This window comes from Streptomyces deserti (assembly GCF_054782695.1).
In genome coordinates this window covers 794,613-909,638 of record NZ_BAAGRZ010000001.1, presented here as the reverse complement: position 1 = coordinate 909,638, position 115,026 = coordinate 794,613, and the positions used below count along the sequence as shown (strand labels likewise).

Here is a 115,026-nt window from a genome sequence, read left to right as displayed (position 1 = left end):
TGACACTCCGTAGGACCCGTTGCGGCCAGATCACGTTTGTCGTGTTGTTGCCGTGCCGCAACGGGTCTCCTGTTGTCTGCTTATTTGTCATGCATGCGAACCTCGGTGTTCAGCGGACGGACCGCCCGGACGGCGAGCTTCGCAGTGTCCACAAGAGGCCAGCGAGGCAGGGGAGTTCGCCGATGACCGGAGAGAACGGGGCCGTATCGCCCGACCGACGCCGCTTTCTGACCGCCGGTGCCGCCGTGCTCGGCGCCGCGGCCTCCGCGCAGCTGTGGCTGCCGGCCGCCGCCCGCGCGGCCGAAACCCCGCTGCCCGACGGCGTGTTCAGCCTCGGTGTCGCTTCCGGCGATCCGCTGCCGGACGGTGTCGTGCTGTGGACCCGGCTCGCTCCCGACCCCCTCAACGGCGGCGGCATGCCCGACCGTGTGGTGCCGGTGGAGTGGCAGGTCGCCGAGGACGCCCGGTTCAAGCGGGTCGTCCGCCGGGGCACCGCCCAGGCCCGGCCCGAGTACGGGCACAGCGTTCACGTGGACGTTCGCGGTCTGCGCGCGGACCGTACGTACTGGTACCGCTTCCGCACCGACGGGCAGCTCTCGCCCACCGGCCGCACCCGCACCGCGCCCCACCCGTTCAGCTCCGGCGGCACCCTGCGCGTCGCGCTCGCCTCCTGCCAGAACTGGCAGCACGGCTACTTCACGCCGTACGCCGACATGCTCGACCAGGACCCGGACATCGTCCTGTTCGTCGGCGACTACATCTACGAGTCCACCCCCTCGGCGACGGCCCTGCGCCGCCACGAGGGCACCGGAGAGCCGTTCAGCCTGGTCCAGTACCGCAACCGGTACGCCCAGTACCGCACCGACCCGGACCTCGCCGCGATGCACGCGAACGCGCCCTTCGTGGTCACCTTCGACGACCACGAGGTCGACAACGACTTCGCCGGCGAGATCCCGCAGGACCCCGACAAGCAGCCGCACGACGCGTTCGTGGCCCGGCTGACCGCGGCCTACCAGGCGTACTACGAGCACATGCCGGTCCGGGCGACGGCGATCCCGAACGGGCCGCACATCCGGATGTACCGCCGCCTGGAGTTCGGCCGCCTCGCCCGGCTCAACGTCCTGGACACCCGGCAGTACCGCAGCGACCAGGCCACCAGCCAGGAAGGCGCCCAGGACCCGAAGCTCACCATGCTCGGCGCGCGGCAGAAGCAGTGGCTGCTGAACGGGCTGCACGACTCACCCGCCCGCTGGAACCTGATCGCCTCCCAGATCATGATGGCCGAGACGGATCTGAAGGTCGGCGAGGGCAAGCTCTGGTTCTACGACGCCTGGGACGGCTACCAGGCCGAACGCAACCAGTTCCTCAAGGAGTTCACGTCCGTCCGCAACCCGGTGGTACTCACCGGCGACCGGCACCTGACGATGATCAGCGACCTGAAGGAGGACTTCGCCGACCCGGGCTCCGCCGTCGTCGGCGCCGAGTTCGTCGGTACGTCCATCTCCAGCAACGGTGACCAGGACCAGGCGGCCTTCCGCCGCGAGTGGGACCCGCGGATGCCGGACAACCCGCACTGGAAGCTCCTCGACGCCCACCGCGGCTACCACCTCCTCGACGTCCGCCGCGACGGCATCGACGCGCAGGTGCGGATCGTGGACACGGTGCGGCAGCCGAAGGCCACGCCCAGCACGCTGGCCCGGCTGCGGGTGGAGGCGGGCAAGCCCGGCGTCGAGCTCGCGTGACCCGAGCAGGAGCCCGGGACTCATCACCGTCCCGGGCTCCTCTCAGCTCGGCCTCAGGAACCCCTCGTGCCGTCCCTTCACCATGGAGACGGACTGTCGGAGACCACGTCCGGGAGTTGGGCGGCGACCGCGTACACGTCCCGCGCTCCTCGGCCGCCCGGCAAAGTCCTGCGGCCGGTTCCGGACACGGCGAATCGTTCCCTTACCCTCGCCGAGACCGAAATGCTGCGGAATCTTAATAAGGAATTCCGCGGCAATGGACCGCCGGACGCGCTGTATTCGGGTCCGTTCGCAACGGCGCGGTCCTGCATATGAAGAACACGTGCAGTCCCGCGCCCCAGGACGTGAAGATCGGCACTCCCGAGTGGGCCGTCGAGGCCGCTGCGGCGATGGGCGCCGGGACGGCCGACCGGATCGGCGCGCCGGGTGCCCGCGTACTCGGCGATCAGGCACTGCTGTCCGCCGCAGCCGAAGCCCGCCGCACCGACGGGCGGTGAGCCCCTGCTCGCGCCCGACGTGGCCGCGCGGGCGCAGTACGGGGCACTCGCCGCGGCGGCCGGCTCCGTCAAAGGGCGTACCGTGCACCAGACATCGTCCAAGGAACTCGTGAAGGTCCTCGGCCACGCTTCCTGAAGCGGCTGCGGCGGCGCTGAGCCGACTCGGCGTCACGCAGCGCAATGCCGAACTCCTGTGGAGTTACTCACAGCAATTGCTGGGGCGTCCGCGGAACCGTTTGACCGTCACCAGGAGTTCAAGGTGAATGACAGGTTGCGCGCACATATGCGGCGGAGGTCGCTCACCTTGCACTGCGGTAACCACAAGTGGGACCATTTCGAAGTTCCCTGTCGCCCCAAGGTAGGTCACCTGTGTCCCAGCACATAGCCAAGCCCCGTACCACCGCAGTGATCCTGGCCGGCGGTACCGGTCAGCGCGTGGGTCTGTCGATCCCCAAGCAACTGCTGAAGATCGCCGGCAAGGCAGTCATCGAGCACACCCTGACCACCTTCGAGAAGGCCGACTCGATCGACGACATCATCGTGCTGATGGCGCCGGGTTATGTGCCCGATGTCGAGAAGATTGTCGCGAAAGCCGGATTCAAGAAGGTTTCGCGGATCATCGAGGGTGGTTCCACCCGCAACGAGACCACCGAGCGCGCCATCGCCGCCCTCGGCGAAGGCCTGGCCGAGGGCGAGGACCCCAACGTCCTCTTCCACGACGCCGTGCGCCCCCTGCTGTCGCAGCGCGTCATCGACGACTGCGTCGCCGCGCTGGAGCGCTACCAGGCCGTGGACGTCGCCATCCCGTCCGCGGACACCATCATCGTCACGCGCACGCACGGCGAGGACGGCGAGTTCATCACCGAGATCCCGGACCGCTCCCGCCTGCGCCGCGGCCAGACCCCGCAGGCCTTCAAGCTGTCCACGATCCGCCGGGCCTACGAGGTCGCCGCGGGCGACCCCAACTTCCAGGCCACCGACGACTGCTCCGTCGTACTCAAGTACCTGCCGGACGTGCCGATCCACGTCGTCGCGGGCGACGAGTACAACATGAAGGTCACCCAGCCCGTCGACGTCTTCATCGCCGACAAGCTGTTCCAGCTCGCCTCCACCGCCGCGCCCGAGCAGAAGGGCGAGGAGGCCTACCGCGAGCTGCTGACCGGCAAGACCCTGGTCGTCTTCGGCGGCTCCTACGGCATCGGCAAGGACATCGCCGAACTCGCCGAGTCCTACGGTGCCACGGTGTACGCGCTGGGCCGCTCCACCACCGGCACGCACGTCGAGAACCCGGAGGAGGTCGACGACGCCCTGTCCAAGGCGTACGCCGAGACCGGGCGCATCGACTACGTCGTCAACACCGCCGGTGTGCTGCGCATAGGCAAGCTCGCCGAGACCGACAACGCCACCATCGAGGAGGCGCTGAAGGTCAACTACCTGGCCCCGGTGCAGATCGCGCGCTCCTCGTACAAGTACCTGGCCGAGACCAAGGGCCAGCTGCTGCTGTACACCTCCAGCAGCTACACCCGCGGGCGTGCCGAGTACAGCCTGTACTCCTCGACCAAGGCCGCGATGGTGAACCTCACCCAGGCGCTGTCCGACGAGTGGGCCGGTGACGGCATCCGCGTCAACTGCATCAACCCGGAGCGCACCGCCACCCCGATGCGCACCAAGGCCTTCGGCCAGGAGCCCGCGGGCACCCTGCTGTCCTCCGAGGCCGTGGCCCGCACCTCGCTGGACGTGCTGCTGTCGGAGCTGACCGGCCACGTCATCGACGTCCGCCAGCAGGACCCGACGGCGGGCGCGGCCCGGGCGTCCGGCTTCGAGCAGGCGCTGGCCTCGGTACTGGACCGTCAGGACGGCGTGTAATAATTGACGGTATATAGACTCCCGTAATTCAGGCCTCTGCGGGCACCCGTTAACGTCCAGGCGTTAAGAGGGTGTTCGCGGGGGCCTGAATCCGTAGTCTCGTAAATTTCACAGCAAATTTCACAGACCAGCCGCATTTCTGAACAAAACCGGCACTCCCCCTCCCAGAGCAGGTTCTCCGTGATATCCACCGCTATTCGCGTCGCCCGGGTGGGCAGCGCGGCCGAGCTGGCCGCGGCGGTCTTCATGATGGCGGGCTTCCCCGTCCTCATGCTGGCCGCGCTCGTCCCGAGCGTCCCCGCCTTCGCGGCCGCGGCCGCCGTGACGTACCTGGCGGACCACTATCTGCACCGCAAGGGCAGTTACCTGATCAACCGCCTCAGCAAGGTGCGGGCCGGCCTGTCGATCCGCTTCCTGATCCGGCAGCTGCTGCTGATCCTGCTGCTGGCCCGGCTGTCCCTCGCGGACAACCTGATCTACTACGGGGCGATCGCCTGCTTCATCGCCTTCTACGGCCTGCAGGCCCCGCACGGCGCGCTGGTCACCCTGATCCGCAACCGCCGCCGGATGCCGGTCGCCACCCGCAACGTGGATCTCAAGTCGCGCATCCGCATCCCGGACGCCCCGCCGCGCCGGCTGCTGCACCGCTCCGCCGAGAAGATGCTCCACCTCGACCTCGCGGCGGTCGTCGGCATCCTGGTCTCCGCCGCTCTGGACTCGGCCGCTTTCGGGTTCCTCGGCATCGGCATCACCCTCGGCCTGAGCACCGGCTACGTCCTCGCGCTCATGCCGTACGTGCGCGGCCGGAAGACCCCGCCGAAGGCCGAGGCGGTCCTGGCCGCCGTCGACGACTGGCTGCGCGAGTACCGGCCGGAGACCGTGCTGTACTTCTCCGGCTCCAAGGACTCCGCCTACCAGGTCAACATGTGGCTGGAGACCATGGAGCAGCTGGACTCCAAGCCGCTGATCATCCTGCGCGAGCGGGTCATCCTGGCCAACCTGGCGCCCACCACGGTCCCCGTCATCTGCGTGCCCGGAGGGGTGCACCTGATGAACATGGACCTGTCCACGGTGCGGGTCGCGCTGTACGCGGCGAACGTCGGCAAGAACATCCACATGCTGCGCGTGCCCACCATGAAGCACGTCTTCATCGGCCACGGCGACAGCGACAAGCTCGCCAGCGTCAACCCGTTCAGCAAGGTGTACGACGAGGTGTGGACCGCCGGCCGCGCGGGCCGCGACCGCTACGCCATCGCCGACGTCGGTGTCCGCGACGAGGACATCGTCGAGGTCGGCCGCCCGCAGCTGGCCCCGATCCAGACCTGGCAGGGCGTGCCCGAGGGACGTATCCCCACGGTCCTGTACGCGCCGACCTGGGAGGGCTGGGACGACAACCCGGGCAACACCTCGATCCTGCTGGCCGGAGAGAACATCGTCCGCCGCCTGGTCACGGCCGACCCGCCGGTCCGCGTCCTGTACAAGCCGCACCCCTTCACCGGCACCCGCAGCAAGGACGCCAAGGACGCCCACCAGCGGATCACGGCCCTGGTCGAGAAGGCCGCCGCCGAGCGTGCCGCCGACCCGCGCTTCACCGCCGATGCCGCCGCCCAGGCGCAGGCCAGGGCCGAGATGGCGCGTATCGAGGCCCGGATCGCCCAGCTGGTGGGCGCCGGCTCCGACAAGGGCGACGAGGCCGAGGCCACCCGCGACGGCATCGTCGACGTCCACAAGCACCAGGAGATCGCCCGGCTGCGCGCCGAGTGGAACACCGCCTACTGGGGTTCCTTCCCCGCCTGGGAGCACCGGGTCATCACCGGCGCCGAGCCGCGTCTGTACGACTGCTTCAACGTCTCCGACGCGATGGTCTCCGACATCTCCAGCGTGGTCTCCGACTTCATCGCGAGCGGCAAGCCGTACGCGGTCACCGACTCCGCCGAGCTCGGCGTCGAGGAGTTCAAGCGGCAGAACACGGCGGTGCGCGCCGCGGTGATCCTGTCCAACAGCGCGGTCGAGCTGGGCGAGCTGCTCGGCGCGGTCCGCGACCCCGCGTCCGACCCGCTGGCGGAGGACCGCAAGGAGCTCAAGCAGTACCTGCTGGGCCCGGACGAGCCCAAGTCCATCGACCAGTTCAACACCGCCGTCGCCAACCTCGCCCTGAAGGCCGAGGCCCGCAACGTCGGCCAGGCGAGCCGCACCGCGGCCGGCGGCGCCGAGGCGGAACTGGCCAACGCCGTGCCCGGGCAGCGGGTGTCGTCGGCCGGCGACACGGACGGCGTCGGCGCCGGCTGACCAGCCCCGCGCCCTCACACAGGGCTCGGCCCCGAGGAATGTCCCTCGGGGCCGAGCCCTTTCCCCGCCCTCACCCGTATCCATGGGTGCTCTTACCGAGGACGCCTACGGTGCTTCCTGTCGGTTCACCATGTGAGGTGAGTCACCACAACAAGGGTTTGAGGCAACCGCTTGCCGGGGTCACCCGTCTTCTAGGTAGCGAATGAGGCGATACGGGGAAATAGCCCGTTGACAAGGGGGAAACGTGACGCAGCCTGATGTCAGTGTGATCATCGGGGCGTACGAAGCGATGCCGTATCTGGTCGAGTGCCTCGCCTCCGTCGAGGCACAGACCATCGGCCCGGAGCGCATCGAGGTCATCGCCGTCGACGACGGCTCGACGGACGGCACGGGGGAGTACCTGGAGGAGTTCGCCGACCGCGCGCCCATGCCCGTCACGGTGATCCGGCAGGAGAACTCCGGCGGCCCCAGCGGCCCGCGCAACGTCGGCCTGGGCAAGGCGGCCGGGCGGTACGTGTTCTTCCTCGACGCCGACGACCGGCTGGGGCCCGAAGCACTGGAGCGGATGGTCGCCATGGCCGACCGCGCCGGCACGGACGTCGTCCTCGGCAAGGTGGAGGGCGTCAACCGCACCGCGCCTAAGTCGATGTGGGGCAGGACGCTGGAGCGCACCGACGTCTTCTCCTCCAACATCAAGTTCACGCTCAGCGCGCAGAAACTGTTCCGTCGCGACCTGCTGACCCGCCACGGCATGCGGTTCGACGAGTCGCTGTTCACCGGCGAGGACGCGCTGTTCACCATGGAGGCGTACCTGCGCGCGAACGGCGTGTCGGTGATCTCGGACTACACCTGCTACTACCTGGTCGGCCGCGACGACGGCAAGCACGTGACCAAGAGCGGCAGTTACACCCTGCGCTTCGACTCCGCGCGCGCCCTGATGAACCTGATAGCCGAGCAGGTGCCCGCCGGCGGCCGACGCGACCAGCTCATGGTCCGCCCCTTCCTCGTCACGCTGCTCCCGCAGTTCGGCCCCAAGTACCTCAAGGACAGCGAGGAGATACGGCGCCACAAGTTCGACCTGGCGAAGCCCCTGATGGACGCCTACTGGACCGAGGGCGTCGCCCACCGCCTCAAGGTCCACGAACGCCTCCGACTGCACCTGGTCGCCGAGCAGCGCCCCGACCTCCTGCTCGACGTCGTGGAGTTCGTCCGGGCCAAGAAGCAGGCCCCGGCCCTCCTGGAGAAGAAGGGCCGCCGCCTCTACCTGGTCTACCCGCACTTCCGCGACCGCGCGGCGGGCATCCCCGACTCCGTCTACCTCGCCGAGCCCCGCGAGGCCCGCGCCTTCCCCGGCTACCGCGAGGGCAGTCTCGACTCCTTCCTGCGCCGCGCGACCCGCAAGGCCCGCCGGATGCTGACCTCTCCGAAGCGGGCCAGGCCGGGCGGGACGGCTGCGGCGGCCTGAGCCATACGCCCCGCGGGGCGACACGGGCTTCGGGGCGTCGACGCGGGAGTGTGGACGCCGCCCCGGGGCGCAGCGCCGCTCCGGGTGGCCTCCTGGGGGGAGTGGTGGACTACCGCGCCGCCTCGGCCTCCCGCGCGGTCACGCGCTCCTCACCGGCCGCCCGCCGCTGCCCCGGAAGCTCCGCCGCCAGGCGCTGCGTCATCCGGGACCGGTGCTCCCGGGCCGCCGTGCACAGGGCCTGGACGGCCGCGTTGAAGCGCTCCTGGGACGGCGGCTCGGCCGGGCCCAGCAGGCGGAGCTTCAACGCGGCGCGTGCCGACGCCAGTTCGTCCCTCTCCGGGTGCCGGACCGTCTCCAGGAGCTCCGGCACCCCCGCCGCGTCCGGCGTCAGCACGGTCGCCGCCGCCACCGTCGGGCAGGCCTGGCGGAACGCGTCCTCCGGCAGCCCGCTGGTGTTCGCCACCGCGTACGGCTTCCCGCTGGCCAGGAAGTCACTGATGACGCTCGACACGTCACTGATCAGCAGGTCCGCCTGGTTGAAGCAGGAGTACAGCGCGGGCCGGGCGTCCGTGACGACCTGGTGCTCCCCCTCGGGCAGCGAGGCCCAGTACGCCTCCTCCCAGGCGGCCGTGGCCCGCGCCACCGCCTCCGCCCGCCCCGGCTCCGGCGCGGACTGCACCAGCATTCGCTCGACCTGGTCGGCCCCGGAACGGAACACGGCCGTGGTGAGGCGGTCCAACTCCGCGGTGCGCCGGGCCAGTTCACCGCCGTCGGCAGCGGGCCGCGCTCCCACCCGCTCCCGGTTCGCCGCGCGGATCAGCTCCCGGATGCGCAGGTCTGCCGCGCCCGCCCGCGGATCCACCGACCCCGTCAGCGGATGCGGCTTGTACAGCAGCCGCACACCCGGGTCCGCGAGCAGCGCCCGTACGAGGTTCTCCCCGGCCTCGATCACCGACGTGTTGCCGGGGTTGCCGTCCCAGCCCTCCCAGGTCGGCGCGTACAGCACCGTGGTGAACGGCCCGGCGGGCGGGCCCGCGTACGGCTCTACGGCGTCCAGTTGCGGGCGGCCGATCTCCACCACGTCCTTGTCCTCGATGCCCACGTCGGCCAGCGCGTACCGCTCCCGCGCCGCCGGACCGGCCACCCACACCTCGTCGTACGCCTTCGCGTACGGGTTGCAGGACGACAGCTTGTCGCTCTCGCCGTGGTTGACGAAGGTGTGCTTGATCGTGGGGAGGCGCAGCACCTGCGAGGTCTTGCCGGAGTTCGACGGGTGGATGAGGACCTGGAGCGTGGAGTGCTCCAGGCGCATCAGCGTGGACACCTTCGGCAGGCAGACGATCGGGACGTCGGTCGCGGCGATCTTCTGCACCATGAAGCGTTCGCGCAGGATGATGACCGGTTTCCCGTCGAGCTCGGCGAGCGGTTCCAGCCACATGTTCGCCTGGTACGCGGAGGACGCACCGCCGGAGAAGTACAGCCCGACCGTCGGCCGGTACGCCGCCAACCACCCGTCGAACCACTCCAGCACCTCCTGCTCACCGGCCGGACGGCGGCCGGGCAGCAGCCGGAGCAGCAGCACGCCCAGGCCCGCCAGCGCCAGGCCGAGGGACACGGCGAGGCCCAGGGCGCCGTACAGCGGTGCGTCGGTCACCGCCGTGGCGAGCAGCCCGGCCGTCGCGGGCAGGCCGAAGGCGAGCAGCCGGTGGCCCGGGCGGCGCAGCAGCACGGGCGGGGCCGGGGACAGCCGCAGCGCCGAGGCGTCGATGTTCCGGGTCACCACCGGCAGCGTCCGGGTGTGGCGCACCAGCACCGAGACCGCCTGGATCGCGCAGTGCAGCGCGTAGAAGACGAGCAGAGCGGCGACCAGCGGGGCGTACACCGATTCCCGCTCCTGCTCGCCGAGCCGCAGCAGCCCCACGACCAGCAGCAGGTCCCGCAGCACATGCCGCACGGTGAGGTCGGCGTGCGACTTCGCGAACAGTGACAGCATGCCGCGCTGCCACCGGTACAGGACGCCCTCGGCGGCCAGCGACGCGGCGGTCGCGGCGAGCAGCAGCGGCACGTGCGGCAGCAGCGCCGCCACGGCCTGCGCGCCGTAGGCGGCGGCCAGCAGAACCGTGACGAGCGCCTTGGCGGCGGCCGGCCGCCGGGGGAGCCGTAGGGACCGGCCGGCGGGGGCGGGCGTGTGCTGTGGGTCGGGGGCCGGGCGGCGAGTGGTCGGCTGCCGTCGCCGGGGCAGGGGTACGGGCACTGCGGTCACTCCAGGTTCGTCGCGGGACGGGCGCCCGGGTTAACGCGTACCGACCTCCGGACGACACGCGCGTGTCCTTCCGGCCCTGGAGTGACCGCCGGATGTTATGGGCTCCCTACTGCCGCCCCGCCTGCAGCGCCCGCCGCAGCGGGCGGCCCACCACGCGCCGCGCCCGGCGGTACACCGAGCTCGTCACGGGCGTGCTCCCGGTGCCCTTGGCGCCGGCCTTGGCCCGGGCCAGCTCCCGCTTCAACCGGTCGTTGTCCGTGGACAGTTCGGTGACACGGCTGTGCAGCCAGCCGAACCGCGAGGTGAGCGAGGCCAGATCGGTGTCGTTCCAGGGGCGGATGCCGGGCGGGAAGGACAGCGACCGCATCCGCGCCTCGAAGGCCGCCCCGCCGTCGCCGTGCGTGAAGGTGTTCTCCAGCCCGTTGCGGTCCAGGAACGCCGTGAACCGCTCGAAGCGCGCCTGGTGATTGCCCGTCAGCGCCGAGAAGTCGGCCTCCTCGTACAGCCGTGCCGGGTCGATGTCCTCGGGCAGTTTGTCGATCCGCCGGTGCGGGATGTCGAAGTAGCGGCACAGCTCCAGCGTGCGCGAGTCGCCGCACAGCACGGTCGCGGGCGTACCGGCGAGCAGCGCCGCGATGTTGCCGTGGATACGGGAGCCGAAGGAGAAGTCGAAGGCGCGCAGATCGTCGATCCAGGTGACCGGGTCGATGTAGACGCGGACCTTGTCCTCCCGGTACATCGGGTGGTCGGGATGTGTCGGCATCGCCGTCACCCGCCCGTTCGGGTCGGACAGGTCCCGCCAGTGCAACTGCCGTGCGTCACTGAGGTTCTGGCCGACGAAACGCAGGTGCGGGTAGCGGGCGTGGGTCTGCCGGATGATCCGGTCCAGGCCCTGCTTCTGCACCGCGTTGTGCGAGCCGTTGACCGCGATCCGGGAGTCGGCCGTCAGCTCCGAGTGCCGCTTCTGTACGGCGAGTTCCTTGCCGTACAGGAACAGCGACGGACAGCCGATGATCTCCACGTCCCGGAAGCCCAGGTCGTTCAGGTACTTCTCGGTGAACTCGCCCCGCACCCCGATCGAGGCGCTCCGGTCGAGCACCGCCGAGACGAAGTCGCGCACGGCGGGCTCCATCGGCTTCAGCCGCGCCGGGTTGTAGCTCACCCCGGCCTGCGCGCCGACACCGAGGACGACCACCGGGATCTTCAGCTTCCTGATCAGCCGCGTCAGCCGTTTCAGCTGCGGTTCGAACGACGGCCGGAAGGCGTTGGCGAGCGGGACGACGAAGGCGTCGTACTCCTCGTTGATCCGGCCCGCCGCGGCCACGTCCGTCCGTATGCCGTTCGAGACCACCTCGGTGTGCGGTGTCTCCAGAATCTTGTGCGCGGCGTCGCTGAAGATGAGGTTGCCGGAGTTGGTGGCGATCACGTCACGGTGGAGGGCGTCCTCCACGGGCACGACGTCGTAGGGGCTCTTCCCCGAGCGGAGGAGGATCCGCTTTACGCTGCGAACGTTGTGTGGCACAACGTTAAAGATATGTTTGCGAGGTCTTTGATTTCTATAGGCAACCAACGCAACCTTTTTGCCGTAAGCGGCACGTGAGCAAAGAGGGACGAACAGTTACGCAGCGCGCCTGCCGGACCCTGTCCGGAGGCTGGACCGATGCGCGCCTCCCGATCCACTTCGCGTAGATTGCCGGACAGGGAAGCGGACGCGCGCGAGGGGAAAGAGCACAGGTGGCAGGGGCAAGGCAGGCTGTGAGCGAAGCCCGCAGGATCGTCGTCAAGGTCGGGTCCTCCTCGCTGACCACCGCGTCGGGCGGTCTGGACGCCGACCGGGTCGACGCGCTCGTCGACGTCCTCGCCAAGGTCCGCAGCGGCGGGGAGAAGGAGATCGTCCTGGTCTCCTCCGGCGCCATCGCCGCCGGCCTCGCCCCGCTGGGCCTGCGCCGCCGCCCCAAGGACCTGGCCCGCCAGCAGGCCGCAGCCAGCGTCGGCCAGGGGCTGCTCGTCGCCCGCTACACCGCCTCCTTCGCCCGCTACGGCGTCCGCGTCGGCCAAGTGCTGCTGACGAGCGACGACATGAGCCGCCGATCCCACCACCGCAACGCCTCCCGCACCCTCGACAAGCTCCTCGCGATGGGCGCCTTCCCGGTCGTCAACGAGAACGACACCGTGGCCACGGACGAGATCCGCTTCGGCGACAACGACCGCCTCGCCGCCCTCGTCGCCCACCTCGTCCGCGCCGACCTGCTGGTGCTGCTCTCCGACGTGGACGGCGTCTACGACGGAGACCCCAGCAAGCCGGGTACGTCGCGGATCGCGGAGGTACGGGCGCCTTCGGATCTGGCCGGTGTGGACATCGGCAGCACCGGCAAGGCCGGCGTCGGCACCGGCGGCATGGTCACCAAGGTCGAGGCCGCCCGGATCGCGGCCGCCGCCGGCATCCCCGTGGTGCTGACCAGCGCGATCCACGCGGCCGACGCGCTGACCGGCCAGGACACCGGCACCTACTTCCACCCCACCGGCAGGCGCTCCGCCGACCGGCTGCTGTGGCTGCAGCACGCGTCCACCCCGCAGGGGTCGCTGACGCTGGACGACGGTGCCGTACGGGCGGTCGTGGAGCGCCGCAAGTCGCTGCTGCCGGCCGGGATCGCCGCCGTCGAGGGCGAGTTCAGCGCGGGCGACCCGGTCGAACTGCGGGACACCGAGGGGCACGCGGTGGCCCGCGGGCTCGTCAACTTCGACGCCAAGGAGATCCCCCGGCTGATCGGCCGCTCGACCCGGGAACTCGCCCGCGAGCTCGGGCCGGCGTACGAACGCGAGGTCGTGCACAGGGACGACCTGGTGCTTCTGCATCCGTAGGCGGGTCCGTGGGGGATCCGTCCGGGCGTGGGGGATCCGTGCGGTGGTCTGGAGGGGCTCCGTTCGGGGGCCGTGCGGGGGCCGGAGGGGGTTCTGCGGGGGCCGCGGGGGCCCGTATGGAGGTCCGTGGTGGATCCGTGTGGGGGCCGTGGCGGATGTGTGCGGGGGTCCGGAGGGGATTCGTGCAGAGGTCCGTGGCGCGCGAGTCCGGCGGGCATCCGTAGGGAGGTCCGTGGCGGATCCGTTCGGGGGCCGTGGCGGATGCCTGCGGGGAGTCGTGGGGAGTCCCGGAGGCATCCGTGCGGAGTCCGGAGGGATCAGTACGGGAGATCCGGAGAGGCCCGTACGGGGAGCCCGCAATGGGCCGAAACGTCCGACCCCGGTGGTGGACGTTCCGCAAAACCGCCACGCGATCCCTTGCGGGCTGCTCAACTTTGTCTCAGGGACCCAATCCGCACGAGCACCGCTGTGTAAAGGAGGCCGTCGTGAGACGAGTGCGCCCAGGGACGACGGCGTCCCGCGGTGGTGCCGGTTCCCGGGCGGCCGGCGAGGAGCGCGCCCTGACGAGCGTCGCGGCGGGGGACCGGTTCCCGGGCGAGGAGCCGGAGGACATCCCGCGTCTGTGGCACGTCACCCTCAGCGTCTCCGGCCGGGAAGCCCCGCTGGAAGAGGTCCGGCGCGCCCTGGAACAGCTCGCCCACGACCACCCCTTTCTGCTGACCAGCAGATACGCGGGCGACCACGCGGAGATCCGGTACTGGGAGGAGGCCCGCGACCTGCACGACGCGGCCGCCGTCGCCCTGCGCCTGTGGGGCGAGCACCGGCAGACCGCGGGGCTGCCGCCCTGGGAGATCGTCGGCCTGGAGGTCATCGACCGTGCGACCTACCACCAGCGCATCGCCGAGGGCTACGGGCCGCCACCGGCGTCGCCGGTCGGAGTCCACCCCTTTTGATCCCCGCTCGGGGCTTGCCGACCTCCTCGCGGGGTTTGGGACGCTTCATCCTGTCTCGGGGTGTGGAACGGCCGGTGAACTGGCCTCGCGGGCGCACTACCCTTCCCTCATGACCACGCTTTCGCCGTACGACTCGATGTCCCCGGTCACCCAGGCCGCCTACCGCGCCAAGGCCGCCGCAGCGACCCTCGCTCCGCTGCCGCGGGCCGAGAAGGACGACGCGCTGCTCGCCATCGCGGACGCCCTGGAGGTTCGTACGAGCGAGATCGTCGAGGCCAACGCCAAGGACGTGGCCAAGGCCCGGGAGGCCGGCACCAGCGAGGGCATGATCGACCGGCTCACGCTCACCCCGGAGCGGGTGCGCGCCATCGCCTCCGACGTGCGCGACGTGGCCGCGCTGCCCGACCCGGTCGGCGAGGTCGTACGCGGCTCCACGCTGCCCAACGGCATCGACCTGCGCCAGGTCCGCGTGCCGCTCGGCGTCGTCGGGATCATCTACGAGGGCCGGCCCAACGTGACCGTCGACGCCGCCGCGCTGTGCCTGAAGTCCGGCAACGCGGTGCTGCTGCGCGGCTCGTCCTCGGCGTACCAGTCGAACACCGCGCTCGTGCGCGTCCTGCGGGACGCGGTGGGCGGGGCGGGCCTGCCCGCCGACGCGGTGCAGATGGTCCCCGGCGAGAGCCGGGACAGTGTGCGTGAGCTGATGCGCGCCCGGGGCCTGGTCGACGTGCTGATCCCGCGCGGCGGCGCCTCCCTGATCAACACCGTCGTCCAGGAGTCCACCGTCCCGGTCATCGAGACCGGCACCGGCAACTGCCACGTCTACGTCGACGCGGCGGCCGACCTCGACATGGCCGTCGAGATCCTGATCAACTCCAAGGCCCAGCGGGTCGGCGTCTGCAACGCCGCCGAGACCCTGCTGGTCCACCAGGACATCGCCCCCGAGTTCCTGCCCCGCGCCCTGGACGCCCTCGCGGACGCCGGAGTGACCGTGCACGCCGACGAGCGTGTGATGGCGTACGCCAAGGACTCCAAGGCGACCGTCGTGGAGGCGACGACCGAGGACTGGGAGACCGAGTACCTGTCGTACGACATCGCCGCGGCGGTGGTGGATTCGCTGGACAAGGCCGTGGAGCACATCCGGCTGTGGACCTCCGGCCACACGGAGGCCATCGTCACCACCTCCCAGCAGGCCGCCCGCCGCTTCACCCAGTTGGTGGACTCCACCACGGTCGCGGTGAACGCCTCCACCCGTTTCACCGACGGCGGCCAGTTCGGCTTCGGAGCGGAGATCGGCATCTCCACGCAGAAGCTGCACGCCCGCGGACCCATGGGTCTGCCCGAGCTGACCAGCACGAAGTACATCGTGACCGGGGACGGGCACGTACGGCGCTGAGGCGCGGGCGGCAGGCGCCCGTGGGCGGCGCGCGCGCCGTACGGAACCGCGTGAAAGCCGTCTCACCAGCCGGATGAATTTCCATACCGTCTGCCCAAATTGATCCCCCAGGTCTACTCTGGATCCGTGCCGGAGGACGTGGGGGGCACGCCGTTCCCTGACGGCTGGGAGCCCGACGACGACCACGACCGCGGGGTGTCGGACGAAGAGTTCGCCTCCGTGGTCTTCGACGAGGCCTTCGTACGCGCGGCCGTGGTGCACGAGCCGACCGCCGTGGAACGCCTCCTGGCCGCCGCGCAGGCGAGAGCGGAGGCCTCCGAGGCCGAGGCACGCCGGGCCCACGCCAGAGGCGAGCGCTACGACGACGGGTACGGCTCCGACGAGCGCGGCGATTTCGGCCATGACCCCGACTTCGACGACCTGGACGACCCCGACGTCCTGGAGGACCGCTACGGCGCCACCGGGCCGTACGGCAAGCAGGTCCGCTGGCACCGACCCGTCGCCTGGATACTGGCCCTCGTGATGGGCATCGGCATGGTCGCGCTGGCCTTCACGGCCGTCTACCGGGGCGCCTCCTCCAGTCGCGAGGACCAGGTTCCGCCGCCCGCCTCGACCGGCCTGGAACAGGGCGGCACGGCGACCCCCTCCGCGTCCGCCGACTACTCCCAGCCGGCCGTCTCGGTGCTTCCCCCCAGCCCCTGAACGGAGCCCGGCGGACCCGTCGGCGATACCCGGGCGATCCTGTTGAGAACCTGTCAGAACTTGTCGTGTAGCAGGGCGTTTACCTGGCCTCCCGGCGACCTACTCTGAAGATATGGGAGGGCCTGGAGACCCGCCTGAGGGGACACCCGAGGGAGTCCCAGGAGGTGGAGAGGACGAGTACCGGTCCGTCGTCTTCGACGAATCGTTCGTCCGTGCTGCCCGCCTGCAGGAGTACTCCGCCCAGGAGCGCATCGCCGACCACGCACCCGCCGTACGCCGCCGCCCGCCCCTGCGCCGCGGCCTGTCCCGGCAGGCGCTGATCCTGGTCGTGCTGATCGCCCTCGCCTTCGGCACGGCGATCTACATGGGCGTACGGCACCCGTACCAGACCCCCGCCGCCCAGAAACCCGCCGAGCCCCTGCGGATGACCGTGATCCCGCTCGCCCCCCAGGGCAAGGTGCCCGGCACTGCCGACGTCGAACAACTGTACGCGCGCAGTCCCGCCGCACAGTTCCGGGTCGGTGCGGAGGGCATACCGCTGCCCGCCTCCCGGCGCACCGCGCACTTCTCGGACAGCCAGGTCGTGACCGCCCTGACCACCGCCAAGGACTACATCGTCCGGTCCGCGCTCGACCCGGACGCGGTCACCGGCGGGCAGGTCCGCTCCGCGCGCGTGCTCCTCGACCCCGACCAACTCGACCAGTTCGACCAGAGCTTCACGCGCCCCACCGCGGACGGCCGGCACGCGCCCACGGGATGGCTCGTGCGCATCGACCCCTCCCGCGCCGAGCTGGCCGACCGGAAGATCCGGGTCCAGGGCACCCTGCAGGCCGCCGAGGCCGACTCGTCCACCCTCGAGGTCACCGCGGACCACACCTTCGTCTACGCGCTGCGGCCGCCCGGCTCGGGTGACAAGGCCGAGGCCTCCCTCTTCACCGTCCGGCGCGAGCTGCACTTCCGCTTCGACCGCGACGACCTGCGCCTCCACCAGGCCCAGCTCGTCGTCTCCTACGTCCAGGCCGGCCCGCTGTCCTGCGCCGAGGACTCCACGAACCACCTGCGCCCGCTGCTCGCCGGCCAGACGGCCAAGGAGGGCGGCCCCGCCGGCACGGACCCGTACGCCACGGGCAGCGCCACGGCCCTGTGCGGCTCACTGGCGACGAGCGCACAGCCGAGGGTGTAGCGGGCCCCTGCCGGGTGCTGGGAGGGAGGGGCGAGCGGGTGCTTGCCGAGGCGTGGCCGTGAGGTGTGGGCGGGCCCCTGCCGGGGCTGTGAGAGGTGAGCGGGTGCCTGCCAGGGCGTGGCTGTGGGGTGTGGGTGAGCCGTGCCGGGGCGTGGCCGTGCGCAGGTAGGGCAGAACGCCGGGCCCGGGTGCGTAGCGGGCCCTTCGGCCTGGGCCTCTGGGGGCCGCCCTGGCCACCGAGCGGCGGGTCGGATACGCAGGAGCGGGCCCGGTGGTCCTGCGGGTCTCGGGGCCCGCCCTGGACGCGCGGCGCCGGTGTCTCAGCCCTCGTCGCGCGGTGGACGGTCGTCCGGGGTGTCCGAGGGGCCCGGGCTCTCCGGGCCTTGAGGAGGCTTCGGGGCGGAAGCCGTGAAGCCGCCGAAGCCGCGGCGCACCCGGTCGCCCAGGTCCCCGGCGCCGCCGGCGATGTCGCTGACGAGCTTCATCAGCGGGTCCTTGGAGCCCTTCACGTTGCTGGCGTAGCTCGACGCGGACTCCCGGAAGGAGTCCCGCACCGAGGTGTCCTTGTCCTCGTCCCGCCGCGGGTAGTGGCCGTCCATGAGCCGCTGGTAGTCCCGGGACTCGGCCCACTTCTTCAGCTCGGCTGCCCGCACGGCGGTGAAGGGGTGGGTACGGGGCAGCACGTTCATGATCTTCAGGACGGAGTCCCGCAGGTCGCCCCCGGCCTCGTACTCCTCGGCCTGCGCCAGGAACGCGTCCACGTTCATCTCGTGCAGGTGGTTGCCGCCCGCGATCTTCATCAGGCCCCGCATGGAAGCCTGCAGATCCTGGCCCACCAGCAGTCCCGCACGGTCCGCGGACAGCTCCGACTTGCGGAACCACTCCCGCAGCGCGGTCACGATCGCCATGATCGCGAAGTTGCCGAGCGGGATCCACGCCACCCGGACGGCCAGGCTGGTCAGGAACAGCAGGATCGTGCGGTAGACCGAGTGCCCGGACAGCGCGTGCCCCACCTCGTGGCCGATGACCGCCCGCATCTCCTCCTCGTCGAGCAGCTCGACGAGCCCCGTGGTGACGACGATGATCGGCTCGTCCAGGCCGATGCACATCGCGTTCGGCTGCGGGTCCTGGTTGACGTACATCGGCGGGACCTTCTCCAGGTCCAGGATGTAGCAGGCGTCCCGCAGCATGTCGTTCAGATGCGCGAACTGCTGGTCCGAGACGCGGACCGAGTCGGACAGGAACAGCAACCTGAGACTGCGCTCCGGCAACAGGCCGCTGAGGGCCTTGAACACCGTGTCGAAGCCGCTCAGCCTGCGCAGCGCCACCAGGGCGGAGCGGTCGGCCGGATGCTCGTACGCACGCGAGGAGATTCCGGGGAAGCGCCTGCGCTGCCTGCTCGGCACGTGCTCGTGCCCGTTGTGCTCATGGCCGTCGGACATGTCTTCCCCCATGTGCGTGTGGATGGACCTTTGCGGACCCTTGTGCGGCCCTTTGCGTCCCCGAGGCAGAGCCCAGCCTAGGCGGAGATACCGTGGACGGGCAGTACAGCGAAGGAGACCGCGTCATGGAGCGCAACCCCCCAGCCGCCTGGCTCACCGAGGCCGCGAGCGCCGCGGAGCAGCAAGGGGCCGGGAATCTGCTCCGGGTCGTCCTGATCGTGATGGTCGTGGGCTGTGTGCTGACCGCGTGGTTCCTGCTGCGCGGTTACAGACAAAAGGACGACTGAGGCACCGGGAAGGTTCCCCCGCCGGGTCCGCGCGCCGCCGGACCCGGTGGCGGCTCCGTGTGCCGTAAGGGCGGAGTCGGCGTGATCGTCGTCGGGCACCCCGCTTACGATGAGCCGACGTCTTTATCCCGCCCACACGTGATAGGTCCTGCCGAAGATGAGCTTCCACAGCACCGCTGCCCAGTTGGTCACCCTCGCTGCCGAGGGCCAGGAGCACAGCGGCAACCACGAGAGCATCAGCCCCTACCTCACCGGCGGCGCCGCGCTGTTCATCCTGCTGCTCCTGCTGTGGATCACCACCCGCTTCAACCGCGACCGCTGAGCCCGCGGAGCGCCCCTGCGCGGGACGCCCCGGGGGGATCATGGGGGCACCTCCCTGCTCGAGCGAAGCCGAGAGCTCGGGGGACGCCGTGGCCCTCAGGCCGGGCCGGTAGGGTCTGCACGCATGGGAGAGCAGGACATGCCTACCGGTCCGGCGAACGACACGCCGAACGACACGGCACAGGACGCGGTGAGCGGCGAGCGCCGCACGGCACCCCGCCGTGCCGCCGACTCCGGAAGCGGCCCCTCGGCATCGGGCAAGCGCCGCCTCGGCGTCATGGGCGGCACCTTCGACCCGATCCACCACGGGCACCTCGTGGCGGCCAGTGAGGTCGCCGCGGCCTTCCACCTCGACGAGGTGGTCTTCGTCCCGACCGGCCAGCCGTGGCAGAAGACCCACCGCAAGGTCTCCCCGGCCGAGGACCGCTACCTGATGACGGTCATCGCGACCGCCGAGAACCCCCAGTTCTCCGTGAGCCGCATCGACATCGACCGCGGCGGCCCCACCTACACCGTGGACACCCTGCGCGACCTGCGCGCGCTCAACCCGGACACGGACCTGTTCTTCATCACCGGCGCCGACGCCCTCGCCCAGATCCTCACCTGGCGGGACAGCGAGGAGCTGTTCTCCCTCGCGCACTTCATCGGGGTCACCCGGCCCGGCCACCACCTCAACGACCCCGGGCTGCCGGAGGGCGGCGTCTCCCTCGTCGAGGTCCCCGCGCTCGCCATCTCCTCCACCGACTGCCGTGCGAGAGTCGCCAAGGGCGACCCCATCTGGTATCTGGTGCCGGACGGAGTCGTGCGTTACATCGACAAGCGCCAGCTGTACCGCGGCGAGTGAGCCGAGAGGGGCACCGGTGAACGACCGATACGACGCGGGGTACGGCGCCGACCAGCCGGGCTATGGGGGTGACCCGTACGAGCTCGTCGGCTACGACGAGTACGGCCGGCCCGTCTACCGCCAGGTCCCCGCCCAGCAGACCGGGCAGCAGACGTACGACCCGTACACGCAGCAGCACGGGCAGCAGCAGGGCTACGGCTACGACCTGTACGCCACGGGACAGCAGCAGCCCGCGCCCCCGTACGGCTCCTATGACACCGGCCGGCAGGCTCCCGCCCCCTCCTACGACCCCTACGGCAGCGGGGGACACGGTGGCGCCGGAGGCACCGGGACCGCGACGCCGTACGACCCGTACGGCCAGGCCGGCCAGGCCGCGGCCGGCGGCCCGCAGCCCCGGGTCGCCGAGCAGACCGCCTACATCCCGCAGCAGGCCGGTCCGGCGGACGGGGAGGAGACCACCGCCCGGGCCGAGGGCGAACGGGAGTACCACACCGAGCAGTTCGCCTTCGTCGAGGAGCCCGATGACGACTCCGAGGACGTCATCGACTGGCTGAAGTTCACCGAGAACCGCACCGAGCGCCGCGAGGAGGCCCGGCGCCGCGCACGCGCGCGTGTGATCGCCCTGGTCGTCGTCCTGGCCCTGGTCGCGGCCGGTGGCGTCGGCTACCTCTGGTACGCCGGGAAGCTGCCCGGCCTGTCCTCCTCCGGCTCCAAGACCGACACCGCGACGCCGGCCGGCGCCCAGAAGCGCGATGTGATCGTCGTCCACCTGCACGACACCAAGAAGGGCGGCACCTCCACGGCGCTGCTCGTCGACAACACCACCACCAAGCAGGGCACGACCGTCCTGCTGCCCAACTCCCTCGCGCTCACCAGCGACGACGGCACCACGACGACACTGGCCAAGTCGGTCGAGGACGACGGCTCCGACGGCACCCGCCAGGCCCTGGACACGGCCCTGGGCACCGACATCGAGGGCACCTGGCGGCTGGACACCCCCTACCTGCAGAACCTCGTCGACCTCGTCGGCACCATCGACATCGACACCAACACCGACGTGCCCGACCCGGCCGCCGAGAAGAAGGGCGAGGCCCCCCTGGTCAGCAAGGGGCAGGACCAGACCCTCAGCGGCAAGATGGCCGTCGCCTACGCCACCTACCGCGCCTCCGGCGAGGCCCAGAACGCCCAGCTGGAGCGGTTCGGGCAGGTCATGCAGGGCGTGCTGCGCAAGATGACCTCCGACCCGGCCGGCGCGACCACCACGATCCAGACACTGGGCCAGATCATCGAACCGCCCCTGACCGACAAGGACCTCGCCACCTTCCTGGCCCGGCTCGCCGACCTCGCCAAGGGCGGCGACTACAAGACGGCCCTGCTGCCCGTCCAGACCGACGGCACGCTCAGCGCGCAGGCCAGTGCGAGCGTGGTCGAGGACGTCCTCGGCGGCACCGCGAAGAGCCCCGACAAGGACGCCGCCGTCAGCGTCTCCGTGCAGAACGCCAGCGGTGTGAAGGACAACACGGAGAAGGCCCGCGTCGTGCTCCTCAACGGCGGCTTCACCTTCCTGGAGGGCGGTACGGCCTCCGCCTCCCAGGCGACGTCCAAGGTCACCTACTCCGACGCCGCCGACAAGGAGAACGCCACGGAGGTCGCCAAGACCCTGGGCCTGCCCACCAGCTCCGTCACCAAGGGCAAGGTGTCCGGGAACGCGAACGTCTCGGTGGTCCTCGGCCAGGACTACGAGCCGTCGTCGTAGCCCGCACCGCTTCCGCAGCGGATGCGAGCCGTCCCTCGCTGCCGCGTCCGGGGCCGTGTCACCGCCGGTGGCACGGCCCCGCGCGCCTGCTCCGACAATCATGTGGGGTGCTCACGGCGGTCCGTGAGACCCTTGATGACAAGAGACCGCCGACCGAAAGCCGTGTAGTGACCGCAACCGACCGCTCTCTTGAGCTCATCAACACCGCCGCCCAGGCGGCCGCCGACAAGCTCGCGCACGACGTCGTCGCCTACGACGTCAGTGATGTGCTGTCCATCACGGACGCCTTCCTGCTCGCCTCCGCGCCCAACGACCGCCAGGTCAAGTCGATCGTCGACGAGATCGAGGAGCGGCTCCTGAAGGAACTCGGCGCCAAGCCGGTGCGCCGCGAGGGCGACCGCGAGGCCCGCTGGGTCCTGCTCGACTACGTCGACATCGTCGTCCACGTGCAGCACAGCGAGGAGCGCGTCTTCTACGCCCTGGAGCGGCTGTGGAAGGACTGCCCCGAGATCGAGCTGCCCGCCGACGCCCGGGCGACCCGCGGCAAGGCCGAGGAGCACGCCAAGCTGCAGGCGGCCGAGGAGGCGGCGGAGCTGGGCGGTGAGTGGCGGTGAGCGCCACCGGTGAGGTGACCGCCGGCAAGCCGGGCCGCGGCCGCCGCATCATCCTGTGGCGGCACGGCCAGACCGCGTGGAACGTGGAGCGGCGCTTCCAGGGCACCACGGACGTCGAGCTCACCGAGACCGGCGTCGCCCAGGCCCGCCGCGCCGCCCGGCTGCTCGTCGCCCTCAAGCCGGACGCGATCATCGCCTCCGACCTGAAGCGGGCCGCGAACACGGCCGCCGAGCTCGCCGCGCTCACCGGCCTGGACGTGACCCTCGACGAGGGCCTGCGCGAGACCTACGCGGGCGTCTGGCAGGGGCTGACGCACGAGGAGATCATCGCCCGGCACGGCGAGGAGTACGCCGCGTGGAAGCGCGGTGAGCCGGTGCGCCGCGGCGGCGGCGAACTCGAGACCGAGGTCGCCGACCGCGCCGCCCCCGTCGTGCTCCGGCACGCCGAGAAGCTCCCCGACAACGGCACGCTCGTCGTGGTCAGCCACGGCGGCACGATCCGCACCACCATCGGCCGCCTCCTCGGCCTGGATCCCCACAACTGGGAGAGCCTGGGCGGGCTCACCAACTGCTGCTGGTCCGTCCTCGGCGAAGGCGCCCGCGGCTGGCGCCTCCTCGAGCACAACGCCGGCACACTGCCGGAGCCGGTGCTCGGCGACGACGACTGAGGCACCCGGGGCCGGCCTTCGGCCGGTGCAGCCGGGCCCGGGACCCGGATTTCACTTTCCGGCAGGTCGCAGGCTAAAGTTCTTCTTGTTCGCCCCGCCGAGCGGGGCGAAACACCATGCGGCTCCGCCGCGTGGCACCAGGGGCTATAGCTCAGTTGGTAGAGCGCCTGCATGGCATGCAGGAGGTCAGGAGTTCAATTCTCCTTAGCTCCACTCGATCGACACTCTTGAGTTGTCAAGGATCAGTTGATCAGAATCCCGCTCCCTGCAGGGAGCGGGATTTTTCGTGCAGCCGAGCCGCCCGCCGCTCCGTCTCCGCGTCGTCCGGCGAGTAGACGACGATCCGGCACTCCGGCATCCCGTTGATCGACAGGGACACCGACGTCATCCGCAGCTCGCCCGCCTCCGCGTGCCGGAAGACCTTCACCCGCCGCCCGGGCCGAGCCACGTCCCCGCTCTCCCACAGCCGCGCGAACAGCGGGCTCGCCGCCGACAGCCTGCGTATGAAGTCCTCCCAGAGACGCTCCCCGGCATGCCGGCCGTACGCGGCGCGCAGGGTCGCCACCATCAACGGCAGCTCCTCGTCCCGGAACACCAGCGGGCAGTCCTCCTCCGGTTCCGTGAACAGCGTCCACAGCGCGTTGGGCGCCCCGTCGAAGCGCGTCCGCCCCGAGAAGGAGAACACGTCCCGGTAGGCGCCGTTGGTGGCGAGGATGTCGTAGCGCGCGTTGTAGACCACCGCCGGACGCGGGTCGAGGGCGTCGAGGATGCCCCGGATCTCCGGGCCCACGCTCTGCGCCGAGGGCTCCGGAGCCGGCGTGTACGGCACCTCCGCCAAGTGGTACAGATGCTCCCGCTCCGGCGCGTCGAGCCGCAGGGTGCGCGCCACGGCGTCCAGGACCTGCGGGGAGGCGTTGATCGGCCGGCCCTGCTCCAGCCACGTGTACCAGGTGACGCCCACGCCCGAGAGCTGGGCGACCTCCTCCCGTCGCAGCCCCGGTGTGCGGCGCCGCAGTCCCGGTGGCATGCCCACGTCGGCCGGTGTCACCCGGGCGCGCCTGCTGCGCAGAAACGCGGCCAGCTCGGGCCGGCGGCGCTGTGTCGTCCTCATCGTCACATCCCCCATCGTCGACGCCCGACTCGTCCCTGCCAGGTGCTGTCAGTACCAGCATCAGCGGGCACTCACTACCCGTACCGGGCTGTCGCCAGGCTCGACGGCATGACGACAACACCCCGAACAGGGCCGGGTCCCGCACCCGTGCCAAGTCCTGTGAACAGTAAAGACCCCGGCACTGACAATCGGCCCCGGGCGCTGCTCCCGGTCCTGCTCGCGGCCCAGTTCATGGCGCTGCTCGACGTGTTCATCGTGAACGTCGCGGCCCCCACCATCGGCACCGAACTGAACGCCTCCGGCGCCGACTTGCAGCTGGTCGTCGCCGGATACGCCATCACGTACTCGGTGCTGCTGATCACCGGTGCCCGGCTCGGCGACCGGTTCGGCCACGGCCGGGTCCATCTGGCCGGGCTCGCGCTCTTCACGGCCGCCTCGCTCGCCTGCGGCCTGGCGCAGGGCGCCGCCGAACTCATCGTGTTCCGGCTGGTGCAGGGCGCCGGCTCGGCCCTGATGATCCCGCAGGTCCTCAGCCTCATCCAGCGCGCCTTCACCGGCGAGGCGCGGGCGAAGGCGCTCGGCGCGTACTCGGCGGTCCTCGCCGTCGGCGCCGCGGCCGGGCAGGTGCTCGGCGGAATCCTGGTCAGCGCCGACCTGTTCGGCACCGGCTGGCGGCCGGTGTTCCTCGTGAACGTGCCCGTCGGCATCGCCCTGCTGCTCCTCGGCAGGCGCGTCCTGCCACGGGGTGGCGCGGCGGCGCCCGAGCGGGCGCGCGGCCTCGACCTGCCGGGCCTGGTGCTGCTCGGCGCTGCCGTGTCCCTGCTCACCGTGCCGCTGGTGCTCGGGCAGGAGGAGGACTGGCCGCTGTGGACCTGGCTGTCGCTGGGCTCGGCCGTGGTCGTGTTCGCCCTGTTCTGCGCGTACGAGGCGCGGCTGGCGCGGCGCGGCGGCGCCCCGCTGATCGCGCCCCGCGTGCTGCGCCACCCCGGCGTCGGGCTCGCCGTCTTCCGCATCCTCGCGGTCATGGCCGTCAACGGCGGCTTCCTGTTCGCGCTCACCCTGCACGTCCAGGGCGGGCTCGGCTACAGCGCGCTGCGCGCCGGGCTCACCTTCGCGCCGACGGCGGTCGTCTTCGGCGTCGTCGGACTGACCTGGCGAAACTGGCCCGCGTCCTGGCAGCGGGCGCTGATCCCGGCCGGATTCGCGCTCACCGCGCTGTCCGTGGCCGGGGTCGGCCTCGTGCTGGACGGCGGCGACGAGGGCGGCGCCCTGGTGTTCGCCGCGTACGCCGGCGTCGGGACGGGGCTCGCGCTCGCCTTCAGCCCGACGCTCACCCGGGCGCTGGCGACCGTACGGCCCGAGGACGCGGCGGACGCCGGCGGACTGCTCGCGACGGTCACCCAGCTCGGTCAGCTGATCGGAGTCGCGGCGTTCGGCACACTGTTCCTGAACCGGCTTGAGTCACTTGGGACCCTGGAGGCGTATACCTCTGCGGAGGCGCTGACAGCGTGTATGTTCGCGCTGGCCGGGACGGCTGCGGCGGGTGCCGTGTCCGGACTGGTACTGGGGCGTCGCTGACCGTATTGGTCCAGCCGTGGCAGAATCAAACGGCCGGAAGGGGGCGCGGCCCTACGGGAGGGAGTTGCGATGCCTGCGAGCATCCGCGAGGAGGTCGATCACCTCCTCGGAGCATCGTTGACACAGGAGACGTCCACTCGCCTCAGCTGCCCTTCCTGCGGTTCCGCGTTCGTCGCCCAGGTTCTCGGCGACAACGGCGGGATCTCCTACGTGTGCACGGCCTGCGGCCACAGCTGGAGCTGATCGATGGGTGCACACAGGCGGAAGTGCGACTGGTGCGGCAGCGGGACCCCGATCGTCCGTGACATGGAGCCGATCAATCCCGACTACCAGTACTGGTGCGAGGAGTGCGCGCGGGCGCTGATCATAAAGGGCGACCCGATCGAGACGTACCGCGAACTGGAGGGCGAGCCGATCTACGGCCGGCTCCTGGAGGAGCACTGCACCCTCAAGCGGTTCTACTCGTTCGTCACGGCCTGAACGGGACACCGGGGGCCGACATCAGGGTCGAATCCGGACGGAACGGAAACGATTTGGTGTTGGGCCCCGTGGACCGTGTAAAGTTGGCGTCGCCGCCAGGGAAACCGGGCGACGAGGTCGATACGCGGATCCACCGCGTGGCCACCAGGGGCTATAGCTCAGTTGGTAGAGCGCTTGCATGGCATGCAAGAGGTCAGGAGTTCAATTCTCCTTAGCTCCACAGAACTCGAAGGCGGACCATCCCGACGGATGGTCCGCCTTCGGCGTATGGCGGAGATGCCGACGTGCGGCAACGGAAACGGCGGGCCACCCCGAGGGGTGGCCCGCCGTTCGTGTGCTCAGCGTCCCAGCGCGCGGCGTCCGCGGCCCTGGGAGAGGACCGGGAGGTTGCGGGAGGGCGCCTGGCCGCGCGTGTCCTCCTCGATGCGCAGGGCCAGTGCCGGGCAGCGGCGCACCGCGCGTAGAGCCTTGGCCTCGGCGTAGCGCGGCACCGAGGCCTGCGCCACGGTCGGGAAGCCGTCGGCGCCGAGCTGGAAGACCTCGGGGAGGATGTCCGCGCACAGGCCGTGGCCCCGGCACAGCGTCCAGTCGACGAAGATCTTCTGGCGGCTGGGGCCGGTCTCCTCGGCCTGTCCGCCGCCCGGGATGCCCGTGGGGACCCTGCCGTCCGCGAAGAGCGGGAGAACGCCCTGTACGGGCCTTCCGCAGCCGTTTCCGAGGACATGGGCGGCCAGGTCGTCCGTGAACGCCTTGATGGTCGACTCCAGGAACATCGCGGAGCCGTCCGGGTGCGAGCAGGCACCGCGCCGCTTCACGTTCTTGGCGACCTGCTTGAGCGCCTCCAGGGCGGCCGGACCGCCGCCGTTGAGGATGTCCTCCATGCCGCGCGCGGCGGCCGGCAGGCCGAGGTAGCAGGGACCGCACTGGCCCGCGCTCTCCTCCGCCAGCCACTGCGCCACGCGCAGCGACTCGCCCAGCGGGCAGGTCTCCTGACTGATCGGCAGGATGGCGCCGGCGCCCAGCGAACCACCCACGGCGTCCAGGGAGTTGCGGGAGACGATCGCCTCGTTGACCGTCGCCGCGTCGATCCACTTGCCGTGGTAACCACCCGTCAGCACGCCCTGCGGCACCGGTGGCGCGCCGGCGAGCTGGAGGACGTAACGCAGCGGCACGCCCGTGGGCACCTCGATCACCATCGGGCGGGCGACCGCGCCGGAGACCGTGAGCATGACGGTGCCCGGCTCGTCGTACAGGCCGGTGTTGCCGTAGCGCTCCGGGCCGATGCGGGCGGCGATGGCCAGCTGGGCGAAGGTCTCCGCGTTCGACAGCAGGGTCGGTGCGCCGCCGACGCCGCTCTGTGAGGCGCTGATCTTGCGGCCCGGCGGGATGGCGGGGCCGCCGTCGATGGAGCGGATCAGCGACGCGGCGGCGCCGGAGACCATCCGCACCGGGTTGCGCTGCACGCGCGCGCGTAGCGCTGATCGGCGTCCGTTACTGAGGCCGCGTTCGGCGAGTGCCGCCTCCATGGAGCGCTGTGTGGACTCGCGGGTGACCCCCACCACGAGCGTGCGGGCACCCAGCGCCTCCGCGCACAGCAGCGCGCCGTCCAGGACGAGGTGCGGGGCACGGTTGATCAGCACCGTGTCCTTGCGGCAGGCCGGTTCGTCCTCGCTGCCGTTGACGACGACGACCGGCCGGATGCCGCGCTTGATCGCGGACTCGGCGACCGAGCGCAGCTTCTTGTGGAAGGGGAAGCCCGCGCCGCCGCGGCCCCTGAGATTGATGCGCTCGGCGAGCTGCGCGAGCTGTTCGCCGCCCATCGGTTCGAGCGGCCCGTGCACCTTCAGGTGCATGGGCAGGTCAAGTCTGTCGACAAGGTCGAAGCCCGACGTGAGCTGAGGAAGGCCGACCACGCGGACTTCGGGGACGTCGGGCAGGGCCTCGTTCACTTAAAGCCTCCGGAAGGCGTGTTCCAAGGTTCGCCCGAACCCGGTGCGTCGAAGTCGTAGGAGGCACCGGGCAGTGTTTCAGTGGCGGGACCGCTGTTGTTGTACGTGTCACTCGGGTTGTACGTACCGAAGACGGCGTTCGCCTCACCGGTGTCGTACACATCACTCGAGCCGTAGCCGGAGGCGCCGGAATTGTCGTAGACCGGGATGGTGTATCCGGTGTCGTTGAGCGGGTCGTACGCCGACGGGGGCGCCTCGCCGACCGGCGGCGGGGACGGGACCGGCCAGCTGCCAGAGGTGCTGCCGCCGCTGTCGACGCGCGGGATCGGCCCGGTGCCGTCCATGCGCGGGACGGTCTCCGTGGGCTGCATGTCCAGCGGCAGGTCCATGAGGGCGGTCTGGTCGGCCACGAAGGGCTGCTGCTGTGGGCGTGGGGGCGCCGAGACGGCCCGGTAGGCGGCCGCGAAGCCGTTGACGGGCTCCTGGGCGGCGGGGCGCCCGGCCGTCTCGTACAGCGGCCCGGAGGGCGTCGTACGGGGCTGAGAGGCGCGCTCGCTCTCGTAGCCCGGCAGGGCGGACTCGGCGGCTCGGGCCCGGCTCGCGTCCAGCTTCTCGCGGGCCGACTGGCCCTCGGCTCCCAGGAGCGCGGTGATCCTGTCGGTGATCTTGCGCTTGACGGGGCGGGGCGCCGCGCGCAGTGCGAGGGCCGCCATGACCCCGGCCACGGACAGGCCGTACAGGATCACGAAGACCGGCTTCGCCGCGCGACCCGCGTAGAGGCCGTGGATGAGCGCCGCGCACCAGGCCGGGTAGGCCAGCATGTGCATGGCGCGCCAGCGGGCGGCGACGGGCGCCGGGGACGCGAAGCGGTTGCGCAGGACGCCGGTGACGCCCACGAAGATCATGAGCAGGCTGGCCACGGTGCCGAGGCCGATGAGGAACGCCCTGCCCGTGACGGTCTCGTCGTCCGTGAGGAAGAGACCGAAGGGGATCACGGCGGCGATCCAGCTGGTGTGATCCAGCGCGAGCTTGACCCCGATGTGCACCAGCAGGAAGACGATCGAGGCGGCCGCGGTCGTCCGGTGCACCGCCTGCGCCAGGATCCGCTGGCGGGTGTTGAGGAGGATCCGGTCCTGGGCGACGAGTCCCCAGATCACCGAGCAGGTGAGGCAGACCAGTGACAGGACGCCCACGCCGAAGTTGAGGAACTCCGCGAGAGAGTCGTCCATCGTGCTGTTGTCCGTCGTCACGACACACCTCCCGCCATCGCGAGGACGGGTGTGACCAGCAGAACGGCAGCCGTCGCCGCCCCCGAGGCCGGCCGGGCCGGTCGGGGGAGCGAGCTGTTACTGCGGCGAGGGTTCATGGGGGCAACTCCGAGCGGTTCGGGAAAGCGGTCCCGCTGCCGCACTTTAAGCGGCGCCATACCGAGGGGTAGGAGGTTTGAGTTATTGCGCTGTTATCAAAGGACAATGTGGTTGTTGTGGCGCCCCATAGGGGCTGTTACGCGAAGTAACCTTTGAACCTTGTTCAGGTTTTTCTGCGGTTCACCCCCCACGTACGGCGCGGAGTGCGGTGCCGTTCAGTTGTGCGGGGCGCCCCGGAAGCCCGTCGCAGTACGCTCCGGCACTGCGGTACCCTGATGCCATGCGTGCCGTACGCCTTCTGCTTAGCGGGCCGCGCTGATCAGTCCCGGCCACCGGTCGCATCGAGTGGTCGGAATCGGCGCGGCGTCCCCTCCTGTGCGAGGGGATTTTTCGTTTCTTGCATGTCACAGCCGCTGGCAGAGACGATCGATGGAGCTTTGAGGATCATGAGCGAGACGAACCCCGCTGCCGCCGCCGAGGCGGCCGCGCCGCACCGCTACACGGCCGCCATGGCAGCCGAGATCGAGGCACGCTGGCAGGACTTCTGGGACGCCGAGGGCACCTACGAGGCACCGAACCCGAGCGGCGACCTGGCGGGCGACCCGGAGACGGTCGCCAAGCCCAAGAAGTTCATCATGGACATGTTCCCGTACCCCTCCGGTGCGGGCCTGCACGTCGGCCACCCCCTGGGCTACATCGCCACGGACGTCTTCGCGCGCTTCCAGCGGATGACCGGCCACAACGTCCTGCACACCCTGGGCTTCGACGCCTTCGGCCTGCCCGCCGAGCAGTACGCCGTGCAGACCGGCACGCACCCGCGCGTGTCCACCGAGGCCAACATCGAGAACATGAAGGTCCAGCTGCGCCGGCTGGGCCTGGGCCACGACAAGCGCCGGTCGTTCGCCACGATCGACCCGGACTACTACAAGTGGACCCAGTGGATCTTCCTGCAGATCTTCAACTCCTGGTACGACGAGGAGGCCCGCAAGGCCCGCCCGATCTCCGAGCTGATCGCCCAGTTCGAGTCCGGTGAGCGTCCCGTACCGAGCGCCGACGGCCGCACGCGCGCGTGGGGCGAACTGAGCGCCGCCGAGCAGGCCGATGTCCTGGGTGAGTACCGCCTGGCCTACGCCTCCGACGCGCCGGTCAACTGGTGCCCCGGCCTGGGCACCGTGCTGGCCAACGAGGAGGTCACCGCCGACGGCCGCTCCGAGCGCGGCAACTTCCCGGTCTTCAAGGCCAAGCTGCGCCAGTGGAACATGCGCATCACCGCCTACGCCGAGCGGCTGCTGGAGGACCTGGAGGAGCTGGACTGGCCCGAGGCCATCAAGCTGCAGCAGCGCAACTGGATCGGCCGCTCCGAGGGCGCCCGCGTCGACTTCCCGATCGACGGCGAGCGCATCACCGTCTTCACCACCCGCCCGGACACCCTGTTCGGTGCGACCTACATGGTGCTGGCCCCCGAGCACCCGCTGGTCGAGAAGTTCACCCCGGCCGCCTGGCCCGAGGGCACCCACCAGGTGTGGACCGGCGGCCACGCCACCCCGGCCGAGGCCGTCGCCGCCTACCGCGCGCAGGCCGCCGCCAAGTCCGACGTCGAGCGGCAGGCCGAGGCCAAGGACAAGACCGGTGTCTTCACGGGCGCGTACGCGACCAACCCGGTCAACGGCGAGAAGATCCCGGTCTTCATCGCCGACTACGTGCTGATGGGCTACGGCACCGGCGCGATCATGGCCGTCCCGGCGCACGACAGCCGCGACTTCGCCTTCGCGCGCGCCTTCGAGCTGCCCATCCACTGCGTGGTCGAGCCGACCGACGGCCGCGGCACCGACCCGGCGACGTGGGACGACGCCTTCGACTCGTACGACGCGAAGATCATGAACTCGTCGAACGACGAGATCAGCCTGGACGGCCTGGGCGTCGTCGAGGGCAAGGCGCGCATCACCGAGTGGCTGCAGGACAAGGGCATCGGCGAGGGCACCGTCAACTACCGGCTGCGGGACTGGCTGTTCAGCCGCCAGCGCTACTGGGGCGAGCCCTTCCCGATCGTCTACGACGAGGAGGGCGTCGCCCACGCCCTGCCCGAGTCGATGCTGCCGCTGGAGCTGCCGGAGGTCGAGGACTACTCGCCGCGCACCTTCGACCCGGACGACGCCGACACCGAGCCCGAGACGCCGCTGTCGCGCAACGAGGAGTGGGTCAACGTCACCCTGGACCTGGGTGACGGACCGAAGAAGTACCGCCGCGAGACCAACACCATGCCCAACTGGGCCGGTTCCTGCTGGTACGAGCTGCGCTACCTGGACCCGCACAACAGCGAGAAGCTGGTCGACCCGGAGACCGAGCAGTACTGGATGGGCCCGCGCGAGGGCCAGCCGCACGGCGGCGTCGACCTGTACGTCGGCGGCGCCGAGCACGCCGTGCTGCACCTGCTGTACGCGCGCTTCTGGTCCAAGGTCCTGCACGACCTGGGGCACGTCTCCTCGGCCGAGCCGTTCCACAAGCTGTTCAACCAGGGCATGATCCAGGCCTACGTCTACCGCGACAGCCGTGGCATCGCGGTGCCGGCCGCCGAGGTGGAGGAGCGCGACGGCGCGTACTACTACCAGGGCGAGAAGGTCACCCGCCTGCTGGGCAAGATGGGCAAGTCCCTGAAGAACGCCGTCACTCCGGACGAGATCTGCGCCGAGTACGGGGCCGACACGCTGCGCCTGTACGAGATGGCGATGGGCCCGCTGGACGTGTCGCGGCCGTGGGACACGCGCGCGGTGGTCGGCCAGTTCCGGCTGCTGCAGCGGCTGTGGCGCAACGTCGTCGACGAGGCGACCGGTGAGGTCACCGTGGTCGACGCCGAGCCCGACGAGGAGACGCTGCGCGCCCTGCACAAGGCGATCGACGGTGTGCGCGGTGACCTGGAGGGCCTGCGGTTCAACACCGCCATCGCCAAGGTCACCGAGCTGAACAACCACCTGACCAAGGCGGGCCGTCCGGTGCCGCGGTCGGTCGCCGAGGCGCTGGTGCTGCTGATCGCGCCGCTGGCCCCGCACATCGCCGAGGAGCTGTGGCGCAGGCTGGGCCACACCGACTCCGTCGTCCACCAGGACTTCCCGGTGGCCGACCCGGCCTACGTCGTGGACGAGACCGTGACCTGCGTCGTGCAGGTCAGGGGCAAGGTCAAGGCGCGGCTGGAGGTCTCCCCAACCATCTCCGAGGACGAGCTGGAGAAGGTCGCGCTGGCCGACGAGAAGGTCGTGGCCGCGCTGGGCGGGGCCGGGATCCGCAAGGTGATCGTGCGGGCGCCGAAGCTGGTGAACATCGTCCCGGCGTGAGCGCCGGTGCAGGGCGGCGTCCCCGGCTCGGGGTAGTCCCCTACGGGCAGGTTCGGGGTCCTTCTGGAACTCCGGACCTGCCCGTTGCGTTTACCGTTGAAGAGCGGCGCGGCGTGTGCCGCGTAGACGGAGGAGGAGCTCGTGGAAGCAGTGTTCGCAGTCTTCGCCCTGCTTTTCGTGCTCTTCATCGTGCTCGGCGCCTACGCCACGGTGAAGGTGGTCGGTGCCGCCAAGCGCCGCGTGGACCACACCATCACCCAGGCCCGCCGCACGGTCGAGGACCACACCCTGCGGGCCAAGTCCTTCGCCCAGCCCGGCCCGGCGGGCGAGATCGCCCAACTGCGGCTGAAGCTGCGCACGTCGATGCGGGCCACGCAGGACGCGCTGCACGCGGGCGTGGCCGAGGACGAGTCCCTCAAGGAGTCCCTCGGCCTCTTCGAGCGGCTCAGCGCGCACGGCCACGAACTGGACGCCGACCTCAGGCGCCTGGAGTCCGAACCGGACCGCACCGCGCTCGCCGCGCGGCTGCCCGACCTGCGGGAGCGCACGGAGCGCATCACACGGTCGGCGGACTCCCTGCGCTGGGCGGCCCGCGACCGTGCCCACCGCTTCGCGGACGACGACCTCGACACCCTCAGCGCCCAGATCGACATGGAAGCCGGGGCGCTGCGGCACTGGACCGAGCCCGAGTCGCAGTCGTCCCCCAGGCGCTCGGCTCCACTCGGGCAGGAGGGGCCCCCTCCGCCTCCGTGGCCGGAGGCTCCGGCCACCGACAGCCCGACGGCCGGGCAGACCTGGCCGGAGACCTCGCGCCCGAGCACGGCCGAGGAGCCGACGCGGCCCGCCATCAACCCCCCGGGCCCCCGGCCCACGTACTCCTGGCAGAAGAAGCCCCGCCCCGAGAGCACCACTTGATCCGGTCGCACGTGTCGTTGCGGTGCGGGCCCGGACTGCCGCGGCGGCGCTACGCCAGGTAACCTCCAGCTCATGTCCCGCCATGTCGCGATCGTCACCGATTCAACGGCCTACCTGCCGGCCCGGACGATGGAGCGCCACGGCATCACGGCGGTGCCCCTGACCGTGGTCCTCGGCGACCGCGCACTGGAAGAGGGCACCGAGATCTCGACCCGTTCCCTGGCCCAGGCTTTGCAGAAGCGGCGCCCGGTGACCACCTCCCGGCCCAGCCCCGAACTCTTCGCGGAGACCTACCGCAAGGTCGCCGAGTCCGGCGCCACCGGCATCGTCTCGCTCCACCTCTCCGCCGAGCTCTCGGGCACGTACGACGCGGCAGTCGTCGCGGCACGCCAGGCGCCGGTGCCGGTACGGGTGGTGGACACCGGCATGATCGCGATGGCGCTCGGCTTCTGCGCGCTCGCCGCGGCGGAGGCGGCGGAGGCCGGCGGCACGGTGGACGAGGCGGTCACGGCCGCGGAGAAGCGGGCCGCGGGCACCTCCGCCTACTTCTACGTCGACACCCTCGACTACCTGCGCCGCGGCGGGCGTATCGGCGCCGCGCAGGCGCTCCTCGGCTCGGCGCTCGCCGTGAAACCGCTGCTGCAGCTGGCCGGTGGCCGCATCGAACCGCTGGAGAAGGTCCGCACGGCGTCGAAGGCGATCGCCCGCCTCGAGGAGATCGCGGCCGACCGGGCGGGCAGCGCCCAGGTCGACATCGCCGTCCACCATCTCGCCGCCCCCGACCGGGCGTCGGCCCTCGCGGACCGGTTGCGGGCGCGGGTGTCCGGACTGGCCGACCTGCACGTCAGCGAGGTCGGGGCGGTGATCGGGGCGCATACGGGGCCCGGGTTGCTGGGCGTTGTGGTTTCGTCGCGGTGACGGCTCTTCGGCGAGCCGAGATCACTCGTGTGGGTGGCGGAGTTATCCACAACCGGGCGGTAATCCCCGGGAATTGACCAAGATCATCGCGAACGTGGTGACCTGGCCGATCCTCGTCGCATGGCACTTCGATCACGTTCACGCACAGCGACTGCAACGAGCGGCCCGGGCCGTGCGCCCGCGTCCGACGGCCGTGTTCGCCACCGTCGCCCGCCTCATGTCCGAGGCCGGGCACGGCAACGTCAGGCGTCGGCGGAAGAACTCCGGCGGCGTGCGGAGATGCTCTTCGGCGAGCGTGCCGAGGGGGCTGAACACGTCGAGGAGTGGCGGGAGCCAGGGGCGGGGCCGCCGCCGTCTGATGCCGGACCGCGTGGAGGGGGCACATCGGGGGAGACGTCGGGCCGGTCGGGGAGTGATGCGACTGGGGATCTCAGTGTGCGGCCTGTGGACGTGGCTGCCTTGGATCCGCGGGTGCGGCTTGCCGATGCTGGGGGTCTGGATGTGCCGCCTGTCGGTGTTTCCCTGGATCCTCGGGTGCGGGTGGCCGATGTCGAGGACCGGGATGTGCCGCCTGTGGGCGCTTCCCTGAATCCTCGGGTGCGGGCTGCTGACGTGGTTGGGGACCTGGGCCTGCTGCCCGTCGGTGTTGCCGCGGACTCGGCGGTGTCGGCTGTCGGTGTCCCCGGGGATCCCGGTGCACCGGCTGTCCGGGTTGCCGGCCGGGCGGTGGACGAGCTCGGGGATACGGAGCCGAGGGGTTGGGAGAGGGAGCGCGTCGGGCTCGCGCTGCGGGAACGGATGCCGGTGTGGCTGCAGGCGAGGTGCGGTCTGGAACGGCGGAGCGTGCTCGCCCTGACGGTGGTGCTCGTCGTCGCCGCGGCGTTCGCCGTGCAGCACTTCTGGACCGGTCGGACGCAGCCGGTGCGGCCGCCCGAGGTGGTGCGCGCGGCGCCGCCGTACACGGAGCCGGGGGCAAGCGGGCAGGGCGAGGAGAAGGACAGCGGGCCGGGCGCTGCGGACGGGGCGGTGAAGGCAACGGGCACGGCCGGGCCGGAGATCGTGGTGGACGTCAGCGGCAAGGTCCGTGATCCGGGGATTCACCGCCTGCCGGCCGGTTCGCGTGTCGCGGACGCGCTGCGCGCCGCGGGTGGGGTGCGTCCCGGCACGGACACCGACGGCCTCAACCGCGCCCGCTTCCTCGTGGACGGCGAACAGGTGATCGTAGGAGGCCCGGCTCCCGTCACCGGAACCGGCGCGGGCGGCACGGCTGCCGGAGGAACAGCCGGCGCGGTCGCTGGAGCGGGGCCCGCTGCTCCGATCTCCCTCAACACGGCCACGGTCGACCAGCTCGACACCTTGCCGGGCGTCGGCCCCGTGCTGGCCCAGCACATCATCGACTACCGCACGCAGCACGGCGGCTTCCGCTCGGTGGACGAGCTGCGCGAAGTCAACGGCATCGGTGACCGTCGCTTCGCCGACCTGCGGAACCTGGTCCGGCCATGAGGCGGGGACTCGATGCGCCGGGGCGGGCGACAGCGCCGGAGCGGGTGACTGCGCCAGGGCGGGCGGCTCCCCCGGAGCGGGCGACGCCTCGTGGCCGACGGGCCGGCTCCGGTCCGCCGGCCGTGCTCAACGACCACAGGACGGCCGTGCGGCGACCCATTCACGCCACCCCGGGGAAGCGGCTCGGGGTTGCGCGTCCGCGACAGGAAGGGCCGACGGATCTCCGGCTCGTGCCGCCCGCGTTGGCCGCCTGGGCGACGGCGGCGTTGATGCTGGACGCCTCGCCCGGCTGGATCGCAGGAGTTGCGGTGGTGTGCCTGGCGGCAGCCGGTCTGCTCCTGTCGGTGCGGCGTCACCGAGCGCGAGGCCGGCCGGCATCCCGACCGGGCCGTCCAGTGCCGCGACCGGCACACGGACAGGGGCGGGCTCACGCAGGCGCGCAACCGGCAAACCGGGAGGGGCGGGCCTACGCACGCGGGCAACCGGCATACCGGCAGGGGTGGGCCCGCGCACGCGCGTGGCCGCGCGTCTCGGGTGCCGCCGTCCTGCTCTGCGTCGCCGCGGCCGCCTGCACGGCCGGACTGCACGGGGCCGATCTGCGCCGGGGACCCGTGCCGGTGCTGGCACGGCAGTACGCGGCGGTGACCGCGGAGGTCGAGGTCACCTCCGATCCCCGGCTGACCCGGCCCAGAGTCAGAGGCGACCACGTGGCACCGACCGCCGTGCTGATCAACGCCGAGGTGCGGCGGGTCGAGGAGACGGACGGCAGGGCCGTGGCGACGCGGGCGCCGGTGCTGATGATCGTCGACGCGGGCTCGGTCGGCCGAGCCGCCGAGGGCTCGCCGAGCGGTGCTCGGGCATTCGGCGAGGGCTCGTCGGGCGGTGCTCGGGTGCTCGGCGAGGGCTCGTCGGGCGGTGCTCGGGTGCTCGGCGAGGGCTCGTCGGGCGGCTCCCGGTCGCCTGGTGAGGGCGCGTCGGCCGGTGCCCGGGTGTCCGGGGAGCGGACTGAGCGGTCGCCGTGGCTGGGGCTGCTGCCCTCCACGCGGCTGCGCGTCAGCGCACGGTTGGCGCCCGCCCTGGTGGGCGGGGACCGGGTAGCGGCCGTGCTGCGGGTCCGGGATCAGGCCGAGCCGGAGGTGGTGGAGGAGCCGTCCGGACCACAGCGGTTCGCGGGCCGGTTACGCGCCGGGCTGCGGGAGGCGACCGACGGACTGCCCGCGGACGCCCGGGCGCTGCTGCCCGGGCTGGTCGTGGGAGACACCTCACGGATCACTCCGGAGCTGGACGAGGCCTTCAAGGAGACCGACCTCGCGCACACCCTTGCCGTTTCCGGTGCCAACTTCACCATCCTCCTCGCGTTGCTCCTCGGCCCGCCCGGCCTGGCGCAGCGCTTCGAGCGGCGGGGCCTGGCACCCCGCCTCGGAATCTCCCTGCGTACGACGGCTGTGCTCGGGGGCGCGCTCACACTCGGGTTCGTCGTCGTGTGCAGACCGGACCCGAGCGTGCTGCGGGCCGCGGCCTGCGGGGCCGTCGCGCTCCTCGCACTGGCGACCGGCCGCCGCAGGTCACTGATCCCGGCGCTGGCGACTGCCGTCCTGCTGCTGGTGCTGTACGACCCGTGGCTGGCCCGGAGCTACGGATTCCTGCTCTCCGTCGTGGCCACCGGAGCCCTGCTCACGCTCGCGCCCCGCTGGAGCGACGGGCTGCGGCGGCGCGGAGTGCCGCCGCGACCGGCCGAAGCGCTGGCCGCCGCGGCTGCCGCGCAGGCCCTGTGCGCCCCGGTCGTCGCGGTGCTGTCGGCGCGGGTGAGTCTGGTGGCGGTGCCGTGCAATCTGCTCGCGGAGTTCGCGGTCGCGCCGGCCACGGTGCTGGGCTTCGCGGCGCTGGCCATCGCGCCGGTGGCGATGCCGGTCGCCAAGGCCCTCGCCTGGTGCGCGACCTGGCCCGCCGAGTGGATCGCGGGGGTCGCCCGGACCGGGGCGTCGCTGCCCGGCGGGGGAGTGGACTGGCCGGGCAGCTGGACGGGTGCGGCACTGCTCGCCGCCGTCACGGTGGTCGTGCTGCTCGTCGGGCGGCTGCTGAGGCATCCCTGGTGGTGTGCCGTCTGCGCGGTGCTGCTGGTGTTGGTGGTGGTGCGGCCGGCGCCGCTGACCCGGGTGATCACGGGCTGGCCGCCGCCCGGCTGGCGGCTCGTGATGTGCGACGTGGGGCAGGGCGACGCGATGGTGCTCGCGGCGGGCGAGGGAACGGGGGTGGTGGTGGACACGGGACCCGATCCGGCGCTCGTCGACCACTGCCTGCGCTCGCTCGGTATCACCCGGATCCCGCTCGTCGTGCTGACCCACTTCCACGCCGACCACGTGGCGGGTCTGCCCGGTGTGCTGCGCGGACGGGCGGTGGGCGCGATCGAGACGACCGGTTTCGAGGAGCCCGCTGACCAGGCCGAGTTCGTACGGAGGGAGGCGGCCGCTCGGCGCGTTCCGGTGACGCGGGCCGTCGCCGGGGAGGAGCGGCGCACCGGGGAGCTGTCCTGGCAGGTGGTGTGGCCTCCCGCGAGCTCTCCGCCCGGCACGAGCGGCAGAGCGGCGCTGCCGCACCCGGCGCACGAGCCCGAGGGGCCGAACGACGCCAGCGTCAGCATGCTCGTCCGGTCGGGCGGGCTGCGCCTGCTGCTGCTCGGCGACCTCGAACCCCCCTCGCAGCAGGCGCTGGCGAGGTCACCCGCGGCCGCGGAGCTGGAGGACGTGGACGTGCTCAAGGTCGCCCACCACGGGTCGGCCTACCAGGACCCGGACCTGATACGCCGGGTGGCGCCGCGGCTGGCGTTGATCTCCTGCGGAGCGGACAACCCGTACGGTCACCCGGCGCCGAGCACGGTCGCGGCGCTGCGCTCCGGGGGCGCGACCGTGCTGCGGACGGACCGGGACGGGGCTCTGGCGGTCGTCGGAGGGGGCGGGGAGCTGCGGGTGGCGCGAGACTGAGGGCATGGATTCCGCACAGGTTGATGCCTATCTGCTCCGTCTGGGAGCCGAGCACCCGGCGTGGCCCACCGTCGACGTGCTGCGCGAGCTGCACCTGCGCCATCTGCAGAGGGTGCCGTTCGAGAACCTCTCCATCCACCTCGGCGAGGAGATCGCCCTGGACGAGAAGCGGCTGCTGGACAAGGTGGTGGGCGCACGGCGGGGCGGGTTCTGCTACGAACTCAACGGCGCCTTCGCCGCGTTGCTCACCGCGCTGGGCTACGACGTCACGCTGCTCGCGGCGCGGGTGTACGGCGACGAGGGGCGGCTCGGGATCCCGTACGACCATCTCGCGCTGCGGGTGCGGACGGTGGACGGGGGTGACTGGCTGGCCGATGTGGGCTTCGGGGCGCACAGTCACTTCCCGCTGGCGTTCGGGGAACGGGGCGAGCAGGCGGACCCGGGCGGTACCTTCCGGATCGTCGAGGCGGGGCCGGACGCGGCCGGGGTGCGGGGTGGGCACGACACGGTCGAGGCGGCGGATCTGGACGTGATCCGCAACGGCAGATCCGAGTACCGCCTCGAAACGCGGCCGCGGGTGCTCGGCGACTTCGTGGCCGGTGCGTGGTGGCACAGCACCTCGCCGGTGTCGCATTTCACGCGGTCACTGGTCTGCTCACGGGTAACGGAGGACAGAGGGAGGATCACGCTCAGCGGCCGGCGACTGACGGTGACGGCTGCCGACGGGACGCGGGAGGGGCGCCAGCTGGGCACGGACGAGGAGGTGCTCGCGGTGTACCGGGACCGGTTCGGTGTGGAGCTCGGCAGCGTACCGACTGTGCGAAACCGTGATCAAACCTCTGGCCGAAACCCTGACCGGAGCGGCTAATTCGGGGCACAAGACGCTACTCGTGCGTAGTACCGGCACATGTGCTGGATTCCCATGATGCGGTCCTGTGTTTCCTCGAAAGCCTCAGCAGTGATCGAATGCCTCTTCGGTAACGGGTAGGGCGAGGCGCACAGAGGGTGTCGTAGATGATCGCCGCTGGCTGGGAAGCCGGACCAACCGGGTGCACCGGACGAGCCCGCTGGCGGCGGTACAGACACCGCCGAGTGCCGGGATGCTGGCCTGCCGGGTGCTCGATCTGGTCAACGAGCCGGTGACGCATGCGGAGTTCGCGGTCAGCGACACCATGGGGCGCACGGTGGTCACCGGGGGAGTGGACCCCTACGGGTCGTTCGTGGCGACGTTGCCCGCGGGGGAGTACCGGCTCGCGGTGTCGGCCGAGGGTTACACGCCGTACCGGGCGGCCACGAGGGTGGCCGAGGACACGCTCGCCTCGCTCGGGGACGTGACCCTTCAGGTGGCCCGGCCTCCGGAGCTGCCCGCGCCCGGCGACTGGGAGATCGAGCCGGCGCACTCCTCCATCGGCTTCACCGCGCGGCACATCGGGCTGGCCCGGATCCACGGGCGGTTCAACTCCTTCGCCGGTGTGGTGCGGATCGCCGAGCCGGTCGAACGGTCGGCCCTGCGCGTGGTGATCGACGCGGCGTCCATCGACACGAACATGAAGATGCGCGACGACCATCTGCGGTCGGCGGACTTCCTGGACGTCGCGCGCTTCCCGACGCTCGAGTTCTACGGCGACCGGTTCGTGTACAAGGGCGGCAGCCGGTGGGCCGTCACCGGGGTGCTGTCCCTGCACGGGGTGACGCGTACGGTCACGCTCGACACGGAGTACCTCGGGCTGGGCAACGGCATGGAGGGCGAGGTACGGGCGGCCTGCCGGGCCACGACCGAGCTGCACCGCGACGACTTCACGGTGAGCTGGCAGACGATGCTGGCGCGCGGTATCGCGGTAGTGGGGCCGAGCATCGAGGTCGACCTGGACGTGCAGATCGTGCCGAGGGCCTGACCTGGACAATGGCTTCGTGAGCGATGTGAGACACGTGCTGGTGCTGCCCGACCGCGATGCCGCGGAAGAGGTCGCCGAGGCGCTCGGGGAGCGGTTCGGGGTGGTCGAGGAGCCGCAGCTGGTGCGGGATGCCCTGGCCGGTGAGGACGATGCCGAGGACGCGCAGTGGCTGGTCGTGCTGCGTGACGAGGAGGGGCGGCTCGATGCGGGGCAGCTGGACGAGTTCGCGGGGGAGTGGGACGGGTGGCGGGAAGAGCCGTAGCCCCGGCGCCCACGGGGGGTGAGGCGCTCGCGAAACCCGTTGTCAGTGGTGCGTGGGATGCTTGTCGCGATGGCCAGGAACACTGCGAATGACGATCCTCTCGCCCCGGTGACGCTTGCCGTGGGCCAGGAGGAGCTGCTGCTCGACCGTGCCGTGCAGGAGGTGGTGGCCGCCGCGAAGGCCGCCGACGCCGACACGGACGTCCGTGACCTGACCCCGGACCAGGTGCAGCCCGGCACGCTCGCCGAGCTGACCAGCCCGTCGCTCTTCGCGGAGCGCAAGGTCGTGGTCGTACGCAATGCGCAGGACCTCTCGGCCGACACGCTCAAGGACGTGAAGGCGTATCTCGGGGCGCCCGCCGAGGAGATCACGCTCGTGCTGCTGCACGCGGGCGGGGCCAAGGGGAAGGGGCTGCTCGACGCGGCGCGCAAGGCGGGCGCCCGGGAGGTGGCGTGCCCGAAGATGACGAAGCTGGCGGACCGGCTGGCGTTCGTGCGGGGCGAGTTCCGGGCGGCCGGGAGATCGGCCACGCCCGAGGCGTGCCAGGCGCTCGTGGATGCCATCGGGAGCGATCTGCGGGAGCTGGCGTCCGCCGTGTCCCAGTTGACCGCCGACGTCGAGGGGACCATCGACGAGGCCGTCGTCGGGCGGTACTACACCGGGCGGGCCGAGGCGTCGAGCTTCACGGTCGCCGACCGGGCGGTCGAGGGGCGGGCGGCGGAGGCGCTGGAGGCGCTGCGCTGGTCGCTGGCGACCGGGGTGGCCCCCGTGATGATCACCAGTGCGCTCGCGCAGGGGGTGCGGGCGATCGGGAAGCTGTCGTCCGCGCGGGGGGGCCGGCCGGCCGATCTCGCGCGGGAGCTGGGGATGCCGCCGTGGAAGATCGACCGGGTGCGGCAGCAGATGCGGGGGTGGACCCCGGACGGGGTGGCGGTGGCGTTGCGGGCGGTGGCCGAGGCGGATGCGGGGGTGAAGGGCGGCGGGGATGATCCCGAGTACGCACTCGAGAAGGCGGTCGTGACGATCGCGCGGGCGGCGCGGTCCAGGGGACGCGGCGCCTAATGGCGGCGGAGGGGCGGCTGGGGGCGGCGTCATGAGCGGACTCAGCCCGAGACGGCCTCTTCGGGCCCGGGCCGACCTGATGGATTTCGCCCCTGCTGCCCCTACCCGTCCATCCCCGAGGGGCACCGCCCCGCTCGAATCGGGTCGCTCGGCGGAGCCGTACATGGCCTCACTTAGGGCTGCTGCCCCTCGGCCCCCGCCAGTGCCACCCGTCCCCCGACACGGTCGGCCAAGAGGTGACAAGGGCCGCCCAAGAGGACAATCGGGAATATCAGCGGCGCATCGCCAAAGTGGCAGAAAGGTGGCGAATGCCATGGCTGAACACCCGCACGCAGCACTCGTCCGCAAGGGCTACGAAGCCTTCTCCCGTGGGGACATGGACACCGTTCGCAGTCTGCTGGCAGCGGATGCCACCCATCATGTGCCCGGGACTCACATCCTGTCGGGTGACTTCAAGGGGCAGGACGCGGTCATCGACATGTACCGGCGGCTCTTCGAGGAGACCAACGGGACCTTCGCCGTCGAACTGCGCAACGTCCTGGTCGACGGCCGGGGACACGCGGTGGCGGTACACCGCTTCACGGCCGAGCGGCAGGGCAAGCGCATCGAGGAGAACGGAGGCATCGTCTTCCGGATCGTCGGGGACAAGATGACCGATCTCGACGAATGCGTCGAGGACATTGAGAAGGCCAACGACTTCTGGTCGTGACGCTTGGCCCCTCGCCAAGCCGAAGGCCCCTCGTTAAGCCGAAGGCCCCGCCCACCGCCCTGGGGAAGAGCGGAAGGCGGGGCCTTCGGTTCAAGCCGGTGAGTCCGTCCCCGCGTGGCGAACGCAGGCCGCGGACGAACTCGGGGTGCCGGTCGGGAGCGGATGAGAGAGGGCCCGCTCTGGTTCCTTCCGGCGGCTGGATCCACAGGGGATCCGGTCAGACCAGATAAGGGGTTCAGCCCTTGAGAGCGGCGACCTTCTGAGCCAGCGCCGACTTCTTGTTGGCGGCCTGGTTCTTGTGGATGACGCCCTTGGAGACGGCCTTGTCGAGCTGACGCGCGGCTTCGCGCTGCAGCACGGTGGCCTTCTCGACGTCACCCGCGGCAGCAGCCTCACGGGCCTTGCGGATCGCGGTTTTCAGGGAGGACTTGACGGCCTTGTTGCGCAGCCGGGCCTTCTCGTTGGTCTTGATCCGCTTGATCTGGGACTTGATGTTCGCCACGAATGAGCCTCTACAGGTTCTGGCACGGGGCCGCACGGGTCCCGTACCGGTGATTTCTTGAAGACGTGCCTCCTGCGAGAGGGCATGAGACACAGCCACTCAGGCTACCAGCGGGTCTCTCCACAGCCCAAACCCATCCAGGACCCCGACCCGTGGGACCATGGAACCTACGTATCGATCCGACCCGAGACCGCAGACACTGCGGACGCCTCAAGAATCAGGACCCTGCGTGCCCGCGATCCCTAGCCATGTGCCCGAGCCGAGCCGTACCGACCCGGCTCTGATCCGCAACTTCTGCATCATCGCGCACATCGACCACGGCAAGTCCACGCTCGCCGACCGGATGCTCCAGCTGACCGGTGTGGTCGAGCAGCGGCAGATGCGCGCTCAGTACCTCGACCGCATGGACATCGAGCGCGAGCGCGGCATCACGATCAAGTCCCAGGCGGTGCGTCTGCCGTGGGCTCCGACCCACGACAAGAGCAACACGCACATCCTCAACATGATCGACACCCCGGGGCACGTCGACTTCACCTACGAGGTCTCGCGGTCGCTCGCCGCCTGCGAGGGGACCATCCTCCTGGTCGACGCCGCCCAGGGCATCGAGGCGCAGACCCTCGCCAACCTGTACCTGGCGATGGAGAACGACCTCACGATCATCCCCGTCCTGAACAAGATCGACCTGCCGGCCGCGCAGCCCGAGAAGTTCGCCGAGGAGCTCGCGAACCTGGTCGGGTGTGAGCCCGACGACGTGCTCAAGGTCTCCGCGAAGACGGGCCTGGGCGTCGAGGCGCTGCTCGACCGGGTCGTCGCCGAGGTCCCCGCGCCGGTCGGCGTCCAGGACGCCCCGGCGCGCGCCATGATCTTCGACTCCGTCTACGACTCCTACCGCGGTGTCGTGACGTACGTCCGTGTCATCGACGGGCAGCTCAACAAGCGTGAGCGCATCCGGATGATGTCCACGAACGCCACGCACGAGCTGCTGGAGATCGGCACCAACTCGCCGGAGATGCTGCCCGCCGACGGCCTCGGCGTCGGTGAGGTGGGCTATCTGATCACGGGTGTGAAGGACGTCCGCCAGTCGAAGGTCGGTGACACCGTCACCAGCCAGCACAAGGGCGCCACGGAACCGCTCGGCGGTTACAAGGACCCCAAGCCGATGGTCTTCTCCGGCCTGTATCCGCTGGACGGGTCGGACTACCCCGAGCTGCGCGAGGCCCTCGACAAGCTCCAGCTCAACGACGCCGCTCTCGTCTACGAGCCGGAGACCTCCGCCGCCCTCGGCTTCGGTTTCCGCGTCGGCTTCCTGGGTCTGCTGCACCTCGACGTGATCCGCGAGCGGCTGGAGCGCGAGTTCGGGCTCGACCTGATCGCCACCGCGCCCAACGTGGTCTACCGCGTGATCATGGAGGACGGCAGCGAGCACATCGTCACCAACCCGAGCGAGTTCCCGGAGGGGAAGATCGCGGAGGTGTACGAGCCGGTCGTACGGGCCACCATCCTCGCGCCCTCCGAGTTCATCGGCTCGATCATGGAGCTGTGCCAGAACCGGCGCGGCGTCATGCTCGGCATGGACTACCTCTCCGAGGACCGCGTCGAGATCCGCTACACGCTCCCGCTCGCCGAGATCGTCTTCGACTTCTTCGACCAGCTGAAGTCCAAGACCCGCGGCTATGCCTCCCTCGACTACGAGCCCACCGGTGAGCAGACCGCGCAGCTCGTCAAGGTGGACATCCTGCTGCACGGCGACAAGGTGGACGCCTTCTCGGCGATCACGCACCGGGACCAGGCGTACGCGTACGGCGTGCGTTTGGTCGCCAAGCTGAAGGAGCTGATCCCGCGACAGGCCTTCGAGGTGCCCGTCCAGGCGGCCATCGGCTCCCGGGTCATCGCCCGGGAGACCATCCGCGCCATCCGCAAGGACGTCCTCGCCAAGTGCTACGGCGGTGACATCTCCCGTAAGCGGAAGCTGCTGGAGAAGCAGAAGGAAGGCAAGAAGCGGATGAAGATGGTGGGTTCCGTGGAGGTTCCGCAGGAGGCCTTCATCGCCGTCCTGTCGAGCGACGAGAGCGCGGGGTCGGGCAAGGCCAAGAAGTAGTCGCCCGGTCACCACGGGGCATCACCGATCACCGCGGGTCACCGGGCAAACCGGACCCAAGTGGGGCCTGTCGTACGAAGTGCGGCGGGCCCCTGCGCGTTCGCGGGGTATGTGTCTGTAGGAAGTGACAGGGCACGGAGTCTTACGCACCGGCCGGTCGGCCTTTACTCTGATCCCTGCTCGATAGTTACTCGCGAGTTAAACAACGGCGCGAGAGTGAACCCAGCCGCACTGAGCCAGCCGCACTGTCGCGGGCCCCGGAGGATGTCGTGAGCGACACACAGCAACTGATCGAGAACCGTCCGCCGTCCGTGGCGGCCCTCTTCCTGGAGCGCGTGGCGGCCACGCCGGACGCCGAGGCCTACCGCTATCCCGTCCCCCCGGCCTCCGGCCAGGGCCCGGACGACTGGAAGTCGCTGAGCTGGGCGCAGGCCGCCGATCGGGTCTACGCGATCGCGGCCGGCCTGATCGAGCTGGGCGTGCAGCCGGAGCAGCGCGTCGCGCTCGCCTCGGCCACCCGGATCGAGTGGATCCTCGCCGACCTCGGCATCATGTGCGCGGGCGCGGCCACCACCGTCTACCCGCAGACCAACGCCGAGGAGTCGGCGTACATCCTCTCCGACTCCGAGAGCAGGGTGCTCATCGCGGAGAACGCCGAGCAGCTGGCCAAGGCGAAGGAGAAGCGGGCCGAGCTGCCCGACCTCACCCACGTCGTGGTCATCGACCCGGCCGGTGTCGAGACCGCCGACTGGATCCTCACCCTCGACGAGCTGGAGAAGCGCGGCGCGGCGCGCCTGGAGAAGGACCCCGGCCTGGTCAGGGAGCGGGTCGCGGCCCTCACCAAGGACCAGCTGGCCACCCTCATCTACACGTCCGGCACCACCGGCCGCCCCAAGGGCGTGCGCCTCCCGCACGACAACTGGGCGTACATGGCGAAGGCGATCGCCGCGACCGGGCTGATCAGCAGCGAAGACGTGCAGTACCTGTGGCTGCCGCTCGCGCACGTCTTCGGCAAGGTGCTGACCTCCGGGCAGATCGAGGTCGGGCACGTCACCGCGGTCGACGGCCGGGTCGACAAGATCATCGAGAACCTGCCGGTCGTACAGCCCACGTACATGGCGGCCGTGCCGCGCATCTTCGAGAAGGTCTACAACGGGGTCGCGGCCAAGGCGAAGGCCGGTGGCGGCGCCAAGCACAAGATCTTCCAGTGGGCGGCCGGGGTCGCCCGCGAGTACGCCAAGGTCACCCAGGACAACTTCCGCCGCACGGGCACCGCGAGCGCCCCCTTCGGCCTGTCCGCCAAGCACAAGGTCGCCGACGCGCTCGTGTACGCCAAGATCCGCGAGGCCTTCGGCGGCAACCTGCGCGCCTGCGTCTCCGGCTCGGCCGCCCTCGCGCCCGACATCGGCTACTTCTTCTCCGGCGCCGGTATCCACATCCTGGAGGGCTACGGCCTGACCGAGTCCTCCGCGGCCTCCTTCGTCAACCCGGGCGAGGCCTACCGCACCGGCACGGTCGGCAAGCCGCTGCCCGGCACGGAGGTGCGCATCGCGGACGACGGCGAGATCCTGCTGCGCGGTCCGGGCATCATGGAGGGCTACCACAAGCTGCCCGAGAAGACCGCGGAAGTCCTGGAGCCGGACGGCTGGTTCCACACCGGTGACATCGGTGAGCTGTCCCCGGACGGGTACCTGCGGATCACCGACCGCAAGAAGGACCTCATCAAGACGTCGGGTGGCAAGTACATCGCGCCGGCCGAGGTGGAGGGCCAGTTCAAGGCGGTGTGCCCGTACGTGTCCAACATCCTGGTGCACGGGGCCGACCGGAACTACTGCACCGCGCTCATCGCGCTCGACGAGGCCGCCATCACGCAGTGGGCGCAGGAGAACGGGCTGGAGGGGAAGTCGTACGCGGAGATCGTCGCGGCGCCGCAGACGGTGCAGATGGTCGACGGGTACGTGCAGCAGCTCAACGCCGGGTTGCAGCGGTGGCAGACGATCAAGAAGTTCCGGTTGCTGCCGAGGGATCTCGATGTGGAGCACGGGGAGATCACGCCGAGTCTGAAGCTGAAGCGGCCTGTTGTGGAGCGGGAGTACAAGCATCTGATCGATGAGATGTACGAGGGGACTCGCGAGGCGTAGAGGGTGGCGGGGGGACTGCGTGGCGGCCGCGGCTTCGTTGTGGCTGGTCGCGCAGTTCCCCGCGCTCCTGAAGGGTCAGGTTCCCGGCTCCCTGTCAACGAGCCGCCGTAGGTCCCGGACCTCCGCGCGCAGGCGTTCCGCCTCGCCCGCGGCGTTCATGACGGCCGTGCCTCCTCGGTCACGTCCCGTCAACTGCGCGAAAAGCCTGCCTCTTCGCGCGCCCGCCGAGCCGCCTTTCGGTGCCGACCTCGCGCGCGACGCGGGTCACCTCGCCCGTGAACCGCGAGAGCTGGTCGACCATCATGTTCACGGCGCGGCCGAGCCGCCGTAGGTCGCCGCGCAACTGCCGCGTTCACCGCGATGAGGTCCGCCGCGATCCCCTGGCCGGTCTCCGGCACCTTCGCGAAGTCGCCGTCGCGTGCGGCGGTCATCGCGGCGAGCAGGGGGTCGGATGCTCGAATATGACCGTCTTTCCGCCCATTTTCGAGCACATGCGTAGCACTGTTCTCACTCATGACGGCCCACTTCGGTAACTCGGCGCTTATGGGCGTGGTCGGTCTGTCACCCTGTCGGCATCGACTGAGGCGTATTCGTACGAACTGCCCGGGGAGCCGTCCATGGGGGCCATTCCGACGCAACGGGAGACCGCATCCCTTGCCAACGAGGCGCCTGAGCACGCTTCTGAGGAACCTGAGCACGCATCTGAGGAACCTGAGCATGCTTCTCAGGCACCGATGCGGGAGCCTGCGCAGGACGACCCCGGCCGGGAGGGCGCGCAGGAGCTCACGCGGGCGCACGCGACCCTGGCCGGCAGCCCCCTCGCACCCGGCTCCGCCCGCGCCCTGGTGCGCGCGGCGCTCGCCGAATGGGCCGAACTCGGCCTGCCCGGCACCGCACACCTCACCGACCGCCTCGCCGACGACGCCACGGTCGTCGTCAGCGAACTCGTCACCAACGCCGTCGTGCACGCCGGCACCGACGTCGAGCTCTCCTGCCGACTGGAGGAGGACACCGGGGCGCTCGTCGTCGAGGTCTCCGACCACCATCCCTCGCGCGCCCCGCGCGGCAGCGAACCCGAACCGCCGTACGACACCCCGGAGTACGGCCGCGGCCTGCGGCTCGTCGCCGCGCTCTCCGAGGCCTGGGGCATCACCTACCGCACGGGCACCAAGACGGTGTGGGCGCGGCTGCCCGCGCAGGGGCGCACGGCAGGGGAGCGGATCGAGGCGTACGCCGAGGAGCACGCCCTGGCGCGCGGCCTGAGGTTCGCCGAGATCCTGGCGCCCGAGCCGCCGTGGGACGGGCGTGACCCACGGGACCCGGCGGAGCCCTACCCGCGCGACGGCTTCTGGCTGGGCCGCGGCGCGCTGTCCTTCCTCGCCGAGGCCTCGGACCTGCTCGCCGGGCAGCTCGACGAGGACCTGGTCGCCGCCCTGACCGGACAGCTGCTCGTGCCGCGGCTGGCCGACTGGTGCGCGGTGTGGCTGGAGGACGAGGCCTCCGGGCACGGCGACTGGAGCCGGGGCGCGCCCGTGGGCGGGCCCCGCCTGGCCCGTGTCTGGCACGGCAGCGAGAACCGCGTCGAGGAACTGCGCCGGGCCCTGGAGAAGGATCCGCCGCAGCCGTCCGACCTGCTGCGGTCCGGCCCCGCGGCCTACCCGTGGCCCGGCGAGGCGCTCGGCGGGCCCGGCGCGGCGCTCGCGTACCGGCTCGTCGCCGGCGGGCGGCCGCTGGGCACGCTGGTCATCGGGCGGGCCGGGATCCCCCGCTTCCCCGACGAGATCACCGGGCTCGTCGAGGACCTCGGCCGCCGGGTCGCGCTCGCCATCGGCGCCGCCCGCCAGTACGCCCGGCAGGCCACCATCAGCGCCGTACTCCAGCGCGGGCTGCTGCCCGGCGCCGTCGCCCAGATCCCCGGGGTGCGCAGCGCCCTCGTCTACGAACCGTGCGACAAGGGCGGACCGAGCGGCGACTTCTACGACGTCTTCCCGGCCGGCGACGGCCGCTGGTGCTTCGCCGTCGGCGACGTCCAGGGCAAGGGGCCCGAGGCCGCGGTCGTCATCGGGCTGGCCCGGCCCTGGCTGCGGCTGCTGGCCCGTGAGGGCTACCGGGTCGCCGACGTCCTCGACCGCCTCAACCAGCTGCTCCTCGACGACGCCACGGAGGCCGCCGACGCCGCCGCCCGCGCGCTGGTGGCCGCCGGGGCCCGCCCGGCCGTCCCCGGCGACGGCCCCCAGACCCGCTTCCTGTCCCTGCTGTACGGCGAGCTGGTCCCCTTCGACGGCGGCGTCCGCTGCACCCTCGCCTCCGCCGGCCACCCGCTGCCCCTGCTCCTCGGCCCCGACGGCACGGTCCGTACGGTGGCGCAGCCGCAGACCCTCCTCGGTGTCATCGAGGACGCGACGTACACCAGCGAGACCTTCGAGCTGCGGTCCGGCGACACGCTGCTGTGCGTCACCGACGGCGTGACCGAGCGACGCAGCGGCTCACGCCAGTTCGACGACGGGGACGGGCTCGCGGCGGCACTGGCGGGGTGCGCGGGGCTGGACGCGGAGCCGATAGCCGAGCGGATCAAGCGGCTCGTACACGAGTTCGGCGCACGGCCACCGGCGGACGACCTGGCACTGCTGGTGCTGCAGGCGGAGTAGCGGAGTGGCGGAGTAGCGGAGCAGGGGCAGGCCCGGCTGCCGGGCGCCGGAGCGGTCGGGCACTGCCGTGCGGGTCGCCGGTGCGGGCGGGCGTTGTCGTGGGGGTGCCGGTGCGGGCACGACCCTCGTACGGGACGCGGAGCGGGCACGCACCCCCGTACGGGACGCCGGAGCGGGCACGCACCGTCGTCGGGGCACCGGAGCGGGGGCAGCCGTACGGGACGCCGGAGCGGGCACCGACCGTCGTGCGGGACAATGGAACGCATGCCTTCCGCACTCCCCGACGGCGAGCCCGTCCCCGCCGACGGCGCGCTGCCCGGGCACGCGCTCGCCGGGGCCGCCGAGCGCCCCCTCGGGTTCTACCTGCACGTCCCCTACTGCGCGACCCGCTGCGGCTACTGCGACTTCAACACCTACACCGCGACCGAGCTGCGCGGCACCGGCGGCGTGCTCGCCTCCCGCGAGAACTACGCCGAGACACTGACCGACGAGATCCGCCTGGCCCGCAAGGTGCTGGGTGACGACCCGCGTCCGGTCCGCACGGTGTTCGTCGGCGGCGGTACGCCGACGCTGCTCGCGGCCGGTGACCTCGTACGGATGCTGCACGCGATCCGCGACGAGTTCGGCCTGGCGGCGGGCGCGGAGGTGACGACGGAGGCGAACCCGGAGTCGGTCGACCCGGCGTATCTGGCGGCCCTGCGCGAGGGCGGCTTCAACCGGATCTCCTTCGGCATGCAGAGCGCCAGGCAGCATGTCCTGAAGGTGCTGGACCGCACGCACACGCCGGGGCGCCCGGAGGCATGCGTGGCCGAGGCCCGGGCGGCGGGCTTCGAGCATGTGAACCTGGACCTGATCTACGGCACACCGGGGGAGAGCGACGACGACTGGCGGGCCTCGCTGGAAGCCGCCCTCGGCGCCGGGCCCGACCACGTCTCCGCGTACGCGCTGATCGTCGAGGAGGGCACGCAGCTGGCCCGTCGTATCCGCCGGGGCGAGATCCCGACGACGGACGACGACGTCCACGCGGACCGCTACCTGATCGCCGAGGAGATGCTGTCGGCGGCCGGTTTCGAGTGGTACGAGGTGTCGAACTGGGCCACGTCCGAGGCCGGGCGCTGCCTGCACAACGAGCTGTACTGGCGGGGCGCCGACTGGTGGGGCGCCGGGCCCGGGGCGCACAGCCACGTCGGCGGGGTGCGCTGGTGGAACGTGAAGCACCCGGGCGCGTACGCGGCGGCGCTGGCCGCGGGGCGATCGCCCGGGGCGGGGCGGGAGATCCTGTCGGACGAGGACCGGCGGGTGGAGCGGGTCCTGCTGGAACTGCGGCTGCGGGAGGGGGTGCCGCTGTCGCTGCTGCGGGAGGAGGGGCTTGCCGCTTCCCGGCGGGCGCTGTCGGACGGGCTTCTGCAGCGGGCTCCGTACGAGGAGGGGCGGGCGGTGCTCACCCTGCGGGGGCGGTTGCTGGCGGACGCGGTGGTCAGGGACCTGGTGGACTGACGACGCCACGGCGCCGTCACGCAGTCGACGCTACGGCGCCGTCACGAAGTCGATCAGTTCCTCGACCCTGCCCAGCAGCGCCGGCTCCAGGTCCTTGTAGGACCGCACCCGCCCGAGAATCCGCTGCCAGGCCGCCCCCGTGTTCTCCGGCCACCCCAGTGCCCGGCACACCCCGGTCTTCCAGTCCTGCCCGCGCGGCACCCGCGGCCACGCCTCGATCCCCAGGGACGACGGCTTGACCGCCTCCCAGATGTCGATGAAGGGGTGGCCCACCACCAGCGCGTGCTCGCTCGTCACCGACTCGGCGATGCGCCATTCCTTCGTGCCCGGGACCAGGTGGTCCACCAGGACACCCAACCGCGCATCCGGACCCGGCGCGAAGTCGGCGACGATCGACGGCAGGTCGTCCACGCCCTCCAGGTACTCCACGACCACGCCCTCGATGCGCAGGTCGTCGCCCCACACCTTCTCCACCAGCTCGGCGTCGTGCCGCCCCTCGACGTAGATGCGCCCGGCGCGGGCCACGCGCGCGCGTGCGCCCGGGACCGCCACCGAGCCGGAAGCGGTGCGCGTGGGCCGTACCGGCCCGGACGACGGCCGTACGAGCGTCACCACCCTGCCCTCCAGCAGGAACCCGCGCGGCTCCATGGGGAACACCCGGTGCTTGCCGAAGCGGTCCTCCAGGGTCACCGTGCCCGCCTCGCAGCGGATCACCGCGCCGCAGAACCCCGTACCCGCCTCCTCCACCACCAGGCCCGGCTCGGCCGGTACCTCGGGGACGGGCTTCGGCTTCTTCCACGGCGGGGTCAGGTCCGGAGAGTACTGGCGCATTCGGATGACGATAGGAGAAGCCCCGGCACGATCACGGCGACACGCCGAATCGTGCCGCGAGGGTGTCCCGCTGCGCCCGCACGAACGCCGCGTCCACCACCGCTCCGTGACCGGGCACGTACAGCGCGTCCTCGCCGCCCAGGGCCAGCAGCCGGTCCAGGGCCGCCGGCCAGTGCGACGGCACCGCGTCGGGGCCGGCCTGGGGCTCGCCGGACTCCTCGACCAGGTCGCCGCAGAACACCACCTCCGGGTCGCCCGGCACCAGGACGGCCAGGTCGTACGCCGTGTGCCCCGGGCCCACGTTCGCCAGCAGGACCTGGCGGCCCGCGCCCAGGTCGAGGGTCCACTCGCCGGAGACCAGATGGCGGGGGCCGACGAGGGCGTCGACGGCCTCCTCGGCCAGCCGGGCGTCCAGACCGTGGGCCACCGCGTCCCCCCGCAGCTCCTCGCGGTCACGTACGCGCGTGAACACCCCGTCCACGCCCACCGCCCCGAACATCTCCGTGCCCGCGAACGCCGCCGAGCCGAGGACGTGGTCGAAGTGCGGGTGGGTCAGCGCGAGATGCGTCACACGGTGGCCGGCGAGTTGCTGCGCCTGCGCGCGCAACCGCGCGCCCTCCGCCAGGCTGGACCCCGCGTCGACCATCAGCACCGCGCCCGCGCCGACGACCAGCCCCACCGTGCAGTCCCACACCGGCAGCCGGCACCGCCCCACCCCGGCCGCGACCCGCTCCCATCCCAACTCTTCCCAAGTCACCCTCATACGGCGACGCTAGCGGGGGAGACGGTCCGCGGGGCGTCGCCGCAGGACCGACCTTGCCCACGGTGTACCCCACCGCCGTACACTGGGCCGGGGAAGGCTGGCACTCCCACGCGCCGAGTGCCAGGCGGCAGCAGGCGGTGTCAGGTACGACACCAGGCGGACGACTTCTGGAGGTGTGCGCGGATGCTTAGTGAACGCAGGCTTCAGGTGCTGCGCGCCATCGTCCAGGACTACGTCGGCACCGAGGAGCCCGTCGGCTCCAAGGCGCTCACCGAGCGGCACAACCTCGGCGTCTCCCCCGCCACCGTCCGCAACGACATGGCGGCCCTGGAGGAGGAGGGGTACATCGCCCAGCCGCACACCAGCGCCGGGCGCATCCCCACCGACAAGGGCTACCGGCTCTTCGTCGACAAGCTCGCGGGCGTCAAGCCCATGTCCCCGCCCGAGCGGCGGGCGATCCAGAACTTCCTCGAGGGCGCCGTCGACCTCGACGACGTGGTGGCGCGGACCGTGCGGCTGCTCGCGCAGCTGACGCGGCAGGTCGCCGTCGTGCAGTACCCGTCGCTGACCCGGTCGACCGTGCGGCACGTGGAGCTGCTCTCCCTCGCGCCCGCACGCGTGATGCTCGTGCTGATCACGGACACCGGGCGGGTCGAGCAGCGCGTCGTCGACTGCCCGGCGCCCTTCGGTGAGACGTCGCTGGCGGATCTGCGCGCGCGGCTCAACAGCCGGGTCGCGGGACGTCGCTTCACGGACGTGCCGAGCCTGGTGGAGGACCTGCCGGAGGCCTTCGAGGCCGACGACCGCGGCACGGTCTCGACGGTGCTCTCCACCCTGCTGGAGACACTCGTCGAGGAGAACGAGGAGCGGCTGATGATCGGCGGCACCGCCAATCTGACCCGCTTCGCACACGACTTCCCCCTCACGATCCGGCCGGTGCTGGAGGCGCTGGAGGAGCAGGTCGTGCTTCTCAAGCTGCTCGGCGAGGCCAAGGATCCGGGCGTGACCGTCCGTATCGGTCACGAGAACGCCCACGAAGGACTCAACTCCACGTCCGTCGTGTCGGTCGGCTACGGTTCGGGCGGCGAGGCTGTCGCCAAGCTCGGCGTGGTCGGACCGACCCGCATGGACTACCCGGGAACGATGGGAGCGGTACGCGCAGTGGCACGGTACGTCGGACAGATCCTGGCGGAGTCGTAGTGGCCACGGACTACTACGCCGTACTCGGCGTGCGCCGCGACGCGTCGCAGGAAGAGATCAAGAAGGCCTTCCGGCGGCTCGCGCGCGAGCTGCACCCGGACGTCAACCCCGATCCGAAGACCCAGGAGCGGTTCAAGGAGATCAACGCCGCCTACGAGGTGCTGTCGGACCCGCAGAAGAAGCAGGTCTACGACCTCGGCGGCGACCCGCTCTCGCAGTCCGGCGGTGCCGGCGCGGGCGGCTTCGGGGCCGGCGGCTTCGGGAACTTCTCCGACATCATGGACGCGTTCTTCGGCACGGCGTCGCAGCGCGGTCCGCGCTCGCGCACCCGCCGCGGCCAGGACGCGATGATCCGCATCGAGGTCGAACTCGACGAGGCCGCCTTCGGCACGACGAAGGACCTCCAGGTCGACACGGCGATCGTCTGCACCACCTGCAGCGGTGAGGGCGCGGCGCCGGGCACCTCCGCCCAGACCTGTGACATGTGCCGGGGCCGCGGTGAGGTCTCCCAGGTCACCCGGTCCTTCCTGGGCCAGGTCATGACCTCGCGTCCCTGCCCGCAGTGCCAGGGCTTCGGAACCGTGGTGCCCACACCGTGCCCGGAGTGCGCCGGTGACGGGCGCGTACGGTCCCGCCGTACGCTCACCGTCAAGATCCCGGCCGGTGTCGACAACGGCACGCGGATCCAGCTCGCCGGTGAGGGCGAGGTCGGCCCGGGCGGCGGTCCGGCCGGTGACCTGTACGTCGAGATCCACGAGCTGCCGCACCCGACGTTCCAGCGGCGCGGCGACGACCTGCACTGCACGGTGACGATCCCGATGACGGCGGCGGCCCTCGGTACGAAGGTGCCGCTGGAGACGCTGGACGGCCTGGAGGAGGTCGACATCCGCCCCGGCACGCAGTCCGGGCAGTCGATCCCGCTGCACGGGCGCGGGGTGACGCACCTGCGGGGTGGCGGGCGCGGCGACCTCATCGTCCACGTCGAGGTCACGACCCCCACCAAGCTCGACCCCGAGCAGGAACGCCTGCTGCGGGAGCTGGCCAAACTGCGCGGCGAGGAGCGCCCGCAGGGGCAGTTCCAGCCGGGTCAGCAAGGGCTGTTCTCCCGGTTGAAGGACGCTTTCAACGGGCGCTGACGTGAGCGGTGAGGCGGCCGGGGGTCCGGGGGTCGGCCCCCGGGCAGGCACAGTCAGCCGGGTCAGCAAGGGCTGTTCTCCCGGTTGAAGGACGCCTTCAACGGGCGCTGACACGCCCCGCCGGTCAGGCGCTGACGCGAGCCGCCGATCAGGCTCTGATCTGCGGACGTGCTTCTGGTCTATGCCAGTTGGAAGGCCGGATTCGGATTGGTTCGGAGGACGTGACAACATGCGGTCATGTCCTCCGCACTGACCGATCTCTTCCCGCATCCGATCGTGCAGGCCCCCATGGCGGGCGGCGTCTCCGTGCCGCAGCTCGCCGCCGCCGTGTCCGAGGCGGGCGGGCTCGGGTTCCTCGCCGCCGGCTACAAGACCGCCGACGGGATGTACCAGGAGATCAAGCAGCTGCGGAGCCTCACCAGCAGGCCCTTCGGCGTGAATCTGTTCATGCCGCAGCCGGAGTACGCCGACCCGGCCGCCGTCGACGTCTACGCCCACCAGCTGGCCGGAGAGGCCGCCTGGTACGAGACCGAGCTCGGCGATCGCGACAGCGGCCGCGACGACGGCTACGACGCCAAGCTCGCCGTCCTCCTCGACAACCCCGTGCCGGTGGTGTCGTTCCACTTCGGCGTGCCGAGCCGTGAGGTCGTCGACTCCCTGCACCGCGTCGGCACCTTCATCCTCGTCACCGCGACCACCGCGGAGGAGGCCCGGGCCGTGGAGCGGGCGGGCGCGGACGCGGTGATCGCACAGGGCGTCGAGGCGGGCGGCCACCAGGGCACGCACCGGGACATCCCGGAGACGGACGGCTCCGGGCTCGGCCTGCTGTCGCTCCTCGCGCAGGTCCGGGAGGCCGTCGGCATCCCGATCGTCGCCGCCGGCGGCCTGATGCGCGGCAGCCAGATCGCCGCGGTCCTCGCGGCGGGCGCGAGCGCCGCCCAGCTGGGCACGGCGTTCCTCGCCACCCCCGAGTCCGGTGCCAACGCCCTGCACAAGCAGGCGCTGACCAACCCCCTGTTCGTCCGGACGGAGCTGACCCGCGCCTTCTCCGGCCGCCCGGCCCGCGGCCTGGTCAACCGTTTCATGCGCGAGCACGGCCCGTACGCGCCCGCCGCCTACCCGGAGATCCACCACCTGACCTCGCCGCTGCGCAAGGCCGCCGCCAAGGCGGGCGACGCGCAGGGCATGGCGCTGTGGGCCGGGCAGGGCCACCGGATGGCGCGGGAGATGCCCGCCGGGCAGCTCGTGGAGGTGCTGGCGGGTGAACTCGCCGTCGCCAGGACAGCGTTGTCGGGATTCCCGGCGGGAGGTGCGGGCCGATGACCGCGCCGGTGTTCGTGGTCGAGCACTTCCGGGCGGACGATGCGGGGCGCTACGTCCTGGACGGGCCCGAGGGGCGTCACGCGGTGTCCGTGAAGCGGCTGCAGCCGGGGGAGACCGTGGTGCTGACGGACGGCGCCGGGCGCTGGGCCGAGTGCGAGGTGGTCGGCACCGAGGGCAAGGACCGGCTGGTCGTCCACCTGCCGGCGGTGTCCGAGGAACCGCCGGAGTCCCCCCGTATCACCGTCGTCCAGGCTCTGCCCAAGGGCGACCGCGGTGAGCTCGCCGTCGAGACGATGACCGAGGTCGGCGTCGACGCGATCGTGCCGTGGGCGGCGGCGCGCTGCATCACGCAGTGGAAGGGCGAGCGAGGGCTGAAGTCCCTCGCCAAATGGCGGGCGACGGCCCGCGAGGCGGGCAAGCAGTCCCGCCGGGTGCGGTTCCCGGACGTCGCGGACGCGGCGACGACCAGACAGGTTGCCTCACTTCTCGCCGACGCGGACTTCGCCGCCGTCCTGCACGAGAGCGGTGACGCACCGCTGGCCACCGCGGAACTGCCCTCCTCCGGTCAGATCGTGCTGGTCGTCGGCCCCGAAGGCGGCGTCTCACCCGAGGAGTTGGCGCTCTTCGAGACATCGGGTGCGCAGGCGTACCGGCTGGGGCGCAGCGTGCTGCGCACGTCGACCGCCGGGACGGCGGCGGCGGCCGTGCTGCTGGCCCGTACCGGCCGCTGGTCCTGACCACCGGAGGCACCCGTGGAACTCGCACAGGTACGGCTGCTCGTCACCGACTTCCCCGCCTGCTACCGCTTCTACGCCGAGGTCCTCGGCCTCAGGCCGCAGTCGGGCGCGGCGGACGGCCCGTACGAGAACCTCAGCCCCGCCACCGGCTCGGCGGGCATCGTCCTGCAGGACCGGGCGATGATGGCGGAGGTCCTGGACGAACTGGGTGACACGGCGACCGGGCACCGCTCGTTGGTGGTGCTCCGCGTCGACGACCTGGACGCCTACTGCGCGGAGATCACCGCCCGGGGCGCCACCCTCCTCCACGACCCGGCCCTCATGACCGACCGCATGCGCGTCGCCCATCTCAAGGACCCGGAGGGCAACCTGGTGGAACTCCAGGAGTGGCTGCTGCTGCGCGGCTGAGCGGGGTGCTCAGGCCGCGGGGCAGCGTTTCGGCACCGGGTTCTCCGCGGGCAGCAGGGCCACGTCCTCGCGGCGCAGGGCGAACGACTCCGGGACCGGGCCGCCCGGCCGGGCCGGGTCCCAGAGCCACATCCAGTCGCCGGAGGCGCCGAAGGTCACGACCGGGTGGCCGGTGGTGACCGGGCCGTACTCGACCGGGATCCGCTCGGACAAGGGGCGGACGCAGACGAACCGGCCCCACAGGCCGTGGTAGCTCGGTGGTTCGGCGTTCCGCTCGGCGGCGTGCTCGGCGGCCCGCCCGGCCGCGCCGACCGCCTGCCGGGTGCCCAGGGTGATGGAGGTCACGACGTAGACGAAGGACAGCAGCGTCACCAGGGCGATGGCGAAGAGACGGTTGGCGCGGTCGCGGCCCACGTGGAAGTGGCGCAGCCAGCCCGCGATCGCCACGAAGAACAGCACGCTGCCCAGCGCCAGCGCCATCGGCTGCGCGGCGGCCGTGTACGTGCCGAGCGCCGGGGTCGGCACCGCCTCCGGCCGGATGTCGAACCGGTCGAGGTACGCCGCGTGCATCTGCCTGCCGACCCAGCTCACCATCGACCACACCACCGGCACCGACAGCGGCACCAGCCAGGCGGCGTGCCGTGTGAAGAACGTCCGGCGCACCGCCAGGACCACCCCGGTACCGGTGAACGCGACCCCGGCCAGCAGCACCAGGCCGGCCCCCAGCACCCGGGGCTCGGTGTCCCGGCCGACCAGCGCGCCGAAGCCGGCCAGCGCCGTGGTGCCCGCGAGGCCCGCCGCCCACTGCGCCGGCCGGCCGCGCTCCCGGGTCTCCTTGGCCATCCGGCCCAGCGGCAGCGCACCCGCCGTGCCGAGCACCGCCGGCAGCACCTTCCACCACCCGTCCGCCCACACCACCCCCATGCCGCAGACGACCGCGAGCACGATGCCCGCCGCGCCCCCGGCCAGCCAGGCCAGGTGGACCCGGCGCCCGTGCGGGGTCTCGGCGTGCGGCGGGCCGGCGTCCGAGTGGCCCGGCACCCGCAGCCCGTGCCGCGTGGAGTCGAAGGCCCGGCCGCCCAGCGTGCGCGCCGCCAGCTCCTCCTGGGCCGCCTGCCGCGATCCGGGCCCGGCCGGCACGGTCACGGCCCGCTGCTCGTCCGCTGCGCCGAGCCAGGTCCACACCCGGGCGACGGCCCGCCGGATCCGGCCGGCCGACGGCACCGCCCGGTGCAGCTGATACGTCGTCCGGGGCGGCCGTTCGTGCTCGACCAGCGCCGCGTCCCGCACCCAGGCGCCCAGCTCGGCCTGGAGAGCCAGGCGTTCCACCTCCGCGACCGCCGTGCGGACGGCGCCGAAGCGCGCCCCGTGCAGCCGGACCTCGACGACGAGCGTGGCCCGGCGCCCGGTCGGCGAGGCCGCGTCGTCGTCGGGCCCGGCGGGGCGGACGGACCAGCCGCGCTCCTCGAACAGCGCGGTGACATAGGTGACTTCGTCGGGGTGGTCCACCACGTCGACGAGCATCCGCACCCGGCGCCGGTGCGTCGGCCGGGGCGGTCCCGCCGCCGGGTCGGGCGGCCCGGCCGGAATCTCCCCGGGGTCGGCCGGGGGCGCGGCGCCGGAAGGATCCGGCTGGTCCTGCGGGAGCGGATCCGCGGGGACGGCGAGGGCGTCAACCCTCCTCCGGGGCAATCGGGTTGAGGTCCTCCCGATTGTGACGGGGGTGGGCCGGGAGTGGCCGTATGCGGTCTACCGCGCCGCCCGCTTCGGTGGCAGGCTGCCCTCCATGGGGGCGTTGAGGCGGATTTGGCATCGACGACAGGGATCGCGTGGGACCAGGGTGGCGGCCGTGGCGGGGCTCGTGGTCGTCGCCGTGGGCGGGGCCGTCGCGTGCGAGCCGGGCGAGTTGAGCTCCGCGTCCGTGGCGTACACGACCGACGAGACCGTGACGCGGGAACTCAACCGGCAGAAGGCGGGCGTGCGGTGGCTCAGCTGCACCGCCTCCTTCGGCGACGACGGCGACTCCTCGGCCTCGGCGCCGTCGGCGAGCGAGGACACCGTCGCCACCGTCGACTGCCAGGGGGAGACCGACGACGGCAAGGAGATCACCGTCGACGGCGAGGTCACCCACGCGGTGGACGGCGCCTGTGTGCGCGGCCACATCACCGCGAAGGTGGACGGCAAGGTGTGGTTCGACGTGAAGGGGCTCGGCGACTGCGACGCCACCAGCCCGCCGCCCGTCGGCAGCGACCCGACGTACGGGCGGCCCGGACCCACCGTCACCGTGACCGTCACGACGACCGTCTGGTGCGAGCAGTACCCCACGTGCCGACCCGTCGAGGGCAAGTGACGTGCGGGCCGGGCGCCCGGCAAGTGATCCAAACCCTGTCCACCGGACGCCGCCCGTGCGTAGGGTGATCGGGTGACACAGTCCGCAACGCCTGCGTATCTCCGGTTCCCGCACGTGCACGGCGAGTTGGTCGCCTTCACCGCCGAGGACGACGTGTGGCTCGCGCCCCTCGACGGCGGGCGGGCCTGGCGGGTCAGCGCCGACAACGTGCCGGTGACCCAGCCGCGCATCTCGCCCGACGGCACCACCGTCGCCTGGACCTCCACCCGTGACGGCGCCCCCGAGGTGCACATCGCCCCGGTCGACGGCGGCCCCGCCAAGCGCCTCACCCACTGGGGCAGTGCGAGGACCCAGGTGCGCGGCTGGACCCCCGACGGGCAGGTGCTCGCCATCACCACCCACGGCCAGGCCAGCCTGCGCCGCTCCTGGGCGCGTGCCGTCCCGCTCGACGGCGGCCCGGCCACCACCCTGCCCTACGGGCCCGTCGGCGACATCGCGTACGGGCCGCACACCGTGCTGCTGTCCGCGCCGATGGGCCGCGAGGCGGCCTGGTGGAAGCGCTACCGGGGCGGTACGGCGGGCAAGCTGTGGATCGACCGGGAGGGCGAGGGCGAGTTCGTACGGCTGCACGAGGAGCTGGACGGGAACATCGAGTACCCCTGCTGGGTCGGAGACCGGATCGCCTTCCTCTCCGACCACGAGGGCACCGGCGCGCTGTACTCCTCCCTCGCCGACGGCTCCGAACTGCGGCGGCACACACCCCTCGACGGCTTCTACGCCCGGCACGCGGCGACCGACGGCACCCGTGTCGTCTACTCCTCGGCCGGTGAACTGTGGCTGCTGGACGACCTGGACGGGGCCGAGCCGCGGCGGCTCGACGTCCGGCTCGGCGGGCAGCGCGTCGACCTCCAGCCGTTCCCGGTGAACGCCTCCCGCTGGTTCGGGTCGGCCTCCCCCGACCACACCGCGCGGGGCAGTGCCGTCTGCGTACGCGGCTCCGTGCACTGGGTGACCCACCGCTCCGGCCCGGCCCGCGCGCTGGCCGCGCAGCCCGGCGTACGGGCCCGGCTGCCGCGCACCTTCCGCGCGGACGGCGAGGAGTGGGTGGTGTGGGTGACGGACGCCGAGGGCGACGACGCCCTGGAGTTCGCGCCCGCCACCGGCCTCACGCCCGGCGCGACCCCGCGCCGGCTCGCCGCCGGGCAGCTCGGCCGGGTCCTGGAGCTCGCCATGGCACCCGACGGCAGCCGGGCCGCCGTGGCCTCCCACGACGGGCGCCTGCTGCTGGTCGAACGCGAGACCGGCGAGGTACGGGAGGTCGACCGCAGTGAGGACGGCGACGTGTCGGGGCTGGTGTTCTCGCCCGACTCCGCCTGGCTCGCCTGGTCCCACCCGGGCCCGCGCCCCCTGTCCCAGCTGAAGCTCGCCAACACCACCGACCTGTCGGTCACCGAGGCGACCCCGCTGCGCTTCCAGGACTACGCCCCGGCCTTCACCCTCGACGGCAAACACCTGGCGTTCCTGTCCACCCGCTCCTTCGACCCGGTCTACGACGAGCACGTCTTCGACCTCGCCTTCGTCGAGGGCGCCCGCCCGCACCTCATCACGCTGGCCGCGACGACCCCGTCGCCGTTCGGCCCGCAGCGGCACGGCCGCCCCTTCGAGACCCCCGACCGGGAGGAGACGCCCGACAGCGAGGGCATCCCCACCACCCGCATCGACCTCGAAGGCCTCGCCGACCGCATCGTGCCCTTCCCGGTCGAGGCCGCCCGCTACTCCAACCTGCGCGCCGCCAAGGACGGCGTGCTGTGGCTGCGCCACCCGGTGACCGGCGTCCTCGGCGCCTCCCGGGCCACGCCCGACGACCCGGACCCCAAGACCGAGCTGGAGCGCTACGACCTCGCCCAGCAGCGCATCGAGCACCTGGCCGCCGACGCCGACCACTTCGAGGTCAGCGGCGACGGCAAACGGGTCCTGCTGTGGACCGACGGCCGGCTCAAGGTCGTCCCCAGCGACCGGCGCGCCTCGAACGACGACGACAGCGACACCAACATCACCGTCGACCTCGGCCGGGTCCGCCAGTTCTGCGACCCGGCGGCCGAGTGGCGGCAGATGTACGAGGAGACCGGCCGCATCATGCGGGACCACTTCTGGCGGCCCGACATGAACGGCGTCGACTGGGACGGCGTCCTGGACCGCTACCGGCCGGTGCTGGAGCGCGTCGCCACCCACGACGACCTGGTCGACCTGCTGTGGGAGGTGCAGGGCGAACTCGGCACCTCGCACGCGTACGTCATGCCGCGCGGCGGCCACGGCGGCGGTGCCCGGCAGGGCCTGCTCGGCGCGGACATCTCCCGCCACGAGGACGGCAGTTGGCGCGTCGACCGCATCCTCCCGTCGGAGACCTCCGACCCTCAGGCCCGCTCCCCGCTCGCCGCACCCGGTGTCGCGGTGCGCCCCGGCGACGCGATCGTCGCGGTCGCCGGACAGCCGGTCGACCCGGTGACCGGCCCCGCGCCGCTCCTGGTCGGCACGGCGGGCAAACCGGTGGAACTGACCGTCTCCCCGTCCGGCGGCGGCGAGCCGCGGCACGCCGTCGTCGTGCCCGTCGCCGACGAGGAGCCGCTGCGCTACCACGCCTGGGTCGCCGACCGGCGGGCCTACGTCCACGAGAAGTCCGGCGGCCGGCTCGGGTATCTGCACGTCCCCGACATGCAGGCGCCCGGCTGGGCCCAGATCCACCGCGACCTGCGCGTCGAGGTCGTCCGGGAGGGCCTCGTCGTCGACGTCCGCGAGAACCGCGGCGGACACACCTCCCAGCTGGTCGTGGAGAAACTGGCACGGCGGATCGTCGGCTGGGACGTGCCGCGCGGCATGCGGCCCGAGAGCTACCCGCAGGACGCGCCCCGCGGGCCGGTCGTGGTCGTCGCCAACGAGTTCTCCGGCTCCGACGGCGACATCGTCAACGCGGCGATCAAGGCACTCGGGCTGGGGCCGGTGGTGGGCACCCGCACCTGGGGCGGCGTCATCGGCATCGACAGCCGCTACCGCCTGGTCGACGGCACGCTCATCACACAGCCGAAGTACGCGTTCTGGCTGGAGGGCTACGAGTGGGGCGTGGAGAACCACGGGGTGGACCCGGACGTGGAGGTGGTGCAGCGGCCGCAGGACCATGCGGCCGGGCGTGACGTCCAGCTGGACGAGGCGATCAGGATCGTCTTGGAGACGCTGGAGGGGGCACCGGCAAAGGTGCCGCCCAGTTTGCCCGCCTGAGGGGCGCGGGGCCGTATCGACAGACGGCTCCGCCGCGTAGGCGCGACCGGCCACGGATGACGCGCAGCCGGCGACGATACGATGCCCACCGTAAAGCTCCGCCCGACCCCCGGAGGGACCATGGCAGGGGAACCCCAGGACGACTGCCTGTTCTGCAAGATCGTCGCGGGTACGATCCCGGCGACGATCGTCCGCGAGACGGACACCACCGTCGCGTTCCGGGACATCAACCCCCAGGCACCCACCCACGTCCTGGTGATCCCCAAGGCGCACCACAGGGACGCCGCCGCGCTCGCCGCCGCCGCACCGGAACTCGCCGCGGACGTGCTGCGCGAGACGCAGGCGATCGCCGACGAGGAAAAGCTGGAGAGCTACCGCATCGTCTTCAACACGGGCAGCGGCGCCGGCCAGACCGTCTGGCACGCGCACGCCCACGTGCTGGGCGGGCGCGGCCTCCAGTGGCCCCCGGGGTAAGCCGCCTTGTCCGTACGTGAACTGGTGGTCCTCGGCACCGCCAGCCAGGTCCCCACCCGGCACCGCAACCACAACGGCTACCTGCTGCGCTGGGACGGCGAGGGCATCCTGTTCGACCCCGGCGAGGGCACGCAGCGCCAGATGGTGCGGGCCGGCGTCGCCGCGCACGACCTGAACCGGATCTGTATCACCCACTTCCACGGCGACCACTGCCTCGGACTGGCCGGAGTGATCCAGCGCATCAACCTCGACCAGGTGCCGCACGAGATCACCGCCCACTACCCGCGCTCCGGCCAGCGCTTCTTCGACCGCCTGCGGTACGCCACCGCCTACCGCGAGACCGTCGACCTCACCCAGGCCCCGGTCGCCTCGGACGGCGTCCTCGCCGTGACCCCGGCCTACACGCTTCAGGCCCGGAAGCTGTCGCACCCCGTCGAGTCGTACGGCTACCGCCTCATCGAGCCCGACGGCCGCCGCATGCTGCCCGACCGGCTCGCCGCGCACGGCATCAAGGGCCCGGACGTCGGCCGCATCCAGCGCGAGGGCTCCCTGGACGGAGTGCCGCTCGAAGCCGTCAGCGAGGTGCGCCGCGGGCAGCGGTTCGCGTTCGTCATGGACACCCGGCTGTGCGACGGCGTGTACGCGCTCGCCGAGGGCTGCGACCTGCTCGTCATCGAGTCCACCTTCCTCGACGAGGACGAGCGACTCGCCGTCGAGCACGGACACCTGACGGCCGGTCAGGCCGCACGCGTGGCACGCGAGACCGGCGTACGGCATCTCGTCCTGACCCACTTCAGCCAGCGCTACACCGGACCCGACGAGTTCGAGCGGCAGGCGCGGGCCGCCGGGTACGAGGGGGAGCTGACCGTGGCGCACGATCTGCTGAGGGTGCCGCTTCCGAAGCGTCGGTGAAACCGCCGTACGATGATTTGATGCCCCTCCCGAAAGCCGAACTGCACCTTCACATCGAAGGCACCCTGGAGCCCGAGCTGGCCTTCGAGCTCGCGGCCCGCAACGGTGTCACGCTGCCGTACGCCGACACGGACGAGCTCCGCGAGGCCTACCGGTTCGAGGATCTGCAGTCCTTCCTGAACCTGTACTACGAGCTCATGGCCGTCCTGCGCACCGAGCGGGACTTCGAGGACCTCGCCAACGCCTACCTCGCCCGCGCCGCCGCGCAGGGCGTGCGGCACGCGGAGATCTTCTTCGACCCGCAGGCGCACACCAAGCGCGGGCTGGAGCTGGGCACGGTCGTCGAGGGGCTGTGGCGCGCGCTGGAGCACAGCGAGGCCAACCACGGTGTCTCCACCCAGCTGATCCTGTGCTTCCTGCGCGACGACTCCGCCGAGTCGGCCCTGGCGACGCTGGACGCCGCCAGGCCGTACCTGGACCGGATCACCGGCGTCGGCCTCGACTCGGCCGAGGTCGGGCACCCGCCGGTGAAGTTCCGAGAGGTGTACGAGGCGGCCGCCGCCCTGGGCCTGAGGCGGGTGGCGCACGCGGGCGAGGAGGGCCCGCCGGAGTACATCACCGAGGCCCTGGACGTCCTCGGCGTCGAGCGCGTCGACCACGGCCTGCGCTGCATGGAAAACCCGGCGCTGGTGGAACGGCTGGTGCGCGAGCGCGTGCCGCTCACCCTGTGCCCCCTGTCCAACGTCCGGCTGCGCACGGTCGACACCCTCGCCGACCATCCCCTGCCCGCCATGCTGGACGCCGGCCTGCTGTGCACGGTCAACTCCGACGACCCGGCCTACTTCGGCGGCTACGCCGGCGACAACTTCGACGCCGTACGGGACACCCTCGGGCTCGGACCGGACCGGCTGCGCGAGCTGGCCCGCAACTCCTTCCTCGCCTCCTTCCTGGAGCACGACGAGGAGCGGCGGGCCCGGTACCTCGCCGAGGTGGAGGCGTACGAGTTCACGTAACCGTCAGCCGGCCCCTGGCGCCCGCGTGGCCGCCGCCGTGTCGTAGGCACGCTGGGCGGGGACGGCCGGGCCGTCCACGGGGATCTCGACCACCGGCTGTTCCGGGGCGCCGACCTCGGGGACCGTGCCGGTGGGCGTGCCCGTGGCGGCGGCGACCACGGCCGCCGGGGTGCCGCCCCGGCGGCGGACCGCGCCGGGCAGCAGCGGGCGCCCGCCGGTGTGCAGGGCGACGGCCGTCATCGGCACGGCGACGACCAGCAGCCCGGCACCGAGGACCAGCCCCATGACCGGGAACCCGGCCTGCGCGGACAGCACACTGCCCGTGAGCGGTCCGGCGGCCGTCCCCAGCGAGGACGCCGACCCGACGAGCACCGCCCAGCGCCCGCGCCGATCGAGCGAGGCGGCGAGCCCGATGAGGTACGACAGCACCACGGGGTAGAGCGCGTTCCAGGCGATCTCACCGGCCGCGAAGCTCGCCAGGCCGGTCGCGGAGGCACTGGCCGCGATGCAGCCGGCGATGAGCACGGTCCCGGCCCCGATGGGCAGCGCCCGCCCCAGCCGCGCCCCGAGCGCGCCCGCCCCGATGACGCCCATGAGCCCGGCGCCCAGCGCGACGGCGAAGACGGCACCGACGGTGGCCTCGCTCAGGTGCGCCTGCGTGAGCCCGATCCGGCCGCTCACCCCCCACAGCGAGTTCTGGGCCAGCGACCAGCACAGCATGGCGGCGGCGAGGACCAGGCCCGAACGTCGGTGCGGCAGCCGGGCCTTGTCGTGCCGGGCGCGCGGGGAGGCCGTACCGGCGGGGAGCCGCCCGGTCAGGGGCCACACGGCGAGCGCGGTCAGCGCGATCGCGGCCGGCGGGAGACCGTGGCCCGGACCGAGATGCGGAATCGTCAGATACAGGACGCCCGCGAGGGCGGAGACGCTGAGCAGCCCGAGCGTGGAGGCCCGATGCGGATCCATTCCCCCAGCTCTCGACTTCGCTCGAGCAGAGGGCGCCCCCATGGCGGCGATCTGGGTGGCGGCGACCGTGGTGGCCGTACCCGACCCGAAGCCGCCGACGACCGCGCCGAGGACGACGGCCCAGACGGCGCTGGTGAGCGCGGCACCTCCGTAGCCGAGCACGGCCAGCGCGAGCCCGGTCCGGGCGAGCGTCCGCGCCCCGACCCGCTCGACCCGGGACGCCAGCAGGAACCCGGCCGCCGCCGAACTCAGCAGCAGCGCACTTCCGACGGCTCCCGCCTGAGTCGGGGAGAGCGGAAGTCCGGCGTCCAGCCGGCCGACCGTGGTCGGCAGCAGATACGGAGCGAGGTACCCGGCCGTGAAGAGGGCGACGACGGGCCAGGGGGTGGTGCGGGGGGCGAACACGGGCGTTCCCAGGGCATGCGAAAGAAGCGGCTCGAAAGGGGGATTGGGCGACGACCGTCGACGGACAGGAACGCGCGGGCAATTTGTATCAAGCGGGGGGCGGGCTGATCGAGGCGAGTGGGTGTGATGTGGCGCACGCGCGCGTTTGAGGCTGGGGTGACCGGGTAGACGAGCGCGCCAACGCCAGTGCACGGATCCGTCGGCCATTGACGGTGTCTGTTCGCGTATCTAGTCTCCATTCTCATACGTGGATGGCGTCTGCGTGGGGAGATGCCATGGTGAGAGGAGGACCGGAAAGCCCCTGGCCGGCCCAAGAGCCTCCTCGCCACCGGACTCGACCTCATGGGAGCCGCCCTGTGACGCGCGACCTGACCATCACCGACGTACGGCTGACACCGATCCTGGTCGCCGACCCGCCGCTGCTGAACACACAGGGCGTCCACCAGCCGTACACCCCCCGGCTGATCGTCGAGATCGTCACGGCCGACGGGATCACGGGTGTCGGGGAGACGTACGGCGACACCAAGTACCTGGAGCTGGCCCGCCCCTTCGCCGAACAGCTGAGGGGTCGCCAGGTCAGCGATGTGAACGGCCTGTTCACGGTCGCCGACGAGGTCGCCGTGGACACCTCCCGGGTCGAGGACGCCGTCGACGTCGGCGGACTGCGCGGGGTGCAGACCGCCGACAAGCTGCGGCTGTCCGTCCTCTCCGCCTTCGAGGTGGCCTGCCTGGACGCCCTCGGCAAGGCGCTCGGCCTGTCCGTGCACGCGCTGCTCGGCGGCAAGGTGCGCGACAGCGTCGAGTACAGCGCCTACCTCTTCTACAAGTGGGCCGGCCATCCCGAGGGCGTCCGCGCCGAGCAGGACGACTGGGGTGCCGCACTCGACCCGGCGGGGGTCGTGGAGCAGGCACGCAGGTTCACCCAGCGGTACGGCTTCACCTCCTTCAAACTCAAGGGCGGTGTCTTCCCGCCCGACGAGGAGATCGCCGCCGTACGGGCCCTGGCGGAGGCGTTCCCGGGGCATCCGCTGCGGCTGGACCCCAACGGGGCCTGGTCCGTGGAGACGTCGGTGAAGGTGGCTGAGGAACTCGGGGACGTCCTGGAGTACCTGGAGGACCCGGCGCTCGGCACCCCGGCCATGGCCGAGGTCGCCGCACGCACGCGCGTGCCGCTCGCCACCAACATGTGCGTGACGACCTTCGCCGAGATCAAAGAGGCGTTCACCCGCGACGCCGTCCAGGTGGTCCTCTCCGACCACCACTACTGGGGCGGGCTGCGCAACACCCAGCAGCTCGCCGCGATCTGCCGCACCTTCGGCGTCGGGGTGTCCATGCACTCCAACACCCACCTGGGGATCAGCCTGGCCGCGATGACCCACGTGGCGTCCACCGTCCCGAACCTCCACCACGCCTGCGACTCCCACTACCCGTGGCAGGCGGAGGACGTCCTCACCGCACGCCTCACCTTCGACGGCGGCAGGGTCACCGTCTCCGACGCCCCCGGCCTCGGCGTGGACCTCGACCGCGACCGGCTGGCCGCGCTGCACCGGCGGTGGCTGGACGACGACGGGTCGCTGCGGGACCGGGACGACGCGGCCGCGATGCGGATCGCCGACCCCGGCTGGGTCACGCCCGCGATGCCCCGCTGGTAGCCCCGGCCGGTGGTCCCCGCGTGATCGCCGTCGCGTTGTCAGTGGTGTGGTGCACACTGGCCAGATCGGCACCACGTCAGGGAGCGCATCGTGATCGCGTCCACCGCGTCCTTCGCGTCCACCTCAGAGGGATCGCACCGCCAGGCCCAGGTCGACCCTCTCGCCGCGCTGCGCACGCCGCACGACCCGCCCTGGGACGTCTACCTCACCGGCACGGTCTTCCTCGACATCATCTTCACCGGCCTCGACTCCGCCCCGGTGCGCGGCACGGAGTCCTGGGCGCGCGGGATGGGGTCGAGCCCCGGCGGCGTCGCCAACATGGCCACCGCCCTGGCCCGCCTCGGCCTGAGGACGTCCCTCGCGGCGGCCTTCGGCGACGACCACTACGGCGACTACTGCTGGAACGCCCTGGAGCAGGGCGAGGGCATCGACCTCTCCCCGTCGCGCACCGTACCCGGCTGGCACTCCCCGGTGACCGTCTCGATGGCCTACGAGGGGGAGCGCACGATGGTCTCCCACGGCCACGAGCCGCCCCCGGAGGAACCCGCCCCCGACTGCCCGCCACGCGCGCGTGCCGCCATCGCCTCCCTCACGCCCGGCAGGAGCGCCCCCTGGGTCGCCCAGGCCGCGAGCAAGGGCGCCCGCGTCTTCGGTGACGTCGGCTGGGACGACACCGGCGCGTGGGACCTGGCGGGGCTGCCCGACCTGAAGTACTGCGAGGCGTTCCTGCCGAACGCGGAGGAGGCCATGCGCTACACGGGCGCGAAGTGCCCCCGCGCCGCCGCGCACGCCCTCGCCGAGCACGTACCGCTCGCGGTGGTCACCCTGGGCGCGGAAGGGGCGTACGCCGTGGACCGCCGTACGGGGGAGACGGCCTCCGTCCCCGCCATCGCCGTGGAGGCCCTCGACCCGACCGGCGCCGGGGACGTCTTCGTCGCCGGCTTCGTCACCGGCACCCTCGCGGGCTGGCCGCTGGCCGACCGGCTCGCCTTCGCCGGGCTGACCGCCGCGCTGTCCGTCCAGGAGTTCGGCGGCTCCCTGTCCGCCCCGGGCTGGTCGGAGATCGCCGCCTGGTGGCGCGAGGTGCAGTCGGTCGACGGGCAGGATCCGGCGGCCCTGCGGCGGTACGCGTTCCTGGCGGACCTGGTGCCGGACGAGCTGGTACGGCCGTGGCCGCTGCGGCGGGCGGTGCCGACGATCGGGTTCCGCAGGTCGGCGTGACCGACGCGGGTCGGCCCCGGCCCGCGCGGGGTGGCTGTACCGAACACACAACCCCGGCACCGAAAAGCCCTACGGCGTTGTCAGCCCCCCGTCGTACCCTTGAATCGCGAGGCCGCCCTCAGCTACGCGGCCGTGAAGAGGAGGAACCGCAGGCCTTCAGCGCCGGCCCATGACTCAGACACCGACAGCTCACACCCCCGCGCAGGGGCAGGCGAGAGTGCAGTTCACCGTCCCCGCCCAGCACCCCATGGTGACCGTGCTGGGTTCCGGAGACGCCCTCCTGCGCGTGATCGAGAAGGCCTTCCCGGGGGCCGACATCCATGTCCGGGGCAATGAGATCAGCGCGGTCGGCGACCCGGCGGAAGTCGCCCTCGTTTCGCGCGTGTTCGACGAGATGATGCTCGTGCTCCGCACCGGGCAACCGATGACGGAGGACGCGGTGGAACGCTCGATCGCCATGCTGAAGGCGAGCGAGAACGGGGAGAGCGACGGCCTGGAGACCCCGGCCCAGGTGCTCACGCAGAACATCCTGTCCTCGCGCGGCCGCACGATCCGCCCCAAGACGCTCAACCAGAAGCGCTACGTGGACGCGATCGACAAGCACACGATCGTCTTCGGCATCGGCCCCGCCGGCACCGGCAAGACGTACCTGGCGATGGCCAAGGCGGTGCAGGCCCTGCAGTCCAAGCAGGTCAACCGCATCATCCTGACCCGACCCGCGGTCGAGGCGGGCGAACGCCTCGGCTTCCTGCCCGGCACGCTGTACGAGAAGATCGACCCGTACCTGCGCCCGCTCTACGACGCGCTGCACGACATGCTCGACCCGGACTCGATTCCGCGGTTGATGGCGGCGGGGACTATCGAGGTGGCGCCGCTGGCGTATATGCGTGGACGTAGCCAGCCGATCTTCACGAACGTCCTCACGCCGGACGGCTGGCGTCCCATCGGCGACCTCCAGGTCGGTGACCTGGTCATCGGCTCGAACGGTGAGCCGACCCCGGTCCTCGGTGTCTATCCCCAGGGCGAGAGGGACATCTACCGCGTCACAGCCCAGGACGGCTCCTGGACGCTGTGCTGCGGCGAGCACCTGTGGACGGTCAGGACGCGAGACGACAAGCGGCGCAACAAGCCGTGGCGGGTCCTGGAGACCCAAGAGATGATCGGCAACCTGCGGGCGGGGCACTATCGCCGATACGAGCTGCCGATGCTCACGGCGCCGGTGTGCTTCCCGGAGCGCGAGGTGCCGATGGACCCGTATGCCCTGGGCCTCCTGCTCGGCGACGGCTGCCTCACCGGTTCGACGACGCCGTCCTTCTCGACGGAGGACCCCGAGCTGGCCGCGGCGCTGGAAGCCGGGCTGCCGGGCGTCACGCTGCGGCATCGGGGTGGTCCCGACCACGTGCTCGACAGGACCAAGTCCCCCGGCGATGTCGTGACTCTGGAGAATCCGGTCACCCGGGTGCTCCGCGAACTCGACCTGCTGCGTACCCGGTCCCACACCGAGTTCATCCCGGACGACTATCTGTACAACTCGGCCGAGGTGCGGCTGGCCGTCCTGCAGGGGCTGCTCGATTCCGATGGTGGCCCGGTCGTGCAGAAGGACCGCACCTGCCGCATCCAGTACACGACGACGTCGATCATGCTGCGCGACGACGTCATCTCGCTCGTCCGGTCGCTGGGCGGCGTGGCATACGCCCGTCGGCGCATCGCGGCGGGGCGCAAGCCGGGCGTGGCGAAGGGTCGTGAGGTCGGTCACCGCTACGACGCCCACATCATCGACATCCGTCTCCCCGAAGGCGTCGAGCCCTTCCGCCTGGCCCGCAAGCGCGACAAGTACCACGCGGCCGGAGGCGGCGGACGCCCGATGCGGTTCATCGACAGCATCGAGCCCGCGGGCAGGGAGGAGACCGTCTGCATCCAGGTGGCGGCCGAGGACTCGCTGTACGTCACGCAGGACTACCTGCTGACGCACAACACGCTCAACGACGCCTTCATCATCCTGGACGAGGCCCAGAACACGAGCCCCGAGCAGATGAAGATGTTCCTCACCCGCCTCGGCTTCGACTCGAAGATCGTGATCACGGGTGACGTGACGCAGGTCGACCTCCCCGACGGCCAGAAGTCCGGCCTGCGGCAGGTCCAGGAGATCCTGGAGGGCGTGGAGGACGTCCACTTCTCGCGGCTGTCGTCCCACGACGTCGTACGGCACAAGCTGGTGGGCCGTATCGTCGACGCGTACGAGAAGTACGACAGCAAGCACGGCACCCAGAACGGCGCCCACAAGGGCAACCGCGGCAAGTCCGGGCACAAGGGGAAGTAGACCGAGCACCAGCATGTCGATCGACGTCAACAACGAGTCCGGCACCGAGGTCGACGAGCAGGCGATCCTCGACATCGCCCGCTACGCGCTCGCGCGGATGCGCATCCACCCGCTCTCCGAGCTCTCGGTGATCATCGTGGACGCCGCCGCCATGGAGCAGCTCCACATCCAGTGGATGGACCTGCCCGGGCCGACGGACGTCATGTCGTTCCCGATGGACGAGCTGCGTCCGCCGTCGAAGGACGACGACGAGCCGCCGCAGGGCCTGCTCGGCGACATCGTGCTGTGCCCCGAGGTCGCCGCCAAGCAGGGTGCGGAAGCGCCTACGCAGCACACCATGGACGAGGAGCTGCAGCTGCTCACCGTCCATGGCGTGCTGCACCTGCTCGGCTACGACCACGAGGAGCCGGACGAGAAGGCCGAGATGTTCGGCCTGCAGGCCGCCATCGTGGACGGCTGGCGCGCGGAGCGGGGCCTGACCGGCCCGTCCCCGGCGCCGACGGTCTCGTAGGCCGCCCATGAGTCCGCAGCTCGTCCTCGGCGCGATCGCCCTGGTCGTGGTCGCCTGGCTCGCCGCCTGCGCGGAGGCGGGCATCGCGCGTGTCTCCAGCTACCGCGCCGAGGAGGCCATCCGCTCCGGGCGGCGCGGCAGCGCCAAACTCGCGCAGGTCGCCGCCGACCCGACCCGCTACCTCAACGTGGCGCTGCTGGTCCGCGTCGCCTGCGAGATGGCCGCCGCGGCGATCGTCACGTACGCCTGTCTGGAGGAGTTCGCCAGCACCGCCGAGGCCTTGCTGATCGCGATCGCGGTCATGGTCCTCGTGTCGTACGTGGCCGTCGGTGTCTCGCCGCGCACCATCGGCCGACAGCACCCGCTGAACACGGCGACGGCGGCGGCGTACATCCTGGTGCCGCTGGCGCGGATCATGGGCCCGGTCCCGTCCCTGCTGATCCTCATCGGTAACGCGCTCACCCCCGGCAAGGGCTTCCCACGCGGCCCGTTCGCCTCCGAGGCGGAGCTGCGCGCGCTGGTCGACCTCGCCGAGGCCGAGTCCCTGATCGAGGACGAGGAGCGCCGCATGGTGCACTCCGTCTTCGAGCTGGGCGACACCCTCGTCCGCGAGGTCATGGTGCCGCGCACCGACCTGGTGGTCATCGAGCGGTACAAGACCATCCGCCAGGCCCTCACCCTCGCGCTGCGCTCCGGTTTCTCCCGTATCCCGGTGACCGGCGAGAGCGAGGACGACATCGTCGGGATCGTGTACCTGAAGGACCTGGCCCGCAAGACGCACATCAGCCGCGACGCGGAGAACGAGCTGGTGTCCACGGCGATGCGCCCCGCCTTCTTCGTGCCCGACACCAAGAACGCCGGCGACCTGCTGCGCGAGATGCAGAAGGAACGCAACCACGTGGCCGTCGTCATCGACGAGTACGGCGGCACAGCCGGCATCGTCACCATCGAGGACATCCTCGAGGAGATCGTCGGCGAGATCACCGACGAGTACGACCGCGAGCTGCCGCCCGTGGAGGAGCTGGGCGAGGACCGCTACCGGGTCACCGCCCGCCTGGACATCAGCGACCTGGGCGAGCTGTACGGCCTGGAGTCCTTCGACGACGAGGACGTGGAGACGGTCGGCGGCCTGCTGGCCAAGGCGCTGGGCCGCGTGCCCATCGCCGGGGCGTCGTCCGCGGTGGAGCTGCCGGACGGCCGGGAGCTGCGCCTGACCGCCGAGGCCGCCGCCGGCCGCCGGAACAAGATCGTGACCGTGCTGGTGGAGCCGGCGGGCCCGGCGGATCCCCCGGAGGAGGAGAAGCCGGAGTGACCCCCAAGCAGCTGCGCGCGCTCTGCCTGTCGTTCAACGCGGCGGTGGAGGACTTCCCGTTCAGCCCGGAGATCTCGGTGTTCAAGGTGCTGGGCAAGATGTTCGCCCTGACCAACCTCGACGCGCGCCCGCTCACGGTCAACCTCAAGTGCGACCCGGAGGACGCGATCCGGCTGCGCGCCGAGTACCCGGACCTGGTCATCCCCGGCTATCACATGAACAAGCGCCACTGGAACACCGTCACCGTCGACGGCGGCCTCCCGGACCGCCTGGTCCGGGACCTCGTCGAGGACTCCTACGACCTGGTCGTCGCCGGACTGCCGCGAGCCGACCGGCTCCGCCTCGACCGCCCCTGAGGCGGTCCCCGCGGGGCTACGTATGCTCGGATCATGACCGACACCAGCGCGCTCGACCCCGAGGACCGCAAGATCGTCACCCTGGCCCGTTCCGCGCGGGCCCGCAACGGTGTGCCCGAGGGGGCCGCCGTACGGGACGAGACCGGCCGTACGTATGTGGCGGGGACCGTCGCCCTCGACTCCCTGAAGCTCAGTGCCCTGCAGACGGCGGTGGCGATGGCGGTGGCCTCGGGCGCGAAGTCGCTGGAGGCGGCGGCCGTGGTCACGGAGGCCGACTCGGCGTCGGCGGAGGATCTGGCGGCCGTACGGGATCTGGGCGGGGCGGGGACGCCGGTGCTGGTGGCCGGACCGGACGGGACGGTCCGGGAGACGGTGCCGGCCGGCTGACGGTGCCGGCCGAGCGGCGATCGGCCAGTTTTCAACCTTGCCGTCGTCCGCCTCTCACGCATCAATGGAACCGACAGTCATGACGGGCCGTCAGTTCCAGTGCTCGCGCAGCGTGACCGCATCCGCCTGCCGAGCGCTCCCCCCACGGAAAGGGAACGAAATCCCATGAGAGGCAAGCGAATCGGAGCAGGTGCGGCACTGGTGGCCGGGGCCCTCGCGGCCACCGGCCTCACCCTCGCGCCCACCGCCGTCGCCGTCACCCCCCAGACGGCGACGATCACCGCCGACTGCGGCACCTTCGGCGGCGGACAGGCCACGCTCACGGCGACGCAGAACGGCACCTCCGCCACCGTCACCGTCAACACCTCCGCGATCACCGCGCCCATCGCGCTCGCGGAGGACTCCATCGCGTCGACGCTCACCCTGGTGAAGGCGGGCGGCGGCACCACCGTCTTCACCGGCACGGAGAACCCGGCGATGGCCGCCGGCGCCCCCGTCCAGGTCGGCCCGCTCAGCGGCACCGTGGCCTCCGGCGACAGCCTGGAGGCCTTCGGCGGCTCGCTGCGGATGACCGTGTTCGGGATCACCATCACGTGCACGGCGACCGGGCCGCAGTCGCCGGGCCCGTTCGTGTTCGACTGAGCCGCGCGGACGCGGCCCCCGCGCTCACAGCGCGTCGGGGCCGCGTTCTCCCGTCCGGACCCGTACGACCGTGTCGACGGGCAGCGCCCACACCTTGCCGTCGCCGATCTTGCCGGTCTGCGCGGCCTTCACGATTGTGTCGATGACGGCGTCGGCGTCCGCGTCCCCCACCACGACCTCGATACGGACCTTGGGCACCAGGTCGACCTGGTACTCGGCGCCCCGGTACACCTCGGTGTGGCCGCGCTGCCGGCCGTAGCCGCTGGCCTCGGTCACGGTCAGGCCGTGCACACCGAGCTCCTGCAGGGCGGTCTTGACCTCGTCGAGGCGGTACGGCTTGACGATGGCGGTGATGAGCTTCATGCCGGGTGTTGACCTTCCGCGCGCTGGGGACGGGGTGAGCCGACCCCGTACGTTACGCCCAGTGGTGCGGTGGGGCTCCGGGGATCAGGGAGAATGGGCGGCATGAGCGTTCGTACCCAGTCATCCGAGCAACCGGCCGAGGCCTTGCACCGGGCCGGTTTCGCCTGCTTCGTCGGGCGGCCCAACGCGGGCAAGTCCACCCTCACGAACGCTCTGGTCGGGCAGAAGGTGGCGATCACCTCGAACCGGCCGCAGACGACGCGGCACACGGTGCGCGGCATCGTGCACCGGCCGGAGGCGCAGCTGATCCTCGTCGACACCCCGGGCCTGCACAAGCCGCGCACGCTGCTGGGCGAGCGGCTGAACGACGTGGTCCGCACGACGTGGGCCGAGGTGGACGTCATCGGGTTCTGCCTGCCCGCTGACCAGAAGATCGGCCCGGGTGACCGGTTCATCGCCAAGGAGCTCGCCGGGATCAGGAAGACCCCGAAGGTCGCGATCGTCACCAAGACCGACCTCGTCGACTCCAAGGCGCTGGCCGAGCAGCTCATCGCGGTCGACCAGCTGGGCAAGGAGCTGGGCATCACCTGGGCGGAGATCGTGCCGGTGTCGGCGACCGCGAACAAGCAGGTGGACCTGCTGGCGGACCTGCTGATCCCGCTGCTGCCCGAGGGCCCGGCGCTGTATCCCGAGGGCGACCTGACGGACGAGCCCGAGCAGGTGATGGTGGCGGAACTGATCCGGGAGGCGGCCCTGGAGGGCGTCCGCGACGAGCTGCCCCACTCGATCGCCGTGGTCGTCGAGGAGATGCTCCCGCGCGAGGACCGCCCCGCCGACAAGCCGCTGCTGGACATCCACGCGAACCTCTTCATCGAGCGCCCCAGCCAGAAGGGCATCATCATCGGGCCGAAGGGCAAGCGCCTGAAGGAGGTCGGCATCAAGTCCCGCAAGCAGATCGAGGCGCTGCTGGGGACGCCGGTCTTCCTGGATCTGCACGTGAAGGTCGCGAAGGACTGGCAACGCGACCCGAAGCAGCTGCGGCGGCTCGGGTTCTAGCCTTTCGGTCTTCTGAGCCTTTCGGTCGTCCAGCCTTTCGGTCGTCCAGCTTTTCGCTCTTCCAGCCTTTCGGCCGGCTAGCCGGCCGTCCGCTGCGGGGTCAGGTCCTGCAGGCCCACCACGCGCAGCAGGTGCAGCCGCTCGTGGGCCTCCGTGCCGGGGCGGGCCGTGTGGATGATCAGCAACTGGTGGTGCTCGTGGCTGAGCAGCACCTCACAGTCCAGCTCCAGCAGGCCGACCACGGGGTGCTGGAAGCGCTTGGTGTTCCGGCGCCGCAGGGACACCTCGTGTTCCTCCCACAGGCGGGCGAACTCCTCGCTCCGCGACCGTAGTTCGGCGACCAGAGCGGCCGGTTCCGGGTCGCCCGGGCGGGCGGCGGTCACCGCGCGCAGACTCGCCACCTGCCCGCGCGCGTGCTCCGGCCGGTCCTCGGGCGGGAACAGCTCCTGGGCGGCCGGATCCAGGAAGAACAGGCGGGTCAGGTTGCGCCGGCCCGGCGGGCGGGACATCACGTCGCCGACGAGTGCCCTGGCCATCGCGTTCTGTGCCAGCACCTCGCCCCAGTCGGTCACCACCTGCGCCGGTGTGTCGTGCAGCCGGTCCAGGACCAGCAGCAGACCGGGGCGGACATGGCCGGATGGTGTCGCGCGGCGCGGGGGTTCCTCACCGGTCAGGTGGAACAGGTGGTCCCGTTCGTCGTCCGTCAGGCGCAGGGCCCGGGCCAGGGCGGTGAGCATCTGCCGGGACGGCCGGGGGCCGCGCGACTGCTCCAGACGCGTGTAGTAGTCGACCGACATGCCGGCCAGCGCCGCCACCTCCTCCCGGCGCAGGCCAGGGGTGCGGCGGCGGGCGCCCGCGGCCAGGCCCACGTCGGACGGCTCCAGGCGGGCACGGCTGCGGCGGAGGAAGTCGGCGAGTTCGGCTCGGTTCACCCCTCCAGGCTGCGGCAGGCCGCCCGGGTTAGCCAGGGACTCCCGGTCCCCTGATCGACGGGTCTCTCCCGCCGGGCTCCCGGCCGCCGGAGGGTGGTGGCAGCGGAGTCGAGAGGAGCAGATCATGCTGACACTGGTGACGGGCACGACGGGACAGGTCGGCCGGCGCTTCGTGCCGAGGCTGCTGGCGCGGCGGCGGCCGGGCGAGGAGGTACGGGTCCTGGTGCGTGACGCGGCGCGCGCGGAGCGATTCGCGGAGCTGGGAGCGGAGGTCGTGGTCGGCGACCTCAGGGACGCCGAGGCGCTCGGCAAGGCGGTGGCCGGCGCGGACGCGGTCGTGAACGTCGCGGCGTCCTTCCGCGGGGTGCCCGACGAGGAGGCGTGGGCGGTCAACCGGGACGCCGCCGTGGCGCTGGGCCGTGCCTCCCTGGCCGCCGGCGTGCGGCGCTTCGTGCACGTCAGCACGGGCATCGTGTACGGCACCGGGCGGGGCCGCCCGCTGGTCGAGGACGACGAAATCCGGCCCGGCGGCGAGATGTGGGGCGCCTACGCGGAGTCCAAGGCGGCGGCCGAGCGGGAGCTGCTCGCCCTGGAGGGCATCGAGGTGCGTGTCGGCCGCCTCCCCTTCGTCTACGGCGAGGGTGACCCGCACCTCGCCCAGTCCCTGAGGTGGGCCGCGCACTGGGCGGCGGCCCAGCGGCTGCAGATGGCCCATCACGCCGATGTGGCCCAGGGGCTGTTGCGCCTGCTGTACGCCCCCGGTGCCGTCGGCCGCGTCTACAACATCGCCGACGACGCCCCGGTCACGGCCGTCGACCTCCACCATCTCAACGGCGTGGAGGTGCCCGCCGAGCTCTACACCCGCACCGACCCCGATCCCTGGTTCGGGATCATGTCCACCGAGCGGATCCGCCGGGACCTCGGCTACCGGCCGCTGTATCCGACCGTGTGGGCGGCGCGGGACGCCGGGGCGCTCTAGGACCGGCGCTGCGCCCGCAGCACCTCCCGGAACCAGCGATAGGAGGCCTTCGGGGTCCTGACCAGCGTCTCGAAGTCCACATGCACGAGGCCGAACCGCTGCGCGTACCCCTCCGCCCACTCGAAGTTGTCCAGCAGCGACCACACGAAGTACCCGCGGACGTCCACGCCCGCCTCGATCGCCCGGTGCAGGGCGCGGATGTGGCCGTCGAGGAAGGCGATCCGCTCCTGGTCGTCGACGCCCTGGTAGGAGCAGCCGTTCTCGGTGATGACGACCGGCGGGAGCCGGTCGCCGTACGTCTGCTGGAATCCCGTCAGCAGCTCCGTCAGGCCCTCCGGCACCACCGGCCAGCCGAAGTCGGTCACCGGCCGGCCCTCGATCTCCCGGACGGAAAAGGGGAGTTCGGCGGGCATCGTCACCCCGCCGAACTCGATCTCCGTGCCTTGCGGGGCGCCCACCCGGGTCGGCGCGTAGTAGTTGATGCCGTACCAGTCCAGTGGCTCGGCGATGACCTTCAGGTCGGACTCCACGTCGCCCGGCATCAACTCGCCGAGCCCGGGCGGGTATGCACCGAGCAGCAGCGGGTCGGAGAACAGCCGGTTCAGCAGTACGTCGTAGAACTCCGCCGCTTCCAGATCCGCCTGCTCCCCGGACGCCGGCCACGTCGGTCCGTGCGAGTTGGCGATCCCGATGTCGGTGGCGCCGCCGGCGCGCAGCGCCCGTACGGCCAGGCCGTGGGCCAGGAGCTGGTGGTGGGCGACCGGGAGGGCGTCGAACAGGAGTTGCCTGCCGGGGGCGTGGGTGCCCAGGGCGTGGCCCAGCAGGGTGTGCTCGGCGGGCTCGTTGAGGGTGATCCACGTGGTCACGCGGTCGCCCAGGCGCTCGACGACGGCCGACACATGGTCGGCGAACCGCGCCGCCGTGTCCCGTTCCAGCCAGTCGAGCCCGGCCGGCAGGTCCCAGTGGAACAGGGTCGGCACCGGCCGTACGCCCGCCCCGCACACCTCGTCCACCAGGCGGTCGTAGAAGTCGAGGTCGCCGGACCGGACCCGCGGCCAGGAGAGGGAGAAGCGGTACGCGCCCACACCCAGGTCGGTCAGGAGGGTCACGTCCTCGCGGTAGCGGTGGTAGTGGTCGCAGGAGACCGCCGCCGTCGAGCCGTCCTTCACCCGCCCCGGTTCGGCGGTGAAGACGTCCCAGACAGACGGTTCGCGCTGGTCGGCCGCGCCCTCGATCTGGTGTGCGGAGGTCGACACGCCCCACAGGAAGCCGTCCGGGAACCGGGGGATCGGGTTGCCTGCCTCAGTCGTCATGCGCGGATCATCCGTACCGGCGGTAACTGAAGTCAACGCCCCGGGGGGAAACCGGAGTTACGCCCCCTCCTTCAGCACCCGCGAGATGAGTGTCCGCTGCTCGTCCGTCAGCCGCGGGTCGGAGGCGTACACCGTCCTGCCGTCCACCGTGATCTGGTAGCTGAAGCCGTCCGGCACCCCGATCGGCGGCGTGCCCCGGCCGGCGGCGACCGCCCGCTCGGCCAGGGTGTGCCACTCGGGTGCGTCGGGCCGGCCCGAGGTGTCCACCTCGGCGTACCGCTCGATGCCCGCGAATCCGCCCGTGCGCCTCACCTGAATACGCATGGTCCCTGTCTAGTACGGAACTACAGAGTGCGCACGCCGACCCGCTCCCAGGCCTTCGTGACGGCCTCCAGCTCCTCACCGTCGCCGTAGCGCGCGCGGGCGGCCTTCACGGTGAGCGTGGCGAAGTCGGCGAAGAGGGCCTGCTGCTTCAGCTCGCCCCCGGTCAGCACGTCGTACCAGATCTGCCCGGCCCGCTCCCAGGCGTGGCCGCCGAGGGCCGTGGCGGCCAGGTAGAAGGCGTGGTTGGGGATGCCGGAGTTGATGTGGACGCCGCCGTTGTCACGGCCGGTGCGGACGAAGTCGTCCATGGTCGCGGGCTGCGGGTCCGTGCCGAGGACGTCGTCGTCGTACGCCGTGCCCGGCGCCTTCATGGAGCGCAGCGCCTTGCCGGTCACGCGCGGGGCGAGCAGGCCCGCGCCGATCAGCCAGTCCGCCTCGGTCGCGGTCTGGCCGAGCGTGAACTGCTTGATCAGGGAGCCGAAGACGTCCGACAGGGACTCGTTGAGCGCGCCGGGCTGGCCGAAGTAGGTGAGGTTGGCCGTGTACTGGGTGACGCCGTGGGCGAGTTCGTGGCCGATGACGTCGATGGGGATGGTGAAGTCGAGGAAGATCTCGCCGTCCCCGTCGCCGAAGACCATCTGCTCGCCGTTCCAGAACGCGTTGTTGTAGTCGCGGTCGTAGTGGACCGTCGCGTCCAGCGGCAGCCCGCCGCCGTCGATCGAGTCCCGTTCGAACGCCTTCAGGAACAGCTCGAAGGTGGCGCCGAGGCCCGCGTAGGCGCGGTTGACGGTGGCGTCCTTGCCGGGCGCGTCGCCCTCGCCGCGCACCTTGCGGCCGGGCAGGTCGGTGCCGTGCCGGGCGTCGAAGATCGTCCGGTGCGGCTTGCCGGACTCGGCCGGGGCGGGCGGTGCGGCGGCCGGGGCGCCCAGGACCGTGGTCAGGCGGCGGTGGGTGCGCTCGAAGGCGTCGCGCTCCAGGGTCCGGCGGGCGGGGCGGGCGAGCGCGGGGTCCTCGGCCTGGGCCAGCCTGTCGAGGACATGGGGCGGAACGATGGTGCAGAAGACGGGCTCGAAGCCCCCGTGGTGCAGCCTCATGCCGGCACCTTTGCACTGCGTCACGCCGCTGTCACCATCCGCAACCATGATCGGTGAATGCGGCGCTACGGGCCTACCCACCGGGAAGCAGTGTGGTACTGGGCACTTTTTGTCCCGATTGTTCAGCGGGTCCCGCATACTGATACGGACCCGCGCATCCGGAAGAGCTCGGCTAGCATGCTGCGCATCATGCGTTTCGGGCTGCTTCTCCTTAGCTGCCGCGGCGAGGGCCTGTAGACAAGGCCGACTCCCTCCCCGCGGAGCTTTGGCGTTGCGTCGTCGGCCGTCCTTCCGGACCCCCTGAGGAGCCCGAAGCATCATGGCGAACCGCCAGCAGCCCAGTTCCATGCCGATCCACAAGTACGGCCGCTACGAGCAGGTCGACATCCCCGACCGCACCTGGCCGGACAACCGGATCACCGTCGCCCCCCGCTGGCTCTCCACCGACCTGCGTGACGGCAACCAGGCCCTGATCGACCCGATGTCGCCCGCCCGCAAGCGCGCGATGTTCGACCTGCTGGTCAAGATGGGCTACAAGGAGATCGAGGTCGGCTTCCCGGCCTCCGGCCAGACCGACTACGACTTCGTACGCTCCATCATCGAGAAGCCCGGTGCCATCCCCGAGGACGTGACGATCTCCGTCCTCACCCAGGCCCGCGAGGACCTGATCGAGCGGACGGTGGAGTCCCTGCGCGGCGCCCACCGTGCCACCGTCCACCTGTACAACGCCACCGCCCCGGTCTTCCGCCGGGTTGTCTTCCGCGGCTCCAAGGACGACATCAAGCAGATCGCCGTCGACGGCACACGCCTGGTGATGGAGTACGCCGAGAAGCTGCTGGGCGACGAGACCGAGTTCGGCTACCAGTACAGCCCGGAGATCTTCACCGACACCGAGCTGGACTTCGCGCTGGAGGTCTGCGAGGGCGTCATGGACGTCTGGCAGCCCGGCCCGGACCGCGAGATCATCCTCAACCTGCCCGCCACCGTTGAGCGTTCCACGCCGTCCACGCACGCCGACCGCTTCGAGTGGATGGGCCGCAACCTGTCCCGCCGCGAGTACGTCTGCCTGTCCGTGCACCCGCACAACGACCGCGGTACGGCCGTCGCCGCCGCCGAGCTGGCGCTGATGGCCGGCGCCGACCGCGTCGAGGGCTGCCTGTTCGGGCAGGGTGAGCGCACCGGCAACGTCGACCTGGTCACGCTGGGCATGAACCTGTTCTCCCAGGGCGTCGACCCGCAGATCGACTTCTCCGACATCGACGAGATCCGTCGTACGTGGGAGTACTGCAACCAGATGGAGGTCCACCCGCGCCACCCGTACGTGGGCGACCTGGTCTACACGTCCTTCTCCGGCTCCCACCAGGACGCCATCAAGAAGGGCTTCGACGCCATGGAGGCCGACGCCAAGGCCAAGGGCGTCACCGTCGATGACATCGAGTGGGCGGTGCCGTACCTGCCCATCGACCCCAAGGACGTGGGGCGTTCGTACGAGGCGGTCATCCGGGTCAATTCGCAGTCCGGCAAGGGCGGTATCGCCTACGTCCTGAAGAACGACCACAAGCTGGAGCTGCCGCGCCGGATGCAGATCGAGTTCTCCAAGATCATCCAGGCGAAGACGGACGCCGAGGGCGGCGAGGTCACGCCGAAGGACATCTGGGCGATCTTCCAGGACGAGTACCTGCCGAATCCGGACAATCCCTGGGGCCGTATCCAGCTCAAGAACGGCCAGTCGACCACCGACAAGGACGGCGTGGACACCCTCACCGTCGAGGCCACGGTCGACGGCGTGGAGACCACCCTGGTCGGCACCGGCAACGGCCCGATCTCGGCGTTCTTCCACGCGCTGCAGGGCATCGGCATCGACGCCCGCCTGCTGGACTACCAGGAGCACACGATGAGCGAGGGCGCCTCCGCGCAGGCCGCCTCCTACATCGAGGTCGCCATCGACGACAAGGTCCTGTGGGGAATCGGAATCGACGCGAACACCACGCGCGCCTCGCTGAAGGCCGTCGTGTCCGCCGTCAACCGCGCGACCCGCTGACCGGCCCGATCGGCGATATGAGGGCTCCGTCCGCCGTTGTCCGGCGGACGGAGCCCCGTCATATACCGGCCAATTGCTGTGGAGGTCACGGAAAGGTCTCCTCCGGGGTACTGACTCGACCTCATGGATGTGGCTAACATCACGCCAGCGCGGCGACGTTGCCGCGCGGCGTTACGGAGGTGCGACGTGCTGCCAGGACGGGGAGGAAACGGCCGTGCCGCCAGGCTTGCCCGCATCCTGGGCACCCGTACCGCGTGGACGGCCGTCGGCGACGGGGAGTTCTTCTGCCCCGGCTGCGGCGGCGACCGCAACTACCAGCGGCTGACCGGCCGGCGCCGCTTCACCCTGCTCGGCGTGCCGGTGCTGCCGCGCGGCGAGACCGGGCCGGTCGTCGAGTGCGCGGCCTGCCGCCGCCACTTCGGCACCGACGTCCTGGACCATCCGACCACCACCCGCTTCTCCGCGATGCTCCGCGACGCCGTGCACACCGTCGCCCTCGCGGTGCTCGCCGCGGGCGGCGCCGGCTCCCGTACGGCCCTGGAGGCGGCCGTCTGCGCGGTGCGCGCGGCCGGCTTCGACGACTGCACCGAGGAGCAGCTGGCCGCCCTCGTGGAGGCGCTGGCGGCGGACACCGGCCGGATCACCGGGGAACCCTGCGGTGCCGGGCTGGCCATAGAGCTCCACGAGGCGCTGGACCCGCTGGCCCCGCACCTCGCCCCGGCCGGCCGCGAATCGATCCTGCTGCAGGGCGCCCGTATCGCCCTGGCCGACGGGCCGTACACCCCCGCCGAGCGGGACGTCCTCGCCACGGTGGGCGCCGCCCTCACCATCTGCTCCGACGACGTGACCCGGCTGCTGGCGGCGGCGCGGACGCCGTCGTAGGTCCCGCGTTACTCCCCGGGGAGTAGTCCGGCACTCCGGCCGCCCTGGGCAGTACCCCCCGACTCGCCCTCGCGCCCGACGAATCGGCCCCCGCGCGCCGGGAGTCTGGAGACCGCATCCAGACATCCGTGCCGGAGGGAGGCCCGTTTCATGGGGGCCGGAAACAGGACCAGAGCCGAGAGGGCCACACGTACCCGGCGACGAGCCGTGCCCTGGGCGGTGCTCGCGCTGTGGATCGGCGTGCTGGCGATCGCCTCGCCGTTCGCCGCGCGACTCGGCGACGTGCAGCGCGACCGGGTCACCGACTATCTGCCCGCGAGCGCCGACTCCACCCAGGTCGCGAAGATCCAGGACCAGCTGCCGGGCGGCGAGACCACCGAGTTGGTGATCGTGTACCACCGCGACGGCGGGCTGACCGCCGATGACAAGAGGGCGGCGGGGCAGCAGGTCGCGCGGATCGCCGCAGAGCATGCGCTGACCGGGACACCGCGGGGCGTCCCGTCGAAGGACGGCACCACGCTCATGTACCCGGTCACCAGCAACGAGCCCGGCGCCGACGAGGACAAACGGGACGCCTTCGTCGACGACGTCCGCGAGGTCGCGCGCGGCGCGGACGGGCTGAGCGTGCAGGTCGGCGGGCCCAGCGCGCTGATCACCGACGCCGCGAAGGTGTACAACTCGCTCGGCGGGCCCCTGCTCTACACCACCGTCGCGGTCGTCGCCGTCCTGCTGATCCTCATCTACCGCAGCCCGGTGCTGTGGCTCGTGCCGCTCGCCGTCGCGGGCATCGCCGACTACCTGTCCATGGGCGTCGCCTACGGCCTCAACCAGGCCTTCGGCACCTCGGTGTCGGGACAGAGCGCGGGCATCATGACCATCCTCGTCTTCGGCGCCGGGACGGACTACGCGCTGCTGCTCGTCTCCCGCTACCGGGAGGAACTCCGCAGGATCGAACGCCCGTACGACGCCATGGTGGCCGCGCTGCGCGGCTGCGGGCCCGCCGTGCTCGCCTCCTCCGGGACCGTCGCCGCCGGGCTGCTGTGCCTGCTCGCCGCCGACCTCAACTCCAACCGGGGCATGGGCCCGCTCGGCACCGTCGGCGTGCTGTGCGCCCTCGTCGCCATGCTGACCCTGCTTCCGGCCCTGCTCGTGCTGCTGGGCCGCCGGGTGTTCTGGCCGCTCGTCCCCGCGTACGGCAGCACCCCCAAGACGCGCCGGTCACTGTTCGCGGCGATGGGCAGCTCCGCCGGGCGGCGCCCGCTGACCGTCCTCGCCGGAGGTGCCGTGCTGCTCGGGGCCCTCGCGCTCGGCGCCCTGAACCTGCCCGGCACGCTCAAGCAGGAGGACTCCTTCGTCGACAAGCCCGAGTCGGTGGCCGCGATGCAGACGCTGGCGAAGGCCTACCCCGAGCGCTCCAGCCAGCCCATCGACGTGATCACCCCGGCCGGCCGGGCCGACGCCGCGCTGGCCACGATCCGTGAGACGCGGGGCGTCGACAGCGCCCAGAAGGGCCGGACCGGGAACGGCTGGACGGAGATCTCCGTGATCGCCGAGGCCGCGCCCGAGTCGGCGGCGGAGACCCGGACCATCGAGGAACTGCGGGACCGGCTCGACGGCTCCTACGTCGGCGGGCCCAGCGCCCAGCAGATCGACCTGGAGGACACCAACGCCCGCGACACGCTCGTCGTCGTGCCGATCGTCCTCGTCTCGGTCCTGCTCATCCTGATCGCCCTGCTGCGCTCGCTGGTCGCCCCGCTGATCCTCACGGCCGCCGTGGTCGCCGTGTGGGGCGCGGCGCTCGGCATCGGCGGACTGGTGTTCGGACCGCTGTTCGGCTTCGAGGGCACGGACCCGGGGCTGGGGCTGCTGTCCTTCGTGTTCCTGGTCGCCCTCGGCGTCGACTACGGCATCTTCCTCATGCACCGCATGCGGGAGGAGTCGCTGCGCCTAGCGGAGCCGGAGGGGCGCGCCGGTGTCGAGGGGACGAGCGCGCGGAGGCCCGAAGGGCTGAGCACGGTCGGCTCCTCGACACCGGCTGAGGCGCCCCGGAGGCGGAGCGACAGAGAACACAGCGTGGACCCGGTGACCGCCGCGCTGACGGCACTCAGGACCACCGGCGGGGTCATCGCCTCCGCCGGGCTCGTGCTGGCCGCGACCTTCGCCGTGCTGACCACCATGGGGCTGGTGGTGCTCGTCGAGCTGGGCTTCGTCATCGCGGTCGGGGTGCTGCTGGACACCTTCCTCGTCCGGACCTATCTCGTCACCAGCGCGAGCGTCGCCCTGCGACGGCGGATGTGGTGGCCCGGGCGGCTCTCCAAGGCCCCGGAGCCGGTCCCGGACCGTGAGCGGGAACCCGTCGGTGCCTGACGCGTGGACGCCCCTCCCTCCCGGAGGGGCGCCTTCCTCCCGGAGGATGAACCCCGTGCAGGAGACCACGACGGCGACACGGCCCCGCCTGGGCGAGCGGATCATGGCGGCGATCAACCGCGACCCCGAAACCGCCCCGCACGGCACCCGCAACGACGCGCTGCTCGCCGCCGCGCTCGCGGTGTCGGCCGTCTGTCTGGCCCTGATCGCCGACAAGGGCCGCCGCCCCGACGCGCTCGGCTGGGCGCTGCTGCTCGTCGCGCACGTGCCGATCGTGTGGCGGCGCCGCCGCCCGCTGCTCGTGCTGGTGGCGATGGTGGCCGTGATCGCTCCGTACCACGCCCTCGACAACAACCACGCCGCGCCCATCCCCGTGACCGTGGTGGTGCTCTACACGGTCGCGGTGACCGGCACGGTGCGCCGTACGCTGCTCACCGGCGCCGGCGTCCTCGGCGTGACACTGACCATCAACGCCCTCACCAACCCCGGGGGGACCCTGGAGCTCCTGCGGATCTCCGGCTGGGTCATCGCCGTGCTCTTCTGCGGCATCGACGTCCGCTTCTACCGCCAGTACGTCGCCGCCATCGTGGAGCGCGCCGAACGCGCCGAACGCACCCGCGAGGAAGAGGCGCGGCGGCGGGTCGCCGAGGAACGCCTCCGCATCGCCCGCGACCTGCACGACCTGCTCGCGCACAGCATCACCCTCATCGGCGTGCGGACCTCCGTCGCCGCGCACGTGCTGAACGCCGACCCCGAGCGGCTCGACCGCGCCGCCGTCGCCCAGGCCCTCGACGACATCGCCGACACCTGCCGCAGCGCCCGCGGCGAACTGCGTACGACGCTGGAGGTGCTGCGGGAGAACGGCGTGTCCGAGGCCCGCGGCCCGCTGCCCGGCCTGCACGGCCTGGCCGACCTGGCTCAGGACGCCCGGGTCGCGGGCGCGAGGGCGGAGCTGTCGGTACGGGCCGGTGAGGTGCCGCCCGCCGTCGGTGCCGCCGCCTACCGGATCGTGCAGGAGGCGCTGACCAACGCGGTACGGCACGCCGGGCCCGCACCGGCCGTCCGCGTCGAGGTGGACGAGCGGGACGGCGCCCTGCACCTGTCGGTCACCGACGACGGCACCGGACCGACGCCCGGCACCACCCCCGGCTTCGGGCTCGTCGGCATGCGGGAGCGGGCCCGCAGCGTGGGTGGCACACTCGACGCCGGCCCCCGCCCCGAGGGGGGCTTCGCAGTGCACGCCGTACTGCCGATCGGAACCGACCGGGAGGGAAGCCGATGATCCGCGTGCTGCTCGCGGACGACCAGACCCTCGTCCGGGAGGCCTTCGCGATGCTCGTCGAGTCGGCCCGCGACATGGCGGTCGTGGGCCAGGCGGCGACCGGCCGCCAGGCCGTGGAGCTGGCCCGCTCCGAGCGCGCCGACCTCGTCGTCATGGACATCCGCATGCCCGACCTGGACGGTATCGAGGCGACCCGGCTCATCGCCGCCGACGAGGACCTGGCCGGGGTGAAGGTCCTCGTGCTGACCACCTACGACACCGACGAGAACATCGTGGAGGCGCTGCGCGCCGGCGCCTCCGGCTTCCTGGTCAAGGACACGAAACCGGCCGAACTCCTCGACGCCATCCGTACGGTGGCGGCCGGGGACGCCCTGCTCTCGCCCGGGCCGACGGCACGGCTGATCGAACGGTTCCTGCGCAGCCCGTCGACGGCCCCGGTGACCGGCGGGCCCGAGTGCCTGTCCGGCCGGGAGCGGGAGGTCCTCACGCTCGTCGCGCGCGGCCTGAACAACACCGAGATCGGCGAGGCGCTGGGGCTCAGCCCGCTGACCGCCAAGACCCATGTCAGCCGGATCATGGGGAAGCTCGGGGCGCGGGACCGGGCCCAACTGGTCATCGTCGCGTACGAGTCGGGGCTGGTGACGCCCGGGGGACCCGGCGCCTAGGGGCTGTCCGCCGGACGGGCCCTAGAGAAGCCCCGCCCCGGCGAGGAACTTCGCCACCCGCTCCACCTCGTCCGTCGACAACGGCACCTGCGGCTCGGCCGTCGCCGGGCAGTCGATGACACCCCGCAGATGCAGGGCCGCCTTGAAGGCGCCGATGGCCGAGGAGCCCGGGCCCATCCGGGCGGGGTCCCCGACGCGGACCATGCCGAACAGGGCACACAGGCGCTCCTGTTCGGCGCGGGACCGCTCCCGGTCGCCGGAGCGGCACAGGCCGTCGAGGCGGACGTAGCCGTGCGGATCGACGTTGGCCAGGCCGGGCACCGCCCCGTCGGCACCCACCGCGAGCGCCGCGTCGACGATCAGCTCGGAGCCGGTCAGCACGCTGAAGCCGGTGATGCCGGGGTGGGCCCGGGCACCGGACACGACCGCGCGGAAACCGCCCAGGTCGCCGCTGGAGTCCTTCAGCCCGGCGACGACCCCGTCGGCGGCCAGCTCCAGCACGACCTCGGCCGGCAGTTTGGTGTGCACGGCGGACGGGATGTCGTAGGCGAGGACCGGGACGGGGGAGGCGGCGGCGATCAGCCGGTAGTGGCGGGCGATCTCCGCCGGGTGGGTACGGGCGTAGAACGGGACGGTGACGACGACGGCGTCGGCGCCCGCCTCCGTGACGTCGCGTACGTGGTCCAGGACCCGGGGTGTCGACATGTCGATCGCGCCTGCCAGCACCGGGAGCCGACCGCCCACGTGGGCCGTCACCGACTCCACGACCAGCCTGCGCTGCCGGTCCGTCAGATACGCGGCCTCCGACGTCGAGCCCAGCACGAACAGCCCGTGCACCCCGCCCGCCACCAGATGGTCGACGAGCCTGAGCAGCGAGGGAACGTCCACCTCGCGGTCCGGTGTCAGGGGCGTGCAGACGGGCGGGACGACACCGGTGAGCGGGGCGGGAAACGTCATGAAGGCTCCAACGGGTTGCTCTGGTGCACGAGGTCGCGGGTCGACTCGTCCTCCCGCACAGGATGGTGGCAGCGGTAGCGGTGTCCGGGGGCCGACGCGTCCGAGAAGTCCGGCATCAGTTCCGCGCAGCCGCCGTCCGCCTTCCAGCAGCGGGTACGGAACGGGCAGCCGCTCGGCGGGCGGGTCGCCGACGGCACGGGCCCGGTCAGCGGGATCGGTTCGATCGGGTCCAGCAGGCCCGGCGTGGCGGAGAACAGGGCCCGGGTGTACGGGTGGCGGGCCCGGTCCGTGACCCGGTCGGCGGGGGTCTCCTCGACGATCCGGCCCAGGTACATGGTGATCACGCGGTCGCTCATCCGCCGTACCGTCTGGATGTCGTGCGAGACGAACACGAGGGCCAGGCCCAGGCGTTCCTTCAGGTCCAGGAGGAGGTTGAGGATCTGGGCCCGTACGGACACGTCCAGGGCGCTCGTCGGCTCGTCGGCGACCACCAAGGCGGGCTCGAGGGCCAGCGCGCGGGCGATCGCGACGCGCTGGCGCTGGCCGCCGGACAGCTGGCCGGGCAGCGCGTCGGCGAGGGCGCGGGGGAGGCCCACCAGGGACATCAACTCCCGTACGCGATCCTCGCGTCGGGTGTTCGTGCCCCGGTCGTGCACGTCCAGCGGGTCCCGCAGGATCCGGCGGACGGTCAGGCGCCGGTTCAGGGCCGTGGACGGGTCCTGGAAGATCAGGCCGATGCCGGCGCCGACGGTCCTGCGGCGTTCGGCGGGCGGCATCGTCCACAGGTCGCGGCCCCGGAACTTCACCGTTCCGGACGTCGGCCGTTCCACCCCCACCAGCACCTTCGCCAGCGTCGACTTCCCGCAGCCGGACTCGCCGACCACGCCCACCGTCTCGCCGGGCGCGATCGCGAGGTCGGCGCCGGTCAGGGCGTACACCTTCTCCCGGGTGAACAGGCCGCCGGTGCGGGCCCGGTGGACGACATGCACGTCGGACAGCGCCACCAGCGCGCTCACCGGACCACCGCTCGCTGGGCCACCGCTCACCGGTCCACCGGTCACTGGACCACCTCCGTGGTGGCGAGCTCTATGGCCGGGTGGTGGCAGGCCGCCGTGTGCGCAGGGGTGCCCACCAGGTCGGGGGTCGTCGTCCGGCAGATCTCGCTCGCCAGCCAACACCGGTCGGCGAAGCGGCAGCCCGCCGGGAAGTCGGCGGGGGAGGGGACGACGCCCCTGATCTGCGTCATGCGCTCCTGCCCCGACTCCAGCGACAGCACGCTGCCGAGCAGCCCGCGCGTGTAGTGGTGGGCGGGCGCCTCCACCAGGTCGGCGGTCACGCCCGTCTCCACGATCTGCCCGCCGTACATCACCGCCACCCGGTCGGTGACGTCCGCGACCAGCGCCAGGTCGTGCGAGACGAGGATCAGCGCGAAGCCCAGCTCCTCCCGCAGCCCGAGGAGCAGTTCCATGATCTGCGCCTGCACGGTGACGTCCAGGGCGGTCGTCGGCTCGTCGGCGACGATCAGCTTCGGCTCGCGGGACAGCGCCATGGCGATCAGGACGCGCTGCCGCTGCCCGCCGGACAGCTCGTGCGGGTAGCTGCGCAGGATGCGCTCGGGGTCCAGGCCGACCATCGTCAGCAGCTCATGGGGCGTACGCCTGCCGCCGCGCCGTACGACCTGCTTGAGCTGCGCGCGGACCGTCATGGCGGGGTTCAGCGACGACAGCGCGTCCTGGTAGATCATCGCCATCTCGTGGCCGAGCAGCCGGCGCCGTACCCGCACGGGTTCGGCCAGCAGGTCCCGCTGCTGGAAACGGACCTGGCCGCGCACCCGGGCCCCCTTCGGGGCCAGGCCCATCACGGCGAGCGCGGTCAGGGACTTGCCGCAGCCCGACTCGCCCACCAGGCCGAGCACTTCACCCGGGTACACCTCGAAGCTGATGCCGTCGACGATGTCGACGCCCCGGTGGCGGTGGTCGAAGCCGAGGGCGAGGTTCTCGACGGCGAGCACCGGCTGCCCGTCGCGGGGGACGGTGCGGGCCCGCGCCCGCAACCGCTGAGCCGCCTCCGCCAGGCCGGGCAGCGGTACGACCTCGCCGCTGCCGGGCTCCGGTGCCTCCAGGCGGTCCTCGCGCACGTCGACCTCCCGGCCCGCCGGTGCCGCCCACGCGTCGGAGACGCCCTCGGAGAGGATGTTCAGCGACAGGACCGTGACCAGCATCAGCAGGCCGGGGAAGACGGTCGCCCACCAGCCGCCGGTCAGCACCATGTTCTTGCCGTCCGCGATGACACTGCCCCACGACGGGTCGGGCGGCCGGACGCCCGCGCCGATGAAGGACAGCGACGCCTCGAACACGATCGCCTCGGCGACCTGGACCGTGCAGAACACCAGCACCGGAGCGGCGCAGTTGACCGCCACGTGCTTGAGGACGATGTGGGGCGTGCGGGCGCCGATCACCCGCTCCGCCGTCACGTAGTCCTCGCCGTACTGGTCGAGGACGTTCGCCCGGACGACCCGTGCCACCGGCGGCGTGAACAGGAACGCGATCGCGCAGATCAGCACCGTGATGCCGCCGCCGAACACGGCGATCAGCACGGCGGCGAGCGCGATGCCCGGGAAGGCCATGACGATGTCCAGCAGCCGCATCAGCGTCTCGTCGACCGCCTTGCGGGAGGTCGCCGCGATCGCCCCGAGCAGCGCTCCGGCGACCAGGGCGAGCCCGGTGGCGCCCAGGCCGATCGCCAGGGACCAGCGCGCCCCGTACATCAGCCGGCTGAGGATGTCCCGGCCCAGACTGTCCTGGCCCATCCAGTGCTCGGCGGACGGATGCCCGGTGCGGTCGACGGGCGGCTGCTGGTCGAGCGGGTCGTGCGGGGCGAGCAGCGGCGCGAACAGCGCCAGAAGGGCGACAACCGTCAGGAAGCCGACGGCGGCCTTCGACAGCGGCGGCAGCCGGCGCCGGCCGCGCAGCCGGACGCCGGGGCGGGACAGCGCCTCGGCGAGGCTCCTGCGCGTGAGGATCATGGGGCCGCATCCCTCAGTCGCGGGTTGACCAGCAGGTAGAGGACGTCGATGACGAGGTTCACCACGACGAAACCGGCCGCGGTCGTCAGCACGACCCCCTGCACGACGGCCGGGTCGCCGTTCTTCACGGCGTCGATCATCAGCTTGCCCATGCCGGGCAGGGAGAAGATCGTCTCGATGACGACGGCGCCGCCGAGGAGATAGCCGACCCGCAGGCCCAGCACGGTCAGCGGATTGATCAGGGCGTTCCGGAGGACGTTGCGCCCCACCACCACCCGCGGCGGCAGCCCGCTGCCGATCGCCGTGCGCACGTAGTCCTTGTCCAGCTCCTCCACCACCGCCGTCCGCACGATCCGCGTCAGCTGCGCCGCCACCGGCAGGGAGAGAGCGAACGCCGGGAGCGTCATCGTCTTCAGCCAGCCGGTGAAGGAGTCCGCCGGGTTGATGTAGCCGCCGGTCGGGAACCAGCCCAGGTCGACCGCCAGGTACTGGATCATCAGCAGTGCCAACCAGAAGCCGGGCGCGGCGACCCCGGTCAGGGAGACGACCCGGATGATCTGGTCGGGCAGCCGGTCCCGGTGGATCGCGGCCGTCACACCACCGACGAGGGACAGCACCACCGCGATGCCCAGGCCCAGGAAGGTGAGCTGGAGGGTGAGCGGCAGGGCGGTGGTGACCTGGTCGATCACCGGCGCCCGGGTCAGCGCGCTGGTGCCCAGGTCGCCGTGGAGCAGGTCGGCGACGAAGTGGACGTAGCGCACCGGGAGCGGGTCGAGCAGGCCGTGCTCCTCGCGGAAGTCGTGCAGCTGCCGCGGCGTCGGATTGGCGCCCTGGAAGAACGCGGACGCCGGGTCGACGTCCGAGAACCGCATCACCAGGAACACGAACAGCACGATGCCGAGCATCAGCGGGACGAGCAGGGCGACACGGCGGGCCAGGATGCGCAGGACGGCGATCACGGGTCGGCTCCTCAGGCCCACTTGGCCTGGAGGAGGTTGATGCCGGGATACGGCTGCGCCCTTATCCCGGTGAGCTGTTCCGGGTCCCAGGCCGTCATCAGCTCGTTGTGGACGACCGGGTAGAGCACGGCCTGCTCGGCGACGACGTCGATGTAGTCCTGGATCATCGCCTTCTTGCGCTGCGGGTCCGGTTCCCGGGTCGCGGCGTCCATGTCCCGGAAGAGCCGCTTGGCGACCGGGTGGTCCGCCCAGCGCGTGTACTGCATCCACAGGTTCCCGGGCCCGTGGTTGTAACGCATGATCAGGTCGGCGTCGACACCGAACTGGTTGGGGTTCGAGGCGGCGGCGACGACCTGGTAGTCCTGCTTCTGGTCCATCTTCGTGAAGACGGCCGTGGTCTCCTGCGGCGTCAGTGTCGTGCGGACGCCGATCGCGTCCCAGGAGGACTTGATGGTCGGCAGACAGTCGACGATCCAACTCACGTTCACGGAGAGGATGTCGACCTTCAGCCCGCTGACCCCGGCCTCCTTCAGCAGGGCCTTCGCCCTGTCGGGATCGTGGTCGTAGACGGTCTTCGCCCGCCGGTGGCTGGGGTTGCTCTCGTCGAGGAAGGACGTCGACGGCTTCCCATGGCCCTTGAGCGCCACCTCCACCATCTTCTCGGTGTCGATGGCGTAGCGCAGCGCCTGCCGCACCCGCACGTCGTCGAACGGCTTGTGCCTGGTGTTGAACATCAGGAACAGGTTGTTCATCCCGGCGCCGCCCGCGACGGTCAGCCCGCCGCTCTCCAACTGGCCGATGTTGGCGTACGGGATGTTGTCGGCGATCTGCGCGCCCGCGCCGGCACCGGAGATCTTCGCGACGCGGGGCGCCGCGTCCACGATCGTCAGCCAGTTCATCCGCTGGAAGGCGGGCGGGCGGGGGCCGTTGTAGTCGGCGAACGCCTCGAAGGTGGTGTTCGACTTCGGGTGGTGCGCGGTCTGCCGGTACGGGCCCGAGCCGACCGCCAGGCCCTTGATCGCGTCGTTCCAGGCGCCGGGCCGGGAGAAGACGTGCTTCGGCATGACCTTGGCGAGGGTGAGCCGGGAAAGCCCGTCCGGGAAGGGGAACTTCAGCACCAGCTCGACAGTCCGCCGGTCGACCCTGCGGACTTCCTTCAGCCAGCTCGCGAAGAAGCCCTTGGCGAGGGTCTGGGTGTCCGGGTCGAGGATCCGGTCGAAGACGAAGACGACGTCGTCGGCGGTGACGGGCCTGCCGTCGTGGAACGTGGCGCCCTCCCGCAGCGTGAACCGCCACGACGTGCTGTCCGGGTCCTTCGGCACCTCGGTCGCGAGCGCGGCGTACGGCTCGCGGGAGATCGGGTCGGTGTCGAGCAGGCCCTCGTAGATGTGGTGGTTGGCGGCCATGGAGAACGCGGACGCGGTCTGGGTGGGGTCCCAACTGCCGTCGTTGCCGTAGCCGATGACCGCCGTCAGCGTCCGGTTCCGGCCGCCCCCGCCGCCGGTGTCGTTCGTCGACTCGGGCCCGCCGCAGGCCGACAGCGACGCCGAGACGGCGCCGGCCGCACCCAGCGCGCCGGTGTACTTCAGGAACGTCCGGCGATGCGGCGCCGGCACCTCGGGGGTCACGTCGCGCACGGTTCCTCCAAGGGTGAGGAGCCCGTCTCGTACAGGCGGGGGCGGGAGACGAGAGGGAGATACGACGTCCTACGTCCGGTCGGTCAGCGCGACCATAGGAGGGGCGGTGGGGGCGGTCAAGGGAACACGCACGAATGGCGTATATGCCAAAGGTCGGGCCAATGGCACGCGCGAATCCCGGGCGTGGGGGCGCCGTCCCCGGCGCGACGCCCCCACCCGGGACGTGCGTTACGTGAGGGCGTCCGCCAGCAGGGCCGCCGTCTTCTCGATGAGCGGGTGGTCCCACGGGGCGGCCTGGTCCGGCTTCGTCGACTGGATCGCCAGGACCAGCGGGGTGCCGTCCTGCGTCCAGGCGATGCCGACGTTGTTGTTGGTGCCGTACGAGCCGCCGCCCGTCTTGTCGGCGACCGTCCACGTCGGCGGCAGCCCGGCCCGCAGCCGGTTGCCGCTGGTCGTGTTGTGCAGCAGCCAGTGCGTGAGGAGGTCGCGGTCCCGGCGGTTGAGCGCGTCGCCGAAGACCAGACGGGCGTACGTACGGCCGATCGCGCGCGGGCTGGTGGTGTCCGTGATCCGCCACGGTTCGGCCGAGTTCAGCTCCGTCTCCCAGCGGTCCAGGCGGGTCACCGGGTCGCCGAGCGAGCGGGCGAAGCGGGTGATCGCGGTCGGGCCGCCCAGCTCGCGCAGGAGCAGGTTGCCCGCGCCGTTGTCGCTGTAACGGATCGTCACGTCGCACAGCTCGGCGATCGTCATGCCCTCGGCCAGGCGCTCCCTGGTCTTGTCGGAGCCCTCCTTCGGCAGGTCCGCCTCCGTGTAGTGGATCCGGCGGGACAAAACCTCCCCGCGCCGGTCCAGGTCGCGCAGGACGGCGGCGGCAGCCAGGGTCTTGAACAGCGAACAGATCGGGAAGAGCTCGTCGGCACGGTGCCGCACGGTGCTCTTGGTACGGAAGTTGTGCGCGAAGACGCCCAGCCGGGCGCCGTGTTCCTGCTCCAGTGCGCGCAGGCGGGCGGTGACGTCGTCCGACGCGCGGGCGGGCGTCGCCGTCAGCAGGGCCGCGGCCGTGGCGGTGCCGGCGGCGGCGAGCAGCGTACGGCGGGTCATCGGGGACGTGGGCGTCGGGGACGCCGGTATCGGGGACTCGGCTGTCGGGGACTCGGGTGACGTGCGGGCGCTTAAGATCTTGCTCTCCTTCGTCCGGACTGCGTCAACGATCTCTCCGGTGATCGACGCGGGAGCTCATGCCTTTGGTTGCGGTAGGGCCTAGCGGCAGTAGGTGTCCGCGTGGGGCCGCTCCCCGGTGGCCAGGAAGCGGGAGGCCGTGCCGTCGCCGCACACGTTGCCGTTGGCGAGGTAGGCGCCGTGGCCGGTGGAGTTCACCGTGACCATGACGGCACGCCGGCCGAGGGCCTCGCGGAGCTTGAGGGCGCCGCTGAGCGGGGTGGCCACGTCCCGCTCGTTCTGGATGAGCAGGATGTTGGACGGCCCGCGGTCGGTGATCCGCACCGGCGCCTCCTTCGGCGTGTACGGCCAGGCGGCGCACACCAGGGCGTTGCGGGGCATACCGGCGGTGAGCGGGTACTTGACCCGGCTCTCGGCGGCGTCCTTCTCGTAGGCGGCGGCCGAGGCGGGCCAGGCGAGGTCGTTGCAGATGGTCGCGGAGCCGACCGCTACGGAGTCCTGCGGCAGGGGCTCGGGCGGAGCGGGCAGATCACCGCCCTTCCGGGCGGCCAAAACGAGCTGGGCCAGCGCCGGATAGCGGTCGGGGTCGTAGAGGGCGTCCAGCATGGTCTGGCGCAGCACGTTGCCGTTCAGTTCCGCCGGGTTGGCGCCGGGCCAGGGGATCGGCTCGCGGTCGAGGCGGGCGGCGAGCCGCAGGAACAGCGGCCGCACCTCGGCGGCCGTACGGGCCAGGCGGTACTCGCCGGGCCGGGACGCCCACGTGGCGAACTCGGGGAAGTTGTCCTCGACCCCGACCTCGAAGGCCGCGAGCCAGGCGCGCTGCACCCGGGTCGGGTCCGGGTTGTCGTTGCTGTCCAGCACGATGCGGTCGGTGCGGTGCGGGAACAGCTGGCTGTAGAGGGCGCCGACGTACGTGCCGTACGAGACGCCCCACGCGGAGATCTTGCGCTCGCCGAGCGCCGCCTGGATGCGGTCGAGGTCGCGGGCGTTCGTGGCACTGCTGATGTGCTTCATCAGCTCACCGCCGGTGCGGGCGCAGGCGTCCGACATGCGGCGGGCGGTGGCCATGTTCTCCGCGATGGAGCCGTCGGTGGCGGGCCAGGGCCGCAGCTTGGAGACGGCGAGGTCGCCGTGTTCCAGGCCGCAGGTGACGGAGGTGGAGGGCGCCATCCCACGGGGCGCGAACCCGATCAGGTCATAGGCGTCCCGTACTCCCTGGGGCAGCTTCTGCCCCTTCCCGGAGGGAGCGTTGAGGCTGGAGCCGCCGGGGCCACCGGGGATGAGGAACAGCGCCCCGCGGCGGGCCTCGGGCTTCTCACTCGGGATACGGGAGAGGGCCAGACTGATCTCGGGCCCGGTGGGGTCGGCGTAGTCGAGGGGGACCTCGAGGGTGGCGCACTGCTGGCGGGGGTCAGGGGCGGTGGAGCCGCCCGTACTGTCGCACTTCGTCCAGTTGAGGGACTGGGCGGGAGCGGTAGGGGACGAGGGCGTCGACCCCGAGGCGGTTAACGGCGTGGCAAGGCCGGCCAAGGCGGCCGACGCGGCGACGAAGGTGACGTAGGCGGTGTTGCGGCGGCTCTGCTGGGCTCGTGTGCGCTGCTTCATGCGGAAGAGCCTCGCGGATCTCGCGCAACCGCCACATCCGGGCAACGGCCCTGTTCTCCCGGGGGTTTGCCCCAGGGCCGCCCTCAGGTCGGCCGCCCCGCCCGACCGGGTCGGACGGGGACGGCTCGTTCGTCGGCGCCCGCTCAGCTCCGCAGGTTGCCCTCGCACGGCTGCGGGATCGTCGTGGCCGTCGAGGCGTTCAGGTCCCTGAGCGCCTTGTCGCACGCCCTCCACTTCGCGGACGGCTGCTTGTCCGTCTCCCGGACCGTCTTCACCACCGCGGTCAGCTGGACCAGCACCTGCTGCGCCTGGTTCTTGACGCTCGTCGACGTCCTCACGTTGATGACGATCCTCGACACGATCTCGATCGGCTTCGTGACGTTCGCGAGCTGCTTCTTCTTCGCCTGCGACGTGCCCGGGCTCCGGATGACCTTCAGCGCGGCGGTCTGCTCCCGCACGGCTCCCCTGACCGCGGTCTTCGTCTTCGGCGGAACGTCCGGGCGCTGGAGTGCCCGCACGGTGACCCGCACGGTGACCGAGACCTGCACGAGTGCCTGCCGTACCGTCACCGACACCCGCACGTCCACGATCACCTTGACCGAGGCCGTCAGCTCCTTGACGCAGTCGGAGAGCGCCGCCTTGTCCGCCGGGGACGTCCTCGGGCTCTTCATCGCGTCCACCGCGACGATGACCGACACACTGATGTCGACGGCCGCTTCCCTGACCGGCGCCGGCTTGTTCTGGGCCTCGTTCATCACGGTGGCCAGCTCGTTCAGATCGCCCTTCACCTCGTCGGGCGTGTCCGGATCCTCCCTGAGCTTCGCCACCTCCTCCTGCGCCTCTTCGGGCGTGGTGGGCGTGGGCAGAGGCGTCGCTTCGCCGGTCTCGGTCGGTGTGTCCTCGGGCGTGGTGTCCTCGTCGGTGGGTGTGTCCTCCGGCGTGGTGTCCTCGTCGGTGGGTGTGTCCTCCGGTGCGGTGGTCTCGTCGGTCGGTGTGTCCTCCGGTGCGGTGGTCTCGTCGGTGGGTGTGTCCTCCGGTGCGGTGGTCTCGTCGGTGGGTGTGTCCTCCGGTGCGGTGGTCTCGTCGGTCGGTGTGTCCTCCGGCACGGTGGTTTCCGGGTCGGGGGGCGTCGGAGTGGGCTGGGCCGGTGCCGCCGCGCCGGGCGCGAGGTCTTGGGGGGCCGTCACGGCACTGGCCACCCCTGTCGGCAGCGCGAGCGCCGCCGCCAGACAGGCTGCGCCGGTGGCAAGGGGGAATCGCCGAGGGGTGTTTTTGGGCATGATGGTTCCAGGTGCGCTGTGCGGTGTGCGGATGCGCCCTTGCGGACTGGAAGCCTTGCGGACCACGACGGCCACGGTCAGAGAGATCCATGACCCGGCGGGGCAGGCGATACATAAACCACTCTTCGCCCGCCCGTCCCATCGCGCAACTCGGGCACCAGCCCTGAGGAACCCCGGCTTGGACCTAGAGGATGCCCGCCTTCGCGGTCCGTGTGAACGCGGCCCAGGCGGCAGCCCCGATCAGCACAACCGGCCCGTCCGTGACCTTGCTGTCCCGCACGGGGACAACGCCGGGGACTCCGTCGGCGACCTCGACGCAGTTTCCGCCATCGCCGTTGCTGTACGTGCTCTTGCGCCAGCGGGCATTGCTCAGGTCGTACTCGCGCATCGTCTGAAGTCCTCAGCCGCCGATTGGATCAGGGCGAGGGACGCCTCCGGCGACAGAGCGGCGCCCCTGAGCAGATCGTAGGCTCGGTTGGCTCGCTTCACCACTGACGGGTCGTCCAGGAGGCTTCCCGAAAACGAGGTCTCCGTGTAGGCGGTTGGGGGCGCGTCCTCGAACTCCATGAGCCGTAGTGAGCCGTTGTTGGCGGGTGCCCCCGCTGAGAAGGGGAGTACTTGCAACACCACCTTGCGCTCGCGGGCCATCTTGGCCATGTGCTCCAGTGCCTCAGCCGCGACCTTCGGTCCGCCTACGGGGATGCGGAGCACCGTTTCGTGCACGATGGCCCAATACTCCGGCCTTGTAGCGTCCTTGAGGATGTCGGACCGCTCCATGCGGGCCGCGACCCGGTCGTCGATGAACTCGTCAGCCGCGAACGGGTGTGTCGCCAGGACGAGGGCCCTCGTGTAGGCCGCTGTTTGCAGCAGACCCGGGATGACGGACGGCTCCCAGTCGCAGATCTTCGTCGCCAGCCTCTCCAGCTCCACGACCTCCGCGAAGTAATCCGCATACCTCTTATCATCAATGAGTTTCCTGCACAGCCGCTCGAAAATACCGTCGGTTTGCAGTACCTCATCAATCCGCTTCGCGACATCCAACTGCGGCTTCCGAATGGCCTGTTCGAATTGGCCGATATAGCCGCCGGAGACAAACACCCGCGCCCCCAACTCCACCTGCGTGAGCCCCGCATCCTCCCTGTGCCGCTTCAGCTCCGCGCCGAAGAACTCCCAGGCCGCCTGCCGCGAACCGTTGGCCATCGCCGAACCCCCTTGCGCTGCCCTGCACTTGTAGGGCACAGACCCTTCCTGAGTGTAGAGGCGGAGCGTCACTGTGGAGATGCGAGGAGTGAAAATGAAAAAGAGAGGGGAGCACGGTGAAGGCACAGCACGCGGCGCCCTGCGTCGAAGAAGCGGAGGAAGCAGTGAAAGAATTGCGGACGGAACTCGCCAAGGCGGGAATTACCCTGCCGTCACTGGGGCTGGATCCGGTGAGTCTTGCGCGGGAGGCGCCCTGTCCGCTCATCGAATTGGGCCGGTGTTCCGTCGACACCGCCCGGCGGCTCGCGGCGGTGCTCCGATGAAGCCGCCGGTGGGTGCGTACGTCGTGGACACCCGAACGGGTCGGGTCGGCATCGTCATGGGACACGAGGGGCCCTACGTACAGCTGAGACCGTACGGGGGCGGCAAGGAGTGGGACGTTGATCCCCGTGCCGTCCGGAACGCGACCCCCGCCGAGCGGCTGCGCGCGGCGACGGCGTACGCCAACGCACGCAGCCGCGGGGAGGTCCCTTGACGTACGTGCCCGGCAGCCGAGCGCGTAGGCGAGAATGACTCCATGAGTCTGTTCCGCGACGACGGCATCGTGCTGCGCACCCAGAAGCTGGGTGAGGCGGACCGGATCATCACGCTGCTCACGCGCGGTCACGGCCGGGTACGGGCGGTGGCCCGAGGCGTGCGCAGGACGAAGTCGAAGTTCGGTGCGCGCCTCGAACCCTTCTCGCATGTCGACGTGCAGTTCTTCGCGAAGGGCAGCGAGCTGGTCGGGCGCGGGCTGCCGCTGTGCACGCAGAGCGAGACGATCGCTCCGTACGGCGGCGGGATCGTGACCGACTACGCGCGGTACACCGCCGGGACGGCCATGCTGGAGACGGCGGAGCGGTTCACCGATCACGAGGGGGAGCCGGCGGTGCAGCAGTACCTGCTGCTCGTGGGCGCGCTGCGGACGCTCGCCCGGGGCGAGCACGCCCCGCACCTCGTCCTCGACGCCTTCCTGCTGCGGTCGCTGGCCGTCAACGGGTACGCGCCCAGCTTCAGCGACTGCGCGAAGTGCGGCATGCCCGGGCCGAACCGGTTCTTCTCGGTGGCGTCGGGCGGCAGCGTCTGCGCGGACTGCCGGGTGCCCGGCAGCGTCGTACCCTCGCCGCAGGCTCTGGAACTCCTCGGCGCGCTGCTTACGGGAGACTGGGAGACCGCGGACGCGTGCGAGCCGCGGTACGTCCGGGAGGGGAGCGGGCTGGTGTCCGCGTACCTGCACTGGCATCTGGAGCGCGGGCTGCGCTCCCTGCGGTACGTAGAGAAGTAGCAGAAGCAGAGAAGCAGAGAAGCGGAAAGAACCGAGGAGACGAGAAAGACATGGCCGTACGCGGGATCCTGGGGCGTCAGCGCCGGGAGTACAGGACGCCGGAGCCGCACCCGTCCGGCGCGCGGCCCCCGAAGCTCCCCGGTGAGCTGGTCCCCAACCATGTGGCCATCGTCATGGACGGCAACGGGCGGTGGGCCAAGGAGCGCGGGCTGCCGCGCACCGAGGGGCACAAGGTCGGCGCCGAGCGCGTGCTGGACGTGCTGCAGGGCGGGATCGAGATGGGCGTCGGCGCGATCTCGCTGTACGCCTTCTCCACCGAGAACTGGAAGCGGTCGCCGGACGAGGTGCGCTTCCTGATGAACTTCAACCGTGACTTCATCCGGAAGTCCAGGGACCAGCTGGACGAGCTCGGGGTGCGGGTGCGCTGGGTGGGGCGGATGCCGAAGCTGTGGCGTTCCGTGGCCAAGGAGCTCCAGATCGCGCAGGAGCAGACCAAGGACAACGACCGGCTGACGCTGTACTTCTGCATGAACTACGGCGGCCGTGCGGAGATCGCGGACGCGGCCAAGGCCCTGGCGGAGGACGTGAGGGCGGGCAGGCTCGACCCGTCGAAGGTCACGGAGAAGACCTTCGCGAAGTACCTCTACTACCCGGACATGCCGGACGTGGACCTGTTCCTGCGGCCGAGCGGCGAGCAGCGTACGTCGAACTACCTGTTGTGGCAGAGCGCCTACGCCGAGATGGTGTTCCAGGACGTGCTGTGGCCGGACTTCGACCGGCGTGACCTGTGGCGGGCGTGTGTGGAGTTCGCCTCGCGGGACCGGCGGTTCGGCGGGGCCATTCCCAACGAGGAGCTGTTGGCCATGGAGGGCAAGCAGCAGTAGGGGAGGTCGGAGCCCGGGGGGCGCCGCGCGCCCCCCCGGAACGGTTACGCCTTCGCCGCGCACTCCGCGCACGTGCCGAAGATCTCCACCGTGTGGGCCACGTTGACGTAGCCGTGCTCGGCGGCGATGGCCTCCGCCCACTTCTCCACGGCCGGGCCCTCGACCTCGACGGCCTTGCCGCAGCTGCGGCAGACCAGGTGGTGGTGATGGTCGCCGGTGGAGCAGCGGCGGTAGACGGACTCGCCGTCGGCGGTGCGCAGCACGTCGACCTCGCCGGCGTCGGCGAGGGACTGCAGGGTGCGGTAGACCGTGGTGAGCCCGACCGAGTCGCCCTTGTGCTTGAGCATGTCGTGGAGTTCCTGCGCGCTGCGGAACTCGTCGACCTCTTCGAGGGCCGCCGCCACGGCGGCGCGCTGCCGGGTGGCGCGGCCCTTCACGGACGGTCCAGCGGTGGTCACCGGTTGCCTCCTCACGTCTGCCTTGCCCGGGCCATTGTGCCAGCCCGGGATGGGCGCGGTCAGACGCCGACCTCGTCGGTGGTCTTCCGAGTGGCCGGAATCGCGCACTCCGCGGGGTCCGCGCCGGGCTGTGCGACGGCCGCCGCGCGGGCGCGGTGCCGGGCCAGCGGAGCCGCCAGCACCGTCAGCACGACGAACGCCCCGATGGTCAGCAGCACGATCGTCGCTCCCGGCGGGACGTCCTGGTAGTACGACGTGACCGTGCCGCCGATCGTCACGCTCACGCCGATGGCGACGGCGATCGCGAACGTGGCGGCGAAGCTGCGGGTGAGCTGCTGGGCCGCCGCCACGGGGACCACCATCAGCGCCGAGACCAGCAGCAGGCCCACGACCCGCATGGCGACCGTCACCGTCACGGCCGCCGTGATCGCCGTCAGCAGGTTCAGAACGCGCACCGGCAGGCCCGTCACCCGCGCGAACTCCTCGTCCTGGCTGACCGCGAACAGTTGACGGCGCAGGCCGAGGGTGACCAACACGACAAAGGCCGCCAGGACGCAGATCGCCGTGACGTCCGACTGGGAGACCGTCGACAGGGAGCCGAACAGGTACGACGTCAGGTTCGCGTTGGAGCCCGTCGGCGCGAGGTTGATGAACATCACGCCGCCGGCCATGCCGCCGTAGAAGAGCATCGCGAGGGCGATGTCGCCGCGGGTCTTGCCGTACCAGCGGATCAGCTCCATGAGGACCGCGCCGAGGACGGAGACCAGCGTCGCCATCCACACCGGGGACCAGGACAGCAGGAAGCCGAGGCCGACGCCCGTCATCGCCACGTGGCCGATGCCGTCGCCCATCAGGGCCTGGCGGCGCTGCACGAGGTAGATGCCGACGGCGGGGGCCGTGATGCCGACCAGGACGGCGGCGAGCAGCGCCCGCTGCATGAAGGCGTAGTCGAGGAAGTCCATCAGCTCAGCAGTCCCGTGCGGATCGGTTCGGCGCCCGCCGGTGCGTGCGGGTGTACGTGGTCGTGGCCGGGCAGCGCGTGCTGGCCGACGGCCTTGGGCGGCGGGCCGTCGTGCACGACGCAGCCGTCGCGCAGGACGACCGCCCGGTCGATCAGGGGCTCCAGGGGGCCCAGTTCGTGCAGGACCAGCAGGACGGTCGTGCCCCGGGACACCTGCTCTTCCAGGGTCCGCGCCAGCACCTCCTGGCTGGCCAGGTCGACGCCCGCCATCGGCTCGTCCATGATCAGCAGTTCGGGTTCGGGGGCCAGGGCGCGCGCGATGAGGACGCGCTGGTGCTGGCCGCCGGACAGCGCGTTGACGGAGTCCTTGGCCCGGTCCGCCATGCCGACCAGGTCGAGAGAGCGTCGTACGGCCTCGCGGTCGGCCTTGCGGAAGACGCCGAAGCGGGTGCGCGACAGGCGGCCGGCGGAGACGACCTCGGTCACGGTGGCGGGTACGCCGCCCGCGGCCGTGGTGCGCTGCGGGACGTAGCCCACGCGCCACCAGTCCCGGAATCGCCGGCGAGGTGCGCCGAACAGCTCGATCTCGCCGGCGCTGACCGGCACCTGGCCGATGACGGTCCGCACGGCCGTCGACTTGCCGGAACCGTTCGCGCCGAGCAGCGCGACGACCTCACCGCGGGTCACGGTGAGGTCGATGCCGCGCAGGACGGGGCGCGAGCCCAGCTCCGCGCGGACGCCGCGCAGGGATATGACGGGCTCGGTCATGCCGCCCTCCGATGGTTGATCACTTGGCTCCCAGGGCCGTCTGCAGGGCCTTGAGGTTGGCTTCCATGACCTGGAAGTAGTCGTCGCCCTTGGACTTGTCCGTGATGCCCTCGAGCGGGTCGAGGACGTCCGTCTTCAGGCCCGCGTCCTTGGCGAGGGTCTTCGCGGTCTTGTCGGAGACCAGTGTCTCGTAGAACACGGTGGTCACGCCGTCCGCCTTGGCCTCCTGCTGGAGCTCCTTGACGCGGGCCGCGCTCGGCTCGCTCTCCGGGTCCAGACCGGAGATGGCCTCCTGGGTGAGGCCGTAGCGGTGGGCGAGGTAGCCGAAGGCGGCGTGGTTGGTGAAGAAGACCTTGGTCTTGGTGTTCTTCAGGCCGTCCTCGAACTTGGTGTCGAGGTCGGTCAGCTTCTTGACCAGGTCCTCGGTGTTCTTCTTGTAGTCGGCCGCGTTGTCCGGGTCCGCCTTCTCGAAGGCCTTGCCCACGCCCTGGGCGACCTCGGCGTACTTCACCGGGTCCAGCCAGACGTGCGGGTCGAGGGCGTGCTCCTCCTCCTCCGCGTGGCCCTCCTCCGCGTGGCTCTCCTCGGCGTGGCTCTCCTCGGCGTGCGCTTCTTCGCCGCCGTGGTCGTGGCCGTCCTCGGTGCCGAGGTCCTCCAGCTTCGTGAGGGTCGCCGCGTCGATCTTCGTCTTGATCCCGGACTGGGTGACGGCCTCGTCGACGGAGGGCTGCAGGCCCTTGAGGTAGAGCGCCGCGTCGGCCTCCTCGAGCTGCGCCCGCTGCTGGGTGCTGATCTCCAGGTCGTGCGGCTCCTGGCCGGGCTCGGTGAGGCTGGAGACCTTCACGTGGTCGCCGCCGATCTGCTCGGCGAGGAAGGCCATCGGGTAGAACGACGCGACGACGTCGAACTTGTCCGAGTTGCCCGCGTTGCCCGCTGCCGTGCTGTCGCTGGAGCATGCGGAGAGGGTGCCGAGGCCGAGTGCGGTGGCCGCGGTCACCGCAGCCGCGGGTATGAGGCGTCGTCGTACGTTCATGACACTCATTTTCAACAAATGTGGAAACCGTTGTCAACAAAGCGTCTGAGCGGCCCTGAGGCGGCACCGATTTGGTTGAGGGGCCATCCCCGCCGGTAACCTGAAGCATTCGCTGGAAGCGTCTCGCTTCGTCGCCCGTCGTCGTAATGAAGAGAGCACCGTGGCCGCCGACAAGATCGACACCATCGTCAGCCTGAGCAAGCGCCGTGGCTTCGTATTCCCCTGTAGTGAGATCTACGGCGGTCAGCGCGCCGCCTGGGACTACGGCCCCTTGGGTGTCGAGCTCAAGGAGAACCTCAAGCGCCAGTGGTGGCGCTACATGGTGACGTCGCGCGAGGACGTCGTCGGGATCGACTCGTCCGTGATCCTGGCCCCCGAGGTCTGGGTCGCCTCCGGCCACGTCGCCACCTTCACGGACCCGCTGACCGAGTGCACCTCCTGCCACAAGCGGTTCCGCGCGGACCACCTGGAGGAGGCCTACGAGGCCAAGCACGGCCGCCTGCCGGAGAACGGCCTCGCGGACGTCAACTGCCCCAACTGCGGCAACAAGGGCCAGTTCACCGAGCCCAAGCAGTTCTCGGGTCTGCTGTCCACCCACCTCGGCCCCACGCAGGACTCCGGCTCCGTCGCCTACCTGCGCCCCGAGACCGCACAGGGTATCTTCACCAACTTCGCCCAGGTGCAGACCACCTCGCGCCGCAAGCCGCCGTTCGGCATCGCCCAGATGGGCAAGTCGTTCCGCAACGAGATCACGCCGGGCAACTTCATCTTCCGCACCCGCGAGTTCGAGCAGATGGAGATGGAGTTCTTCGTCAAGCCGGGCGAGGACGAGAAGTGGCACGAGTACTGGATGGAGCAGCGCTGGAACTGGTACACGGGCCTCGGCCTGCGTGAGGAGAACATGCGCTGGTACGAGCACCCGAAGGAGAAGCTCTCCCACTACTCCAAGCGCACCGCCGACATCGAGTACCGCTTCAACTTCGGCGGCAACGAGTGGGGCGAGCTGGAGGGTGTCGCCAACCGCACCGACTACGACCTCACGGCCCACTCCAAGGCCTCCGGCCAGGACCTCTCCTACTTCGACCAGGAGGCCGGCGAGCGCTGGACGCCGTACGTCATCGAGCCCGCGGCCGGTGTCGGCCGGGCGATGCTCGCCTTCCTCCTCGACGCGTACGTCGAGGACGAGGCGCCCAACGCCAAGGGCAAGATGGAGAAGCGGACCGTGCTGCGCCTGGACCACCGCCTGGCCCCGGTGAAGGTCGCGGTGCTGCCGCTGTCCCGGAACCCGGAGCTGTCCCCGAAGGCCAAGGGCCTGGCCCAGACCCTGCGCCAGCACTGGAACATCGAGTTCGACGACGCCGGCGCCATCGGCCGCCGCTACCGCCGCCAGGACGAGATCGGTACGCCGTACTGCGTGACCGTCGACTTCGACACGCTGGACGACAACGCGGTGACGGTGCGCGAGCGTGACTCCATGAAGCAGGAGCGCGTGTCGCTCGACCAGATCGAGGGGTACCTCGCCGGCCGTCTGATCGGCTGCTAGGGCTTCCGGCTGCCAGGGCTTCACCGCCCGCGTATTGGCCCTCGATACGGGTTCCGCTGTGGACCTGTGTCGAGGGCCGTCGCTTTACCAGGGTGGCGGTCATGAGTATCGCGTTCCTGCTGACCACCCTCGTCGTGGTCGCCACACCCGGCACCGGGGTCGTCTACACCCTCGCGGCCGGGCTGTCCCGGGGCCGCCGCGCGAGCGTCGTCGCCGCGTTCGGCTGCACCCTCGGCATCGTCCCGCACATGCTGGCCACGATCACCGGCGTCGCCGCGCTGCTGCACGCCAGCGCCACCGCCTTCCAGATCCTCAAGTACGCCGGTGTCGCCTACCTCCTCTACATGGCCTGGGCCATGCTCAGGGACCGGGAGGCGATCGCGGTGGACCGGGGCGAGGCCGCTCCGGCCTCGGCTGGCCGGGTGATCGTTCGGGGCGTTCTGATCAATCTCCTCAACCCGAAGCTGACGATCTTCTTCTTCGCGTTCCTGCCGCAGTTCGTGAGCCCGGGCGAGCCGCACTCGGTGGTTCGGATGCTGGCGCTGAGCGGCGTCTTCATGGCGGTGACCTTCCTGGTCTTCGCCGGGTACGGCATCCTCGCGGCCTCCGTGCGCAGCCATGTCACCTCACGTCCGCGTGTGATGGCGTGGCTGCGGCGAAGCTTCGCCGGGTCCTTCGTGGCGCTCGGGGCGAAGCTGGCACATGACAGCTGACAGATATTGAAATCTGTCAGCTGTCATGCCATCGTGGGGTCATGACGACGCAGACCCGACCCCTCGGAACCACCGGCCCCCGTGTCTCCGCCCTCGGCCTCGGCTGCATGGGCATGTCCGCGCTGTACGGCGACGCGGACCGGGCCGAATCCGTCGCGACCATCCACGCCGCCCTGGAAGCGGGCGTGACCCTGCTCGACACCGGCGACTTCTACGGCATGGGGCACAACGAGCTGCTGATCGGCGAGGCCCTGCGCACCGCTCCGGCTTCCCGGCGCGACCAGGCGCTGATCAGCGTGAAGTTCGGCGCGCTGCGCGGCCCGGACGGCTCCTGGATCGGCCACGACGCCCGCCCGGCCGCCGTGAAGAACTTCGCCGCCTACACACTCCAGCGCCTCGGCGTCGACCACATCGACATCTACCGGCCCGCCCGCCTCGACCCGGACGTCCCCATCGAGGAGACGGTCGGCGCGATCGCCGAGCTCGTCGAGCAGGGCTACGTCCGCCACATCGGTCTGAGCGAGGTCGGCGCCGAGACGATACGGCGGGCCGCGGCCACCGCCCCGATCACGGACCTGCAGATCGAGTACGCCCTCGTCACCCGCGGTATCGAGGCCGAGATCCTGCCGACCGTCCGCGAACTGGGCATCGGCATCACGGCGTACGGTGTGCTCTCCCGCGGCCTGATCTCCGGCCACTTCACTCGCGACCGGCAGCTCGCCGCGAACGACTTCCGGGCCCACTCGCCCCGCTTCCAGGGCGACAACCTCCAGCGCAACCTCGACCTCGTGGAGGCGCTCCGGAAGATCGCCGAGGAGAAGGGCGTGACCGTCGCGCAGATCGCCATCGCCTGGGTGCTCTCCCGCGGGGAGGACATCGTGCCGCTGGTCGGCGCCCGGCGCCGGGACCGGCTCGCGGAGTCCCTGGGCGCGCTGGAGGTGACGCTGGAGGCGGCCGACCTGGCGGCGATCGAGCAGGCCGTGCCCGCGGACGCGGCGGCGGGCGAGCGCTACGCGGCCGCGCAGATGGCGATGCTCGACAGCGAACGGTGATCGTCGCTCCGGGTACGGTCTAGTACATGGCACCGACCACCGAGACCCTGACCGCCGAGCGCATCCTCGAAGCGACCGAGGAGGTGCTGCGCCGCCATGGACCGGCCAAGGCGACCGTGGTGGACGTGGCCCGCGCGCTCGGCGTCAGCCACGGCAGTGTCTACCGGCACTTCCGTACGAAGGCGGCGCTGCGCGAGGCGGTGACCAAGCGGTGGCTGGACCGGACCTCCGAGGAACTGTCCGGCATCGTCGCCGAGGACCGCGATCCGGAGGCCCGGCTGCGGGACTGGCTGACGGCCCTGTTCGCCGCCAAGCGCCGCAAGGCGGGCCAGGACCCGGAGCTGTTCGCCACGTACATGGTCCTGGTCGGTGAGAACGGCGAGGCGGTCGGCGCGCACATCGACGACCTGACCGGGCAGTTGACGCGGATCGTGGAGGCGGGCGTCGCGTCCGGTGCCTTCGCGCCCCCGGCCGACCCCGCGACCACGGCCCGCGCCCTCTTCCAGGCCACGGGCCGCTTCCACGACCCGGGCTACGCCCGGGAGTGGGAGGAGCCGGGCGTCGAGGCCGACTTCGCGGCGGTCGTGGAGCTGCTGCTGCGGGGGCTGCGGGGCTGAACGCCCGCGACGGCTGCCGCCGCTCACGCCGCCGTCGGGTCCACCGTCGCCTGGTGCGCCTCGGCCAGGTGTTCCTCCGCCTTCAGCCACGGCAGGAACTGGGCTCCGCGCCGCCAGCCGCACGTGTCGCACCTGATCGTGCGCTGCACGCCCGTGCGCTGCACCCGCACGACGTGCTCCCGGCCGTGCTGGTCCCAGCGGCTCACCTTGCTCGTGTCGACCTGCCTGCTCTGCGGCATGGCACCTCCGGGCATCCGCGGACGGGGACGACAAGGAGTGTGCAGCACGACCAACATCAACGGGCGGTCCCGGCGCGGAGTTGACCAAGCCGTGCCCTGACGTTCACCGCCGCCGCGTGGTGCGGTGGGCCCACGCCGGTGTCCAGACCTCGCCGCCCGGGGGGCCGGAGCGTACGGAGGTGAGGTGCCGGCGGAGCGCGGTGAGGGCCGGGTGCGGGTGGTCGGCGCGCCAGAGCAGGGAGTGCGGGTAGACCGGGGTCGGGTCGCGCAGCGGGATGAGCCGCAGGTCGTAGCCGGCGGGCCAGACCAGGGGGGTCTGTGTGCCGAGGAACGTCGCCAGGGTCGAGGAGGCCGCGATCGTGTCGATGAGGGCCTCGACCCCGAAGTTGGGGCCGGTCGACTCGATGGTCAGCCCGAAGTCGGCGGCCAGTGCCTCGTAGTACGCGGTCCACTCCGTGCCGGGGACGTTGCCCGGCATCCAGATGCGGTGGCCGGCCAGCTGGGCCGGGGTGACCGCGGCGGCGGTGGCGAACTCGTGGGTGGGGCCGGTGAACAAGTAGAGCGGCTCGTCGTGCACCGGGGTGATCTCGATGCCGTCGGGGATCCGCTGCCCGGGCATGGTGACGGCGCGGAAGGTGGTGTCGATCGTTCCGTCACGGACGGCGGCGATGGCCTCCTGCGAGCCGGGGAGGGTCACGACGTCGAGGGCGATCCCGGGATGGGCGTGGTGGAAGTCGCGCAGCAGACCGGCCACCGAGGCCCGTCGTCCGACCACGTCGACGCGCAGGGCGCGGCTGCCGGGGCGTACGGCGGCGGCCGCCCGCTCCTCGGCCTGGAGCAGGGCCCGGGCGTGCGGCAGGAACGCCTGCCCGTCGATGGTGAGCTCCGCGCCGCGCGGCGTGCGGGTCAGCAGCCGTACCCCGAGGTCCTTCTCCAGGGCGGCGACGCGCTTGGAGACGGCCTGCTGGGTCAGGGACAGGTCGACGGCGGCCTTCTGGAACTGGCCGGCGTCCGCGACGGCGACGAAGGTGCGTACGGCGTTGAGGTCCACGCAGGGACCCTAGTTCCCCAACGATCGGTTGTGGGTGGGTGGTGGGCCGGTCGCTCGATCCGTGGGGGGGCAGGGAGATGTCAGGGCAGTGCCAGCAACTGCCTGGCGTGGGCGGGCAGTTCGACTTCGGCGAGGCCGGTGAGGAGGTCCCGCAGCGGCACGAGTCCGTCGGCCAGGACCGTGCCGTTGGACAGGAGCAGCGTCGGGACCGGTGTGTCGCTGAGGGCCGGGCCGCCGAGTGCGCAGAGGGCTTCGCCCTGGCGGCGGACGCGGTCCCGCAGGCCCGCGGTGCCGCCGGTGAGCGCGATGACGCGGTCGATGGTCCAGGTGTCGAGCGCCGTGCGGTTGTCGTACGTCGCGTTCGCCCCGGCCGCGATGCGGGAGGCGGCCTCCAGGGTGGTGGCGGTGACCAGGGCGACGTGCGCCAGGATCTGGTCGGCGTTCCACTCGCCGGGCGGCGGGGCGGGGCCCGGGTCGCCCGCGTCGGCCACGGTGGCGGCGGCCTCCAGCAGGGCGTCGTAGGCGTTGCGGAGCGGGGTCGTGTCCAGCATGGCTGCTTCTCTTTCCGCGGTGGTCAGGCGTGGGTGCCGGACATTTCCCAGGGCGCCTGCGGGAGGACCTCACCGGTCTCCAGCAGCGACTTGAGGTTCGCCAGCACGGCCGGCCAGCCCTGCGAGATCCCCTGGAGCATCTCCTGGTTGGGCAGGTTCTCGTGGGTCACGGTGAGGCGGACGATGTCCTCGTGCGGTTCGACGAGGAAGGTGACGACCGACGGGTCCCGCATCGAGCCGATGGAGTCCTCGAAGGTGATGACCAGGCGCGTCGGGGGTTCGGCCTTGACCACCACCCCGGCGACGTCGACGGCGTCCGATCCGTCGACGCGCCGGTGCTCCCAGGGCGAGCCCTCCTGCCAGTCGGACACGTTGGCGTGCCCCCAGTAGCGGGCCGTGAGGTCCGCGTCCGTCAGGGCCTGCCACACCTGCTCGGCGGTGGCGCGGATGTAGGTGACGTAGACGTAGGTCGGTACGGGGCTGGTCGCGCTGGTCATGGCGTACTCCTCTGCCTGGTTCCGGATGGCGCTGATCGCTTGCAGGCGGGGTCGGTCGAACCGGGAGATCCAGCGCTCCTCGATCTCGTGGATCGGCACGGGGTTGAGATAGTGCAGCCGTTCCCGGCCACGCCGTACGACGGTCACGAGGTTGGCCCGCACGAGCAGGTCGAGGTGCTGGGTCGCCGACTGGCGTGCCATGTCCAGGTGTTCGCACAGCTCGCGCAGCGTCTGGCCGCCCCGCTCGCGCAGGCGGTCGAGCAGGAGTCGTCGGGTGGGGTCGGCCAGTGCCTTGAAGGTCAGGTCCATCGCTTCCGGTTCGAAGCTCACGCTCTATTGTGCAGGTAAATACCTGCCTATTGTCAATGGCTGGTTTCCCGGCCGGGCTCTCACCGTTGTCCGGCCGGGCTCTCACCGTTGTTACGCGCCGGCTCCCGCGGCTTCCCGTACCTCGTCCGCCGCCAGCCGATCCGCCGTGCGCTCGGCGGTGCGCCGGGCCCAGCGGCCACTGGTCACCGCGCCGAGGACCAGGACCGCGAGACCGCAGGCGACGAGGATCCACCAGCCGGGGCGGGCGGCCGGCACGAAGGTGTCCCGGTACGAGGAGGCCCCCACGCCCGCCGCCAGCACCGCCCCGACCACCGCGACGCCCAGGGTCTGGCCGAGCTGCCGGCTGGTGGAGGCGACGGCGGCGGCGACGCCGGCCTGGGCGCGGGGCATGCCGGAGACGGCCGTGTTGGTGATGGGGGCGTTGACGAAGCCGAAGCCGATGCCGAAGAGGGCGTAGCCGAGGAAGAGGATGACGTCGGACGTCTCGGCGTCGAAGGCGGCGAAGAGGAGCGCGCTCGCCGTCATCGCGCAGCCCGCGACCACCAGGGACAGGCGCGGGCCGCGACTGCCGACCAGACGGCCGGACAGCGGGGCGCACAGGAAGGTCGGGACCGCCATCGGGAGCATCCACAGGCCCGCGTCCAGGGCGTCCAGGCCCCGGACGTTCTGCAGGTACAGGGTCGACAGGAAGAGGAAGCCGCCCAGGGACGCGAACGCGCTGATCGCGATCACCGTCGCCCCGCTGAACGGCGCCGAGCGGAAGAACCGCAGGTCGATCAGCGGCTCCGTGCGGCGGGGTTCGTACCAGAGCAGGCCGAACAGCGCGGCCGGCGCGAGCGCGGCGAACGGGGCGACCGCCGTGAGGGCCGCGTGCGGGGCCTCGATGATCGCGTACGTCAGGGAGCCGAACAGAGCGATCACCAGGAGCTGCCCGACCGGGTCGGGGCGGCGGGCCTTGCCGGCGCGGGACTCGGGCACGAAGCGCAGGGTGAGCAGCAGGGCGGCCAGGCCCACCGGCAGGTTGATCCAGAAGATCGCGCGCCAGCCGACCGACTCGACCAGGAGGCCGCCGACCAGCGGCCCGGCGGCCATCGAGATGCCGACGACCGCGCCCCACGCGCCGATCGCGCGGGCCCGCTCACGCGGGTCGGTGAAGGTGTTGGTGATGATCGACATGGCGACCGGGTTCAGCATCGAGCCGCCCACCGCCTGCACCATCCGGAAGACGATCAGCAGGTCGAGGTCGGGTGCCAGGGAGCACAGCAGCGAGCCGACGGTGAAGACGACCAGGCCCGCCATGAAGACCCGCTTGCGGCCGATCCGGTCGGCCGTGGAGCCGGCGAGCATCAGCAGCGAGGCCAGTACCAGCGTGTACGCGTCGATCGTCCACTGCAGGCCCGACGTGCTCGCGCGCAGCTCCCGCTGCATCGACGGCAGGGCGACGTTCAGGACCGTGTTGTCCAGGCTCACGATCAGCAGACTCATGCAGCAGATCGCGAGCACCAGCATGCGTCGGCGAGGGGTGAGCTCGGGCATGGGCATCATCGTACGCCGACTTCGATAGTGCGGCTAACTAATGAA

At 71.5% G+C, this 115,026-nt stretch carries 101 protein-coding genes, 2 tRNA genes and 1 pseudogene; 68 read left to right on the top strand and 36 right to left on the bottom strand.

From position 1 onward, the window contains the following. The first annotated feature begins 182 nt into the window (after positions 1-182). The 5 genes from ACYVMZ_RS04110 to ACYVMZ_RS04090 all read left to right on the top strand — a co-directional run bounded on the left by ACYVMZ_RS04110 (position 183) and on the right by ACYVMZ_RS04090 (position 7,859). Complete coding sequence (locus ACYVMZ_RS04110) at positions 183-1,742, top strand: alkaline phosphatase D family protein (RefSeq protein ID WP_461075483.1); 1,560 nt, start codon at positions 183-185, stop codon at positions 1,740-1,742. A gap of 311 nt (positions 1,743-2,053) precedes the next feature. Beyond that, on the top strand, positions 2,054-2,239 hold the full coding sequence (locus ACYVMZ_RS04105) for a hypothetical protein (RefSeq protein ID WP_461075481.1): 186 nt from the start codon (positions 2,054-2,056) through the stop codon (positions 2,237-2,239). Between the two features lie 369 nt (positions 2,240-2,608). Further along, the gene (locus ACYVMZ_RS04100; RefSeq protein WP_461075479.1) at positions 2,609-4,105 is read left to right on the top strand and encodes a D-ribitol-5-phosphate cytidylyltransferase; all 1,497 of its coding nucleotides are present in this window, start codon (positions 2,609-2,611) and stop codon (positions 4,103-4,105) included. A 180-nt stretch (positions 4,106-4,285) separates the two neighbouring features. Continuing rightward, positions 4,286-6,394: a hypothetical protein gene (locus tag ACYVMZ_RS04095; RefSeq protein WP_461075477.1), complete on the top strand. Its 2,109-nt coding sequence runs from the start codon at positions 4,286-4,288 to the stop codon at positions 6,392-6,394. Between the two features lie 244 nt (positions 6,395-6,638). Continuing rightward, positions 6,639-7,859, top strand: coding sequence for a glycosyltransferase family 2 protein (locus ACYVMZ_RS04090; RefSeq protein WP_461075475.1), 1,221 nt, complete (start codon positions 6,639-6,641; stop codon positions 7,857-7,859). Positions 7,860-7,968: 109 nt separating this feature from the next. Here ACYVMZ_RS04090 and ACYVMZ_RS04085 read toward each other — a convergent pair whose 3' ends face one another. Then, positions 7,969-9,975 (bottom strand): hypothetical protein, encoded by a 2,007-nt coding sequence (locus ACYVMZ_RS04085; protein ID WP_461076335.1) that lies wholly within the window; start codon positions 9,973-9,975, stop codon positions 7,969-7,971. 253 nt (positions 9,976-10,228) lie between these two features. Continuing rightward, complete coding sequence (locus ACYVMZ_RS04080) at positions 10,229-11,644, bottom strand: polysaccharide pyruvyl transferase family protein (RefSeq protein WP_461075473.1); 1,416 nt, start codon at positions 11,642-11,644, stop codon at positions 10,229-10,231. A 233-nt stretch (positions 11,645-11,877) separates the two neighbouring features. On the opposite strand from ACYVMZ_RS04080, the gene proB reads away from it, so the two are divergent. The 5 genes from proB (at position 11,878) to ACYVMZ_RS04055 (ending at position 17,218) form a co-directional block, all read left to right on the top strand. Then, positions 11,878-12,984, top strand: coding sequence for a glutamate 5-kinase (gene proB, locus ACYVMZ_RS04075; protein ID WP_461075471.1), 1,107 nt, complete (start codon positions 11,878-11,880; stop codon positions 12,982-12,984). A gap of 494 nt (positions 12,985-13,478) precedes the next feature. Continuing rightward, positions 13,479-13,937: a hypothetical protein gene (locus ACYVMZ_RS04070; RefSeq protein WP_461076333.1), complete on the top strand. Its 459-nt coding sequence runs from the start codon at positions 13,479-13,481 to the stop codon at positions 13,935-13,937. A gap of 109 nt (positions 13,938-14,046) precedes the next feature. After that, positions 14,047-15,333 (top strand): glutamate-5-semialdehyde dehydrogenase, encoded by a 1,287-nt coding sequence (locus ACYVMZ_RS04065; RefSeq protein WP_461075469.1) that lies wholly within the window; start codon positions 14,047-14,049, stop codon positions 15,331-15,333. 126 nt (positions 15,334-15,459) lie between these two features. Then, positions 15,460-16,035, top strand: a complete 576-nt coding sequence (locus ACYVMZ_RS04060; RefSeq protein WP_461075467.1) for an SCO2584 family spore wall biosynthesis protein — start codon at positions 15,460-15,462, stop codon at positions 16,033-16,035. A 112-nt stretch (positions 16,036-16,147) separates the two neighbouring features. Beyond that, positions 16,148-17,218 carry an SCO2583 family membrane protein gene (locus ACYVMZ_RS04055; protein ID WP_461075465.1) on the top strand — a complete coding sequence of 357 codons (1,071 nt, stop codon included), beginning with the start codon at positions 16,148-16,150 and terminating at the stop codon, positions 17,216-17,218. A gap of 320 nt (positions 17,219-17,538) precedes the next feature. Here ACYVMZ_RS04055 and ACYVMZ_RS04050 read toward each other — a convergent pair whose 3' ends face one another. Beyond that, positions 17,539-18,660 (bottom strand): M48 family metallopeptidase, encoded by a 1,122-nt coding sequence (locus ACYVMZ_RS04050; RefSeq protein WP_461075463.1) that lies wholly within the window; start codon positions 18,658-18,660, stop codon positions 17,539-17,541. Positions 18,661-18,785: 125 nt separating this feature from the next. On the opposite strand from ACYVMZ_RS04050, the gene ACYVMZ_RS04045 reads away from it, so the two are divergent. The 7 genes from ACYVMZ_RS04045 (at position 18,786) to ACYVMZ_RS04015 (ending at position 23,363) form a co-directional block, all read left to right on the top strand. Next, positions 18,786-18,947, top strand: a complete 162-nt coding sequence (locus ACYVMZ_RS04045) for a hypothetical protein (RefSeq protein ID WP_461075461.1) — start codon at positions 18,786-18,788, stop codon at positions 18,945-18,947. Between the two features lie 157 nt (positions 18,948-19,104). After that, positions 19,105-19,269 carry a hypothetical protein gene (locus ACYVMZ_RS04040; RefSeq protein ID WP_461075459.1) on the top strand — a complete coding sequence of 55 codons (165 nt, stop codon included), beginning with the start codon at positions 19,105-19,107 and terminating at the stop codon, positions 19,267-19,269. A 123-nt stretch (positions 19,270-19,392) separates the two neighbouring features. Next, positions 19,393-20,112, top strand: a complete 720-nt coding sequence (gene nadD / locus ACYVMZ_RS04035; RefSeq protein ID WP_461075457.1) for a nicotinate-nucleotide adenylyltransferase — start codon at positions 19,393-19,395, stop codon at positions 20,110-20,112. Positions 20,113-20,128: 16 nt separating this feature from the next. Next, on the top strand, positions 20,129-21,868 hold the full coding sequence (locus tag ACYVMZ_RS04030) for an LCP family protein (RefSeq protein ID WP_461075455.1): 1,740 nt from the start codon (positions 20,129-20,131) through the stop codon (positions 21,866-21,868). A gap of 167 nt (positions 21,869-22,035) precedes the next feature. Continuing rightward, complete coding sequence (gene rsfS, locus ACYVMZ_RS04025) at positions 22,036-22,482, top strand: ribosome silencing factor (protein WP_461075453.1); 447 nt, start codon at positions 22,036-22,038, stop codon at positions 22,480-22,482. Then, complete coding sequence (locus ACYVMZ_RS04020) at positions 22,479-23,150, top strand: histidine phosphatase family protein (RefSeq protein ID WP_461075451.1); 672 nt, start codon at positions 22,479-22,481, stop codon at positions 23,148-23,150. Before rsfS ends, ACYVMZ_RS04020 begins: the two co-directional genes overlap by 4 nt. Positions 23,151-23,290: 140 nt before the next feature. Further along, positions 23,291-23,363, top strand: a tRNA-Ala gene (locus ACYVMZ_RS04015). Positions 23,364-23,400: 37 nt separating this feature from the next. Here the strand turns inward: ACYVMZ_RS04015 and ACYVMZ_RS04010 are convergent. Then, positions 23,401-24,261 (bottom strand): helix-turn-helix transcriptional regulator, encoded by an 861-nt coding sequence (locus ACYVMZ_RS04010; protein WP_461075449.1) that lies wholly within the window; start codon positions 24,259-24,261, stop codon positions 23,401-23,403. A gap of 213 nt (positions 24,262-24,474) precedes the next feature. Between ACYVMZ_RS04010 and ACYVMZ_RS04005 the strand changes: the two genes are divergently transcribed. From ACYVMZ_RS04005 to ACYVMZ_RS03990, 4 genes are all read left to right on the top strand, one after another. Next, entirely contained in the window at positions 24,475-25,839 is a 1,365-nt protein-coding gene (locus ACYVMZ_RS04005; protein WP_461076331.1) for an MFS transporter, read from the top strand. Positions 25,840-25,908: 69 nt separating this feature from the next. Continuing rightward, positions 25,909-26,082, top strand: coding sequence for a hypothetical protein (locus tag ACYVMZ_RS04000; RefSeq protein ID WP_461075447.1), 174 nt, complete (start codon positions 25,909-25,911; stop codon positions 26,080-26,082). Between the two features lie 3 nt (positions 26,083-26,085). Beyond that, positions 26,086-26,319 (top strand): hypothetical protein, encoded by a 234-nt coding sequence (locus tag ACYVMZ_RS03995; protein ID WP_006136074.1) that lies wholly within the window; start codon positions 26,086-26,088, stop codon positions 26,317-26,319. Positions 26,320-26,466: 147 nt separating this feature from the next. After that, positions 26,467-26,539 (top strand) — tRNA-Ala (locus tag ACYVMZ_RS03990). A 118-nt stretch (positions 26,540-26,657) separates the two neighbouring features. On the opposite strand, the gene ACYVMZ_RS03985 is transcribed toward ACYVMZ_RS03990, so the two are convergent. Continuing rightward, positions 26,658-28,268 (bottom strand): NADH-ubiquinone oxidoreductase-F iron-sulfur binding region domain-containing protein, encoded by a 1,611-nt coding sequence (locus tag ACYVMZ_RS03985; RefSeq protein WP_461075445.1) that lies wholly within the window; start codon positions 28,266-28,268, stop codon positions 26,658-26,660. Further along, positions 28,265-29,518 (bottom strand): cytochrome b/b6 domain-containing protein, encoded by a 1,254-nt coding sequence (locus ACYVMZ_RS03980; RefSeq protein WP_461075443.1) that lies wholly within the window; start codon positions 29,516-29,518, stop codon positions 28,265-28,267. Before ACYVMZ_RS03980 ends, ACYVMZ_RS03985 begins: the two co-directional genes overlap by 4 nt. Positions 29,519-30,081: 563 nt before the next feature. Between ACYVMZ_RS03980 and leuS the strand changes: the two genes are divergently transcribed. From leuS to ACYVMZ_RS03930, 10 genes are all read left to right on the top strand, one after another. Next, positions 30,082-32,964, top strand: a complete 2,883-nt coding sequence (leuS, locus tag ACYVMZ_RS03975) for a leucine--tRNA ligase (RefSeq protein ID WP_461075441.1) — start codon at positions 30,082-30,084, stop codon at positions 32,962-32,964. Positions 32,965-33,105: 141 nt separating this feature from the next. After that, complete coding sequence (locus ACYVMZ_RS03970; protein WP_461075439.1) at positions 33,106-33,879, top strand: hypothetical protein; 774 nt, start codon at positions 33,106-33,108, stop codon at positions 33,877-33,879. A 72-nt stretch (positions 33,880-33,951) separates the two neighbouring features. Then, positions 33,952-34,797 (top strand): DegV family protein, encoded by an 846-nt coding sequence (locus ACYVMZ_RS03965; protein ID WP_461075437.1) that lies wholly within the window; start codon positions 33,952-33,954, stop codon positions 34,795-34,797. Positions 34,798-35,460: 663 nt separating this feature from the next. Then, positions 35,461-36,300 (top strand): helix-hairpin-helix domain-containing protein, encoded by an 840-nt coding sequence (locus ACYVMZ_RS03960; RefSeq protein WP_461076329.1) that lies wholly within the window; start codon positions 35,461-35,463, stop codon positions 36,298-36,300. Between the two features lie 158 nt (positions 36,301-36,458). Then, positions 36,459-39,281 (top strand): ComEC/Rec2 family competence protein, encoded by a 2,823-nt coding sequence (locus ACYVMZ_RS03955; protein ID WP_461076327.1) that lies wholly within the window; start codon positions 36,459-36,461, stop codon positions 39,279-39,281. A 4-nt stretch (positions 39,282-39,285) separates the two neighbouring features. Then, complete coding sequence (locus tag ACYVMZ_RS03950; RefSeq protein WP_461075435.1) at positions 39,286-40,149, top strand: arylamine N-acetyltransferase family protein; 864 nt, start codon at positions 39,286-39,288, stop codon at positions 40,147-40,149. A gap of 232 nt (positions 40,150-40,381) precedes the next feature. Next, entirely contained in the window at positions 40,382-41,176 is a 795-nt protein-coding gene (locus tag ACYVMZ_RS03945) for a YceI family protein (RefSeq protein ID WP_461076325.1), read from the top strand. A 16-nt stretch (positions 41,177-41,192) separates the two neighbouring features. Further along, positions 41,193-41,438: a hypothetical protein gene (locus ACYVMZ_RS03940; protein WP_461075433.1), complete on the top strand. Its 246-nt coding sequence runs from the start codon at positions 41,193-41,195 to the stop codon at positions 41,436-41,438. Between the two features lie 69 nt (positions 41,439-41,507). Continuing rightward, on the top strand, positions 41,508-42,500 hold the full coding sequence (holA, locus tag ACYVMZ_RS03935; protein WP_461075431.1) for a DNA polymerase III subunit delta: 993 nt from the start codon (positions 41,508-41,510) through the stop codon (positions 42,498-42,500). A gap of 313 nt (positions 42,501-42,813) precedes the next feature. Then, complete coding sequence (locus tag ACYVMZ_RS03930; protein WP_461075429.1) at positions 42,814-43,209, top strand: nuclear transport factor 2 family protein; 396 nt, start codon at positions 42,814-42,816, stop codon at positions 43,207-43,209. Between the two features lie 235 nt (positions 43,210-43,444). Here the strand turns inward: ACYVMZ_RS03930 and rpsT are convergent, their stop codons facing one another. Further along, positions 43,445-43,711, bottom strand: a complete 267-nt coding sequence (rpsT, locus tag ACYVMZ_RS03925) for a 30S ribosomal protein S20 (protein WP_381016198.1) — start codon at positions 43,709-43,711, stop codon at positions 43,445-43,447. 229 nt (positions 43,712-43,940) lie between these two features. Here rpsT and lepA point away from each other — a divergent pair, with 229 nt between their 5' ends. Then, complete coding sequence (gene lepA / locus ACYVMZ_RS03920; RefSeq protein WP_461075427.1) at positions 43,941-45,809, top strand: translation elongation factor 4; 1,869 nt, start codon at positions 43,941-43,943, stop codon at positions 45,807-45,809. 269 nt (positions 45,810-46,078) lie between these two features. Next, a complete protein-coding gene (locus ACYVMZ_RS03915; protein ID WP_461075425.1) occupies positions 46,079-47,950 on the top strand; it encodes an AMP-dependent synthetase/ligase in 1,872 nt (623 codons plus the stop codon). A gap of 108 nt (positions 47,951-48,058) precedes the next feature. Here the strand turns inward: ACYVMZ_RS03915 and ACYVMZ_RS03910 are convergent. After that, a pseudogene (locus ACYVMZ_RS03910) lies at positions 48,059-48,465 on the bottom strand (hypothetical protein); the annotation flags it as partial. A 219-nt stretch (positions 48,466-48,684) separates the two neighbouring features. On the opposite strand from ACYVMZ_RS03910, the gene ACYVMZ_RS03905 reads away from it, so the two are divergent. Next, the gene (locus ACYVMZ_RS03905) at positions 48,685-50,598 is read left to right on the top strand and encodes a SpoIIE family protein phosphatase (RefSeq protein WP_461075423.1); all 1,914 of its coding nucleotides are present in this window, start codon (positions 48,685-48,687) and stop codon (positions 50,596-50,598) included. A gap of 264 nt (positions 50,599-50,862) precedes the next feature. Continuing rightward, entirely contained in the window at positions 50,863-52,095 is a 1,233-nt protein-coding gene (gene hemW, locus ACYVMZ_RS03900; RefSeq protein WP_461075421.1) for a radical SAM family heme chaperone HemW, read from the top strand. Between the two features lie 30 nt (positions 52,096-52,125). On the opposite strand, the gene ACYVMZ_RS03895 is transcribed toward hemW, so the two are convergent. Then, the gene (locus tag ACYVMZ_RS03895; protein WP_461075419.1) at positions 52,126-52,926 is read right to left on the bottom strand and encodes a DUF3097 domain-containing protein; all 801 of its coding nucleotides are present in this window, start codon (positions 52,924-52,926) and stop codon (positions 52,126-52,128) included. A 31-nt stretch (positions 52,927-52,957) separates the two neighbouring features. Next, positions 52,958-53,689: an MBL fold metallo-hydrolase gene (locus ACYVMZ_RS03890; protein WP_461075417.1), complete on the bottom strand. Its 732-nt coding sequence runs from the start codon at positions 53,687-53,689 to the stop codon at positions 52,958-52,960. A gap of 183 nt (positions 53,690-53,872) precedes the next feature. Here ACYVMZ_RS03890 and hrcA point away from each other — a divergent pair, with 183 nt between their 5' ends. From hrcA to ACYVMZ_RS03865, 5 genes are all read left to right on the top strand, one after another. Beyond that, positions 53,873-54,889 (top strand): heat-inducible transcriptional repressor HrcA, encoded by a 1,017-nt coding sequence (gene hrcA, locus ACYVMZ_RS03885; protein WP_461075415.1) that lies wholly within the window; start codon positions 53,873-53,875, stop codon positions 54,887-54,889. After that, a complete protein-coding gene (gene dnaJ / locus ACYVMZ_RS03880) occupies positions 54,889-56,025 on the top strand; it encodes a molecular chaperone DnaJ (protein ID WP_461075413.1) in 1,137 nt (378 codons plus the stop codon). Before hrcA ends, dnaJ begins: the two co-directional genes overlap by 1 nt. Positions 56,026-56,262: 237 nt before the next feature. Further along, positions 56,263-57,348 carry a nitronate monooxygenase gene (locus ACYVMZ_RS03875; protein ID WP_461075411.1) on the top strand — a complete coding sequence of 362 codons (1,086 nt, stop codon included), beginning with the start codon at positions 56,263-56,265 and terminating at the stop codon, positions 57,346-57,348. Next, on the top strand, positions 57,345-58,085 hold the full coding sequence (locus tag ACYVMZ_RS03870; RefSeq protein ID WP_461075409.1) for a 16S rRNA (uracil(1498)-N(3))-methyltransferase: 741 nt from the start codon (positions 57,345-57,347) through the stop codon (positions 58,083-58,085). Before ACYVMZ_RS03875 ends, ACYVMZ_RS03870 begins: the two co-directional genes overlap by 4 nt. 15 nt (positions 58,086-58,100) lie before the next feature. Then, positions 58,101-58,493, top strand: a complete 393-nt coding sequence (locus tag ACYVMZ_RS03865) for a VOC family protein (RefSeq protein ID WP_461075407.1) — start codon at positions 58,101-58,103, stop codon at positions 58,491-58,493. Positions 58,494-58,502: 9 nt separating this feature from the next. Here ACYVMZ_RS03865 and ACYVMZ_RS03860 read toward each other — a convergent pair whose 3' ends face one another. Next, positions 58,503-60,185: a hypothetical protein gene (locus ACYVMZ_RS03860; protein ID WP_461075405.1), complete on the bottom strand. Its 1,683-nt coding sequence runs from the start codon at positions 60,183-60,185 to the stop codon at positions 58,503-58,505. A 94-nt stretch (positions 60,186-60,279) separates the two neighbouring features. Here ACYVMZ_RS03860 and ACYVMZ_RS03855 point away from each other — a divergent pair, with 94 nt between their 5' ends. The 5 genes from ACYVMZ_RS03855 to ACYVMZ_RS03835 all read left to right on the top strand — a co-directional run bounded on the left by ACYVMZ_RS03855 (position 60,280) and on the right by ACYVMZ_RS03835 (position 66,515). Further along, the gene (locus tag ACYVMZ_RS03855; protein ID WP_461075403.1) at positions 60,280-60,843 is read left to right on the top strand and encodes a hypothetical protein; all 564 of its coding nucleotides are present in this window, start codon (positions 60,280-60,282) and stop codon (positions 60,841-60,843) included. A 72-nt stretch (positions 60,844-60,915) separates the two neighbouring features. Continuing rightward, positions 60,916-64,116 (top strand): S41 family peptidase, encoded by a 3,201-nt coding sequence (locus ACYVMZ_RS03850; RefSeq protein WP_461075401.1) that lies wholly within the window; start codon positions 60,916-60,918, stop codon positions 64,114-64,116. Positions 64,117-64,236: 120 nt separating this feature from the next. Next, positions 64,237-64,590 carry a histidine triad nucleotide-binding protein gene (locus ACYVMZ_RS03845; protein ID WP_461075399.1) on the top strand — a complete coding sequence of 118 codons (354 nt, stop codon included), beginning with the start codon at positions 64,237-64,239 and terminating at the stop codon, positions 64,588-64,590. A gap of 6 nt (positions 64,591-64,596) precedes the next feature. Further along, positions 64,597-65,502, top strand: a complete 906-nt coding sequence (locus tag ACYVMZ_RS03840; protein ID WP_461075397.1) for a ribonuclease Z — start codon at positions 64,597-64,599, stop codon at positions 65,500-65,502. Positions 65,503-65,522: 20 nt separating this feature from the next. Continuing rightward, positions 65,523-66,515: an adenosine deaminase gene (locus ACYVMZ_RS03835; RefSeq protein ID WP_461075395.1), complete on the top strand. Its 993-nt coding sequence runs from the start codon at positions 65,523-65,525 to the stop codon at positions 66,513-66,515. 3 nt (positions 66,516-66,518) lie between these two features. Here ACYVMZ_RS03835 and ACYVMZ_RS03830 read toward each other — a convergent pair whose 3' ends face one another. Beyond that, the gene (locus ACYVMZ_RS03830; protein ID WP_461075393.1) at positions 66,519-67,883 is read right to left on the bottom strand and encodes an MFS transporter; all 1,365 of its coding nucleotides are present in this window, start codon (positions 67,881-67,883) and stop codon (positions 66,519-66,521) included. Between the two features lie 356 nt (positions 67,884-68,239). Here ACYVMZ_RS03830 and ACYVMZ_RS03825 point away from each other — a divergent pair, with 356 nt between their 5' ends. From ACYVMZ_RS03825 to ACYVMZ_RS03790, 8 genes are all read left to right on the top strand, one after another. Further along, entirely contained in the window at positions 68,240-69,535 is a 1,296-nt protein-coding gene (locus ACYVMZ_RS03825; protein WP_461075391.1) for a glucarate dehydratase family protein, read from the top strand. Positions 69,536-69,625: 90 nt separating this feature from the next. Continuing rightward, positions 69,626-70,756, top strand: coding sequence for a carbohydrate kinase family protein (locus ACYVMZ_RS03820; RefSeq protein WP_461075389.1), 1,131 nt, complete (start codon positions 69,626-69,628; stop codon positions 70,754-70,756). A 169-nt stretch (positions 70,757-70,925) separates the two neighbouring features. After that, positions 70,926-73,076 carry a PhoH family protein gene (locus tag ACYVMZ_RS03815; protein ID WP_461075387.1) on the top strand — a complete coding sequence of 717 codons (2,151 nt, stop codon included), beginning with the start codon at positions 70,926-70,928 and terminating at the stop codon, positions 73,074-73,076. A gap of 13 nt (positions 73,077-73,089) precedes the next feature. Continuing rightward, entirely contained in the window at positions 73,090-73,587 is a 498-nt protein-coding gene (ybeY, locus tag ACYVMZ_RS03810) for an rRNA maturation RNase YbeY (protein WP_461075385.1), read from the top strand. A gap of 7 nt (positions 73,588-73,594) precedes the next feature. Then, positions 73,595-74,899 (top strand): hemolysin family protein, encoded by a 1,305-nt coding sequence (locus tag ACYVMZ_RS03805; protein ID WP_461075383.1) that lies wholly within the window; start codon positions 73,595-73,597, stop codon positions 74,897-74,899. Beyond that, positions 74,896-75,255 carry an MmcQ/YjbR family DNA-binding protein gene (locus tag ACYVMZ_RS03800; protein WP_461075381.1) on the top strand — a complete coding sequence of 120 codons (360 nt, stop codon included), beginning with the start codon at positions 74,896-74,898 and terminating at the stop codon, positions 75,253-75,255. The genes ACYVMZ_RS03805 and ACYVMZ_RS03800 overlap by 4 nt, the downstream gene beginning before the upstream one ends. A gap of 33 nt (positions 75,256-75,288) precedes the next feature. Further along, the gene (locus ACYVMZ_RS03795; protein WP_461075379.1) at positions 75,289-75,642 is read left to right on the top strand and encodes a cytidine deaminase; all 354 of its coding nucleotides are present in this window, start codon (positions 75,289-75,291) and stop codon (positions 75,640-75,642) included. A gap of 165 nt (positions 75,643-75,807) precedes the next feature. Next, entirely contained in the window at positions 75,808-76,284 is a 477-nt protein-coding gene (locus tag ACYVMZ_RS03790; protein ID WP_461075377.1) for a hypothetical protein, read from the top strand. Between the two features lie 24 nt (positions 76,285-76,308). On the opposite strand, the gene ACYVMZ_RS03785 is transcribed toward ACYVMZ_RS03790, so the two are convergent. Continuing rightward, on the bottom strand, positions 76,309-76,647 hold the full coding sequence (locus ACYVMZ_RS03785; RefSeq protein WP_461075375.1) for a P-II family nitrogen regulator: 339 nt from the start codon (positions 76,645-76,647) through the stop codon (positions 76,309-76,311). Between the two features lie 102 nt (positions 76,648-76,749). Here ACYVMZ_RS03785 and era point away from each other — a divergent pair, with 102 nt between their 5' ends. Continuing rightward, positions 76,750-77,703 (top strand): GTPase Era, encoded by a 954-nt coding sequence (gene era, locus ACYVMZ_RS03780; RefSeq protein WP_461075373.1) that lies wholly within the window; start codon positions 76,750-76,752, stop codon positions 77,701-77,703. A 77-nt stretch (positions 77,704-77,780) separates the two neighbouring features. Here era and ACYVMZ_RS03775 read toward each other — a convergent pair whose 3' ends face one another. Further along, entirely contained in the window at positions 77,781-78,635 is an 855-nt protein-coding gene (locus tag ACYVMZ_RS03775; protein ID WP_461075371.1) for a helix-turn-helix transcriptional regulator, read from the bottom strand. 124 nt (positions 78,636-78,759) lie between these two features. Between ACYVMZ_RS03775 and ACYVMZ_RS03770 the strand changes: the two genes are divergently transcribed. Then, complete coding sequence (locus ACYVMZ_RS03770) at positions 78,760-79,614, top strand: NAD-dependent epimerase/dehydratase family protein (RefSeq protein ID WP_461075369.1); 855 nt, start codon at positions 78,760-78,762, stop codon at positions 79,612-79,614. Here the strand turns inward: ACYVMZ_RS03770 and ACYVMZ_RS03765 are convergent. Genes ACYVMZ_RS03765 through ACYVMZ_RS03755 form a run of 3 tightly spaced genes read right to left on the bottom strand, consistent with a single transcriptional unit; the run spans position 79,611 to position 82,345 of the window. After that, complete coding sequence (locus tag ACYVMZ_RS03765) at positions 79,611-80,927, bottom strand: GH1 family beta-glucosidase (protein WP_461075367.1); 1,317 nt, start codon at positions 80,925-80,927, stop codon at positions 79,611-79,613. The two genes, ACYVMZ_RS03770 and ACYVMZ_RS03765, sit on opposite strands and share 4 nt — an antisense overlap. A 57-nt stretch (positions 80,928-80,984) precedes the next feature. Further along, on the bottom strand, positions 80,985-81,251 hold the full coding sequence (locus tag ACYVMZ_RS03760; RefSeq protein WP_461075365.1) for a protealysin inhibitor emfourin: 267 nt from the start codon (positions 81,249-81,251) through the stop codon (positions 80,985-80,987). Between the two features lie 20 nt (positions 81,252-81,271). Next, a complete protein-coding gene (locus tag ACYVMZ_RS03755; RefSeq protein WP_461075363.1) occupies positions 81,272-82,345 on the bottom strand; it encodes a M4 family metallopeptidase in 1,074 nt (357 codons plus the stop codon). 319 nt (positions 82,346-82,664) lie between these two features. Between ACYVMZ_RS03755 and leuA the strand changes: the two genes are divergently transcribed. The 5 genes from leuA to ACYVMZ_RS03730 all read left to right on the top strand — a co-directional run bounded on the left by leuA (position 82,665) and on the right by ACYVMZ_RS03730 (position 89,582). After that, positions 82,665-84,386 carry a 2-isopropylmalate synthase gene (gene leuA, locus ACYVMZ_RS03750; RefSeq protein WP_461075361.1) on the top strand — a complete coding sequence of 574 codons (1,722 nt, stop codon included), beginning with the start codon at positions 82,665-82,667 and terminating at the stop codon, positions 84,384-84,386. Positions 84,387-84,572: 186 nt separating this feature from the next. Beyond that, positions 84,573-85,268: a TerB family tellurite resistance protein gene (locus ACYVMZ_RS03745; protein WP_461075359.1), complete on the top strand. Its 696-nt coding sequence runs from the start codon at positions 84,573-84,575 to the stop codon at positions 85,266-85,268. A gap of 150 nt (positions 85,269-85,418) precedes the next feature. Next, positions 85,419-87,635 (top strand): MMPL family transporter, encoded by a 2,217-nt coding sequence (locus ACYVMZ_RS03740; protein WP_461075357.1) that lies wholly within the window; start codon positions 85,419-85,421, stop codon positions 87,633-87,635. A gap of 46 nt (positions 87,636-87,681) precedes the next feature. Continuing rightward, entirely contained in the window at positions 87,682-88,917 is a 1,236-nt protein-coding gene (locus tag ACYVMZ_RS03735; RefSeq protein ID WP_461075355.1) for a sensor histidine kinase, read from the top strand. Continuing rightward, entirely contained in the window at positions 88,914-89,582 is a 669-nt protein-coding gene (locus ACYVMZ_RS03730) for a response regulator transcription factor (protein ID WP_461075353.1), read from the top strand. The genes ACYVMZ_RS03735 and ACYVMZ_RS03730 overlap by 4 nt, the downstream gene beginning before the upstream one ends. Positions 89,583-89,603: 21 nt before the next feature. On the opposite strand, the gene ACYVMZ_RS03725 is transcribed toward ACYVMZ_RS03730, so the two are convergent. The 10 genes from ACYVMZ_RS03725 to ACYVMZ_RS03680 all read right to left on the bottom strand — a co-directional run bounded on the left by ACYVMZ_RS03725 (position 89,604) and on the right by ACYVMZ_RS03680 (position 101,424). Continuing rightward, positions 89,604-90,539, bottom strand: a complete 936-nt coding sequence (locus ACYVMZ_RS03725; RefSeq protein ID WP_461075351.1) for a dihydrodipicolinate synthase family protein — start codon at positions 90,537-90,539, stop codon at positions 89,604-89,606. Beyond that, the gene (locus ACYVMZ_RS03720) at positions 90,536-91,555 is read right to left on the bottom strand and encodes an oligopeptide/dipeptide ABC transporter ATP-binding protein (RefSeq protein WP_461075349.1); all 1,020 of its coding nucleotides are present in this window, start codon (positions 91,553-91,555) and stop codon (positions 90,536-90,538) included. The genes ACYVMZ_RS03725 and ACYVMZ_RS03720 overlap by 4 nt, the downstream gene beginning before the upstream one ends. Before the next feature lie 41 nt (positions 91,556-91,596). After that, positions 91,597-93,564 carry a dipeptide/oligopeptide/nickel ABC transporter permease/ATP-binding protein gene (locus tag ACYVMZ_RS03715; RefSeq protein WP_461075347.1) on the bottom strand — a complete coding sequence of 656 codons (1,968 nt, stop codon included), beginning with the start codon at positions 93,562-93,564 and terminating at the stop codon, positions 91,597-91,599. Beyond that, positions 93,561-94,523, bottom strand: a complete 963-nt coding sequence (locus ACYVMZ_RS03710; protein ID WP_461075345.1) for an ABC transporter permease — start codon at positions 94,521-94,523, stop codon at positions 93,561-93,563. Before ACYVMZ_RS03710 ends, ACYVMZ_RS03715 begins: the two co-directional genes overlap by 4 nt. A gap of 11 nt (positions 94,524-94,534) precedes the next feature. Continuing rightward, positions 94,535-96,160, bottom strand: coding sequence for an ABC transporter substrate-binding protein (locus ACYVMZ_RS03705; RefSeq protein ID WP_461075343.1), 1,626 nt, complete (start codon positions 96,158-96,160; stop codon positions 94,535-94,537). 228 nt (positions 96,161-96,388) lie between these two features. Further along, positions 96,389-97,261: a class A beta-lactamase gene (gene bla / locus ACYVMZ_RS03700; RefSeq protein ID WP_461075341.1), complete on the bottom strand. Its 873-nt coding sequence runs from the start codon at positions 97,259-97,261 to the stop codon at positions 96,389-96,391. Positions 97,262-97,420: 159 nt separating this feature from the next. After that, positions 97,421-98,944, bottom strand: a complete 1,524-nt coding sequence (locus ACYVMZ_RS03695; RefSeq protein ID WP_461075339.1) for an alpha/beta hydrolase — start codon at positions 98,942-98,944, stop codon at positions 97,421-97,423. 143 nt (positions 98,945-99,087) lie between these two features. After that, positions 99,088-100,131 carry a hypothetical protein gene (locus tag ACYVMZ_RS03690; RefSeq protein WP_461075337.1) on the bottom strand — a complete coding sequence of 348 codons (1,044 nt, stop codon included), beginning with the start codon at positions 100,129-100,131 and terminating at the stop codon, positions 99,088-99,090. Positions 100,132-100,408: 277 nt separating this feature from the next. Continuing rightward, positions 100,409-100,612, bottom strand: coding sequence for a DUF397 domain-containing protein (locus ACYVMZ_RS03685; RefSeq protein WP_461075335.1), 204 nt, complete (start codon positions 100,610-100,612; stop codon positions 100,409-100,411). Continuing rightward, a complete protein-coding gene (locus ACYVMZ_RS03680) occupies positions 100,594-101,424 on the bottom strand; it encodes a helix-turn-helix domain-containing protein (RefSeq protein ID WP_461075333.1) in 831 nt (276 codons plus the stop codon). The genes ACYVMZ_RS03685 and ACYVMZ_RS03680 overlap by 19 nt, the downstream gene beginning before the upstream one ends. Positions 101,425-101,540: 116 nt before the next feature. Between ACYVMZ_RS03680 and ACYVMZ_RS03675 the strand changes: the two genes are divergently transcribed. Genes ACYVMZ_RS03675 through ACYVMZ_RS03660 form a run of 4 tightly spaced genes read left to right on the top strand, consistent with a single transcriptional unit; the run spans position 101,541 to position 103,632 of the window. Next, complete coding sequence (locus ACYVMZ_RS03675; protein WP_461075331.1) at positions 101,541-101,747, top strand: hypothetical protein; 207 nt, start codon at positions 101,541-101,543, stop codon at positions 101,745-101,747. Continuing rightward, a complete protein-coding gene (locus ACYVMZ_RS03670; RefSeq protein WP_461075329.1) occupies positions 101,744-101,959 on the top strand; it encodes a hypothetical protein in 216 nt (71 codons plus the stop codon). The genes ACYVMZ_RS03675 and ACYVMZ_RS03670 overlap by 4 nt, the downstream gene beginning before the upstream one ends. A 42-nt stretch (positions 101,960-102,001) precedes the next feature. Beyond that, entirely contained in the window at positions 102,002-102,748 is a 747-nt protein-coding gene (gene recO / locus ACYVMZ_RS03665) for a DNA repair protein RecO (RefSeq protein ID WP_461075327.1), read from the top strand. A 50-nt stretch (positions 102,749-102,798) separates the two neighbouring features. Continuing rightward, positions 102,799-103,632, top strand: a complete 834-nt coding sequence (locus ACYVMZ_RS03660) for an isoprenyl transferase (protein ID WP_461075325.1) — start codon at positions 102,799-102,801, stop codon at positions 103,630-103,632. A gap of 44 nt (positions 103,633-103,676) precedes the next feature. Here the strand turns inward: ACYVMZ_RS03660 and ACYVMZ_RS03655 are convergent, their stop codons facing one another. The 4 genes from ACYVMZ_RS03655 to ACYVMZ_RS03640 are packed head-to-tail and all read right to left on the bottom strand — an operon-like array spanning position 103,677 to position 106,852. Next, a complete protein-coding gene (locus ACYVMZ_RS03655; RefSeq protein ID WP_461075323.1) occupies positions 103,677-104,090 on the bottom strand; it encodes a Fur family transcriptional regulator in 414 nt (137 codons plus the stop codon). 59 nt (positions 104,091-104,149) lie between these two features. Continuing rightward, complete coding sequence (locus tag ACYVMZ_RS03650) at positions 104,150-105,052, bottom strand: metal ABC transporter permease (protein WP_461075321.1); 903 nt, start codon at positions 105,050-105,052, stop codon at positions 104,150-104,152. After that, the gene (locus ACYVMZ_RS03645; RefSeq protein ID WP_461075319.1) at positions 105,052-105,819 is read right to left on the bottom strand and encodes a metal ABC transporter ATP-binding protein; all 768 of its coding nucleotides are present in this window, start codon (positions 105,817-105,819) and stop codon (positions 105,052-105,054) included. Before ACYVMZ_RS03645 ends, ACYVMZ_RS03650 begins: the two co-directional genes overlap by 1 nt. 19 nt (positions 105,820-105,838) lie before the next feature. Further along, entirely contained in the window at positions 105,839-106,852 is a 1,014-nt protein-coding gene (locus tag ACYVMZ_RS03640; protein WP_461075317.1) for a zinc ABC transporter substrate-binding protein, read from the bottom strand. Between the two features lie 160 nt (positions 106,853-107,012). Here ACYVMZ_RS03640 and ACYVMZ_RS03635 point away from each other — a divergent pair, with 160 nt between their 5' ends. The 4 genes from ACYVMZ_RS03635 to ACYVMZ_RS03620 all read left to right on the top strand — a co-directional run bounded on the left by ACYVMZ_RS03635 (position 107,013) and on the right by ACYVMZ_RS03620 (position 110,777). Further along, entirely contained in the window at positions 107,013-108,395 is a 1,383-nt protein-coding gene (locus tag ACYVMZ_RS03635; protein ID WP_461075315.1) for a glycine--tRNA ligase, read from the top strand. A gap of 101 nt (positions 108,396-108,496) precedes the next feature. Further along, a complete protein-coding gene (locus tag ACYVMZ_RS03630; RefSeq protein WP_461075313.1) occupies positions 108,497-109,108 on the top strand; it encodes a LysE family translocator in 612 nt (203 codons plus the stop codon). A 41-nt stretch (positions 109,109-109,149) separates the two neighbouring features. Continuing rightward, the gene (locus ACYVMZ_RS03625) at positions 109,150-110,160 is read left to right on the top strand and encodes an aldo/keto reductase (protein ID WP_461075311.1); all 1,011 of its coding nucleotides are present in this window, start codon (positions 109,150-109,152) and stop codon (positions 110,158-110,160) included. Positions 110,161-110,186: 26 nt separating this feature from the next. Continuing rightward, complete coding sequence (locus tag ACYVMZ_RS03620; protein WP_461075309.1) at positions 110,187-110,777, top strand: TetR family transcriptional regulator; 591 nt, start codon at positions 110,187-110,189, stop codon at positions 110,775-110,777. A gap of 23 nt (positions 110,778-110,800) precedes the next feature. Here the strand turns inward: ACYVMZ_RS03620 and ACYVMZ_RS03615 are convergent, their stop codons facing one another. From ACYVMZ_RS03615 to ACYVMZ_RS03595, 5 genes are all read right to left on the bottom strand, one after another. After that, the gene (locus ACYVMZ_RS03615) at positions 110,801-111,016 is read right to left on the bottom strand and encodes a hypothetical protein (RefSeq protein ID WP_461075307.1); all 216 of its coding nucleotides are present in this window, start codon (positions 111,014-111,016) and stop codon (positions 110,801-110,803) included. A gap of 103 nt (positions 111,017-111,119) precedes the next feature. Continuing rightward, positions 111,120-112,067: a LysR family transcriptional regulator gene (locus ACYVMZ_RS03610; protein ID WP_461075305.1), complete on the bottom strand. Its 948-nt coding sequence runs from the start codon at positions 112,065-112,067 to the stop codon at positions 111,120-111,122. A gap of 80 nt (positions 112,068-112,147) precedes the next feature. Further along, a complete protein-coding gene (locus tag ACYVMZ_RS03605; protein WP_461075303.1) occupies positions 112,148-112,618 on the bottom strand; it encodes a hypothetical protein in 471 nt (156 codons plus the stop codon). A gap of 23 nt (positions 112,619-112,641) precedes the next feature. Next, positions 112,642-113,424 (bottom strand): ArsR/SmtB family transcription factor, encoded by a 783-nt coding sequence (locus ACYVMZ_RS03600; protein WP_461076323.1) that lies wholly within the window; start codon positions 113,422-113,424, stop codon positions 112,642-112,644. Positions 113,425-113,535: 111 nt separating this feature from the next. Continuing rightward, positions 113,536-114,981: an MFS transporter gene (locus ACYVMZ_RS03595; protein ID WP_461075301.1), complete on the bottom strand. Its 1,446-nt coding sequence runs from the start codon at positions 114,979-114,981 to the stop codon at positions 113,536-113,538. Positions 114,982-115,026 lie beyond the last annotated feature (45 nt).

What these genes read in the sequence shown, in the direction of transcription:
- ACYVMZ_RS04110 (WP_461075483.1), top strand. Translation starts at nt 183, where the DNA reads ATGACCGGAGAGAACGGGGCCGTATCGCCCGACCGACGCCGCTTTCTG.
- ACYVMZ_RS04105 (WP_461075481.1), top strand. Translation starts at nt 2,054, where the DNA reads ATGAAGAACACGTGCAGTCCCGCGCCCCAGGACGTGAAGATCGGCACT.
- ACYVMZ_RS04065 (WP_461075469.1), top strand. Translation starts at nt 14,047, where the DNA reads ATGACCACGCTTTCGCCGTACGACTCGATGTCCCCGGTCACCCAGGCC.
- ACYVMZ_RS04055 (WP_461075465.1), top strand. Translation starts at nt 16,148, where the DNA reads ATGGGAGGGCCTGGAGACCCGCCTGAGGGGACACCCGAGGGAGTCCCA.
- ACYVMZ_RS04050 (WP_461075463.1), bottom strand. Translation starts at nt 18,660, where the DNA reads ATGTCCGACGGCCATGAGCACAACGGGCACGAGCACGTGCCGAGCAGG.
- ACYVMZ_RS04045 (WP_461075461.1), top strand. Translation starts at nt 18,786, where the DNA reads ATGGAGCGCAACCCCCCAGCCGCCTGGCTCACCGAGGCCGCGAGCGCC.
- ACYVMZ_RS04040 (WP_461075459.1), top strand. Translation starts at nt 19,105, where the DNA reads ATGAGCTTCCACAGCACCGCTGCCCAGTTGGTCACCCTCGCTGCCGAG.
- nadD (WP_461075457.1), top strand. Translation starts at nt 19,393, where the DNA reads ATGGGAGAGCAGGACATGCCTACCGGTCCGGCGAACGACACGCCGAAC.
- ACYVMZ_RS04010 (WP_461075449.1), bottom strand. Translation starts at nt 24,261, where the DNA reads ATGAGGACGACACAGCGCCGCCGGCCCGAGCTGGCCGCGTTTCTGCGC.
- ACYVMZ_RS04000 (WP_461075447.1), top strand. Translation starts at nt 25,909, where the DNA reads ATGCCTGCGAGCATCCGCGAGGAGGTCGATCACCTCCTCGGAGCATCG.
- ACYVMZ_RS03995 (WP_006136074.1), top strand. Translation starts at nt 26,086, where the DNA reads ATGGGTGCACACAGGCGGAAGTGCGACTGGTGCGGCAGCGGGACCCCG.
- leuS (WP_461075441.1), top strand. Translation starts at nt 30,082, where the DNA reads ATGAGCGAGACGAACCCCGCTGCCGCCGCCGAGGCGGCCGCGCCGCAC.
- ACYVMZ_RS03965 (WP_461075437.1), top strand. Translation starts at nt 33,952, where the DNA reads ATGTCCCGCCATGTCGCGATCGTCACCGATTCAACGGCCTACCTGCCG.
- ACYVMZ_RS03950 (WP_461075435.1), top strand. Translation starts at nt 39,286, where the DNA reads ATGGATTCCGCACAGGTTGATGCCTATCTGCTCCGTCTGGGAGCCGAG.
- ACYVMZ_RS03945 (WP_461076325.1), top strand. Translation starts at nt 40,382, where the DNA reads ATGCTGGCCTGCCGGGTGCTCGATCTGGTCAACGAGCCGGTGACGCAT.
- holA (WP_461075431.1), top strand. Translation starts at nt 41,508, where the DNA reads ATGGCCAGGAACACTGCGAATGACGATCCTCTCGCCCCGGTGACGCTT.
- ACYVMZ_RS03930 (WP_461075429.1), top strand. Translation starts at nt 42,814, where the DNA reads ATGGCTGAACACCCGCACGCAGCACTCGTCCGCAAGGGCTACGAAGCC.
- ACYVMZ_RS03905 (WP_461075423.1), top strand. Translation starts at nt 48,685, where the DNA reads ATGCGGGAGCCTGCGCAGGACGACCCCGGCCGGGAGGGCGCGCAGGAG.
- hemW (WP_461075421.1), top strand. Translation starts at nt 50,863, where the DNA reads ATGCCTTCCGCACTCCCCGACGGCGAGCCCGTCCCCGCCGACGGCGCG.
- ACYVMZ_RS03895 (WP_461075419.1), bottom strand. Translation starts at nt 52,926, where the DNA reads ATGCGCCAGTACTCTCCGGACCTGACCCCGCCGTGGAAGAAGCCGAAG.
- ACYVMZ_RS03890 (WP_461075417.1), bottom strand. Translation starts at nt 53,689, where the DNA reads ATGAGGGTGACTTGGGAAGAGTTGGGATGGGAGCGGGTCGCGGCCGGG.
- hrcA (WP_461075415.1), top strand. Translation starts at nt 53,873, where the DNA reads ATGCTTAGTGAACGCAGGCTTCAGGTGCTGCGCGCCATCGTCCAGGAC.
- ACYVMZ_RS03875 (WP_461075411.1), top strand. Translation starts at nt 56,263, where the DNA reads ATGTCCTCCGCACTGACCGATCTCTTCCCGCATCCGATCGTGCAGGCC.
- ACYVMZ_RS03870 (WP_461075409.1), top strand. Translation starts at nt 57,345, where the DNA reads ATGACCGCGCCGGTGTTCGTGGTCGAGCACTTCCGGGCGGACGATGCG.
- ACYVMZ_RS03855 (WP_461075403.1), top strand. Translation starts at nt 60,280, where the DNA reads ATGGGGGCGTTGAGGCGGATTTGGCATCGACGACAGGGATCGCGTGGG.
- ACYVMZ_RS03845 (WP_461075399.1), top strand. Translation starts at nt 64,237, where the DNA reads ATGGCAGGGGAACCCCAGGACGACTGCCTGTTCTGCAAGATCGTCGCG.
- ACYVMZ_RS03835 (WP_461075395.1), top strand. Translation starts at nt 65,523, where the DNA reads ATGCCCCTCCCGAAAGCCGAACTGCACCTTCACATCGAAGGCACCCTG.
- ACYVMZ_RS03815 (WP_461075387.1), top strand. Translation starts at nt 70,926, where the DNA reads ATGACTCAGACACCGACAGCTCACACCCCCGCGCAGGGGCAGGCGAGA.
- ybeY (WP_461075385.1), top strand. Translation starts at nt 73,090, where the DNA reads ATGTCGATCGACGTCAACAACGAGTCCGGCACCGAGGTCGACGAGCAG.
- ACYVMZ_RS03805 (WP_461075383.1), top strand. Translation starts at nt 73,595, where the DNA reads ATGAGTCCGCAGCTCGTCCTCGGCGCGATCGCCCTGGTCGTGGTCGCC.
- ACYVMZ_RS03795 (WP_461075379.1), top strand. Translation starts at nt 75,289, where the DNA reads ATGACCGACACCAGCGCGCTCGACCCCGAGGACCGCAAGATCGTCACC.
- ACYVMZ_RS03790 (WP_461075377.1), top strand. Translation starts at nt 75,808, where the DNA reads ATGAGAGGCAAGCGAATCGGAGCAGGTGCGGCACTGGTGGCCGGGGCC.
- ACYVMZ_RS03785 (WP_461075375.1), bottom strand. Translation starts at nt 76,647, where the DNA reads ATGAAGCTCATCACCGCCATCGTCAAGCCGTACCGCCTCGACGAGGTC.
- era (WP_461075373.1), top strand. Translation starts at nt 76,750, where the DNA reads ATGAGCGTTCGTACCCAGTCATCCGAGCAACCGGCCGAGGCCTTGCAC.
- ACYVMZ_RS03770 (WP_461075369.1), top strand. Translation starts at nt 78,760, where the DNA reads ATGCTGACACTGGTGACGGGCACGACGGGACAGGTCGGCCGGCGCTTC.
- ACYVMZ_RS03765 (WP_461075367.1), bottom strand. Translation starts at nt 80,927, where the DNA reads ATGACGACTGAGGCAGGCAACCCGATCCCCCGGTTCCCGGACGGCTTC.
- ACYVMZ_RS03760 (WP_461075365.1), bottom strand. Translation starts at nt 81,251, where the DNA reads ATGCGTATTCAGGTGAGGCGCACGGGCGGATTCGCGGGCATCGAGCGG.
- ACYVMZ_RS03755 (WP_461075363.1), bottom strand. Translation starts at nt 82,345, where the DNA reads ATGAGGCTGCACCACGGGGGCTTCGAGCCCGTCTTCTGCACCATCGTT.
- leuA (WP_461075361.1), top strand. Translation starts at nt 82,665, where the DNA reads ATGGCGAACCGCCAGCAGCCCAGTTCCATGCCGATCCACAAGTACGGC.
- ACYVMZ_RS03740 (WP_461075357.1), top strand. Translation starts at nt 85,419, where the DNA reads ATGGGGGCCGGAAACAGGACCAGAGCCGAGAGGGCCACACGTACCCGG.
- ACYVMZ_RS03735 (WP_461075355.1), top strand. Translation starts at nt 87,682, where the DNA reads ATGAACCCCGTGCAGGAGACCACGACGGCGACACGGCCCCGCCTGGGC.
- ACYVMZ_RS03730 (WP_461075353.1), top strand. Translation starts at nt 88,914, where the DNA reads ATGATCCGCGTGCTGCTCGCGGACGACCAGACCCTCGTCCGGGAGGCC.
- ACYVMZ_RS03725 (WP_461075351.1), bottom strand. Translation starts at nt 90,539, where the DNA reads ATGACGTTTCCCGCCCCGCTCACCGGTGTCGTCCCGCCCGTCTGCACG.
- ACYVMZ_RS03715 (WP_461075347.1), bottom strand. Translation starts at nt 93,564, where the DNA reads ATGATCCTCACGCGCAGGAGCCTCGCCGAGGCGCTGTCCCGCCCCGGC.
- bla (WP_461075341.1), bottom strand. Translation starts at nt 97,261, where the DNA reads ATGACCCGCCGTACGCTGCTCGCCGCCGCCGGCACCGCCACGGCCGCG.
- ACYVMZ_RS03695 (WP_461075339.1), bottom strand. Translation starts at nt 98,944, where the DNA reads ATGAAGCAGCGCACACGAGCCCAGCAGAGCCGCCGCAACACCGCCTAC.
- ACYVMZ_RS03685 (WP_461075335.1), bottom strand. Translation starts at nt 100,612, where the DNA reads ATGCGCGAGTACGACCTGAGCAATGCCCGCTGGCGCAAGAGCACGTAC.
- ACYVMZ_RS03680 (WP_461075333.1), bottom strand. Translation starts at nt 101,424, where the DNA reads ATGGCCAACGGTTCGCGGCAGGCGGCCTGGGAGTTCTTCGGCGCGGAG.
- ACYVMZ_RS03670 (WP_461075329.1), top strand. Translation starts at nt 101,744, where the DNA reads ATGAAGCCGCCGGTGGGTGCGTACGTCGTGGACACCCGAACGGGTCGG.
- recO (WP_461075327.1), top strand. Translation starts at nt 102,002, where the DNA reads ATGAGTCTGTTCCGCGACGACGGCATCGTGCTGCGCACCCAGAAGCTG.
- ACYVMZ_RS03660 (WP_461075325.1), top strand. Translation starts at nt 102,799, where the DNA reads ATGGCCGTACGCGGGATCCTGGGGCGTCAGCGCCGGGAGTACAGGACG.
- ACYVMZ_RS03650 (WP_461075321.1), bottom strand. Translation starts at nt 105,052, where the DNA reads ATGGACTTCCTCGACTACGCCTTCATGCAGCGGGCGCTGCTCGCCGCC.
- ACYVMZ_RS03645 (WP_461075319.1), bottom strand. Translation starts at nt 105,819, where the DNA reads ATGACCGAGCCCGTCATATCCCTGCGCGGCGTCCGCGCGGAGCTGGGC.
- ACYVMZ_RS03640 (WP_461075317.1), bottom strand. Translation starts at nt 106,852, where the DNA reads ATGAACGTACGACGACGCCTCATACCCGCGGCTGCGGTGACCGCGGCC.
- ACYVMZ_RS03630 (WP_461075313.1), top strand. Translation starts at nt 108,497, where the DNA reads ATGAGTATCGCGTTCCTGCTGACCACCCTCGTCGTGGTCGCCACACCC.
- ACYVMZ_RS03625 (WP_461075311.1), top strand. Translation starts at nt 109,150, where the DNA reads ATGACGACGCAGACCCGACCCCTCGGAACCACCGGCCCCCGTGTCTCC.
- ACYVMZ_RS03620 (WP_461075309.1), top strand. Translation starts at nt 110,187, where the DNA reads ATGGCACCGACCACCGAGACCCTGACCGCCGAGCGCATCCTCGAAGCG.
- ACYVMZ_RS03615 (WP_461075307.1), bottom strand. Translation starts at nt 111,016, where the DNA reads ATGCCGCAGAGCAGGCAGGTCGACACGAGCAAGGTGAGCCGCTGGGAC.
- ACYVMZ_RS03605 (WP_461075303.1), bottom strand. Translation starts at nt 112,618, where the DNA reads ATGCTGGACACGACCCCGCTCCGCAACGCCTACGACGCCCTGCTGGAG.
- ACYVMZ_RS03600 (WP_461076323.1), bottom strand. Translation starts at nt 113,424, where the DNA reads ATGGACCTGACCTTCAAGGCACTGGCCGACCCCACCCGACGACTCCTG.
- ACYVMZ_RS03595 (WP_461075301.1), bottom strand. Translation starts at nt 114,981, where the DNA reads ATGCCCGAGCTCACCCCTCGCCGACGCATGCTGGTGCTCGCGATCTGC.